Origin of the sequence: Microlunatus panaciterrae (genome assembly GCF_016907535.1) — a bacterium.
GTDB lineage: Bacteria > Actinomycetota > Actinomycetes > Propionibacteriales > Propionibacteriaceae > Microlunatus > Microlunatus panaciterrae.
In genome coordinates this window covers 1886678-2001769 of record NZ_JAFBCF010000001.1, presented here as the reverse complement: position 1 = coordinate 2001769, position 115092 = coordinate 1886678, and the positions used below count along the sequence as shown (strand labels likewise).

Genomic DNA, 115092 nt, shown 5'->3' with positions numbered 1-115092 from the left:
CGGCACCTCCCCGGCGGTGTTGGGCCGCAGCGCCGCCTCGATCAGTAGACCGACGATCTTGACGTTGCCGGCCGGGGTGATGATGACGGTGTCCGGGCTGATCCGTTCGTGGTAAAGGCCCTGGACGTGCACGCCGGACAGGGCGTCGGCGACCTCACGTACCAGCCACGCGGCTTCCAGTCCCGACAGCGGACCCGAGGCCAGCACGATCTCCAGCGACTGGCCGTTGGCGTACTCGCAGACGATGTAGGAGCCGTGTGCGGTCCCGGTGCTGTGCACCGCGTCCAGTACCCGCAGGAAGCGGGAGTCGGTGGCCGCCGCTGCCCGGCGGGCGACGGCGAGCAGCTCGGCCTCGCGCTCGTCGTCCGGCGACAGCAGGTGGATCAGGACCGACCGGGAGAGGACCTGGTCGAAGGCGCGCCAGGTGGCGGTCTGGCCGGTGTCGGCCAGCAGCTCCTCCAGCCGGTAGCGCTCGCCGAGCACCGTGCCTGCCGGGATGGGGTGGTGCCCCATGGCCGGCGTCGGGAGTTCGGTCGGTGAAGTGGCGGATCCGGTGTTGTCGGTTCCCGCCTCGGAGGTCGACGCTGGCGCGTCTTGTGGTCCATCGGACATGCCTGGCCCTGCATCGGTCGTCGTCGAACGAGCCCCCGCACTGCTCGACACATCGTCTGGGCTTATGCCCGCCTTGATCGTATGAGACGAAGTCAACTCCGCGCCCTCCGAACCGCCGCCGTCGACGGCATTGTCGGTGGTCGGGCCGCGTCGCAGCACCGCCCGCACGATCTCGGTCACCTCGTCGATGTGCAGCAGCCGGGCCAGCAGCAGGAACAGGCCGACCGCGACCAGACCACCCAACACCAGCGCCACTGCCCGCGCGAGCTGGCTGGTCGACCAGAAGCTGACCCCCCAGCAGACCAACGCTGCGACGAGACCGCCCGGCAGCACCGCCGCCAGCAACCGGAGGCAGTGCCGGGCCAGTTCCCGCATCTGCAGCCCGGGCAGCTTGCCACCGAGCTTGCGGAGCGACAGGACCAGCCCGAAGGCGTAGGCGCCCGAGTAGGCCAGCCCGAGGCCGGTCGCCACCAGCCTCGGCGCGCCCAGCGGCAGCACGATGGCGAGCGCGAGGGTGATGTTGACCAACGAGATGGCCAGCTGCAGGAAGAACGTGCTGCGGGTGTCCTCCAGCGCGTAGAAGACGCGGAGGCAGATGTATTGCAGAGTGAACGGCACCAGGCCGATCGCGAAGGCCATCAGGGCCCAGCCGATGTACGGGGCGTCGCGGGCACCGGCTCCGAACCCGAACAGCAGCCGGGCGATCGGCTGACCCAGCGTGAGGAAGGCCACCGTGGCCGGCACCAGGGCGGTCACGGCCAGACGCATCGTGCGGGTGGCCTCGACCCGGACGCCGACCAGGTCACCGGCGGCAGCGAGCCTGGAGGCGTTCGGCAGCATCGCTGTCGCGAGTGACACGGTGATCAACGAGTGCGGCAGGATCCAGAGCAGGTAGGCGTTGTTGTACACCGTGACACCGGCGCCGTCGCCGCCGCTCGTCGCGCTGCTGGCGAGCTTGGACACCACCACCAGCGCCACCTGGGTGATGACGACGAACCCCAGTGTCCACCGGGCCAGCCGGAACGTGTGGCCGAGACCGGTGCCCTTCAGGTCGAAGCGTGGCCGGTAGTGGAAGCCGGCAGCCCGCATGAAGGGCACCAGGATCGCCGCCTGGACGGCGATACCGGCCGTGGCGCCCAGTCCGAGCACCAGCTCCTGCTGGGTGCTGAAGGCGCCATCGGTGTCGTTGCCGGAGCCCCAGACCACCAGGTAGAGCACGAAGACGCCGATCGACACCACGTTGTTGGCCGCCGGGGCGAACATCATCGGGCCGAACCTCTCCCGGGCGTTCAGCACCTGACCGGCGAGGAAGAAGGCGCCGTAGAAGAAGATCTGCGGCAGGCACAGGTAGCCCAGCGTGACCATCGACTCGTACTGCGCCGCGATGGCCGGGCTGCGCCAGCTCGCACTGGAGTAGAGCCCGATGATCAGTGGCGCAAGCGCGGTGGCAACGGCCGTGATGACGGCCACGATGGCCAGGAAGGCGGTCATGATCCGGTTGGTGTAGGCCTCACCGCCGTCCTTGTCATGCTTGACGGCGCGGACGATCTGCGGGACCAGGACCGTGTTCAGGGCACCGCCGGCCAGCAGGATGTAGATGCTGTTGGGCACCGTGTTGGCGAGGGTGAACATCTCGGCCTGCCGGGTGCCGTTCCCCAGCACGGCCGCGATCAGGGCGACGCGACCGAAGCCGATGACTCTGGACAGCATGGTGCCGGCCGCCATCAGCGCCGTCGCCGAGATCAGCTTGGAGCTGGTCGACGGTCGCTCGTCGAGCACGGTGACGTCCGGGTCCGGGTTGATGTCCGGGTCCGGCGCGCCCATCTCGGAGGCCTGTGTGTCAGCCACCGGCCTCCTTCGACCGTTCGCGGCGGACCTGCCTGATCCGCAGTGCTGTGGTGCCGACCAGGACGACCCCGGCAGCAAGGGTGATCACCCACCCTACGACGCCGATGTCGGTCGCCTTGACGTTGATGGTCAGCGGCTTGCCGATCTTCGCCCCGCTGACGGTGGTGAGCTGGGCGGTGACCAGCACCGGGCCGTTGGCCTTCGCCTCGGCCTCGGCGTTGATCTGGACGGTTTCGCCCGCCTCCACCCGCTGCTCGGCCACCGGCGCCACCGAGAGCCGTTGGCTGTTGGCCGAGGTGAACGCCACCTTGAACTTGATCGGCGCGTCCAGCTTGTTGGTGACGGTCATCGGGAAGGAGCTCCGGCTGGCCGCGAACAGCACCTCGCGGGTGGCGCTGAGCTGCACCTTGTCGCCGGACAGCACACCGGCGAGGTCACTGCGCTGCAGGTTGCGGAACGTCGCGCCGGACCGCGGGTCCCGCCACCAGGCGCTGGCGGACCGGGCCAGCGCGGCGTCCGAGCGCGCCTTCAGGTCGGACGGGTCCTGCAACAGCTCGGCATAGATCCGGTAGCCGTCGCTCAGTCCGCGGAGCGACTGGAGCAGGGCCGGACTGAGCTCGCGCTGCCGCTCGGCTGCCGGATAGCTGAGCTTCTGCGGCCACGCCGTCGGACGCGACCTGAGCAGCTCGGTCAGCGTCGTCTGCCGCATCCACGGCGCGCCGAGCGATTCGGCGTCGCTGACCGCCTGGGCCGGGCTGGTGATCACCCGTACCCGGCCGAGCGTGCTGCCGGGTGCCGCCGTGGTCACCCGCAACCAGGTGTCGGCCAGCAGCCGCTGTCGCAGGTGCACGGGCGTGTTCCGCGGGTCCGGCCCGGGGCCACCGGCGAACGCCCGGGAGCCGAAGGTGACGATCGGCGCCGAACCCGGACCCTCCAGCAGCGGGCCCCGGCCACCGGCGGCGGTGTCAGCCAGCAGGATCGCCGCCGGGTCCATCGACTCCAGCGTCTGCAGGGTGGTCGCATCGGCCTGGCCGGCGGCAGGGTAGGCCAGCAGCGGAAGGGAGGCGACCGAGGTGACCTTCCGGGCCGCCCTGCCGACCCCGGAGATGATGTCCTGCCGCCCGTCGTGGCTGAGGGCGGCCAGGTCCGGGACGGCGAACGGCAGCCGGTAGCCGTCCCGGGTCGTTCGCAGGGCGGCGAACCGGTCCAGCCAGGCGCCGGCGGCGTCGCTGCCGGTGCCGTCCGTGGTCTTGCCGTCGGAGTCGACGACCCGGTAGCCGTCCCTCATTCGTTCGAGCTCGTCGACCAGGGCCGGATCGACGGCGAAGGTGACCTCGGGTCGGTCCGCGGCGGCGAGCAGCCGTGACAACCGTCCGCCCTCGGAGATCTCCGCCGCAAGATGCTCGTCGGCGAACACATCGGGTCGCACCATCGAGGGCGTGCTGCTCAGCAGCACGATCGAGGTCAGCTGCATCGAGCGACTCGGCATCCGCTCCAGGACGGGCACGAACACCCGCGACCGGCCCATCGTGACGTTGCTGGAGCTGCCGTCGGTGGTGCCTCGGACGTGCACCCCCATCAGGTACACGCCGTCGGTGCTCGGCAGCTGCAGCTGCGACACCTTGACGGTGATGGTGAACTTCTCCTTGCCACCGGGAGCGAGCACCGGGTTCGTGTCCCGATACAGGTTCTGGAAGCAGTTGTTCTGCCCGTTGTGGGGCCCGCAGCCGTCCACCACCCGAGCACCGAGGGGCTGGTCGGCCGGCGACGTCAGCGCCTGGTCCATGCCTTCGGAGCTGGTGATCGGCTCCTGCGACCGCCAGAAGATGGCCTGCAGCCGGTACAGGTTCTGGTCGCTGGTGTTCGTCACCGTGCCCGAGACGGTGATCTCACCGCTCCTGGTCGGCACGTCGGGGGTGAAGGAGCTCAGCGTAATGGTGACCAGCGCCTTCGGCTCGGCTCGCGCCTGGGCCGGCGCCAAGAACTGGAGCAGCAGGACGACGATGCCGAGTGCGCCGGCCGCGGTCAGCCAGCTGCCGGCACGTCTCGTCACCTGCACCATCCTATTCGGCGGCCCGGCCCAGGCCGGACATCGGTAGAGTGGTGCAGCGTGCCGAACCTCAACGAAGCGGAGACCAATGCGCTGGCCGAACTGCTGCGCATCGCCCCCGTCGTCGACCAGGTGGGGGCGCTCTTCCATGCTGCCGGGCACGAGCTGTTCCTGGTCGGCGGCAGTGTCCGTGACGCGCTGTTGGGCCGGCTCGGCCACGATCTCGACTTCACCACCTCGGCTCGCCCCGACCTGATCGAGGACCTGCTCCGCCGGGTGACACCGGCGGTCTGGACGATGGGCAAGGAGTTCGGCACCATCGGCTGCCGCGTCCCCGCCTCCGCCGCCCAGGGCTGGGACTGGGTCATCGAAGTGACCACGTTCCGCTCCGAGGCGTACCACGAGGCGAGCCGCAAGCCGCAGGTGGCGTTCGGCGACTCCCTGGACGGGGACCTGGTGCGCCGAGACTTCACCGTCAACGCGATGGCGATCTCGGTGCTCGACAAGAAGTTCCGGGACCCCTTCGGCGGCCTGGCCGATCTTGCTGCCGGCGTGTTGCGCACGCCGGGCACCCCGGAGCGTTCCTTCACCGACGACCCGCTGCGGATGATGCGCGCGGCCCGGTTCGTCTCCCAGCTCGGATTCAGACCCGACCCCGCGGTCGTCGCTGCCATGACCGCGCTAGCGGACCGGATCAAGATCATCTCCGCCGAACGGGTCCGCGACGAGCTGTCCCGGCTGCTGTTGAGCGACGCACCGCGGCCCGGTCTGGACCTGCTGGTCGCGACCGGGCTCGCCGACCAGGTGCTGCCCGAGCTGCCGGCGCTCAAGCTCGAGCGCGACGAGCACCATCGTCACAAGGACGTCTATCAGCACAGCCTGACGGTCCTGGAGCAGGCGATCGACCTTGAGTCGAGGCTGGACAACGGCCCCGACCTGGTCAACCGGTTGGCCGCGCTGTTGCACGACATCGGCAAACCACGGACCCGCAGGTTCGAGCCGGGCGGCAAGGTCTCCTTCCACCACCACGACGTGGTGGGGGCCAAGATGGTGCGCAAGCGGATGAAGGAGCTCCGGTTCGCCAGCGAGGAGATCAGGGCGGTATCGGACCTGGTCGAGCTGCACCTGAGGTTCCACGGTTACGGCGAGGGCCAGTGGACCGACTCGGCGGTGCGGCGCTATGTCCGTGATGCCGGCGATCAGTTGGCCCGGCTGCACATCCTGACCCGGGCCGACTGCACCACCAGGAACAAGGCGAAGGCGGCCCGGCTGAGCGCCGCCTATGACGAGCTGGAGGAGCGGATCGAGCTGCTCGCCGAGGAGGAGGAGCTGAACGCGATGCGCCCCGACCTGGACGGCCAGCAGATCATGGCTCTGCTGGGCGTCGGGCCAGGCCCTGTGGTGGGGGAGGCCTACCGCTTCCTGCTCGAGCGCCGGATCGACTCCGGCCCGCTCGGCGAGGAGCAGGCGCGGGACGAGCTGCTCCGCTGGTGGCAGGAGCGCAACGCCACCTGAGCCTGTCGAAGGGCGGAGAAGGCTCTTCGACAGGCTCAGAGCGCGTGGGTGGCGGCTCAGAGCGCGTGGGTGGCGGCTCAGAGCGCGTGGGTGGCGGCTCAGAGCGCGTGGGTGGCGGCTCAGAGCGCCGTGGGTGGCGGCTCAGGCGAAGCGCTTGATGACCTCCTCGGTGCGGCCGACCAGGTCAAGGTCGTAGGCGACGCCGGGGACGTAGAAGATCATGTAGTCGGCACCAGCCTCGAGCGCCGCCTCGACCTTGTTGGCGATCTCGTCCTCGGTGCCGATCACCAGGCCGTTGCTGAACTTGTCCCACGACACCGGTCCACGCGCCTGCTCGGTCGCCTTCTGCGGGTCATCGCCGGCGTCGATCGGGAAGACGTTCAGTGAGGTGGACTTGATGATGTCGTCATAGTTGCGGCCAACCGTCTCGCAGTGCCCCTTCAGCAGCGCGATCTTGTCGCGGATCTGCTCGGGGTCGCCGCCACCGATGTTGGCGGCGTCGGCATACTTGGCCACCAGCTTGAGCGTCACTTTGGGGCCGCCGCCACCGATCCACAGCGACGGGTGCGGCTTGCGGACACCCTTCGGCTCATTGATCGGCTTGTCGACCGAGTAGTACTTGCCGGCGTACTGGAAGTCGTCCTCGGTCCACATCCCGTTGATGATCTCCACCGCCTCACGGAAGGCGCCCATCCGGTCCTTGAGCTCCGGCCACTCGTAGCCATAGGCCTTCCACTCGTGCTCGTACCAGCCGGCACCGATGCCCGCATACAACCGGCCGTTGCTCATCACGTCGACAGTGGACGCGATCTTCGCGTACAGCGCCGGGTTGCGGTAGCCGTTGCAGCCGACCATCTGCCCGACATTGACCCGCTTGGTGTCCCGGGTCAGTGCCGCGGTCGTGGTCCAGCACTCGAACGTCGTCTCCCGGATCGGGTCCGGGACGGTGTGGAAATGGTCGTAGACCCAGATCGAGTCCCAGCTGCCGGCGTCGGCGGTGCGGGCGACCGCGGTCATGGCCTCGTACTGCTCGTAAGGGTCGGCGATGCCGGCCAGGTCCGTCCGCCAGCCCTGCGGGACGAAGATTCCAAAACGTGTCATGCTCGCCATCTTGCTGGAACTCTGCCGGCAGGGGAATGGCAGGGTCGGAATACGGATGCTGTCAGGCCAGCTCGCTGGTCAGCGACTCCGTACCCTCGTTCAGGTTGAGTCCGCGGCTGGCCAGGGCGAACAGTGCCCCAACCGCCAGGTAGCAGCCGGCCAGGACCACCAGCACAGCCACCGACTTGCCGTTTGCGGGGAGGACCTGTGCACCGATGCCCGCAGCGACCACCAGTGCGACGTTGAACACCATGTCGTAGAGGACGAACACCCGACCCTTGTAGTCGTCCTCGACATGCGCCTGGACCAGGGTGTCGACGCAGATCTTCAGGCTCTGCGCGGTGACGCCCAGCAGGAACGCGGCCACCAGCAGCGCCAGCTGCGCATAGATCGCTCCAGGCACCACCTGGAACAGGGCCGACCCGGCCAGGGTGGCCACCATCCAGGCCCTGACCCCGATCCTGGCCGTCGCCGGCGGCGTGACGACTGCGGCGAAGACGAAACCGGCGCCGGTCACCGCTACCAGCAGTCCGAGGTCGCCGATGGCGGCGTCCACCTCGTGTGGGCGGTGGAAGTAGTTGCGGTAGGCGAGGATCATCGCCACAGTGACGATGCCGTAGATGATCCGATGAGCCCCGATGGTGCCCAGACCGAGCGCCGCCGCGCGCCGGTCACCGAGATGACGCAGGGCATCGGCCAGCCCGGCGAGGACGTCGCCGGGGCCGGTCAGGCTGACCTGGTCGGGACCCAGCCGACGGCGGGGGATCCGCAATGCCAAGGCCGCGCTGAACACATAGCCGACGGCGGCCACGACGAACAGCAGGGCATCCGCCTGGTAGGCCTCCATCCGGCCGCCCAGCAGCAGCCGCAGGCCGGTGCCGGCGGCGACACCGATCAGCACACCGGCCGGGCCGACGGTCGGGACGACGGAGTTGGCGACCAGATACTCGTCGGGGTCGATGGTGTGCGGCAGGGACGACGACAAGGCCGCCAGCAGGAACCGGTTCAGGCTCATGGCGAGGAGCACGACACCGTAGAACAGGGTCTCGACCTGGCCGTTGCGCAGCCCGGTCGCGGCCAGTCCGGCCAACCCGAGCACCAGCGCGGCCCGGCAGAGATCGATCACGACCAGGATCTGTCGCCGGGACCAGCGGTCGAGCACCACGCCCACGAACGGCCCCAGCACCGAGAACGGCAGCAGCGTGATCGCCAGCACGGTCGCCAGCGAGGCGGCGTCCGGCTGTCGTTCCGGGGAGAAGAGAACGTAGGAGGCCAGTGCTATCTGCAGGAGACCGTCGCACGACTGGGTGGCCACCCGCACCGCGAGCAGCCTGCAGAAGTATTGGTGATGCCACAGCCGCCGCAGGCTGCGTACGAACTCCACCCGTCGACCCGACTATCCCTTGGGGTACTTGGCCAGGTACTTGTCCATGGTGTCGTTCTTCAACGCCTTGGACAGCTCCTTCAGCTTGGCCTCGTCGACGACGTCGATGCTCTGCCCGTCCGAGGACGTGCCGAAGCCCTGGATCGGTGCCTGGAGCTGGTGCACGTTGCTGCTGCTGAGCCGCAGCGAAAGGGCGGTCTTGCGGATCTCCGAGTCGGTCAGGCTCTGGTCGACGGTCAGGTATTTGGCGATACCGCCGACGAAGGCGGTGAACTTCCGTGGGTCGGAGATGGTGTCGCCGCTTAGGCCCTTCTTCACGATGGCCTGGACCACCTTGCGCTGGTTGGCCGCCCGGTCGAGGTCGCCGTTGGGCAGGTGGTGCCGCTCCCGGACGAACCAGAGCGCCTCGTCACCGGAGATGGTGATGTTTCCGGTCGGGAACTTGTAGCCGTGCGAGCTGAAGGCGTGATCGTTGTGGATGGTCACCCCACCGAGGTCCTTGGTGAGCGAGATGAACCCGCCGAAGTCGACCACGGCCAGGTGGTCCATCCGCACGTTCACCAGGCTCTCCAGGGTGGCCACCGCCAGCTGCGGCCCACCGTAGGAGTACGCGGCGTTGATCTTCGCCCTGCCGTGGCCGGGGATGTTGACCCACATGTCCCGCGGGAAGGAGACGATGTAGGCCTGGTTGCGCTCCGCGTTGAGGTGCACCACCATCAGCGTGTCGCTGCGGCCCTGCTCGGCCTCGGGGTCGCGGGTGTCCGACCCCATCAGGACATAGTTGAGGGTCTCCGAACCCGGGCCCTCGGTCGGCTTCTGCGGTCTCGGCGACTGGCCCTTGGCCGTTGGCGTCTCCGCCGGCATGTAGTTGGTCTCGCGGTGGATGTTCTTGCTCACACTGCGCTCGATCGTCACCGCGTACAGCACTCCGGCGCCGACGATGACCAGCAGGACGACGGCCAGCACGGCCAGGGTCCGGCGCAGCCAGGTGCCCTTGCGCGGCTTGGGGTGCCTCGGCTGGTGGTCGTGCTCGTCAGCCGAGTCGTCGCCGTTGGGAAGGATCGAGAAGTCAGACATCGGAGTCCTGTCGTGGGAAATGCTGCCGCAGAGTCTACGTGGGCCACGCGGCGCCCAGGCGCGAGTAGGCTGCGAGCATGTCCCGAGCAGAGGAGGCGGCCCGCCGGGTCGAGCTGGCCGCCGGCGCCGAGCGGGCCGAGTCCCGCGCCGCCCAGGTGCTGATCGACAAGTTCGTGGCCGACGCCTTGAAGGCCGGTCTGAAACCCGTCCCACTGCGCGCCACCTTGTACTCCGGCCAGTCGGTGAAGACCGACAAGTCCGGTTGGTACCTGCGCCGGAACAAGAGCCTGGCGATCGGCGAGGACGGCAGCTACTACGTACTCACGGTGCCCGGCGGCCTGGCCGAGCGGCTCCGCGGCGTCAAGCTCAGCCCGACGCCGCCACCGCTGATCGTCGGCAAGGGCGGACGGGACGGGGAGACCGGCGACCTGGCCGAGTTCCTGGCCCGGGTGCTCGCCGGCTGACCGTTCGAGCGACCGGCTAGATGTCCTCCATGGTTGCGGCCGACTTCTTCACCTTCAGGAACTTCATGTAGGCGTCGACCACCTCCTTGGGTTCGCCGCGCATCATCAGGGTGCCGTGGTCGAGCCAGATCACCTCGTTGCACATCTCCTTGATACTGCCGAGACCGTGGCTGACCAGGAACATCGCGCGGGCGCTGTTGCGCAGTTCCTCCATCTTCGCGTTGGCCTTCTCCCGGAAGTGGGCGTCACCGGTGGACAGGGCCTCGTCGATCATCAAGATGTCGGGCTCCATGTGCACCGCGACCGAGAACGCCACCCGCGAGAACATGCCGGAGGAGTAGGTCCGCATCGGCAAGTCCATGAAGTCGCCCAGCTCGGTCCACTCGGCGATCTCCTCGGCTCGCGCCTCGACCTCGCGACGGGAGAGGCCGGCGGCGAGGCCGCCCAGGATCACGTTCTCGCGGCCGGAGAGGTTGTTGTTGAAGCCGACACCGAGCGCCAGCAGCGTGCTGGCCCGCCCCCATACCTCGATCTTGCCCTCGGTCGGCGGCAGGATGCCCGCCATCGCCCGCATCAGGGTGGACTTGCCCGCGCCGTTGTGGCCGATGATGCCCATCGCGGTGCCGGTCTTCACCTCGAACGAGATGTGCTTCAGCGCCTCCACCTCCTTGACGGCGCGCTGGCCTCGGCCGAAGCGGACCAGGGCCTGCTTCAGGGTGGGCTTGCGCTCGAACGTCGTCCGGTAGGTGATCGAGAGGTCGTCGACCTTGACCGCGAGCTGCGGCCGCTTCTCAGAGGACTCGGACAGGGAAATCACGCTCCCGGGAGATGAAGAACAAGAAGCCGAGCACGGCTGAGCCAACAGCCCAGGCGGTCCCCGACAACCAGATGTAGTACGGCGGGATGATCGACTTCTGCAGCAGGTCGATGTAGCCACCGAGCATCGGGAACAGTGGGTTGAAGTGGGCCAGGAAGGTCACCGTGTGGCCACGGGAGGTGAGCTGCTCGATCGTCCAGAGCACGGGCGAGAGGTACATCCAGAGCCGGATGAAGTAGGGCAGGAAGCTCTTGGTGTCCCGGAAGTACACCTGCAGGGTGGCGAAGAAGGCCGCCAATCCCATCGAGAAGGCGACCATCAGCAGCAGGAAGTACAGCGACAGCACCATCGCCGGCGACCACGGGTTGCCGCTGATGATGTGCAGGACCAGATAGACCGGCACCGTCGGCAGGAAGCGGAAGAAGGCGGTCCGGACCGCCGACAGCGGGATGAGCAGCCGCGGGAACGCCGTGTTCAGCAACAGCTTGCCGGAGGTGGTGACCGAGGACGAGCCGGACGTGATGGCGGTGGAGACGAAGGTGAAGGCGAAGATGCTGCCGGTCAGATGAGTGAAGTAGTGGATGTCACCACGGCCGCGCAGGATGGTGACCAGCAGGTAGTAGACACCGGCCAGCAACAGCGGGTTGATGACCAGCCAGGCCTGGCCGAAGAAGGTCATCGAGTTGTCCCCACGCATGTTGGCCTTGGACATCTCCGCGGCGAAGGCACGACGGTGCCAGAGGCTGCGGAAGTAGGGGACCAGCTTGGGCAGACCGGCGCGATGCGGCCCGTACTCGTGGTAGACGGGTTCGAACTCCTCGTCTTCGGTACGGATGTCGCCAGTGGTGGCTCCAGCGCCGCTCATCTGCTCAATGCTCTCGTTGTCCTTTTCTCCGCTGCTCGATGCCCGCTCCTCGATGCCCTGCTGCTCGATCGAGCGATGGATAGTCTGCCACGATCACGCCGAATCGGCGCCTCGGCGCGACCGGCGCCCGTGTCGACGCTCCCGGCCGGGCCTGGTGGCCACCAGAAGCACGGCGACCGCGAGCGACAGCAGGGCGAAGCCCGCCAACAGCAGCGGCGTGGTCAATCTGCCCTCGCCCTCGATCCGGGCCGACTCCTGCGGGTCGGCCGGGTCGTAGAGCAGCGTGACCTTGTCACCCACCGGGTAACGCTGCCGGTAGTGACCATGGCTGGGGACGTAGTCATAGGTCTTGCCGTCGACCGTGAAACGGATCTTCGGAGCGTACGCCTGCAGCTTGTAGTTCTGGTCGGAGTTCCGGGCGGACCCCGCCGGTGGTTTGCGGACCATCCCGATCACCGTGCCCTGCGCGATCTGCGCGCTGCTGGAGAAATGGACGTCCTTGCTCATGAGCAGGCCGAACACGCCCGCCATGGCGGCCAGGTACACGCAGGCGATGAGACCCATCAGCCGCGGGAAGCGGAACCACTGCACCAGACAACAGTAGTGTGGGTCTCACCGGACCGCCGGTGGGCCGGGGACCGGGGGCCAGATGACCGAGCAGCTGATGACGGGTCGAACGGTGCTGGTGACCGGCGGCACGAGCGGTATCGGACGGGCCACCGCCGCCGGGCTGGCGTCGATGGGGGCGCAGGTGGTGATCACCGGCCGGGACCAGAGTCGGGCGGACGCCGTCGCCGTCGACCTCCGCATCGCGACCGGTAACACCCTGGTGGCCGCGCTGGCGGCAGACCTATCTTCCCAGCGCGAGGTCCGCGCTCTGGCGGCGAGAGTGCTGGAGCTGTGTCCCCGTCTCCACGTGCTGGTGAACAACGTCGGCGGCTTCTGGGCCCACCGGCACGAGACCGCCGATGGCCTCGAGCGCACCTTCGCCCTGAACCATCTGGCGCCGTTCCTGTTGACCAACCTGCTCCGCGACCGCCTGGTCGAGAGCGCTCCGGCCCGGGTCGTCACGGTGTCCTCGGGTGCCCATTCGATGGGCCGGATCGCCTTCGACGACCTGCAGTCCGTCCGCCGCTACTCGGCGCAGCGGGCCTACAACGCCTCCAAGCTGGCGAACGTCCTGTTCAGCTATGAGCTCGCCCGGCGGTTGGCGGGTACCGGGGTCACCGCCAACGCACTGCACCCGGGAGTGGTGGCCACCCGGTTCGGCATCGAGGACCCCGCCCCCTGGGGCCCGCTGCTGCCGTTCGCTCGCCGGCTGTTGAAGAGCCCGGAGCGTGGAGCGGAGACCTCGATCTTCCTGGCCAGCTCGCCCGAGGTCGCCGGCGTCACCGGACGGTACTTCGTGAACTGCCGGGTGAAGAAGTCGAGTGCGGCCTCCTATGACGAGGTGCTGGCGGCCCGACTGTGGCGGGTCAGCGCGGAGCTGGTCGGGCTGTCCGCGCCCTGATAGCGTGCATGAATCGTTTCAAGGTTGAAGCGAGGATGCGACAGGAGCGGCATGGGCCAGACACGCACGATCGACCACCTGCGGACCGGGTTCCAGACACCGGCGGCGGACAGCCGACCGATGATGCGCTGGTGGTGGTTCGGACCCTCGGTCGAACGCGAAGAGCTGGACCGCGAGCTGGCGGCGCTGGCCGCCGCCGGGTTCGGCGGAGTCGAGGTCTCGTTCGTGTACCCGCTGGCTCCCGCGACCTGCTCGTTCGGCTCCACGGAGCTGTTCGAGCTGCTGCGCCACGCCGCCCTGCGAGCCCGTGAGCTGGGCCTCCGGTTCGACCTCACGCTCGGGAGTGGGTGGTCCTTCGGCGGGCCGCACATCACACCGGAGCTGGCGGCTCGGCACCTGCACTGGGAGCGACGGGAGATCACCACCGCCGCCGTCGAGGTGCCGGTGACCTCGCCCTGGCCCGGCGACCAGCTGGTGGCCGCCTTCGTCGGCCAGGGCTCGGTCCAGGAGCGGCCCGAGCAGCTGGTCGAGCTGGAGATCAGCGACGGCGTCCTCCAGCTGCCCGCCGGGCTGGGGCCCCGGGTCGTCCTGCTTGCCTGGTCGCGGCTGACCGGCCAGAACGTGAAGCGGGCCGCGGCCGGTGCGGAGGGCCCGGTGCTGGACCACTACTCGGCCGCAGCGGCCGCCGAGCACATCCGTCAGGTCGCTGCACCGATGCTGGCGGCAGTGTCGCCCGATCTGGTCGGCTCGGTGTTCTGCGACAGCCTCGAGGCGTACGAGGCGGACTGGACACCGGACGCACTGGCCGAGTTCCAGAAGCGTCGCGGCTACGACGCCCGACCGCGGTTGTTCCAGCTGGTGGAGGACGGGGACGGCTCGGCGCAGCTGCGGGCGGACTTCTACCGGACGCTGTCGGAGCTGTACGAGGACAACTTCGTCGCGGTGTTCGCCGGGTGGGCGGCTGAGCAGGGGGTGCCGTTCCGGATCCAGAGCTATGGGGTGCCGCCGGCCACCGTGAGCAGCTATCGGCACGCCGACCTCTGTGAGGGCGAGGGCTGGGGCTGGACCGAGCTCCCGCAGACCCGGTGGGCCTCGTCCGCGGCCCACCTCTACGGCCGGGAGGTGGTGTCCTCCGAGGTCTGGACCTGGGTCCACTCGCCCTCGTTCCGGGCCACCCCGCTGGACCTGAAGGGGGAGGCGCACGAGCACTTCCTCTCCGGGGTGAACCAGCTGATCGGGCACGGTTGGCCCTACTCTCCCGCGGACGCTCCGGGGCTGGGCTGGTTCTTCTACGCGGCTGGCGCCATCGATGACCGGAACCCGTGGTGGCCGGCCATGCCGGCGCTGACGACCTATCTGCACCGGCTGTCGTGGCTGCTCAGGCAGGGACGCCCGGTGACGGATGTCAAGATCTACGTTCCAGCCAGCGATGTGTACGACCGGATCGGTCCGGCGGTGGGTGGCTCGCTGAACCTGTGGCAGGAGGCGGCGGACCACATCGGCGCCGATCTGATCCGGCTGGTGCGCGCCTCGGGTTATGACTTCGACCTGGTCGACGACGATGCCACCCGTGTTCTCGACCCGGCCGAAGTGCCGGTGGTGGTGCTGCCCTTCACGACCACGGTGCCGGCGGCCACCGGGCAGTGGCTGGCGGACGTGGCCGCAGCGGGCGGCAGCGTGATCTCGGTCGGAGGGGCCGGGCACCCGGCGGCCACCGTCGGGGTGGACGACCTCGACCGGCTCGGCGCGGAGCTGCGCCGGGCGATGCCGGCCGATGTGGTGCTCGACCCGCCGGCGGCCGACATCGGCGTGGTGCACCGCCGGGTTGATGACGTCGATGTGTACCTGCTGGCCAACACCGGTCCCGAGGTGCGGTCCTTCACCTTCACCGCCCGCACCGTCCGGTCCACCCTCGAGGAGTGGGACGCCGGCACCGGGGAGTTGCTGCGCAGCGGCAGTGACCCTGCGGTGGAGTTGACGCTGCACCCGTACCAGTCGAGCGTGCTGCTGGGCTTTGACGGTCCATCGCCGCTGGCGGAGGCTCAGCAGATCGGGGTCCAGCCGAGTGGTTCCGAGCTCGCTCGGACCCGACTGGACGGGGACTGGCTCATCACCTTCCTCGATGGCGGCGAGGCTGGGCAGCAGCAGGTGGCGCTGCCGCACCGCTGGGAGGACCAGCCGGGCCGGGCGGCGTACTCCGGCTTGGCCGACTACGAGACCACGGTGCTGGTGGATCCGGCCGACCTCGCTGCGGGCCACCGGCTGCTGCTTGACCTCGGCGGTTGCGGACCTGCGGATGCCGGGTCGGCCGCCGAGGCCGGGATCCGCGGCCGCTCCTATCGGGTGCAGGTCAGCACGCCGGTCGGTGAGGTTGCCCAGGTGTTCGTCAACGGCGTCGAGGCAGGCGTCCTGTGGGCTCCCCCGTACCTGCTGGATCTGACCGGGTGGTTGCAGCCGGGCACGAACGACCTGCGGCTGGTGGTCGCCAACACCGCGGCCAACGCGCTGACGACGGAGACCGCCATCCACGGCCTGGTCGACGACAGTGTGGCGCGCTATGGGCGGCGGTTCCGGATGCAGGACCTGGACCGTGCCGGGGACGGGCTGGCCTCCGGGCTGCTCGCGGTGCCGTCGCTGGTGGTGAGGTCCGCCTGATCAGCCCGGTCTCTGATCAGCCCGGTCTCTGATCAGCCCGGTCTCTGATCAGTACGTCGGTCGCTGCTCGAAGTCGACCACGCTGCCGTCGGCGGCGAGGTCGACCCAGAACAGGTTGCCGAAGTCCTGCTCGGAGATGGGCTTCACCTGGCATTCGCAGAATGCGCCGACGATGCCCGGCACGGTGTCGCTGTGCCCGACGATCAGCACCACACCGGTGGGGTGATCATCGAACACCTGTTGGGCGAAGGCCGCCGTCTGCTGCGTCGGGTCATAGCTGGTGATGTTGACGTTCCACCGCAGCGAGGTCGGCTTGGCCGTGCTCTGTGCGCGTTGGTATTGGGTGGCGTAGACGGCGATGCCGTTCTGGGCGGCCAGCAGGTTGGCCAACCGTTCGGCCCGCGCCTGCCCCTCCTGGGTGAGCGGCGGGTCGTCGGTTCCGTCGTCGGCGCGCTCGGCATGGCGAACGACGAACACCCGGAACACCGTCCGCGACTGGGAGGCGCCCGACTGGGAGGGTGTCGGCGAGGGGTCGGCCGGGGCCGAGATCTGCGGCTCCGAAGGGGTGGGACTCGGCTGGGCCTGGCGGGTCGCCGACGGCGACGCTGGCGCCGACGGTGTGGCCGGATCGGGGGTAGGCAGGCAGCCGCCGCAGACCATGATCAACAGCGCGACCAGGGTCGCTACCCAACGCATTCGCATGTCACTCCCAGTCGGCGGGGCGAGGCGTTCTGTGGGCCTCGGTGAGGGAAGCGTAGGGCCAGCGGAAGGTCAACCTGATCAACGAGTCCGGATCGTGATCAAGACCGTGCCCGGCACCCCCGCGAGCGCCGCTCTTCTGTCAGTGCCGGTGCCTAGAGTGAAGGTGTGATCGAAGCTGATCGGCTGACCGAGCTGGACGCCAAGGCGGCGGCCTCGATGGTGTCCGAGTGCCATCGGCTTCTGGTCGAGCAGGAGACGCGCCTGCTGCAGCTGGCGGCGCACTGGGCCGATCTGCACAACGGCGAGGCGCGCGACCGATACGGTCGACTGCTGCCGGGGATGGAGCAGGTCAAGCTGCTCGGTGGGGCCGGAACCCCGTTGGTGCTGGAGTTCGCGGCCGCCGAACTGGGCGCGCTGCAGAACACCACGACCAACGCGGCCGCGGCCCTGATCGCCGACGCTCTCGATCTTCGGCACCGGCTGCCCCGGTTGTGGGGCCGGGTCTGCCTGGGTGAGGTGCGCGGGTGGATGGCCCGCAAGGTCTGCCAGGCCACCCGTCACCTGTCGGAAGAGGCAGCCAGGTATGTCGATGCGGAGGTCGCGGGGTTCATCACGGCCCTGTCCTGGGGCCGGTTCGAAAGCCTCGTCGTGGCCAAGATCATCGAGGCCGACCCCGAGCAGGCCGAGGCCAGGCGCAGGCATGAGGAGGCGCAACGCTTCGTCCGCAGTGGTCAGTCCAACGACTGCGGCCTCAAGACTCTCGTCGCCAGAGCTCGCGCCGGCGACGTGATCATGTTCGTCGCCATGGCCGACCGGATCGCGCAGATCCTGCACTGGAAGGGCGATGGTGACCCAGCCGACGTGCGCCGGTCGAAGGCAGTGGGCATCCTCGCCAGCCCGGCCCGGGCGCTGATGCTGTTGCGCGAGTTCGAGGATCGGGTGCTGGAGGAACCGTGCTTCGAGGCACCGTTCGTGGGGGAGAGCGCAGCGGATGCTTTGGTGCAGTCACACACCCCCGGCCGTGCCGACGACCTGGATGCCCTGGTGAGTGAGAGCGACCTGCACCCCAGCCAGAACGACGCAGACGACCCGGCGCCCGATCGGAGCGCGGTCCCGTTCATCCGACTGGACGGCATGGACCCGGACAGCCTGCTGCCCAGGGCCACCCTCTACATCCACGTCGACGTGGCGTCCTTCCTGGGCCTCCGTCGCGGCGTGGCCCGAGTCGAGGGTGTGGGACCGGTCACTCTGGACCAGGTGCGCGAGTTCCTTGGGGCGGACTGCCGGGTCACCGTCCAGCCGGTGCTGGACCCCATCGACGTGACACCGATCGACGGCTATGAGGCGTCGTACCGGATCCGGGAGACGCTGCACCTCCGTTCACCCGCCGACGCCTTCCCGTTCGGCGGTTGCACCTCGCGCGCAATGCAGGTCGACCACACCATCCCGTACCTGGCTCCGGACAAGGGTGGGCCACCCGGCCAGACCAGCCTCGCCAACCTGGGAAAGCTCACCACCTACCACCATCGGCTCAAGACATTCAGCCGTTGGCGGCTGCGACAGCCTGACCCGGGCAGCTATCTGTGGCGCTCTCCGCACGGGTGGATCTTCCTGACCAACGGCAGCGGTTCCCACAACCTGGGGGACAACCCGTTTGCCCAAGCGGTCTGGCGTGCCGCGGCGTCGTCGCCGACGATGGACGTACATGAGCCACCGAGCGAGGTCTCGCACCTGCGTCTCGGCGCTGCCTAGCTGAACCCCAGGAGGAGACGACCATGACCACAGCCGGCGCCGCCCAAGATCAGGAACCGGTCCTACCGGAGTTCCTGGCCGTCTATCGGGTTCACGCGGCCGACGTCGAGCTCACCGAGGAGGCGCAGCGGCTGGTGCGGTCCTATCTGGCTCAGGGGACCCGGGCGGTCGAGGCGGTGCGGCAGACCAGCCGGTACGAGGGTCAGAGCCTGCTGGAGACCGCCGTCAGCAACCTCGCCGAGGCTGCACGGGTCCTGCATGACGACGTCTCCGACGGCGGAGTCGTGGACGCGGCGACGTTCCTGGCCGCCGCGCACGCACGCTTCGGTGGCGCCGGGATCCCACCCTTCTGCTACGGCGACGAAGGTCGCCGCCAGGCCACCGGGACGGCACCGACGTGATGGACGTCAACCGACAGTTCGACTTCGCCAAGGAGGCCATCGCGCAAGTCATCACCCTGGCGGCGGCCATCCTCGCGCTGTCCGTGACCTTCTCCAGTGGCTGGGCCGACCAGGCGACCGGTTCGGAGAAGGTCCTGCTCAAGGCGAGTTGGTGCCTGCTGGTCGTGTCGCTGCTCGGTGGCCTGTTCGCCCTGCTGGGACTGGCCGGCATCGCCTACCGCGGGCGCGGTGACATCAGGACCACAACGGTCCGCGTGCCCTGGCTGGTGCAGCTGGTCGCGTTCTTCCTCGGGCTCGGGCTGCTGCTCGCGTTCGGGCTCCGGGTGGTGTAGGCCGAGGGCGTCCTAGGCGCTCGGCCTCAACGGACAACATCGGTCGATAACCGGACAACACCTCCTCCGGGTCGGACAACACTTCGCACAACAACGCCTCGGCATTGTGTTGTCATCGACCGACAGCGGGGAGGAACAGTGTCACAGCGCCGGGGCAACGCAGCAGAGCGCGGGGACTTCCAGATCGTGGTAGCCCTCAACACCGAGTGGACAGCCTTGGTCGCGGAGCAGGGCGACCAGCTGGACGACTGGAAGACGCGACTGGCGGTGTTCGCGCACTGCTCAAACCTGGACGCTGTCCTCGCGGTGATCCGTGAGTCGCCCGACCCGGCGCTGGCGGCGCTGATCTCCGAGAACCACCGAGGATCTGAGCTCGCCGGTCGGGTGGTCCTGCAGACGATGCTCGGCAAGGTGGTGACGATGGCCCGGCGGGATCGCTGGGCCGGAGTCGACGACTACGTCACCCAGCTGTGGTGTCGGATCCGGACCTACCCGCTGGCCCGCCGACCGCGCCGGATAGCTGCGAATCTGGCCCTGGACACGCTCAAGGCCGTCTCCAGGGAGGACCCCGCCCGCCGTGACAGAGCTTGTCTGATGCTGTTGCCACCCGATGAGGTGCTCGATCGGGTGCGCACCGCGGAGATGCTCCGGCAGTGCCTGGACCACAATGCCGACCTAGCCGGGATCACGGCCTGGCGGACGATCGCGGCCGGTCGTCGGCTGGGTCTGATCAACCCACGGACGCGGGATGTCCTGCTCAGCGTGTATGCGGAAGGGCTCTCCGGTCGGGAGGCGGCGGCGCGGCATGGAATGAGCCCCGACATGGTCCGATTCGTCTGCAGCAAAGCGGTTCGCCGATTGGCCGCCCACGCTGACGAGCTCGCCCTGGTGGCATGAGCAGGTCTTGGGGGGTTACATGGACCGACATCCTGTCCTAGCATCGTCGGCAAGTCTCCCGCGAAATCAGGAGGACTAGGGGGATAATGCCGTCGACCTTGCACACCTCGAATCACCAGCGCGTCGAGAACCAGCAGTCAGCTGTCACACCCGTGCCTGGTGTACCGGCAGCTCCTCCCGTCCGCTTCCGGCGCAGTCCGAAATGGATCGCCGTCGGCATCATCGCCCTCTGCCTCGGCGGCCTCGCCTCGCTCTTCGTCTACCACGACGTCTCGCAGGCCCAGACCGTTGTCGTGGTGGCTCGGACCGTCCACCGCGGCGCAGTCATCCGCGCAGGCGACCTGACGACCGCAACGGTCGGCAACACCCCAGGGGTGCGCACCGTGTCGGCTGACCAGCTGTCCGTCCTGGTCGGCCAGCACGCCACCGTCGACCTGATGGCCGGCTCGCTGCTCTCTGCCGGTGCGGTGGGGAGCGTGACCGTCCCAGCCGCGAACCACTCCGTGATCGGGATCAGACTGGTGAGCGGCCGCGCTCCCGTCGGTCACCTGCCGTCGAGTGGCCCGGTCAGACTCGTGGCCCTACCGCCCGGTGGTGCCGATCCATCCTTCCGGGACAGCTACACGAACATGATCATCAAGGCCAAGGTGATCGATACCACCGACGGTCCCGACGGGCTGTCGATCGTGCTCAACGTCGAGCTGCCGGAAGGCCAGGCTTCGGCTGCGGCGCTGCTTGCGGCGCAGGAACGACTGGTGGTCGTACGGGACTCGGAGGGTTGAACGATGGCCCTGCTGGTGATGACCTCCGCAGCCGGATCACCGGGGGTGACGACCCTTGCTGTCGGACTTGCCCTGACCTGGCCACGCAGCGTCCTGCTCGTCGACGCCGACCCGTCGGCTCAGCAGGCGGTACTGGCCGGCTACTTCCGGGGACAGAGCCGCACCGGCAAGGGTCTGCTGCGGGTGGCCGAAGCCCATCGTGACGGTCGACCCCTGCGGGAGGTCGTGGTCGACCAGACGGTGCCGCTGGCCGTGGAGGCGGGCCCGCGGAGAATGTTCCTGGCCGGCTTCACCAGGCCGGGCAGCGCCGCCCTGTTCAGCTCGGTGTGGACCGACCTCGCTGAGACCCTGCTCGGCCTCGACGCAGCGGAGATCGACGTCATCATCGACGCGGGGCGGATGACGGCACAGGGCTTGCCCGACGGCCTGCTCGAGCGGGCCGGCAAGGTCCTGCTCGTCACCAGGACGAGCCTTCGGGCGATCGCTGCGTGCAGGCTTCATGCTGCGACCCTGAGCGAGCAGTGCCGACTCCTCGGAGCCGAGCGGGCCGCTGGTCTGGTGCTGGTGGGGGAGGGTCAGCCTTACTCGGGCCGGGAGATCTCAGGGTTGATCGGTCTGCCGGTGGCCTGCAGCATCGCCGACGAGCCCGCCTCGGCGGCCCACTTCTCCGACGGGGAGCCACGTTCTCGCAGATTCGGCTCGGCTCCGCTGGTGCGGAGCCTGCAGCAGGCGACCCACCTGCTCAGCAAGGACATCCAGCACACCCGAGGCCCGGCCGAGGTGGTGGCATGACGAACCCGTTCGCGACCGACCAGCAGGCCAGGCTGCGCAGCATGCCGATCTTCGTCGACCCCCCCGAGGCACCGGCAAGCGGTCCGGCGATCGCGCCGAGCGGTTTCGGCACCTTTCGGGCGAGTGAGCTGCACGATCGGCGTCGGGCCTTGCCGCGCGAGCAGGTGGACTGGGCTCAGGTGGTGCTGCTGCGCAAGGAGGCCTCGGAGCTGATCACCACCGAGACCCAGCAGTTTCTCGCCGACACCGGCAACCCGATGCCCCAGGAGGACAGGCTGCTGCTGGGGCGGGCGCTGATCCGGCGGGTGGTCGCCGACCACGTGCGTGTCCTGCACCGCGAGGGTGCCGCCCTTTGGTCGACTGAGACCGAGCTCGGTTACGTCCAGGCGGTCGAGGATGCGGTGTTCGGCTACGGCCGACTGCAGCCGCTGTTCGAGCTGGCGGACGCGGAGAACATCGAGATCCACGGCTGGGACAGCTGTGTCGTGCAGTACGGCAACGGCCGCCGCCAGAGTCATCCGCCGGTCGCGGACAGCGACGAGGAGCTCGTCGACGCGATCCGGTTCCTGGGCGAGAACGCCCAGCCCAGCCGTCCGTTCGACGACACCCATCCGACCATGACCCTGGCGCTCGGCGACCGTTACCGGCTGCACGCCATCGGCTTCGGGCTCTCCTACCGCCCGAGTGTGGTCATCCGCCAGCACATCCTCACCGACGTCTCCCTGGCCGATCTCAGCCGTGGCGGACTGTTGACGACCGAGGCCGCCCAGTTCCTCGACGCGGCCATCCTGGCCCGGAAGTCCGTTGTGATCTCCGGAGACCAGGGTGCTGGCAAGACCACCCTGCTGCGGGCGCTGATCAATGCCATCCCACCGAACGAGCGATTCGGGACGCTGGAGACCGACTACGAGCTGATGACCCATCTGCAACCCGGCCGGCAGAACATCCTGGCGTTGCAGGCGAGGTCCGGGCACGGTGAGCGTGAGGGCGGACGCGCACTGGGCGAGTTCACCATCGCCGACCTGATCCCCGAAGCGCTGCGGCAGAACCTGTCCCGGCTCGTGGTCGGCGAGGTCCGCGGCGGGGAGGCCGGTGCCATGTTCGAAGCGATGCAGGCCGGGGCGGGAACGTTGAGCACGACCCACTCCCATTCGGCGGAGTCCACCATCGACCGACTCGCCTCCCGGGTGGCCCAGGGTGGCGTACTCACCATCGACGAGGCCTACCGGCAGATTGCCCACAACATCCACCTGTTCGTCTATCTGAAGCTGGTCGACGACACCTGGAGGGGCGGCACCCGTCGGCGCTTCGTCTCCGAGATCCGCCAGGTCACCCGGGCGATCGAGTCCAACCGACCGGTCACCCACCTGACCTATCGAGCGACCGACGGCGGTGCGTCGACGTTCTTTCCGGACGCCACGTTCCAGGCAGAGCTCGCACCGTTCTGGCGGCCGTTGCCGGGCCTCAGCGGAGAAGGCGTGACGAGATGACCTCCGCGGTGATGGCCACCCTGGCCGGCATGCTTTGTATCGGTGGCCTGATCGCGGTGATGGTCGGACTTCAGCGCTCTCCGGACACCGGCGGTCAGGGCCGGTCCCTCGCCGACAGGTGGGGGTCGATCACGCGCAGACCCTCCGGTCCCGACCGCCGACGACGTGATCTCGTCCTGGTCGCCAGTGTGATGGTCGGTGTGATCGTCGCCGCCGTGTCCGGATGGGTCGTGGCAGTGGTGATCACGCCGGCACTGGTGCTCGGCCTGCCAGCGCTGCTGGCGACACCGAGACGCCGTGACCTCGAGCTGTTGGAGGCCCTCGACCGGTGGGTCAGAAGTCTCTCGGCCACCCTGCCGACCGGAAAGTCGATCACCGACGCCATCCGGCTGTCCCGTCGCACCGCCCCTGCACTCCTGCAGGACCACCTGTCCGTGATGGTCGCCAGGCTGAACTCTCGCTGGGACACCAGAGACGCCCTGATGCGGTTCGCCGACGAGCTCGACAGCCCGGACGCCGACGGGGTGGTCGCTGCCCTCATCCTGGCCGCCCAGCGGGGCTCCAACGGAGCCGCGAGCACCCTCAACGCCCTGGCGGACTCGCTCCAGGTGCAGCTGCGGGGCCGACGGCTGATCGAGACCGAACGGGCCAAGCCCTACATCGTGGTGCGGCAGGTGACCGTGATCACGTTGGGCACCCTGGTGCTGGCGATGATCATCGGCCGTGACTTCTTCTCGCCCTACCGGACACCGGTCGGTCAGCTCATCCTGACGGTGTTGATCATGGCGTACGCGGCTTCCCTGGTGATCATGCGCCGTCGGGCGCGGCCGCGGCAACGCCAGCGCATCCTGGTGGGGGTGCATCGATGACCTTCGCCATCGTCCTCCTCACCGGAATCCTGCTGGCCGGTGGTGTGCTTGCGCTGGTGACGGCGTTCCTGCCGGTCACCCCGCATCTGGCCGACACGCTCAACGGGCTCAACGAACCCTGGCCGGAGCATGCGGCCGGCCGGCCGACGGCGGCTGGCGCAAGCAGGTCCGACCGGCTCGGCGGCTGGCTGCATCGGCACAGCCCGCTGCCCCTCACCGCCCGGCAGCGGCAGAACCTGCGGATCCAGGACCGGTCGGTGGCAGAGTTCTACGGCGACAAGGCCGCGATGGCCATCGTCGGAGCCCTCTGTCCCGGGCTGGTGGCTGCAGCCTGGTCGCTGGTGACCGGATGGTCGCCGGCGGTGCCGGGGCTGGTCACCCTGGTGGGTGCCACGATCGGCTACTTCGTCCCGGATCTCACGTTGCGCCGGCAGGCGGGCTCGGTGCGGTCCGACGCCAGCGAGGCGCTGCTGACGTTCATCGACCTGGTCACCCTGGAACGGATGGCGAACGCCTCCGCCACCCAGGCGCTGCACAATGCCGCCAATCTGAGCGATGTCGCGTTATTCGCCCAGATCCGGGCTGCCCTTGAGCGGGCCAGGCTGGAACAGCGCGCACCGTATCCGGAGCTGCGCCGACTCGCCACCCAGCTCAACCTGCCGGAGCTCACCGACGTCGCCGACACAATGCAGCTCGACGAGAGCGGGGCGGCTCTGTCCGGAGCCCTGCGGGCACGGCTCAGGGAGTTGCGCGACGCGCACTTCACCCAGGCACAGACCGAGGCCAGCGCGGTCTCGGAGGGAATGACCATCTACATGACGGTTCCGGCATTGATCTTCGGTCTGATCTTCATGGTGCCGCCACTGCTGAGGATCGTCACGGGTTAGTCAGTCAAGAACTGACACACGAAGGGGACCCGCGTCGTCGGGTATCGGGAACGGAGGGATCGATGAAGAGACAACGGGCGATCAGCGCCCTGATGAGGCTGCTGATGGTGCTGATGACGCCACGCCACCGCTCGGAGCGTGGCCTGAGCCAGTCCACGGAGAATGCGATTCTGCTCGCCGGCGCTGTCGCCGTGGCCGGGATCGTCGTCGCGGTGATCACGGCCTACGTCAGGAGCAACCTGCCCGGGCAGTGAACGGGACGGTTGATCATGGTCGGCAGACGAGTCGAGCGGGGACTGAGCCAGTCGGTGCAGTATGCGCTGGTGCTACCTGTGTTGATGCTCTCGACGCTGGGCATCATCCAGGCCGGTGTCTGGACCCATGGACGCAACGTGGCGGAGCAGGCGGCATCCGCAGCTGCGGATGCCGCCCGCGGGAGCAGGTCGTCCGCCACCGACGGCGAGCGGGTCGGACGTCACGTCGCCGCCGTCGGCGGGCTGACCGAGGTGTCCGTCCAGGTCAGTCGAACGACGTCGCGAGTGGAGGTGACGGTGACGGGACGGATCCCGATGTTCTTCGACCTCGGTCTCGGGGCGGTCACCGAATACGCGAGCGCCCCGGTGGAACGGATCAGCCGGCCGTGAGGCGCACCAGCCGTGGGACGGCCGCGGTCGAGCTGGCCCTGGTGGTGCCGTGCCTGGTGCTGCTGCTGGGTCTGATGATCGCCGGTGGCCGGGTGTGGTTCGCCCGGGAGACGGTCGAGGAGGCGGCCTCTACGGCGGCGCGGTCGGCGTCGCTGGCACGAACCGGCCCGGAGGCCGTCAAGGAAGGTGGCCTGGCCGGTCGACACGTGCTGAGGACCGGCGGCTTCGGCTGCGCCGATCAGTCGGTACGGGTGGACGCCGGAGCGTTCGCGGTCCCCGTGGGCCAGCCCGCCACCGTCACGACTCGGGTGGCCTGCACGGTCACTTTCGGCGACCTGCTGCTGCCCGGCATGCCTGGGCAGATGACGATCACCGCCGTCGGCAGCTCGGCCCTCGACACCTACCGGGAGCGGCGATGAGGCGCAGCCAACGGGGCCAGTCCGTCAGTGTGTTCGTCGTGCTCGTCACCATGGCGCTGATCCTCACCGCTGGGCTGGTGGTCGACGGAGGTCAGAAGGTCACCGCTGTCAGCCGGGCGGAGACAGCGGCCGCAGGTGCTGCACGCGCGGCGGGCAATGCGGCTGCGGCCGGGTCCGTGGTCGGTACGCCGGACGTCTCGGCGGCGACGGCTGCCGCCCGGACCTTCCTGGCCGGAACGCCTGGGGTGACGGGGTCGGTGACTCTGACCGCCGGCACGGTCGTGGTCGACACTCGAGCGGCAGCCTCAACGGTGTTCCTCTCTCTGATCGGGATCGACCGGGTCAGCGGCACGGGTCACGCGGTCGCTGACGTTGTTGCCGTCGGAGGGGGAGGATGACGCGCATCCTGCGTGGGCTCGCCGCCCTGATGGTCCTGCTGGCCGGCGTTGTCGGGGTGCCAGTCGGGCTGGTGCTGCTCGGGGGCAACCCGTTCCCGGGAGAGGTCAGCCCGGCCGCCCTCCGAGCACGGCTGCTCGGCCCTGACGACGGTACCGTCCTGGTCGGGCTGGTCACCGTGGTCGGCTGGCTGGCCTGGCTGGTGTTCGTGGCCTCCGTCCTGGTCGAGGCCCTGACGGTCGGCTCGGGACGACACGGCCTGCTGCGGCTGCCGGGGCTGAGCCGCCCGCGGCGCTGGGCGGCGCTGCTGGTGGTTCCGGTGGCGGCATTGCTGGCTGCACCGGTGGCGGCCCAGGCGACGCCGGCACCGCTGCGCCCGGAGCCGGTTCCGGATCGGCCCGCGCCCAGCGAGGACCGGTCGGTTCCGGTGGTGGACGAGGCGCCGTCGACCGGCAGCGATACCCGACACGTCGTGCAACCGGGCGACGACCTGTGGAGCCTGGCCGAGCACTACTACGGAAACGGCCGTGACTGGCGCAGGATCGCCGCTGCCAACCCGTCCGTGCTGACCGGTGGGCCCGACCGGCTGCAGCCAGGTTGGCGACTGAGGATTCCGGATCCAACCGGCCCGCCCGACGATCTTCCGGCCGGCCGGAGGGTCACGGTGAAGGCGGGCGACACCCTGTCCTCCATCGCCGAAGCCGAGCTGGGCTCCTCCGCCAACTGGCCTGCCCTGTACCGGGCCAACCGGTCGCAGCTGTCCAGTCCGGACCAGATCGATGTCGGGATGCAGTTGCTCCTCCCCGGTGAGCAGCACGCTCGCCATCCGCGCGCCCGCGAGCCCGTTGCCAGGGACGAGACGCCCCGTCCGGTCCGCCCGCCGTACCGGGCCGACTTCCCTGCTCGGGACCCCGGCTCCGTGCCGGAGCGGCCGCCAGCAGCGACTCCCGTTCACGTCCCGGCGGCGATGGCCGGTATCGGTGGCCTGTTGGCTGCCGGTCTGCTCGCCGGCCTGGCGGCCCGGCGGCGGATCCAGCTGTCGGCCCGACCGGTCGGTCGACGGATCCTCCATCCGAGCCCGGCCGCTCAGGTGCTGGAGTCGCAGCTGGACCGCCGGGCCAGGCCGATCTCTCTGCGCACGCTGGATCTGGCGATGCGCGCCGTCGCCGCGCACTGTCGACAGACCGAGACAGCGCTCCCCGCCCTGCAGCTCGCCCGGGTGTCCGACGACGAGCTGGAGCTGACCATGGCCGCGCCGGCGGAGGTGGCGCCGGTGGGTTTCACGGTCTCCGGTTGCAGCTGGCGACTGGACCGGGCGGACGCGGAGTACCTGAAGTCCGTGCCGGGGCTGAATGAGGTGGCCAGACCGTACCCAGCACTGGTCTCCCTCGGGCGCGACGGCGACGACGCTCTCATCCTGGTCGATCTGGAGGCGGCAGGGGTGCTGACGGTGGACTGCACGGACCGGTCGGCGGTGACGGCACTCCTAGAGGCGATCGCCCTTGAGCTCTCCTTCTCGCCCTGGGCACCCGAGCTGACACTGACGGTGGTCGGGGAGCGACCGGACCTGGCGCGGGCCGTCGGCCTGCCGAACGTCACCCACACCCCGGACCTGGACGCCGCATTGGACCGGCTGGGACAGCGGGCCCGGGAGCAGCGTCAGCATCTGTCCGGCGGTACGACTCCGGCGCAGCAACGGCTCGAACCCGACCTGGCCGACCCGTGGGCAGCGGAGATCATCCTGGTGGAGACGGAGCTGTCGGATACCCAGGCCGCGCGGCTGCGGAGCATCCTGCTCGAGGAGCCGCGGCCCGCGATGGCCGCGGTGGTCCCCGGTGGTGCCGCTGACGCTTCCTGGTCGCTGCGGATGGAGCGCGCGGCCAGCACTCACTCCGGCACGCGGTGGGCGGCCACCCTGGCGCCGTATGACGTCGACCTCACTCCGCAGCTGATCGACGAGGACCTCGACCGGCCGCTGCTCGAGCTGATCGGCGCCACCGGCAGCAGCGACACCACGCCGGCACCCTGGTGGCACGAGTCGTCCGCGTCGGTGGAGTCGGGCGACAACGTCACCTTCATCGGAGCACGTCTGAACGGTTGGGGCAGGGAGGAGTCGGCCAGAGTGGATGACATGGTGGCCGGACCTCCCGACGCGGGGACGCGACATCCGCTGCTGCGCCTGCTGGGACCGATCGACCTGCTCGGGGCTGCCGGGTGTCCGCCGGCCCGGGCGGAGAAGCAGTGCCTCGAGTACTGCGCCTGGCTGTTGGAGCACCCCGGGACCACGGCTCAGCAGATGTCCGCCGCCCTGGCGGTGGCGGAGGGCACCCGCCGGTCCAACATGAGCCGGTTGCGCAGTTGGCTCGGCGTCGATGATCAGGGGGATCCGTATCTGCCGGATGCGTACAGCGGCCGCATCAGGTTGCATCCATGCGTCAGCTCGGACTGGCATCGGCTGCAGCTGCTGACCGCGACCGGGGTCAACCGGGCCGCGACTGAGAACCTTCGCCGAGCACTCGACCTGGTCCGCGGAGCCCCACTGGCCGATGCCGCCCCCGGACAGTGGCACTGGGCCGAGGAGCTGAGGACAGACATGTCCTCGGTCATCCGCGATATCGGGATCGAGCTGAGCGCGCGTGCGCTGGCGTCGCACGATCTCGACCTGGCCAGGTGGGCCGCGTCCAGGAGCCTGGTCGCGGCACCGGAGGACGAGCGGCTGCTCTGTGCCCGGATCAGGACCGAGCACGCGGCCGGCAACGTCGCCGCCGTCGAACGGCTGGCACTGCAGCTGGCCGCGCATGCTCGGGAGACCGGAGTCGACATCGACCCGGAGACGGTCGTGCTGCTGCAGCAGGTGCTCGAGGGCAGACCGAGGGCCAGACTCGCCTAACGGACGGATTCCTCACCGGGCTGTCACAGGACCTTGCGCCTGAGGTGGGGAGACCTTCGCCCCTAGAGCGGCGTTCCCGCCGTGAGTGACGATCAAGGAGAACCCCGAGAGGAATCGGACATGACCCACACCGCAACACCCACTGCCACTACCGCCTTTCTGGCTCCGGCCGGCAGCGCCGGCATCGGGATGGGCATCATCTCCATCCTGCTGGGCATCGCCGTACTCGCCTGGCCGGGCATGACGCTGCTGATCGTTGCCATCCTGTTCGGGCTGGAGCTGCTCTTCCTGGGCGGCCTGCGGGTCGCCGCCGCAGCCACAATGAGCCTCGGACCGGGATGGGTGCGCGTGGCCGGTGTCATCCTGGGCCTGCTGACCGTGGTCGCCGGCGTCATCTGCTTCTTCCGGCCCTCGGCCTCACTGATATTGATCGCCATCTTCCTGGCGGCCGGCTGGATCGCCGAGGGCATCGCCTACTTCGTCCACGCGTTCGGCCAGGGCCGGCGCGCCGGCGGCGTCATCTGGCTGATCGTCCAGGGCATCATCTCGGTCATCGCCGGCATCGTCGTTGCCATCTTCCCAGGGGCCTCGCTGGTGCTGCTGACCCAGGTCGCCGGCATCCTGCTGATCGTGGTCGGCGTGGTAGGGCTGACCAGCGCGATCATGCAGCGCAGGGGCGCGACCCCGCGGGCACAAACGGTCTGACCGCCACCCGATGATCATGCGGCGGCCATCCCGTCGCCACCGGCTGGTAACCCGCACCTCCTAGCATCCGACACGTGAGCGTGGAGACAGCGATCGGTTCTGCCGTCCCGGCGAGTGTCGACGACATCCCCGGCTGGTTCTTCTGGCTGGACCGGGCGATGTTCAGAGCGATGCTGACCCACCAGCAGGAGACTCCGCCGGGTCATCTGGTGGAGCTGGGCACCTACCTCGGCAAGAGTGCTGTAGTGGTCGGAGAGCATCGGCGACCGGCGGAGCGTTTCGTGGTCGTGGACCTGTTCGAGAGCATTGACGCCCTGGAGTCAACCGAGGTGGGACAGGCCAATCTGAGGGAGAGCCTGCGCTCGTACCGGTCGCTGACCCGGCGGGCCTTCGAGCGAAACTACCTGGCCGTGCGGGGCGAGCTGCCCGACGTGGTTGCGGGCTTGAGCTCCGAGGTCGTGCACCACCTTGACCCGCAGTCCGTCCGGTTCATGCACGTCGATGCCTCCCATCTCTACGAGGCGGTACGCGGCGACGTCGAGTCGGCCCGGTTGCTGCTGCGGCCGGGCGGTCTGGTGGTGTTCGACGACATCCGCAGCGAGCACACCCCAGGGGTGACTGCTGCTGTCTGGGAAGCCGTCTTCACCCAGGGCCTGATCCCGGTCGCGCTGACCACCCAGAAGCTGTACGGGGTGTTCAGCGATCCGGAGCCCTATCGGGCGGCCATCCTCGAACTGGCCCAGCGGGACGAGCGCATCTGGCACGAGGTGCAGCAGATCGCCGGCCAGCCGGTGATCCGGCTGGGCGAGTCGGCCAGGGCCAGGCAGCAGCGGCAGGCGAAGAGCCGGCCGGCGCCGCCACCTCCCGCCAAGCAGCTGACGCTGTGGCAACGCGTACGCCGAGGGCTGGCTCGCCGTCTCCGCTGAACCACGGCACCGTCAGTGGGTGATGGCAGGCTGATGGCATGAAGACCCAGTACTACACGGCGACCAGCATCGACGGCTACATCGCCGATGAGCACAACTCGCTGGACTGGTTGTTCCAGTTCGGTGAGATCGACAGCATGGAGGACGACTACCCGGACTTCATCGAGGCAGCCGGTGCGATGGCGATGGGCTCGACCACCTACCAGTGGATCATCGAGCACGAGGACCTGCTCGCGCACCCGGAGAAGTGGCCGTACACGATCCCCACGTGGGTGTTCAGCCACCGCGAGCTGCCCACCATCCCGGGTGCCGATATCCGCTTCGCGTCAGGGGATGTGGCCGGCGTGCACGCGGAGATGGTGACCGCCGCTTCCGGTCGGAACGTGTGGCTCGTCGGTGGCGGTGACCTGGTCGGCCAGTTCCATGATCACGGGCTGGTCGACGAGATCATTCTCAGCGTGGCACCGGTCACCCTGGGAGCCGGCGCGCCACTGCTCCCGCGCAAGATCACCCAGCCGATGCGGCTCATCAGTGCGGTCAACCGCGGGGATGTCTTCGCCGTGCTGACCTACGCGGTCAGGTAACCGGGCGAGCTCTCGAGGTCAGGCGGCCGCGACCGTGTAGTCGCCCGCCTCGTCCACAGCGGCGGCGATGGCGTCGAACGGCACCTCGGCGTCGCTGGTGACGCTCATCCGGCCGTCCTCCAGACTGACGGTCACGTCGGTCACGCCGTCGATCGCGCTGACCTCCTCGGTGACGGCGTGGACGCAGTGCCCGCAGGTCATGCCGGTCACGGTGTACTGGGTGGTGGTCATCTGTGTGTCCTTGCTGTGAGTGGTTTTCCGGTCATCGACATCAGGAGCGGACCAGCCGGGCGATCGCCTGGGAGGCCTCCTTGAGCTTCTCGTCGGCCTCCTCGCCGCCGGCCTCCACCGCACCCACGACGCAGTGATTGAGGTGTTCGTCCAGCAGGCCGAGCGCGACCGACTGGAGGGCCTTGGTCATGGCTGAGACCTGGGTGAGGATGTCGATGCAGTACTTCTCCTCCTCGACCATCTTCTGCAGGCCGCGTGCCTGACCCTCGATCCGGCGGAGCCGCTTGAGGTAGTCGTCCTTGTGACCGATGTAGCCGTGGTGGCTCGTCGTGGCTTCCGTCATCAGCCCTCCTTCGTCGCTGCTACATTACCCCCCTAGGGTATTGGCCATCAAGCCTGGCCGGGTCGACTTATCCCCAAGGGCTGTGTGTAATCCCACAGATCCTGGGTCCTGTCAACTCCGGTCGCGTGAATCTGGCATCGCCAGAATTGGTCCGAGAGAACTTTTCATCCACCGATCCACCGAACCAAAACCCCTGGTCAGAGATGGTTTCCAGGATCTTTCCCGAGGTTATCCCCAGCTTGGTACCCAGCCAGTGCACAACTCCTGTGCGTGTCTCCACAATGCCGTTCGGGTTGTCCACAGGCCCTGTGGATAACGCGCTTTGCAGGACCGGTCTGGACGCGTACGTTGTCACTCGTCGGTCGGCGATCTCCAGCTCCGGGAGGCACCAGGCAGGCCCGAGGCGGGCCGCGGTGTCAGTGCTGGGACGTACTGTGACCATCACCGAACCTAGCCTGGAGGAGGCACTGTGAGCGTTGCCGAGGTGATGCCGTCGTACCGGACCGACGAGCGCCGCAGCAACGACCGCACGCCTCCTCAGGACCTGCCCGCCGAGCAGTGCGTGCTCGGGGCGATGCTGATGAGCAAGGACGCCATCGCCGACGTCGTCGAGGTGCTGCGCGCCACCGACTTCTACCGCCCCGCGCATGAGCAGGTCTTCGACGCCATCCTCGACCTCTACGGCAGGGGCGAGCCGGCTGACGCGATCACGGTGGCGGCGGAGCTGACCAAGCGTGGCGAGATCGGACGGGTCGGCGGTGCGCCCTACCTGCACACGCTGCTCGCCAGCGTCCCGGTGGCCGCCAACGCCGGCTACTACGCCGAGATCGTCCGGGAGAAGGCGATTCTGCGCCGGCTGGTCAACGCCTCGATCAAGATCGGCCAGATGAGCTATGCGGCCGAGGGCGACGTCACCGACATCGTCGACCGGGCCCAGGCCGAGGTCTACGGCGTCACCGACCGGCGGGCCAGCGAGGACTACAAGCCACTGTCGGAGCTGATGCAGCCGACGCTGGATGAGATCGAGGCGATCGGTTCGCGCGGTGGGCAGCTGGCCGGCGTCCCCACCGGGTTCGTCGAACTGGACGACCTCACCAACGGGCTGCACGCCGGGCAGATGATCATCGTCGCTGCCCGACCCGGTATGGGTAAGTCGACTCTCGGGCTGGACCTGGCCCGGTCCGCCTCGATCAAGCACGGGCTGACCTCGGCCATCTTCTCGCTCGAGATGTCGCAGATCGAGATCACCATGAGGCTGCTGTCGGCCGAGGCGAACATCCCGCTGAACCACATCCGCAACGGCAAGATGAGCGACGACGACTGGCAGCGGATGGCCCGCAAGATGGGGGAGGTGTCCGAGGCGCCGCTGTTCATCGACGACTCGCCCAACCTGACGATGATGGAGATCCGCGCCAAGGCGCGCCGGCTGCGGCAACGGCACGACCTCAAGCTGGTGGTGATCGACTACATCCAGCTGATGACGTCCGGCAAGAAGGTGGAGTCGCGCCAGCTGGAGGTGTCCGAGTTCTCCCGGAACCTGAAGCTGCTGGCCAAGGAGCTGGAGGTCCCGGTCGTCGCTCTCTCCCAGCTCAACCGTGGCCCGGAGCAGCGCAACGACAAGAAGCCGATGCTGTCGGACCTGCGTGAGTCCGGCTCGCTGGAGCAGGACGCCGACATGGTCATCCTGCTCAACCGGCCCGACATCCACGACAAGGAGTCCGAGCGCGCCGGCGAGGCTGACATCGACGTGGCCAAGCACCGGAACGGGCCCACCCGGACCATCACGGTCGCCTTCCAGGGTCACTACTCCCGCTTCATGGACATGCAGCACTGAGCCGGTGGCCGCCTGCTTCAGTGATGTTGCACGATGTTCAGGACGTTGCCGTCGGGTGCGCGGACGAAGAACCGACGGACCCCCCATGGCTCGGTGCCGAGCGGGTGCACGATCTCGTAGCCGCGCCGCTGGGCGTCCTCGTACGCTGCGTCGACGTCCTCCACCTTGATGGACAGGACCGGGTCTTCCGACGCCGCGGCGTCGCGGGTCACCAGCTGGACGTTCGCGCCGGTGTCGGGCGAGGTGAAGCGAGCGACCCATCCCAGGTTGAACTCCTCGTTGCTCAGTCCGAGATAGCCGGCGTAGAAGTCCTTCGCTGCTTCGATGTCAGCGACATGCAGGTCAGCGATGATCTCCACGACACGCACAGTGGTCCTTTCTGGGAGAGCGGTCCTGCTGATCGTCGCACTCCCATCGCACCGGCGCCATAGGTCGTAGCCGGGTGGCCGGTTGTGGCGCCGCGCTGGATGTTGCCACACAAGTATCCGCGAAAAATGGTGCGTGAGTGGAAGGGCCCTCGTGGTCGCGTCCAGGCTGCGATACTCGGAACTGTGACCGAGCCGACCACAGCTGGCACCACGCCGACGCCGGCCTCCCTGTCGTCCACTCTGCAGGCGGACCTGTCGACCATGCTCAGGGTGGAGCTGAGGGCAGAGCTGGTCCTCAACGACGACCTGCCGCGCGGTGCGCAGGACTACGACGCGACCTTCGTCGTCGACTACTACCTGGACAGCGGCCGCAACTGGGCCGGTGACGACCGGGAGATGCGGGCACTCGCCCTCTCCCACGGCGTCATGCCGGATGACGAGGGATGCATCTCCCTGACGATCGGCCGGGCTCGGCTGGTCACTGTTGACCTCGGCTACCCGTCGGCCTTCGACGCCCTCGACGCGCGGGACAGTGCCGCGTCGCACCTCGGTCAGCTGCTGCGCTCGGCCCTGCCGGACCTCCAGGCTCAGTTCGCCCCGGTCGGGACCCGGGCTCTGCTCGTTGAGCAGATCACCGTGGCCCCGCAGTTTCGAGGTCACCAGCTGAGCCTCACCGCCGTCGAGCTGCTGCTGCGAGAGTTCCGCCACGGCGGTCTGTGCGCGATCCTGGACCCCACCGACCCGGACGCCACCGATGACGAGGTGCGGGCCGCATCGCGACCGGGACTGACCGAGCACTGGTCCAGAGTGGGGTTCCGCCCCTGGGGCTCGGAGGGCATCCTGGTGTACGACTTCAGAGAGCCGCTGCCGCACGACAACCCGGCCTGAGATCAGCACACGCGGCGCTAAGGTCGAGAGGTGACACGACCCGAACCTCTTCCGGTCGGCCCCGGGCAGGAATCTGCCTGGGACTATCCGCGCCCACCACGGGTGGAGCAGAGCACCGAGCGGGTGGAGGTCGTGCTCGGCGGCGCCGTCATCGCCGGCACCAGCTCCTCCCTCCGGGTGCTGGAGACCAGCCATCCGCCGACGTACTACCTGCCCCGCGACGCCTTCGTCAACGGATCGCTCCGGCCCTGCCGCGGCTCGTCCTGGTGCGAGTGGAAGGGCACAGCCCGCTACTTCGACCTGATCAGCGGCGACGTGGTGGCCCCGCGGGCCGGGTGGACCTACCCGGACCCCAGCCCGGGCTTCGCGCCGCTTCGTGATCATGTCGCCGTGATGCCCGGACTGGTGGACGCCTGCCTCGTGGACGGGGAGAAGGTCGTCCCACAGCAGGGAGGGTTCTACGGCGGCTGGATCACGTCGCGCGTGGTGGGTCCGTTCAAGGGCGGCCCCGGTACCCAGGGTTGGTGAACCGCGGCAGGTGAGGCATTGACGCCGACCGTCCCATAGGTCTAAGACAGGACTGAGGACACGCCAGTACCGAATCTCACGAACAGCACCGCCGCTGGATCGGAGTGCACCATGGGGGCACAGGTCAACCTGCGCTACGACCGCCGACGGGCGCGGTGGCTGGGCTGGGTGATCTGCCTCGTGGTCGCACTGGTCGCCTCGCTCGCCGGCTGCGCCTCCAGCGACACCAGGGTCGGTGTCTCCTTGATCCTCAAGACACAGACCAATCCCTACTTCGTCTCGATGAAGAAGTCCGCCCAGGAGGCGGCAGACAAGCTGAACGTGCGGCTCTCCGTTGCCGCCGGCACGGCCGACGGCGACACCCAGAACCAGATCAACGCGATCGACACCGCGATCGCACGCGGGGACAAGGGCATCTTGATCACCAGCAACGGTGACGCGGTGAACGCCGCTCTGCGGCAGGCCAAGGACAACGGCCTGTTCGTGATCGCGCTGGACACGCCGCTCAACCCGGCGAACACCGCCGACATCACCTTCGCCACCGACAACGAGCAGGCCGGCAAGCTGATCGGGGAGTATGCGGCCACCAGACTCGCCGGCAAACCGGCGGTGATCGCCATGCTCGACCTTTACAACGACCAGATCGTCTCGGTCGACATCAACCGCGACCACGGCTTCCTGAAGGGCATGGGCATCGACCCGGGCAGCAAGACCCAGAACGCCAAGGAGGCCAAGAGCGGCAAGTACACCGCAGGTGGTGGCGGCAGCTACCAGATCGCCTGCCACGAGCCGACCCAGGGCGCCATCGACGGTGGCCGGACGGCGATGGAGCAGTGTCTCTCGGCCAACCCCGACATCAACGTCGTCTACACCATCAACGAGCCCGCCGGCCGCGGTGCCCGGGCGGCCCTCACCGCAGCCGGCAAGCAGGACCAGGCGTTCATCGTCACCATCGACGGCAGCTGCCAGGGGATCGGCGACGTCAAGAGCGGTGTCTTCGCCGCCGACGCGACCCAGTACCCGGGCAAGATGGCCGGCCTCGGCGTCACCGCCATCGCCGGGCTCGCCAAGGGCGGCCCACGCCCAGAAGCCAGCTCCGGCAAGGACTTCTTCGACACCGGCACGTCACTGGTGACGGCGAAACCGCTGCAGGGTCTCGACAGCCAAACTCCCGACAAGGCCATGACGGCGTGCTGGGGTAAATAGACATGAGCGAAAGGAGGCCCTCGTGACCACCGTCGGGAACGAGACCCCAACATCGGCCGAGGATCTCCTGAGCCGTAAGCACACTCCAGCAGAACGCATCCAGCACGTCCTGCACAGCAACCCCGCCCTCAGCCCACTGATCGTCCTGGTGCTCTCGGTGATCATCTTCGGCCTGGTGGCCGACAACTTCATGCGCCCGCAGGCACTCTCGCTGCTGGTGCAGCAGATGGCCGTGGTGGGGGCGCTGGCCGTCGGTCAGACGCTGGTGATCCTGACCGCCGGCGTCGACCTGTCGAACGGGATGGCGATGGTGCTGGCCTCGCTGGTGATGGTCAAACTGAACCACGACCAGGGGGTGCCGGGCGCCCTCGCGTTGATCATCGGCATTGTGGTGGCCATCGGCACCGGAGCGCTGAACGGTGCGCTGGTCACCCGGGTGCACCTGCCACCGTTCATCGTCACACTGGGCACCTTCTCGATCTTCACCGCCATCTCACTGCTGTACGCCCAAGGCCAGACGGTGACCCTGGAGCCCAACGCCTTCCTGCTCTGGACCGGTCAAACCCTGACGATCGGCAGCGTCAGCGTCACCTGGGGCGTGATCTTGATGCTGCTGCTCTATGTGGTGGTGGGCTTCGCTCTCCGCAATACCGCCTGGGGGCGGCATCTGTACGCGACCGGGGACGACGCGGAGGCCTCCCGGCTGGCCGGCATCTCGACCGGCCGGGTCCTGCTCAGCGCCTATGTGGTGTCCGGCGTCGCCGTCGGTGTCGCTGCCTGGATCGTCTGCGGCCGGGTCGGCGGCGCGGACCCGAACGCGGGTCTGAACTACAACCTGCTGAGCATCACGGCCGTTGTCATCGGCGGCACCAGCCTGTTCGGTGGTCGGGGGCTGGTGGTGGGCAGCCTGATCGGGGCGCTCATCGTGCAGGTCTTCAACAGTGGGCTGGCGTTGGCGGGCGTCGACCCGAACTACCAGGTGCTGGCCACCGGCATCCTGGTCATCCTCGCCGTCTCCGTCGACCAGTGGATCAGAAGGGTCAAAGCATGACCAGCACAACGTCGTCGACCGCCGAACCCTCCAGCACACCGGTGCTGGAGGCGACCGGCCTGGTCAAGCTCTTCGGCCGCGTCGTCGGGCTGCGGGGCGTCGACCTCAGGCTCTTCCCGGGCGAGGTGCTCGCTGTCATCGGCGACAACGGGGCCGGCAAGTCCACCTTGATCAAGTGCCTCTCCGGTGCCATGACACCCGACCAGGGCACCGTCAAGGTCGACGGCAGAGTCGTCCACTTCCGCGCCACCCAGGACGCGCGCGCCGCCGGCATCGAGACGGTCTACCAGACGCTGGCGGTGGCACCGGCCCTCGACATCGCCAGCAACCTCTACCTGGCACGTGAGATCCGGCGCCCAGGTTTCGCCGGCACCGTGCTGCGGATGCTCGACACCAAGGCGATGCGCCAACATGCCAGCGACCACATCAAGAGCCTCGGCATCAGCACCCTGCAGAACATCGACCAGGCGGTCGAGACCCTGTCGGGTGGCCAGCGCCAAATCGTCGCCGTCGCCCGGACGGGGGCGTTCGGCAGCAAGGTTGTCATTCTCGACGAGCCGACGGCCGCCCTGGGTGTACGCGAGACCGCTCAGGTGCTGCGACTGGTCCGTGACCTGCGGGACAAGGGCATGGGGGTGATCCTGATCAGTCACAACATGCCCAACGTGTTCGAGACCGCCGACCGGATCCACGTCCAGCGACTGGGCGGTGGGGCCGGTGTGATCAGCCCCAAGACCCACTCGATGCAGGACGCGGTGGCGATCATGACCGGCGCCATGACCGTGCCCGAGGCCGAGCAGAGCCTGCGCTAGGAGGCCGGATGAACATCGTGCTGGGCTACCTGCCCACTCCCGAGGGCTCTGCGGCCATGGACGCCGCCATCGACCAGGCTCGGCTGCACTCGGCCCGCCTGGTGGTGGTCAACACGGGCCGGCACGGCGACTTCTCGCACCCGAACTTCGCCACCGCACAGGACCTGGACGCCATCGAGACCGAGCTCACCGCTGCCGGGGTCGATCACGAAGTCCGCCAGCTGACCGTCGGGCAGTCGGCGGCGGCCGTCATCCTCGCTGTGGCCGAGGAGGTCGACGCCGGGCTGATCGTGATCGGGCTGCGGCGGCGCACCCCGGTCGGCAAGATCATCACCGGCAGTACGGCTCAGCAGGTGCTGCTGGATGCCGACTGTCCGGTGCTCGCCGTCAAGGCGCGCTGACGATCTTCAGGCCCTCGAGCACGTCGTCGAGGCGTTCCAGCACCACCTGCATGCCCGCCTCCATGCCGGAGTTGAGGTGGCCGTCCCGATTCTCCCGGCTGGAGTGCTGCACCGTCACCGTCATCAAGGTCCGGTCGCCGTCGGCCGACAGCACCAGGGTGTTCACGGCCTCCGCATCTGGGAAGCCCTCGAAGACCTCGGTCGACACCATCCGCAACGGCGGGTCCAGCTCCAGGCACGTCCCGTGCCAGCCGAGCTCGGTGCCCGACGCGTCGCGGCTGACGTAGCGCCAGCTGCCACCGACGCTCAGGTCGATGTCGCAGACAACCAGCGGGGCCTCCGCGGAGCCCCACCACCGGCGTACGTACTCCGGGGTCGTCCAGGCCTTGAACACGAGCTCGGGCGGGGCGTCGAAGGTCCGGGTGATCTGGATCTGGGTGTCGTTGGGCAGCGTCACGGTGGCCCTCGGGTGGTTCATGATCATTCACTCCTTCTGGGTGCGTTGTCCTCGCGCAGCTCGGCGAGGACGTCCTCGAAGCGATCGAGCCGCTCGCTCCAGAGCCGCTCGAACCTGGTCAGCCAGTGGTACATCGGCGTCAGCGCAGTGGCGTTGACCCGGTACAGCCGGCTGCGTCCGTCGACGCGCACCGACACCAGGTCGACCGCCCGCAGCACGGCCAGGTGCTTGGACACCACCGGCTGGGGGAGCCCCAGCCGAGACACCAGGTCGCCGACCGACAGCTCGCCGTCAGCGAGTACGTCGAGGATGTCACGACGGCCGGGTTCGGCCACCGCGTTGAACACATCCGAGGTCGTTGCTGCGCGTGCCACAGCCCAATCATATGCCGATATCGGAATGTGTCAACGGATGGTGGCGCGTTCGGCTACGGTCGGGGCTGAGGAAAGGAGCGCTCGATGAGCCTGCCGACGTCGGCCGATCGGGTCCGCCAGGTGGCGGTGACCCTCAGCGAGGTCTTCTGTGTCATCGGCACCCTGTTCGGGGTCGGGGTGCTGGGTACCCGGGTGCAGGAGTCCTCGGGCGGTGCGCTGGCCGCGGACGCGACACTCCTGGCGCCGGCCGGGCCGGCCTTCAGCATCTGGAGCCTGATCTACCTCGGGCTGGCGGCCTACACGGTGTGGCAGTGGCTGCCGCGGAACGCGACCGGCGAGCGGTTCCGCCGAACGGGCTGGCTGGCCGCGGTTTCGATGGTCCTCAACGCGGGCTGGCTGCTGGTCACCCAGGTCGGCTGGATCTGGGTCAGCGTGATCGTGATCATCGCGCTGCTGGTCTCCCTGGGCGAGCTGGTCCGCCGGCTGACCAGCAGACCGGCCTCCGGCACGGCCGAGCGGCTGATCGTCGACGGCACCTTCGGTGCCTATCTCGGCTGGGTCTCGGTCGCGACCTGCGCCAACATCACGGCTGCGCTGGTCGCCAGCGGGGTGACACCCTCGAGGTCGATCTCGGTGCTCTGGTCGGTGGTCGTGCTGGTGGTGGTCGCCGCCGTCGGCGTGGTGCTGGCGTGGACCTTCCGCGGCCGGGTCGCGGTCGCGGCGGCGATGGCCTGGGGGCTGGCCTGGATCACTGTGGGCCGGCTCACCGACCAGCCCCGCTCGGCGGCCACCGCGCTGGTCGCCGCGCTGGTCGCGGTCGTCATCATTGCCGCGACCATACGGGAGAAGCTGCGGCACCGTGCCAGACTGGCCCGGTGAGCCCAACAACGCGTGAGATCAGACTGGCCTCCCGACCCGTCGGCGAGCCGACCGAGAGCAACTTCCGGCTGGTGGAGACGGAGCTGCCCGAACCGGGCCCCGGGGAGGTGCTGGTCCGCAACCTCGCCATGTCGGTAGACCCGTACATGCGCGGTCGGATGAACGACGGTCCCTCCTATGCGCCACCGTGGGGCCTGGACGAGCCGGCGACCGGCGGAGCGGTGGGCACGGTGGTGTCCTCCCGGCTGCCGGAGCTGCCCGAGGGCAGCCTGGTGCTGCACTACTTGGGCTGGCGCGAACATGCGGTGGTGCCGGCCGACCAGCTGACCGTGATCCAGCCGGTCGAGGGTGTCGCCCCGACGCGCTATCTCGGAGTGCTGGGCATGCCCGGACTGACCGCCTACGCCGGACTGTTCAGGGTCGCCGCCTTCCAGCCCGGGCAGACCGTCTTCGTCTCCGGCGCGGCCGGGGCGGTCGGCAGCCTGGTTGGGCAGTTCGCCCGGCTGCGCGGCGCCGGCCGGGTGATCGGCAGCGCCGGCTCGGCGGCCAAGGTGTCGTTCCTGACCGAGGAGCTGGGTTTCGACGCCGCCTTCGACTATCACGACGGAGCTGTCGTCGACCAGCTGCGACGCGCGGCACCGGACGGCATCGACGTCTATTTCGACAATGTGGGAGGCGAGCACCTGGAGGCGGCGATCGACGTCGCCAACGTGCATGCCCGGTTCGCCCTGTGTGGTTCGATCTCGGGTTACAACGCCACCGAGAAGCCGTGCGGCCCGAGCAACATGTCCCAGATCACCGGCAAGCGGCTGACCCTGCAGGGGTTCCTGGTGGGTGACCACACCGACCTGCAGGCTGAGTTCGCCGAGACCGTCGGCGGCTGGCTCCGATCGGGTCGGCTGCAGGCGCCGGAGACGTTCGTCGACGGGTTGGAGAACGCTGTGCCGGCCTTCATCGCCATGATGCGCGGCGGCAACGTCGGAAAGATGGTGGTCAGGCTCTAGGCCGCCCCACCAGGTCCATCGTGACCAGCCGTTTGAGCCGGGGATGCTCATCGTCGCCAGCCCTGACCACCCCGGTCTCCCACCACAGCCGCAGGCCATCCTTCACAACCTCGAGCGTGCCCAGGTTGTTGTCGAACCAGGGCCGGCGCAGGAAGTCCCAGCGGAACGGCGGCGCCGGCACCTTGGCGGAACGGGCCACGACCAGTCCGATCGGTCCGGCCAGGCCGTACGCCAGGAACGCGGTGATGTACCGCATGCCGCGGGACAACGGGTTGCGTACCGGGGAGCAGACCGCCTGGATGATCCGGCTGGTCTCCGCCGGCTCGCCGCGCGGCCGTCGTACCTCCGCAAGATAGGAGTGGTGCACGTCACCGGACAGGAAGGTGATGGTCCGCGGTGCTCTCCCGCGCCGCCCCCGGGCCACCTCGATGATCATCCCGGCCACCGTCTGGAAGCCGTGCTGGAAGGCGGCCCAATGCTCCAGGTCGACGGTGCGCCGGAGCTTCTCACCGACCGGCTTGAGCCGCTTGCCCCAGCCGCCGGCCGCGAGCGCCTCGCTCCAGGCCTCGACGAAGTGCAGGCCGGGGGCCAGCAGGTAGGGCAGTGAGGTGCCGATGAACAGGTGGTCGCAGTCCCCGTGCAACTGCTGGTCGAACCAGCGCAGCTCGTTCTCGTCCAGGATCGAGCGGCGTGCCGGGTCGAGTACCCGGGCCGCCCGCGAGTCGACGACCACCAGGCGTGACCGGCCCAGGTCGCGGGCATAGCTCCACCGGTAGGTCTCCGGCTGCTGGTCGACCCGGTCGGCGAACTCCTCCAGCGCCTCGGTCAGGTCGGGCTCGCCGTCATCGCTGTGGCCGACCACCCGCTGCCAGATCTCGTCGGTGGCACGCTCGGCCGGCGACAGGTTGCCCAGATGCTGGTAGACCCAGTAGGAGGCGAGCCCGCTGACGATGCGCTCGTGCCACCAGGTCGTCGCCTGCATGTCGCGACGCCACGCCAGCGAGGTGTTCCAGTCGTCGCGGATGTCGTGGTCGTCGAAGATCATCGAGGTCGGCAGGGTCGACAGCAGCCAGCGGTTGGCCGGGTCCGTCCATGCCAACCGGTAGAGGTGCGCGTACTCCTGGTAGTCCTTCAGCTCCTCCCACGGTGGCTGGGTGATGTCGCGCCGGGCTTCGATGAAGTCGCGCATCTCCTTTGTGGTCTCGTCGGCGTACACCTGGTCACCCAGGAACAGCAGCAGGTCAGGCCAGTGCCCGGCGGAATGATCGGCCATCGCCAGGGCGTACGCCCGCATCGCGTCGACCCCGTGCATCCGGTTGCCCTCGCGGTCGTGCGGCGCCGACGTCCGGCAGGAGCCGAAGGCCAGCCGGAGCGGCTTGCCCGGCTTCAGGGTGGCGATGCAGCTCGGGGGGTAGGGCGAGTCGGCCGGCGGCCAGACCGTGGCGTCACCGATCTCGACGGTGTAGGGCACGACGCTGCCCGGCTCGAGCCCGGCCACCTCGACCAGGGCGTAGTGGTGACCGTGGACAGCGAAGGTGCTGTTCCGCCAGCTGCGTCCCTCGGCCCGGACGACGACGGTGGCTGACTCGGCGGTCTCCACCCAGATGGAGGCCGAGGTCTCGTCCACGTAGCGGAGCAGGGGACCGAGCACCAGAGGGTCGTTCACGCTCAAGTTCTACCGCATGGACAACGCCTGACGACGGTGGTACTACAGGATCGGGGTGAGGACGATGGGTGGCATCGACGAGTCAGTCAGTCCACGAGCGCGGCTCGCCGCCGAGGATGAGGGCATCACCCTGGACGAGCTGCGGCTCGCGACCCGCAACCGCGGGATGCCGCTGGAGATGCTCGACCACGACCTGACCCCGGACGGCCTGCACTACCTACTGGTCCACTACGACATCCCGACCGTCGACCCGTCGGCCTGGCGACTGCAGGTTGACGGTCACGTGCACCAGCCGCTGAGCCTCGGCCTCGCCGAGTTGCACGATCGGGCGCATGTCACGCACACCGTCACGATGGAATGCGCCGGCAACGGGCGGGCCAGGCTGCAGCCGCGACCGATCAGCCAGCCGTGGCTTGACGAGGCGGTCGGGACGGCCGCGTGGACCGGTGTCCCGTTGGCTGCGGTGCTGGCCGAGGCCCGGCCCCGGCAGGGCGCGGTCGACGTCGCCTTCACCGGAGCCGACCACGGGGTCGAGCGCGGCGTCGAGCAGGACTACCAGCGGGGACTGTCGCTTGACGCCGCGAGCTCACCGGAGGTGCTGCTGGCCCACACCATGAACGGGCTGCCGCTGCCGCCGCAACACGGCGCCCCGCTCCGGCTGATCGTGCCCGGCTGGTACGGCATGGCGCAGGTGAAGTGGTTGACCCGGATCACGGTGCTGGACCGGGCCTTCGACGGCTACCAGAACGTGACGGCCTACCGGATCAGCACCGACCCCGACGACCGCGGCCGGCCGGTGACGAGGATCCAGCCGCGGGCGCTGCTCCGCCCGCCCGGCTTTCCCGACTTCCAGACCCGGACCCGGGTGCTGGACGTCGGCCGGCACCGGCTGACCGGACGGGCCTGGTCAGGGCTGGCCACCGTCGACCGGGTCGAGGTCAGCGTCGACGGCGGGAGCACGTGGAGCGATGCGGACCTGGACCCGCCGCTCGGCCGGTTCGCCTGGCGCGGCTGGCACTGGACCTGGTCGGTCGACCGACCGGGTCGCTACGAGCTGTGCGCCCGTGCGAGTGATGCGGACGGCAACACCCAGCCGCTGGAGCAGCGCTGGAACCGGCAGGCGATGGCCAACAACCACGTGCAGCGGGTGGCGGTAAGCGTTCGTCCGGCATGATGGACCCGTGCCGGATCTGAGCCAGGAACAGCGCGAGGTCGCCGCCGCCTACGGGGTCGCCACCGAGTATTACGACTTTCACGGGACGCACGTCCAGGTGGCCGAGGAGACGATCACTGCGGTGCTGGCGGCGATGGACGTGGACGTCTCCAGCCCGGCCGCCGCGGCCGCCGCTCTGCGCACCCGGGACGAGCAGCGCTGGGTGCGGATGCTGCCGCCCTGTCTGGTGGTCCAGCAGGGCGAACACCGGGAGATCTGGGTGCACGTCCCGGCCGGCGCGGAGGTGGAGCTGTGGGTCGGCCTGGAGAACGGCGGCACCCGGACCGGGCTCACCCAGATCGACCGGTGGGTCGAGCCCAGGCTGCTGGCGGACCGGATGATCGGTGAGGCGACCTTCGAGCTCCCTGCCGACCTGCCGCTCGGCTACCACACCCTGCACGCCCGATCGGCTGGGATGGAGGCCTCGACCACGCTTGCGGTCACCCCGCCCTGGCTCGGGCTGCCGCCGCGACTGGGCGAGCGTCGGACCTGGGGCTTCGCCGCCCAGCTCTACAGCGTCCGTTCGCGCGGCTCCTGGGGCGTCGGGGACCTGACCGACCTGACCGACCTGTCGGTCTGGTCCGCCTCGGAGCTCGGCGCCGGCTTCGTGCTGGTGAACCCGCTGCATGCCGCCGAGCCGGTGGCGCCGATGGAGCCGTCGCCCTACCTGCCGAGCTCGCGCCGCTTCGTCAACCCGCTCTACCTGAGGGTCGAGCGGATCGCCGAGTACGTCGACCTGCCGCCGGCTGACCGGGCCAGAGTGGAGCAGATCGCGGCCGAGACCGGGCGCCGGTTGGACGAGCTGGACGCCATCGACCGGAACACCTCCTGGACGGCGAAGCGGGAGGCGTTGCTGCTGGTCCACGCCGTGCCACGCAGCGCCGGTCGGGAGGCAGACTTCCAGGGGTTCCTTCGGCGGGAGGGTCAGGGCCTGCGGGACTTCGCCACCTGGAGTGCCCTGGCCGAGACGTACGGCAACGACTTCCGCAGCTGGCCCGCGGAGCTGCAGGACATCACCTCCCGGGAGGTGGCCCGGTTCGCCGAGGAGCACCGGCAGCAGATCGACCTCCACCTCTGGCTGCAGTGGGTGACCGACGAACAGCTGCAGAATGCCCAGGTCAAGGCGGTGGCGGCGGGGATGGCCCTGGGGATCATGCACGACCTGGCCGTCGGCGTGCACCCGGGCGGCGCCGACGCCTGGCGGCTCCGCCACGTGTACGCCCAGCACGTCCAGGTGGGTGCCCCACCCGATGCCTACAGCCAGGTCGGTCAGGACTGGAGCCAGCCGCCGTTCCGCCCGGACCGGCTCGAGGAGCTGGGCTACCTGCCGTTCCGTGAGCTGCTGGCGGCCGTGCTCCGGCACGCCGGCGGCGTTCGAGTGGACCACATCATCGGGCTCTTCCGACTGTGGTGGATCCCGGCCGGCGGGCCGGCCTCGGCAGGCACCTATGTCCGCTACGACCACGAGGCGCTGATCGGCATCCTGGCGCTGGAGGCCTACCGGGCCGGGGCCGTCGTGGTGGGTGAGGACCTCGGCCTGGTGGAGCCGCCGGTCCGCGACTACCTGCGCAGCCGCGGCATCCTCGGCACCTCGATCCTGTGGTTCGAGCTGGACGACCTCGGCCGTCCGCGGCCGGCGGACGAATGGCGGGAGCTCTGCCTGGCCTCGGTCACCACCCATGACCTGCCGCCGACCGCCGGCTACCTGGCGGGTGACCACATCCGGCTGCGCCACCAACTCGGACGGTTGGCCGCGAGCCTGGAGGTCGAGCTGGCCGCGGACGAGGCCGAGCGGGCAGCGTGGCTGGCGGAGGTCCACAGTCGCGGCCTGCTGCCGGCCGACGCCTCGGTCGAGGAGACCGTGCTGGCGCTGCACCGCTACCTGCGGCTGAGCCCGGCCCGGCTGCTGTGCGTGTCCCTGGCGGATGCGGTCGGCGACCGGCGAACCCAGAACCAGCCCGGCACCACCGACGAGTACCCCAACTGGCGGGTGCCGCTGTCCGGGCCGGACGGGACCCCGCTGCGACTCGAGGACGTGTTCGCCTCGACGCGGGTCAGCGCGCTGGTCGAGTCGGTCCGCACACCCTGAGCCCGCCCCGGAGCTGTGACCTGCGAGGTCTTGTGGGCCCGGGCCGCGACAGGTCAGAGTGGGAGCACCGGCCAGTCGCCGGAACCCACGTCACGACCGAGGAGCAGACGATGTGCCACGACCCCGACAGCCTTCCACCGGTCCCACCCGGCGGCCAGCCGGCGGCTTCGGACGCGCCGACCCAGGTCCAGTCGAGCGACGGCACCCGGGTGCTGGCGCACGAGGCGCGGCCGGCTCGACCCTCGGGAGCAGGCGTGGTCATCCTGCCGGACGTCCGTGGGCTGCACCCCTACTACCGCCACCTCGCTGTCCGGTTCGCCGAGATCGGTCACGAGACGGTGGCCATCGACTACTTCGGCCGGACCGCCACCACCGACGACCGGTCGGCGGCCTTCGAGTTCCGCCCGCACGTGGAGAAGGTGACGCCGGCCGGCGTTGCCGCCGACGTCGCCGGTGCCGTCGCGCTGCTGAGATCCAGGGGTGCGACCGACGTGTTCACGGTCGGCTTCTGCTTCGGCGGCGGCAACTCGTGGCGGCAGTCGGCCGAGACACCCGGGCTGGCCGGAGCCATCGGGTTCTACGGACGGCCGGAAAGCCTCAGCGACGTGGTCGACCGGCTCCAGAGCCCGATCCTGATGCTGATGGGTGGAGCGGACCAGAGCATCCCGGTGGCTGCGGCCGAGGCGCTGGCCGCCCGAGCCAGCCGGGTGGTGCCGGCCGAGTGCGTCGTCTTCGACGGTCAGCCGCACTCGTTCTTCGACCGTTCGTACGCCGAGCACAGCGATGCCTGCGACCGCGCCTGGCAACTGATCATCGACTTCATCGGCCGCAACCGGTCGTCGGGTCAGGCCTGAGCAGCTACTGGTCGGCGGCCAGCAATGGGCGGACCTCCGATCCCAGGAAGTGGATCAGCCCCTCCAGGTCGGGCTCGTCCTCGGTCGGCTGGATGACCACCGAGGTCACGCCGACCTCGGCCAGCCGTCGGATCGAGGCGGCGAAGACTCTGGCATCACCGGCTATCGCGATGCCGAGTCCTGCCACCTGACCCCAGCGGGGTAGCTCAGCGTCGACCCGCCGCTGAGCACCCGGCCCGGTGGCGGCGATCTGTGTCGCCACGATCTTGTGCGGTCCGGCGCCCGATGCCGAGCCAGCCTCGGCCGCGGCGGTGATAATGCGGCAGGCCGACTCGACCTGGTCGTCACCCAACGCCGCGCCCAGCAGGGTCCCGTCACCCAGCCGGCCTGCGAGTTCCAGCGATTTCGGTCCGGCGCCGCCCAGCATGAGGGCCGGCGGCCGGTTGGGCGGCCAGTCCAACCTGACTCGGTCCAGTCGCACATAGCGGCCGTCCATGGTCACCTCCTCGCCGGCCAGCAGGCGGCGGAGCGCTACGGCGTACTCCCGCAGCAGGGTCATCGGGGACTCCACTCGGGCACCCACCTGGGCCATCCACTCCTGGACCCCATGACCGACGCCGGCGACGAAGCGGCCGGGGAAGAGCCGGTCGAGGGTCGCGATCTCCATCGCGACTAGCGCGACGTTCCGCAACGGAACGGGTAGCAGGCCGACACCTACCCGGATCCTCTCGGTGAACGCCAGCGCCGCGGTCGCTGTCGCGATCCCGCTCTCCTTGAAACAGTCCTCCCAGACCCAGAGCTCGTCCAGTCCGGCAGCATCGGCCGCCTGGGCGAAGGACCTGAGCCGCTCGGGTGGCTGGTTGGGAACGAACGCGACACCCAGTTGCGGGCCGGCAGTTGAGGTCATGTCAGCCATCATGGCCCAGGGCTTGACCCGCATCCGGCCGGTCGGGTAGATCTGTGGGTCGACATGGCGGCCATCGGGGTGGGACCGCCGGCCATTCTGAGCCCGCGACCGGGCTCCACAATGCGTGAGGTGGGCTTCGATGAGCCAGCGGGTCAGTGACGCGACAACGGGTAAGCGTTTGCCGGGCCGGTCGCGTCAGGAGGTGCTGGACGTCCTCGCAGTCGGGACGGAGTCGTTCGTCCCGTTCCTGCAGCCGGACGGCACGCTGAACGACCCGGTCTTCGACTGTCCGACGCAGTACGGCAGCGCCTACTTCGGCTGGTGCAACGCCGTTCTGGCCGACCAGGGCGGAGCCGAGGCGTCGGCCGCACTCGAGCGTGCCCAGCGGGTGATGACGGCTGCGCTGGCCCACACCGCGGACCCGAGCCGGGGACCGTGGGCGTCCGGCTTCGACCGCCGCACGCTGAGCGTGGTCAACCGGCTGAACCACCGCGACTTCACCTGGCCGCCGATCCTCAAGACCTACCTCACACTCCGTCGGCTCGATGCAGACCTGGACCGGACCGACCTCGACTGGGCCGAGGTGGACCGGGCCATTGCGGCAGTCGACGTAGAGGCGTCCTTCCGGGCCCGGCCGCCGTCGAACTGGGCCGCCGTCTGGATGAGCGGTGAGTGGCTGCGGATGCAGGCCGGCCTCTCGCCGACGACCATGGCCACCTTCGATGGCTGGATCGACGCCTTCTTCGAGGCCGGCCAGGACTCGGGCTTCGACCTGGAGGCCGGCCTGTTCTTCGAGCGCGGCCTCCCCAACGCCTACGACCTGTTCACCCGGGCCCACTTCACCGACCTGCTGCTGCAGGGCTACGACGGGCGCAACCGCGACCGGCTGGAGACCTTCCTGGCGAGCGGGCTGCGCCGCAGCCTGGCGATGCAGCTCTCCGACGGGTCGATGGCCTCGGGCTACCGGAGCACCGGTCAAACCTGGGTGCTCGGCGCCCAGGTCGCGCTCTTCACCGGGTCCGTGGCGCTCGGACTGGGCGGCGCGGCCGAGGCGGACGCCGCCCGGCACAGCGCCTGGCGGGCCTTCGGGTCACTGGCCGGCTGGCAGCGTGACGGAGGTCCCTTCTCCCCGGTCCAGAACGCGCTCGCACCCCAGCTGCGGGTCGGCTATGAGGGATACACGGCCGACGGCCACTATGCGCCGCTGGCGCTGGCCTTCCTGGCCTCAGCGGTGACGTTCGGCTTCGGCGCCGACCAGCGCCCACAGCAGGAGCGGCTCGATGACCGGCCGATCGTCTCCCTCGCCGAGGGGGCGCCCACCCATCGGGGAGTGCTGCACAGGGGGCGGATCTCCGCTGCCCTGCAGAGCCAGGCCGACGGCGTCTACGACGCGACCGGCATCGTCGACCTCACCTTCGGCTCGGGCAGGCTGCTGCAGTTCGTCAGCTCGGCTCGGCACCTGGCCGGCGGGCCCTGGCTGAACCCCGGGCTGGCCGTCCGCCCGGGTGCCGGAGCCACCCTGGTGACGCCGCTCGGCGCACGCCGACAGACGCTGGCATCGCCACTGCACGACCACCTCGACGGGGGCCTGGCCTTCGAGACCATCCTGGCCGAGAGCGACACCGACACCGACAACGATCCCGTGGCCGGTCAGCGGTACCGGTGCGAGGTGCGGCTGACCACGAGCGGCCTCGACGTGCGCGAGGCCACCCCCGGGGCGAGCCACCACCGGAGCCTGCTCATCCCCTACCTGCGCGACCCGGGCACGGGCCCGACCACTGCGGTGACCTTCACGGGCCACGGCGTGCGCTTCTCGCTGGCGGAGGAGTGGGTCGAGTTCAGCGTCGACGGTGAGCTCGAGCGCGCGTCCGACCTGCCGTTCGGGTATGAGAACCGGCGCGGCCTGTGCGGGCTGGTCCGGCTCGATCTGTGCGACCGCGGTGAGGATCTCCGCTGGTCGGTGACCAGCTCCGACTAGCGGGTCGACGGGCTCAGGGCGCGTCGAGTGGCCGGGTGTTGTGGTGGTCGACCACCTGCCGGGCCACCTCGGTGAGACGCATGTTGAGGTCCTGGGAGGTCTTGCGCAGCAGCGCGAAGGCCGCCTGGTCGTCGATCTTGTGGAACGCCATCAGCAGGCCGATCGCCTTGCCGATCTCGCGGTTGCTGGCCAGGCCGGTACGCAGCGTCTCCGCCTCGCGCTGCTCGGCGGCGGCCGTCAGTGCCACTGACACGAACGAGGCCAGGATGCTGCCCTGGTTGACCGACTCCGCGGTGAGCGCGCCAGCGGTGTCGGAGAAGATGTTGAGTGCTCCGACCTTGTTGCCGCCCACCAGCAGCCGGAAGCCGGCGGCGCCCCGGACCGGCGTCTCCACCAGCACCCGAGCGGCGAGCCGGGGCCAGGTCGACTTCGTCAGGTCGGTGTCGAGCTGGATCGGGTTGTCCTCGATCGCGTCCAGGCAGGGTCCCTCGTGCACGGCCCGCTCGATCGCATCAATCATCGAGCCGACCTCGTCGCTCGACGCGACGGTGACGAACCCCTCGCTGCGACGCAGCATGATGCTGCTGTGGTCGCAGCCATCGACCAGCTGTCGCGCGGCATCGCAGACCCCCTGAAGGATCTCGTCGTAGCCGCCCTCGGAGTAGACGATCTCTGCGAGCCGGGCGTAGACCATGACGACGTCGGCCCCCTCGGGCCCCACAGACTCGATCTCAGTCACGTCCTCACCTCCGTCCCATCGACAGTGCAGACTCTACAAGCGCCGACGCCCACAGACGACCTTCGAGCGCGCCGTCGATGGTGCGGTGCTGCTGGATCTCCCCCTGGACGGGTTGCTGCTTTCCTTCTCGCCGTCACCGGAGATCTGCTGACTCCTCGGCAACCGCGGTCGACCCGGGTCTGCTCAGGAAGGCGGACAGGGCTATGGCACCAACTGAGATGACCGCGGCCACAAGGAAGGCGGTCTGAATCCCCTCGTTCTGCGCCTGCAGCCCAGGCATGCCTTCCGCGGTGAGAGTGAGGCTGCGGCCCGCCATGATCGTCACCAGCAACGCCGTGCCTGCGGCGCCGGAGACCTGTTGCAGGGTGCCGAGCATTGCGCTGCCGTGGGAGTACAGCCGCTGCGGCAGCGGATTGAGGGCGGTGGTGAAGGTCGGAGTGAACAGACAGGCCAGCCCCAGCGACAACAGCAGGTGCAGGCCGAGCAGGACCCAGACCGCTGTCGTGGCGTCGAGGGTGCTGAACCGCCAGAGGGCGAAGGTCAGCAGCACCGAGCCGGTCACGGTCAGCGCCCGCGGGCCGAACCGGTCGAAGAGCTTGCCGACGAGAGGAGCGAGCAGACCCATCATCAGCCCGCCCGGAAGCAGCAGCAGCCCGGTCTGGAGCGAGTCGAGGCCCCGGATGTTCTGCAGGTAGATGGGCAGCAGGATGACCACACCGAACAGCGCGACCATGGCGATCATCAGCACCGCGATGCCGAGCCGGTACATCGGATAGCTGAAGACGCGCAGATCCAGCAGCGGGTGCCCGTCGGACTGCAGCGCGGCCTGCCGCCAGCCGAACAGCGCCAGGCACACCACGCCGATCAGCAGTGGCAGTACCACCATCAGCACGCCGACGGAGGCGGCCTCACCAACCCGGCTGAGGCCGAACACCAGACCGCCGAAGCCAGGAATGGACAGCAGCACGGAGAGCAGGTCCAACGGTTGCTGCTGCGTCTCGCCGACGTTCACCAGCCGCATCGCGCCGTAGACGAGCGCAGCCAGCGCGATCGGCAGCACCAGCAGGAACATGAACCGCCAGGAGAGGTACTGCAGGATCAGCCCCGACAGCGTCGGCCCGATTGCCGGCGCCACCGAGATGGCGATACTGACGTTGCCCATCACCCCGCCGCGGCGCTCGATCGGCACCAGGTTCAAGATCGTGGTCATCAGCAGCGGCAGCATGATCGCAGTGCCGGATCCCTGCACGATCCGCGCCGCCAGCAGCAGCCAGAACCCGGAGGCGAGACCGGCCAGCAGGGTGCCGGTGCAGAAGAGTCCCATCGCGGTGACGAAAACGGTCCGGGTCGTCAGTCGCTGGAGCAGGAAGCCCGTGGTCGGGATGACGACGGCCATGGTCAGCATGAACGCGGTGGACAGCCATTGCACCGTGCCCGCGTCCACCTGCAGCTCGGTCATCAGCCGCGGCAGCGCGACGCCCATGATCGTTTCGTTCAAGATCACCACGAAGGTGGCGACCAGCAGCGTCGTGATGACCTTCCGGTCGCGCGCCGTCATGGCAGACGTCGGCGGTGCGGCGAGCGGGGTGGTGGTCACGTCAGGACGTCCTTGGGTGCGCGAGGGATCCGGGGAGCAAGCCAACGTTATGAGATGGCGCTGACACTGTCACCTCGATAACCGACCGGCACACGTCGCGGCAGCGAGATCTCCACCCGCAGGCCGGGTGCCGCGTCCTGCAGCGTCACCGTACCGCCGGCGCGACGGACCAGCTCGCGCACGATGGCCAACCCGAGCCCGGTGCCGCCGGCGTCGCGGTCGCGGGCCTCGTCGAGCCGGGTGAACCGCTCGAAGACCCGCTCCCGGTCGGCCGGCGCGATGCCCGGACCATCGTCGGTGACCGCGATCAGCGCAGTGGCGGGCTCGGCGTCGCTCGGCGTCTCTACCGTGAGGAGTACGCCGTGCCCGGCGTGCCGGACCGCGTTGTCGACCACATTGGCGATCGCCCGGCGGATCTCCTCCCGGGCCGCGAGCAGCTGCACCGGGGCGCCCGGTTGCAGCCGGACCGGCACCCGGGCCGTGGAGTAGCGGGACACGACCTCGGTCAACAGGTCCGTCAGATCGAACGACTCTGCCGACCCGGGCGGCCGGGTGTCCGCGTCGGCGCCGGCCAGCAGCAGCAGGTCGTCGACCAGCCGGCTCAGCCGGTGCACGTCGGCCAGCAGCTCGGTCGGCAGGCTGCCGCCGTCTCCCAGCCGCTCGGCGACCTCGAGCTGCAGCTGGATGCTGGCCAGCGGGTTCCGCAGCTCATGGGCGGCGTCGGCGACGAAGTCGCGTTGCCTGCGCCGGCCGGCCGCCAGCCGGTCCAGCATGGAGTTCAGCGTCAGCGCCAGTGCTCGGATCTCGTCTGCGGACTCGGGCACCGGCAGTCGCTCGCCCTCACCGCTGCCACTGATCCGGTCCGCGCCGGCCCGGAGCGCTTCCACCGGCCGGAGCGTCCAGCCGATCACTCGCCAGGCGATCGCAGCCAGCACCACCAGCAGCAGCGGGAAGATGATCAACAGCCCGGTCCGCAGCGCCTGCTGGCTGTGGGTCACGTCAGCGATCGGGATGGCGACCAGAACGCTCCGTGGCCCGTCCGGTGTCCGGGTTCGGGCGGCCACCACCCGCAACGGCCCGGTCAGGCCGGCTCGGGCACCGTCGACGGTCAGAGCCGCTCCGCCGAGTGCCCGGGTCAGCTCAGCCGGTCGCAGCAACGGGGTCAGCCGGTCCGCGTTCGCCGACGAGGCGATGACCCGTTGCTGGTCGTCCACCACCTGGACCAGCTGGGCTCCGGAGACGGGCAGCGGGTCGGGAAGGCGGTCCTGGCCGGCCAGGGTCACGATCTCGGCTGCGGTGGCCCGGGCACCGGCGTCCAGGGTGCGCAGCACGGCGACGGCGAGCGTGCCGTAGAGCACCACACCACCCAGCAGCAGCGCCACCGCCACCCCGCTGACGCCGACGACCATCAGCCGGGCGCGCAGACTGAGGCGGCTCAAGCGAGCCATCTCAGCAGGCCAGCCGGTAGCCGGCGCCCCGGACCGTGACCACGGCTGACCGGCCGAGCTTGCGTCTCAGATAGCCGACGTAGACCTCGACCACGTTCCCATCCGCCTGGTCACCGCTGCCCCAGACGTGGTCCAGCAGCTCCGTCTTGCCGATCACCCGGTCGGGGTTGCGCATCAGATACTCCAGCAGGGTGAACTCACGCGGAGCCAACGTCACCGGGTCGCCGGCCACGAACACCTCCCGCGAGCCGGGGTCGAGCCTGACGGCCCCGGCCGACAGCACCGCGGGGCGCGCCGGAGCTCCCCGCCTCAGCACCGCTCGCAACCGGGCCAGCAGGACGACGAACGAGAACGGCTTGGTGAGGTAGTCGTCGGCCCCGCAGTCCAAGCCGTCCGCCTGGTCGTACTCCCCGTCCTTGGCCGAGATGATGATCACGGGGACCCAGTTGCGTTCGGCGCGCAGCCGGCGGACCACGTCATAGCCCGACATCCCAGGCAGCATCACATCCAGGATCACCGCGTCGAACTCGCCGTCCCGGGCGGCGTCCAGACCATCCGGGCCGTTGTCGGAGAGCTCCACCACGAACCCCTCCGCGACCAGACCGCGGCGCAGGGATGCTGCCAGCCGCACCTCGTCCTCGACGATCAACACCCGCATGCCCCCAGGGTGTCACGCCGTCGGGAATGCCGTTCGGGCGCGACGTCGCCCGGCTCGGTCTTCTCAGCGTCCGCACAGGTGCCGCCGGGCATGATGGGGATATGCCTCTTTGGAACCGCAGACCCCTGCTTCGCTGGGCCGTGCCGCTGCTGGCCGCCCTGCTGCTGATCGGGGGCGGTGCTGCCATCAGCTCGCTCTCCGCCTCCGCCGACACCACACTCCCCGAGCGTACGGCCGGCCAGCTCCTCGTCGATGTTCAGCAGGCCCGGATCAGCGGACTGTCCGGGACTGTGGTGCAGAACTCCGACCTGGGCATTCCCGACCTGCCCGGGGTGGGCGGTGCCGGCAGCTCCGACCTCACGTCCCTGATCTCCGGTACCCATACGATGAAGGTCTGGTCGTCCGGACCCGACAAGGCGCGACTGGCCCTGCTCGGCACCCTGGGCGAATCCGATGTGATCCAGAACGGCAAGGACGTCTGGTTGTGGTCGAGCAAGGACAACACCGCCAGCCACTACACCGTCACCCCGTCGGAGCAGAAGCACCCGCGCACCGAGACGCCGAAGACCCCGCAACAGGCGGCCGACGCCGCGCTGGCGGCCATCGACCCGAGCACCGAGGTCACCGTTGCGGACAACGTCACCGTGGCCGGACGACCGGCCTACGAGCTGGTGCTCACACCGAGGGACTCGGCCTCGCTGGTCGCGCAGGTGCGGATCGCGATCGACGGCGCTGCGCACGTCCCGACCAGGGTGCAGCTGTGGGCGGACGGCGGCTCCAAGCCGGCCTTCCAGGTCGGCTTCACCCAGGTCAACTTCACCCGGCCGGACGCGGCCCAGTTCACCTTCAACCCGCCCCCGGGAGCCACGGTGAAGGAGGTCAAGCCGGGCAGCACCGACACCAAGCGGGCCGACCGGAAGGCCCACACCCAGGCAGCGCCGAAGGTCGTCGGCAAGGGCTGGACGACGGTCGTGGTGGCCAAGGCTCCGGCCCCGGCAGCAGGGTCGGCCTCGGGTCCGCGTGACCTGCAGCGGATGCTCAACGCGCTGCCGAGGGTCTCCGGCAGCTGGGGTTCGGGCCGGTTGCTCGCCGGCACCGCGTTCTCGGTGCTGGTCACCGACGACGGCACCGTGGTGGCCGGGGCGGTCAGGCCGTCCGCGCTCTATGCCGCCCTGGGCTCCAGATGAGCCGGCTCGGATGACGACCGGGACCTCCGGTCCAGCCGCGGCTGTCAGGTCCCGAGGGCTGACCAAACGTTTCCGCCACCAGGTGGCGGTGAACTCGATCGACCTCGAGGTGCCGACCGGGTCGGTGTACGGGTTTCTCGGCCCGAACGGCTCCGGCAAGACGACGACGATCCGGATGCTGCTGGGCCTGATCAGGCCCACCTCCGGCGAGCACGAGCTGCTCGGCCAGCCGATGCCGAGGAGGGCTGGCGCAGTACTGGGCCGGGTCGGGTCGCTGGTCGAGGGTCCGGCGTTCCACCCGTACCTGTCCGGGCGGGCCAACCTGGTCCGGCTGGACGCCGCTGACCGGCAGAGCGACCCGGGTACCGCCAGTCGACGGATCGACGCCGCCCTGGACCGGGTGGGCCTGCTCGCCGCCGCGCGTAAGCGCTACCGGGCCTACTCGCTGGGGATGCGCCAGCGGCTGGCGATCGCTGCCGCGCTGCTGGAGCCTCGCGAGCTGTTGGTGCTCGACGAGCCGACGAACGGACTGGACCCGCAGGGCACCCGTGAGGTGCGGTCGCTGGTGGCCTCGCTGGCCGCCGACGGCGCCACTGTCCTGATCTCCAGCCACCTGCTGTCGGAGGTCGAACAGATCTGCACCCATCTGGGGGTGATGCATGTGGGCAACCTGGTGGCACAGGGATCGGTCGCCGAAGTACGTTCCGGCAGCGAGCCACGGGTCCGGGTGGACTCCGACCGCGAGGAGGACGCCGCTCGGGTGCTGCGGATGCTCGGCATCGCCGACGTGAAGGTGTCCCCCGGACAGATCCAGGGGTTGCTCGGCCAGATAGCCGTGGAGAAGATCGTTCCCGCACTGGTGCACGAGGGGGTCCCGGTCCTCGGCTTCGCCGTCGCCGGCCAGAGCCTCGAGGACCGGTTCGTCCAGCTCACCGGGGAGGGCTTCGATGTCAGCGGCTGACGCGCCCCCCCGGACCCGGCCGGTGTCGCTGCGCTTCCTCCGCTCCGAGCTGAGGGTGATCTTCGGTCGGCGGCGCAACCTGGCTGGGCTGGGGGTGCTGGCGCTGGTCCCGATCCTGATCGCGGTGGCGGTCAAGGTGTCCTCGCCCGGTGGTGATCGTGGCGGTCCCGACTTCATCGCGTCGATCACCGGCAACGGGATCTTCGTCGCGCTGGCCGCGCTGACCATCGAGCTGGTGGTCTTCCTGCCGCTGGCGGTGGCGGCGATCTCGGCCGACGCGGTCGCCGGCGAGGCCAACATCGGCACCCTGCGGTATCTGTTGACCGTTCCGGTCGAGCGGACCAGGCTGCTGGCGGTCAAGTACCTGGCGGTGGTGATCTTCACCTTCGTCGCCACGCTGACCGTCGCCGGCGTCGGCGTGATCATCGGGCTGGCGCTGTTCGGAGGCGGTGACATGACGCTGCTGTCCGGAACCCGGATCCCGATGGCCGCCGCACTGGGGCGGGTGCTGCTCACCGTGCTGTACCTGACGGCGGGGTTCGCCGCCCTCGGTGCCATCGGGCTGTTCGTGTCCACGCTCACCGAACAGCCCATCGCTGCGACCATCGCCATCGTGATCTTGAACGTGATGAGCTTCACCCTCGACTCGATCCAGCAGCTGTCCTGGCTGCACCCGTGGCTGTTCACGCACTGGTGGACCGCCTTCGGTGACCTGTACCGCGACCCGATCGTCTGGGACTCGATCTTCCGCGGGCTGCTGGTGGCGGCCGGCTATGCGCTCGTCTTCTGGCTGGCCGCCTGGGCCCGGTTCTCCAACAAGGACATCACCTCCTGAGTTGGCCGGTCCGGTTCAGGAGCCGACCTGGAGGACGGCGGCACCGGTGACCCGGTCCTCGGCCAGGTCGAGCAGCGCCCGGTCCGCCGACTCCAACGGGTAGCCAACCGTGGTCGGCCGGATCGGTATCTCGGTGGCGATCCGGAGGAACTCCTCCCCGTCCCGACGGGTGTTGGCGGTGACGCTACGCAGCTGACGCTCCTCGAAGAGGTCGGTGGCGTAATGCAGGGGCGGGATGTCCGAGAGGTGGATGCCGGCGACGGCCAGCACCCCGCCGCGGTCCAGCGCCCGAAGCGCCGGCGGCACCAGGGTGCCCACCGGGGCGAACAGGATGGCTGCGTCCAGCTTGGCCGGCGGCTCCTGGTCGGCGTCGCCGACGAAGGTAGCCCCCAGGTCGGCGGCCAGCCGGCGGGCCGCAGCAGAGCGGGTCATCACGTACACCTCGGCGCCCTCGTGCAGCGCGACCTGGGCGGCGAGATGGGCCGAGCCGCCGAAGCCGTAGATGCCCAGCCGCCCGCCCCGGCGCAGGGAGGTGCGCCGCAGCGAACGGAAGCCGATGATGCCGGCACAGAGGAGCGGCGCGGCCTGCTCGTCGGTGAAGATCTCCGGGATCGGGTAGCTGAAGTCCTCGGCCACGGTGGCCAGTTCGGCGTAGCCGCCGTCGGCGTCCCAACCGGTGAACAGCGGGTCGAGGCAGAGGTTCTCGTCTCCGCGTCGGCAGAACCGGCACCGGCCGCAGGTGTGCCGCAGCCAGGCGACCCCGATCCGGTCACCGACCTTCAGCCGGCGGCAGCCGGGACCGAGCTCGACCACCTCGCCGACGATCTCGTGTCCCGGGACGACGCCTGCTCGCCGTGGCGCGAGGTCGCCCTCCGCCAGGTGCAGGTCGGTCCGGCAGACGCCGCAGACGCGCACCCTCAGCAGCACCTCGCCCGGTCCGGGTACCGGGTCCGGCCGTGATCCACTGCGCAGCGGACCGCCGGCGATCGGTCCTGGCCTCTCCACCCACCATGCGCGCATGTCGCTCCAGTTGACCCGTGTCTGAGGCAGGTCTGGCTTCCAGTTAAGCGGACCGCGGCCCCTACGAGAAGGCCCAGCGGCGCCAGGGAAGCGGTTTCAGTGTCGTCACAGTGGGTACCCGCGGTAGTTGAGACAGCATCCAGACACGTGCTGTCCCGACGTCGATCTCGCCCGACTTTTCAACACAGGAGGAGCGCACCCATGGCGGACACCACAACAACCGACGTGGAAGTGGACCACGACCCTGACGGCGGCAAGGTCACCCGGCAACAGTGGAAATGGACGATCCTGGCTGGGATGGCGTCCTATCTCGACGCCGGTTCGATCGTCGCCCTCGGCGCCGGACTGGCGCTGTTCAAGGCGGAGTTCGGGCTCGGCAGCGGCGCGGTCGGCGCGCTGGCCGCAATCGGCCCCAACGCCCTCGGCTGCGCGCTCGGGGCCTTCATCGGCGGGCGGCTGGGCGACAAGCTGGGCCGCAAGAAGATCTACCAGTGGGACCTGCTGCTCTACGCCGTCGGCATCCTGCTGATCGCCTTCTCGGTGAACCCCGTGATGCTGTTCGTCGGCACCTTCATCGTCGGTGTGACCGTCGGCGCCGACGTACCCACCTCGTTGGCCCTGGTCGGGGAGCTGTCGCCGGCCAAGGCCCGCGGCAAGCTGCTCGGCTTCAGCCAGGTCGCCTGGAACTTCGGCCCGGTGATCGTGCTGCTGCTGGCTCTGGTGCTGGCGCCGCTCGGCCTGCTGGGTATCCGAATCGTCTTCCTGCATCTGTGCCTGGTCGCGCTGGTCACCTGGGGGCTCCGCCGCGGGATGTCGGAGTCGGTCCGCTGGAAGTCGGCGTCGGCCGCGGTCAAGGAGACCGGGCACCGGGTCAGCGACCTGTTCCGTGGGGCGAACCTGAAGGCGCTGCTGTGGACCGCCACGATCTACGTGTTCTGGAACCTGGCCGCCGGCACGTCGGGCATCTTCACCCCCTACATGGTCAAGACCCTCGGCGGCGGCAGCCAGGCGGTCAGTGTCGGGCTGGCCTGCGCGGGATTCGCCATCGGCATCATCGCCACAGTGGTGATCTTCATGCCGCACTACGACAAGACCCACGGGCTGCGCAAAGTGTTCTGGGGGGTCGGCTCGGTCATGCAGATCGTGGCCTACGGGATGTTCATCGTGCTGCCGTTCACAGTGCCGGTGATCATCCTGAACGTGGTGCTGTTCGCCATCGGTGCAGCGCTGGCGGGGGAGGCCGTCTACAAGATCTTCAGCCAGGAGCTGTTCCCCACCATGCTGCGGGGGACCGCCCAGGGCTACACCTTCGGGGTGGCGCGGATGTTCCTCGGCATCTGGAGCTTCTTCGTGCCGGTACTGGCCACTCAGGGCTTCAGCGTGGTCGGTGGTCTGCTGGCGTTGTTCCTGTTGATCAGTGGCGTGGTGGGGTTCTTCTTCATGCCGCACACGGTCGGAAAGTCGCTGGAACACATCGAGGCCGAACGAGCCGCCGGGTAAGGGTCGGCGAGGCGCAGATCCCGTAGTCTGGAGGTCTCAGCGAGGGGGACCACCGGACATGAAGCGCATCGTCATTGCGGTCTGGCTGGGGCTGGCCGCCTTCATCCTGCTCCCTGGGACCGCGCAGGCGGACCAAGGGAACTGGAGCATCACCCGCTATGAGGTGGAGGCGACCGCGGCCAGGAACGGCGTCATCACGGTCAGGCTCGACTTCGACTTCGACTTCGCCGACCAGCCTGGCCACGGACCGTACGTCACCCTGCCGCTGCGCCAGGAGATCGCCGGCGACCCCGACCACTACCGCAGCTTCGGCATCACCGACATCAGCGCCGACAGCCCCTCGGGCGCTCCGGACGCGGTCGCCACCGAGACCAAGAACGGCGCCTTGGCGATCAAGATCGGCGACGAGAACACCGAGGTGACCGGGATCCAGAACTACCAGCTGTCCTACCGGATCTCCGGCGTGGTCAACCCCAAGGTCGGTGCCCGGGGGCAGGACGAGATCTTCTGGAACATCATCGGCCAGCAGTGGGAGATCCCGCTGCACAACATCAGCGTCAACCTCACCGGCCCGGCCGAGGTCGCCGACGCCACCTGCTTCGTCGGCGAGCCCGGCAGCTCACGGGAGTGTGACAAGCACCAGGTCACCGCCGACGGGGTCACCTACAGCCAGCAGGTCGTCGAGCCAGGCTCGGCCCTGACCCTGGTCGCAGGCTGGCCGGGCGGCACCTTCGTCGGTGCAGAGCCCAAGCTGGTCAAGCGGTACAACCTGCAGAACACCTTCGGCCTGACCCCGCTCACCGGTGGCCTGGCCGCGCTCCTCGCTCTGGTCGGCAGCGTGGCCGTGGTGCGTCGGTCGCAACGGAAGGGGCGCGACGAGGCGTATCTGGGGCTCACCCCCGGCCTGACGCCGAGGACCGAGCAGGCGGCAGCAGTGGGACGACGCGGCTCGCACACCCCGGTCGCCGTCCAGTTCCGGCCCCCCGAGGGGGTCGGCCCGGGCGAGATGGGGACGCTCACCGACGAGGTCGCCGACCCACGCGACGTGACCGCGACCATCGTCGACCTCGCAGTGCGTGGTCACCTCCGGATCGAGGAGGTCGGCTCCGAACCCGGGTCCCGGAGGAAGGGCAAGCCGGACTGGCGACTGGTCCGGCTGAGCGGCGGGGCGGGGGACCTCAGAGCCTACGAGCGCACCATCCTCGACGGGCTGTTCTCCGCCCACGACGAGACCCTGTTGAGCGACCTCGGCAAGTCGTTCGTCGGCACGCTCGGCAAGACCCAGCGGTGGCTCTACCAGGAGGTGACCAGCCGCGGCTGGTTCCGCGCCAACCCGTTCAACGTCCGGGCGAGCTGGTACGGGATCGGGGCGGGCATCGTCGTGCTCGGAGCCCTGCTCGCGGTGCTGCTGGCCTTGACCGTCGGCTGGGGCCTGGTCGGCGTCGGCGTCGCCCTGGTCGGTGTGGTCACCCTCATCGTCGCCCATCGGATGCCGGCGCGGACCGCTGAGGGCACTGCGGTGCTGGCCCAGTCGCTCGGCTTCAAGCTGTATCTGGAGACCGCCGAGGCGGACCAGATTAGGTTCGAGGAGGGTGAGGACATCTTCTCGCGCTACCTGCCGTTCGCGATCGCCTTCGACGTCGCCGAACGCTGGGCCAAGGTCTTTGCGGACCTGGCGGCGCAGGGCCGCCAGGTGCCCGAGCCGGGGTGGTACGTGGGCACCCAGGCCGGCTTCTTCACCGCTGCCGTGGGCGGCTCCTTCGCCGACTCCCTGAACGCCTTCTCGGAGACGGCCACCGCCGCCATGGTCAGCGCGACGGTCGCCTCCGGCGGTGGCTCCGGCTTCTCCGGGGGTGCCGGCGCCGGAGGCGGGGTCGGCGGCGGCGGCGGCGGGGGCTGGTGAGTCGCGGCGTGGCCTACTATTGGCTCCGCAGTCCTGCACCCGGGTTCAGAAACGCAGCCCGAAGCCGATCAGTAATGGCAAGGGGGCGTCATGTCTCAGGGGCTGATCATCGACTATGCCCAGGTGTTCCGAGCAGTCCCGGCACCGACGGTTGTGCTGGACCTCCAACTGACGATCCGGGACGCCAACCGGGCCTATCTGGACGTGGCGATGGCCGAGCCGGAGCGGATCCTGGGTCGGCACATCTTCGAGGCCTTCCCGGAGAACCCGGACGATCCCGGTGCTGACGGCGTCACCGCCCTCAACGCCTCGCTGCAGCGCGTGGTCAGCACCCAGGAAGCCGCCAGCATGCCGGTCCAGCGCTATGACATCTGCAGCCGCTCCGGCCAGTTCGAGGAGAGGTACTGGAACTGGGTCTGCACGCCGATCCTCGACCCCGACGGCGCCCTGGTGGCGATCGCGCACAAGGTGGAGGACGTGACCTGTCTGCGCACGGACCTGGCGCGCGTGCTGTCGTTCTGGACCACCGACGGCGCCGCCGTGCACAGCGCGAAGGCCTTCACCGAGTTGGTGAACGAGGTGAGCCAGCTGCGTGAGGCGCTGACGTCACGGGCCACCATCGAGCAGGCCAAGGGGATCATCATGGCTCAGCTCGGCTGCGGGGCCGAGGAGGCCTTCGACCATCTGACCTCGATGTCGCAGCACACCAACGTCCGGTTGCGCGACGTGGCTGCTGCCCTGGTCTATCAGGCGGCCGGCGGCAACAACGCCCAGCTGCCGGAGTAGTCGCCCAGGTGCGGTAGCGTCGTGGGATAGCGCATTCCGTCACCGGCAACAGAACGGACCTCCAGAGCCATGACGACGTCTCCGCCCCTGCCTGGCCCAGCCTCCAGCCTCTCTGGTGCAGCCTCCGGCCTGCCGGGCGCAGCCTCCAGCCTGCCGCTCGCACGCCTGGCCGACCTGGTCGACACGGTCGACGGCAGCGCCCAACTCTCGGAACGTCGGATCCCACTGCCCTATCCCCGAATCGGCGACAGTCGCTGGCGCGGGGTGGCCGAAGCGCATCGGCTGGACGTCATCAGCACCGCCCGAGCCCTGCTCCAGCACCCCTGGCCGCAGCTGCTGGCCAGCGACTTCGCCCGCTACGCGCTGGATGGAGACCGGAGCCACTACGAGCAGCTCTACTTCGGTCGGCGGACCCGGTTGGTCGCCTCCACACTGGCCGCCGTCCTCACCGGCGAGGAGGCCTGGCTGCGGGATGCCGTCGACGGGCTGATGCTCATCTGCGAGGAGACCACCTGGGCGATCCCGGCGCATGCCACCAGGGCCCAGCAGCGGGGCAGCGCCCTGGCCAGACCCGACGACCTGGACCTGGACCTGTTCTGCGCCGAGACGGGCGGCCTGCTGGCCTGGGTGGACTACCTGATCGGCGACCGACTGGACGACCTGTCGCAGACCATCCGGCCCCGGGTGGCGGACGAGCTGCGGACGAGGGTGCTCGAGCCGTTCCTGCAGCATCGTGACTGGCGCTGGCTGGTGGAGTTCACCAACAACTGGAACCCCTGGATCCACTCGGGCGTGCTGGCCGTGGCCCTGCTCACCGAGATCGACCCCCAGCAGCGACGCCAGGTGATCGGCCGCGCCCTGGAGGGTCTGGACCGCTTCCTCGACTCCTGCCCGGCCGACGGCGGCTGCGATGAGGGCGCCACCTACTGGGGTCGGGCCGGTGGGTCGCTGGGGGACTGCCTCTCCCTCCTCTACGACGCGACCCGCGGTGCCGTCGACGGTTTCGGCCATCCGAAGGTGGCCGCCCTGGCGCGTTACCTCCCGGCCATGCACATTGACGACCAGTGGCTGGTCAGCTTCGCCGACGGTTCGGCGCGACTGACCGATCGGACCATGGCCGAGCCGCTCTACCGGCTGGGCCGGCACACCGACCAGCCGGTAGTCGTCCGACAGGCATTGGCCATCGAACGTCAACTGGCCCGCACGGAACCCCTGGTACGTCAGCTCTCGTCCATCGGCCGGGTGGTCGGCTGCCTGCTGCGACCCAGGGACGACCAGGCCGACACCTTCCCCTACCTGGGTGAGCTGTGGTTCCCGGACACCCAGGTGCTGGTGGCCCGGCAGCTTCCCGGCTCACCGGAGGGCATCTACCTCGCGGTGAAGGGAGGTCACAACGACGAGTCGCACAACCACAACGACATCGGCAACTTCGTCGTCGCCGTGGACGGTCGGCCGATGATCATCGACATGGGCGCGGGCACCTACACCAGGCAGACCTTCGGGCCTGACCGGTATGAGATCTTCACCATGCAGAGCGGCTTCCACAACGTCCCGGAGATCAACGGGCAGCCCCAGCAGGCTGGTCCGGAGTTCCGGGCGGACGCGATGGCGGTCGAAATCGGTCGCGACCAGGTGCGCTGCTCGATCGAGCTGGCCGCCGCCTATCCGGCTGGGGCCGGCGCCAGGTCCTGGCGGCGGCAGCTGGTGCTGGCCCGGGAAAGTACCGACGCCGGACTCGAGGTCACCGACAGCTGGGACCTGGCCACCGGCCCGGCCTCACTGGTCTGGCATCTGATCACGCCGGCCGAGGTCTCCTCGGCCCCCGGGCTGGTCCGGCTGCGCCTTCCCGGGCCCGGCCGGGAACTGGAGATCGGCTACGACCAGGAGCTCGTCACCTGTGCCGAGGAGCCGGTCCCGCTGGCCGATCCGAAGCTCGCGTCGGTCTGGACGTCCGGGTTGACCCGGCTGACGCTGACGGCGACACAGCCACTGCTCCAGCGCACCGGTGCGCTCCGGCTGCGCCTCCGATCTCGGCCTGCGGGCTGACCGGCGTCGCTCCGGGTCGGCGCCCGTCGTGGGACGTTGTGTGAGGTGTTCCTCTCATGCGAGCATGAGGAATGAGCGAGATCACTGTGCGCACTCTGCATGAGGACGACTGGCAGGACTACCGCGAGGTCCGCCTGGCCGCCTTGCAGGAGTCCCCCAACTCCTTCGTCGCGAGCTATGCCGACGAGGCCCGGAAGGATGAGCAGTTCTGGCGGGACCGGATGAACCGATCGGTTCGGTTCCTGGCCATGCGCGACGGCCGGCCTCAGGGGATCGTGAGTCTGGGCGTGCACAGCGAAGAGGACCGGATCGGAGACCTCTTCGGGCTCTACGTCACTCCCGAGGGGCGCAATACCGGGGTGTCATGGCAGCTGGTGCGGGCAGCGGCCCGGGCCGCCAGGAACAGCGGCTACAGCCAGCTCTACTACTGGGTGGGTTCCGAGAACGGTCGGGCAATCGCGTTCGCCGTCAACTTCGGGTTCCGGCCGTCCGGCAAGCGGCGACCGACCCGGGTGGTGAACGAGGAGTTCGGTGAGCAGGAGATCGCCATGGTGCTCTCGTTGTCCACGGATCCCGGTTCAGTGCCCAACCCCACCCGAGACCGGCCCGCCTACGATGTCGGGCCCAGCCGCTGAGGCGGCCGGCTAACCGCGGGTTGCGCTGATCTGGAGCCGGACGTAGTCGATGGTCGGCTCCGGCAGGGCTGCGGCGACCTCGCGCACCAGCTCCGGACGGCGCTCCGGTTCCAGGGCGCGCAGCTGGGCGCCCAGGACGACCGTTGCCAGATAGGCCTCGAGCTGGTCGCCGCGCTCAAGCCGGGCCGGATCCGAAACCAGAGCCACCTGCGGGTCCACAAGTCCAGCAGCCTCCAGGGCGACCCTCGTCTCGGCCACGCCGGCGAAGTTCCAGACCCCGGCACCGTCCTCGCCGGTGACTGCGCGCAGCGCGCGCCGGACGGCGGCGATATTGCCCTGGCCACCGCATTCGGCGACGAACCGCCCGCCCGGCCGCAACACGGCGGCCACCGAGCCGAAGACGACCGCATGGTCGGGCAGCCAGTGCAGTGTCGCCACGCTGATGGCCGCATCCAGCGACAGTCCGAGCTGGAGAGGGGGCCGGAGCTGTAGCGGGCGCCTCAGGTCGGCGTGCAGCACGGTGAGCCGGTCCCGATGCCCCGTCAGCCTGGAGCGCAGCTGGTCGAGCATCTGCACGGAGCCGTCGACGGCGACCACCCGCCCGGACGGCAACTGCTCCAGCAGGTGCTGGGCGTCGCGACCGGTGCCGCAGCCAAGGTCCAGGACCGTCTCGCTGCCAACGAGCTCCAGCCGCTCGACGACATCGCGACCCCAGCGAAGGTGTGGCAGCGGCAGGTCGTCATAGCTCCCGGCATCCCACTCCAACAGCTCGGTCCTCGTTGCGTCCATGCCGCCGACCCTAGGGCGATTCTCAGTCAGCGAGACGGTTTGTCTCGCGCACAGAGACACATAGGGAGGGGCCACGAGTGTGCTCAGTGGGCCGCGATCTCGACCCCGGTGATCTCGGTGACAGGGATCCGGAGGGCGAGCGCCCGGACGCCCGCCGGCCACGCCTCGGGCTCCTCGTCGTCGACCTCCGGCTCCTCCTCGAGCGGCTCGGCGACACCGACGACGTGGATCTCCCAGCCCTCGTGGGCCTCGTCGGCCCGATGGGTGAGGTCGAAGGAGACCTTGGCGCCGGGGGCGTACTGGGCGATCTCGTTGTAGTCAGCGGTCCGTAGGAAGATGTAGCCGTCCTCGGTCTTGTAGTGCACAGGCACGGCGCGATGCCCCCGGCCGGACGTGTAGCCGAGCCGGCCCTCCCGCTGGCTGGCCAGCAGGGCACGGCAGGTGCGCGGATCGAGGGGCCGCCGACCAGGAGAGGGCGTCTTGGTGGCGGTGCGCGAGGAGGGCATGATCAAACTCCCGGGGGTCGAGTTGATGTGACCTCATGGTATTCCGGGAAGATTGGGCACAAATAGAGTCGTTGGTCCCCTTTACTGCTGGGGAAAACTCGGCTAGCTCAGGCGTCGATTACCACCGGGATGATCATCGGGTTACGCCGGTACTTCTTGAAGAACCACTGGCTCAGCGTGCGGCTGATCAACCGCTCCAGCTGCTGGGCGTCCCCGATGCTCTCCTCGGCGGCCCTGGCCAGAGCCTTCTCGATCAGCGGTGCCGCACTGTCGAAGGCGTCGTCATCGTGCACGAAGCCGCGGGCCAGGAAGTCCGGCGCCTCGGCCAGCATGCCGGTATCGGCGTCCACGATCGCGACGACCGTGATGACCCCTTCCTCGGCCAGCGTCCGCCGGTCCTTCAAGGAGGCGTCGGTGGCACCGCCGACAGTCATTCCGTCCACATAGACGTAGCCCGCCCGGACCTTTCCGGTGATGGAGGCGCGGCCGTCCACCAGGTCGACCACCACACCATCGTCGGCGATCACCACCCGGTCACGTGCGACGCCGGTGCGGACGGCGAGATCGCCGTTCGCCTTGAGGTGCCGCCATTCGCCGTGAACCGGCATCACGCCTCGCGGTCGGACGACGTTGTAGCAGTACACCAGCTCGCCGGCGCTGGCGTGACCGGAGACGTGCACCTTGGCGTTGGCCTTGTGCACGACGTTCGCGCCCCACCGGGTCAGGCTGTTGATCACCCGGTAGATGGCGTTCTCATTGCCCGGGATCAACGAGCTGGCCAGCAGCACCGTGTCACCCTCGCCGATCCGGATCATGTGGTCCCGGTTCGCCATCCGCGACAGCGCCGCCATCGGCTCACCCTGCGAACCGGTGCAGATCAGCGTCACCTTCTCGTCGGGGAGCTTCTCCAGCACCTTGAGGTCGACGACCAGGCCCTTGGGGATCTTCAGGTAGCCGAGATCGCGCGCGATACCCATATTGCGCACCATCGACCGGCCCACGAACGCGACCTTGCGGCCGTGGGTGTGGGCGGCGTCCAGCACCTGCTGGATGCGGTGTACGTGGCTGGCGAAGCTGGACACGATCACCCGCCGGGGGGCGGTGCGGAAGACGGCCTCGATGGCCGGTGACAGCTCGCTCTCGGAGGTGGTGAAGCCCGGCACCTCGGCATTGGTGGAGTCGGTGAGGAACAGGTCCACGCCCTCCTCTCCCAGCCGGGCGAAGGCGCGGAGGTCGGTGATCCGGCCGTCCAGCGGGAACTGGTCCATCTTGAAGTCGCCGGTGTGCAACACCAGTCCGGCCGACGTCCGGATGGCGACGGCGAGGCTGTCGGGGATGGAGTGGTTGACCGCAACGAACTCGCAGTCGAACGGACCGAGGGAACGCCGGTGACCCTCGGCCACCTCGATCGTCTTCGGCTTGATCCGATGCTCCTTGAGCTTGGCCTCCACGAAGGCGAGCGTCAGCCTGGACCCGATCAGCGGGATGTCCGGGCGTTCCTTGAGCAGGTAGGGCACCCCGCCGATGTGGTCCTCGTGACCGTGCGTCAGGACGATCGCCTCGACGTCGGCCAACCGGTCGTGGATCGAGCTGAAGTCAGGCAGGATCACGTCCACGCCGGGCTGGTGCTCCTCCGGGAAGAGCACGCCGCAGTCGACGATCAGCAGCTTGTTCCGGTGCTCGAAGACGGTCATGTTGCGGCCGATCTCACCCAGCCCGCCGAGCGGGGTGATCCGCAGAGCTTTGCGGTCCAGCTTGGGAGGGGCGCCGAGGTCGGGATGAGGATGGCTCATCCTATGAAACTAGTGGAGGAATGGCCGTTTTCTCTAACCGGGGTGGGCCCTCACCTGCCGTCCCGGCCGTCCGGCGCTCCGGAGGGCCACTAGGGTTCTGCCCAGGACCCGGTCACTACGCTCTGGAGCACATCATCACCAACGGATGGCAGTTCGTCACAGTCGACTCGCTGGAGAAGGTCTTTGCCGACTCCACCCCTCGCCCGCTGAACGCCAGGATCGCTGCCTCGGTGTTCCTTGGCGAGGTGTTCTCCTTCCAGGTCGCCTTCCGGCCGCCGGACTCGGCCCGGGTGCCGGCTGACGCGGTGCAGCTGAGCATCGACGGACCGGCCGCCAGGTTCGTCAGCATCTCCAGCGTCGACCTGGTGCCCTGCACCCTGGTGGCCTTCCCCGGCCATGACGACGGCTACCTGAGGGACGCGCCGGGGCTCTATCCGGACCTGCTGCGGCCGGCGCCGGACGGACGGGTGGAACCGATCGTCGGACACTGGCGCAGCGCCTGGTTCGATGTCTGCGTTCCGAGTGCCGAGGACGCCGGCGACCTCGAGCTGCGGGTCCGGGCCAGCGTGCCCGGCACCGGCGAGACGCTGTACGAGGACGTCGTGCGGCTGCGGGTCATCGGCGAGACACTGCCGGAGCTGGACCTCGTCAACACCCACTGGTTCCATGCCGACGGGCTGGCCGATCACTACGGTGACGAGGTCTTCAGTGAACGGCACTGGTCCACCATCGACGCCTTCGTCGGCAGCGCCGCCCGGATGGACATCAACTCACTGCTGACGCCGGTCTGGACCCCGCCGGTCGACACCGCCGTCGGCGCCCGCCGTACACCGGTGCAGCTGGTCGACATCACCGTCGACGGCGGTGACTACGACTTCGACTTCAAGAAGCTGGACCGGTGGCTGGAGGTCTGCCGCCGGCACGGCATCAGCTACCTGGAGATGCCGCACCTGTTCACCCAGTGGGGCGCCCGGGCCACCCCGGCCATCGACGGCGTCCAGGACGGGAAGCTCACGCAGCTGTTCGGTTGGGAGGTGCCGGCCACCGACCCGCGCTACCGCGAGTTCCTGGTCCAGCTGCTTCCCCGGCTGAAGGCGTTCCTGGCCGAGCGCTGGGGCCTCGACCGGGTGCTCTTCCATCTCTCGGACGAGCCGCACGGTGCCGAGCATGCCGATTCCTACCGTGCCGCCCGGACCGTGGTCGCCGACCTGCTGGTCGACTGCACGGTGATCGACGCCCTCAGCGACTTCGAGTTCTACCGCTCGGGCCTGGTCAGCAACCCGGTCGTTGCCACCGACGCGGTCCAGCCCTTCCTGGACGCCGGGGTGCCCAACCTGTGGGTGTACTTCTGCGTAGGCCAGGACCGCGACGTCGCCAACCGCTTCATCGGGTTGCCGTCCGCCCGGCTTCGGGTGCTGGGACATCAGCTGTTCGCGCATGAGGCCGGCGGTTTCCTGCACTGGGGTTTCAACTTCTACAACTCAGCTCGCTCGACCCGTCGGATCGACCCGTTCGTCGACACCTGCGCCGGTGGCGCCTTCCCAGCCGGCGACGCCTTCATCGTCTACCCGGGACCTGACCGGACACCCTGGGAGTCGATCCGGCACCGGGTGGCAGCCCAGGCGATGGCGGACCACCGCGCCCTCCAGCTGCTGCGTGAGCGGGCCGGTCGGGAGCGCGCGCTGGAGATCATCGATCCGGACGGCACCCTCAGCTATTCGCACTTCCCGCTGGATCCCGACTTCTACCGAGCGGCCCGCGAACAGGTCAACACGGAGATCGAGCAGAGACCCGCAACCGCGGAGAGGGCTCACTCAGCCGGTCAGCAACGCTGACCGGCCGGTGTCGACGGCGAGGTGCACTGCGCCCCGGAGAGCGGCACGGTCGACCTGACCACCCTCGACGCGTACCGGCAGGGTGGTGATCTCGGTGAGGCTGTCGCGCACCCGCTGCTGCAGCGCTGGATGGTTCCCGATCGGCCCGTCGAGAATGACGAGCTCGGGGTCGTTCACGGCGCAGATCGCGGCAATGGCCTGGGCCAGGGTGTCGGCGAACAGGGCCAGCGCCGTCCTCGCCGGCATTTCCCCGGCGACCGCGGCCTCGATCATGTCCGTCACCCGCACGACGTCGATGGACGGCGCGTCCGGACGCCCGAACCCCTGCCGAGCCAGGGTGACGGCCAGGCTCGCCCTCCGGCCGTCGACCGAGCGGATCGGCAGGTAGCCGATCTCGCCAGCCAGCCCGTGTGCGCCCCGCAGCAACTGGTCCTGGAGGAAGTAGGCCATCCCTAGACCGGCGCCTACGTGCAGGTAGGCGAAGCTGCTGGCCTCCCGGGCCGCCCCGGAACGGCGCTCGGCCAGGGCAGCGAAGTTGACGTCGTTGTCGATCAGCAACGGCGCCTCGAGCAGGTCGGCCAGGATCTGGTGCGGTCGGACCAGGCCCTCGGGGAAGGGGGAGTTCGGCAGTGCGATGATCTCGCGGGACGTCGGGTCGACCGGGTTGGCGACCGACAGGCTGACGGCGCGCAGCTCGCCGTGCAACCGACGGCCCGTCTCCAGCACCTGCCGGGCGGTGCGGCGGAGGGACTGGATGAGGGCGTCGGTGTCACCGCTACGCACCGGCGGCTCCCAGCGGCTGTCGAACTCCCGTCCGGCCAGGTCGGCGGCGCTGCTGTGCAGACCGGCCTGGCTCACCTCGAGCGCCAGCACCCAACCGGCCCGCAGATCGAGTTCGTAGAAGCTCGCCACCCGTCCGCGTCGGCCGGTCCGGGTGCCGGACTCGCGCAGCAATCCGGCCTCCTGCAGCCGACGGACCGACTCGGAGATCGTCGGCTTCGAGATGCCGGTGCTGGTGGCGAGCTCGGCCCGGGTGACCCTGCCCCGGCGGAACACCTCGTCGAGCACCGTGCCGTCGGTGATCTCGCGCAGCAGGGTCAGCCGTGGCAGGCCACGCGCCGACGGCTGCTGGTCCGACGGCTGCTGGGTGTTGTCCACCAGGCACCTCTTGCGCTGTTGTCGATGAGCGACTAACGTATCAACCACATTCTAGTTAGGACTCCTTACCAAAGATGAGAGGACGCGCCATGACCGCCGCCGTTACCGACAACCAGGCTCCAGCCGACGTCGCCGCCGCGATCAGGGAGGTGAAAGCGAAGCTGCGAGGGCAGCTCGGGGACGTCGCAGCGGTCTTCGCCGAGGTGGAGGAGGCGATCAAGGATGAAGTGGCCGCCGTCGTCGCCGCCCGGGAGGCGGGCGAGGAGATCTGGCCGGTCGTCCAGTTCGCCGACATCGCCGCCGGAACCGTGCCGGCCGACACCGTCGAGGCGGTCCGCCGTCGCGGCTGTGCCGTCGTCCGGCAGACGTTCCCGCGGGAGCGCGCCCTTGACTGGGACGCGCAGCTCGTCAAGTACCTCGAGCAGAACAAGTTCGCCGAGACCTACTCCTACATCGACGACGGCGTCTTCGGCGGGCTCGCCGCGGCCCGGCCCTCGATCTTCCCGATCTACTGGTCGCGGCCGCAGATGGAGGCTCGCGAGGACCCGAACATGGTCGCCACCCGCGGTTTCCTGAACAGCTTCTGGAAGCACGAGTCGCAGGGCCGGGTCTGGTTCGACCCGACCCGGGACACGGCCTACCCGGACCGGGTCCGGCGCCGGGAGCCCGGCACCAACTCCGGTGGGCTGTCCCCGCACACCGACTCCGGCTCGATCGAACGCTGGCTGCTGCCCGCCTACCAGCAGGTCTTCCGGCACGTCTTCTCCGGTGACTGGCGGTCCTACGACGCCTGGGACGGCGCCTACCGCACCGAGGTCCACGAGTTCGAGTCGACCGTGATGTGCTCGGCCTTCCGCACCTTCCAGGGCTGGACCGCGCTGTCCGACATGGAGCCCACCGAGGGGGTGCTGCATGTGGTGCCCATCCCGAACGCAATGGTCTACCTGCTGCTGCGGGCGCTGCAGGACGACGTCGCCGACGACGACCTGTGCGGTGCGGCCAACGGCCAGGCTCTCCCGGTGAGTGAGAAGTACCACTCGGTGCTGCTGCCGGCGCTCACCCCGATCCCCGCCGTCCAGCCGGGCGACACGGTCTGGTGGCACGGCGACGGCATCCACTCCGTCGGACCGGTCACCGACCAGAAGGGCTGGGGCAATGTGATGTACATCCCGGCCTCGCCCTACTGTGAGAAGAACGCCGCTTATGCCCGGGCCTGTGGTCAGGCCTTCCTGACCGGCGCCAGCCCCAGCGACTTCGCCGCTGAGGACTACGAGGTCAACTGGACCGACCGGATGACGGTCGCCGACCTCAGCGACGTCGGTCGGGCACAGCTCGGGCTCTGAGTCTCGAAGGAGAGACGGATGCAGACCGGACCCGCCCTCGTCGCCAGCCCCACGCCCGCCGTTGCCGACCGCAGCTGGCGAGGGCACTGGATCGGTTCGCGTCCGGCCTCGGCCGGGGATGTGCTCGGGCTGGGCCGGGACGCCGAACCGGCGCCCTTCCACCGGGTGCTGTTTCGCCGGACCTTCGCCGTCGACGCCGTGCCTGACACGGTCCCGGCCCGGCTGACGGCGGACTCGCGCTACGTCCTCTACGTCAACGGCGTGGAGGTCGGCCGCGGACCGCAACGCTCCCAGCCCCGCCGGTTGTGCTATGACAGCCACGACCTGGCGTCCTGCCTGAGGCCCGGGGCCAACGTCGTCGCGGTGCTGGTCACCTACTACGGGAACGCGACAGCGTTCTGGCAGCCGGCCGTCCCGAACGGCAGCCTCGGCGCCGACGCCACCCTCGTTTTCGAGGCGCGGGTCAACGGCAGCTGGCTCGTCTCCGACGACGACTGGCGGGTGCACAGCTCCACCGCTTGGACGATGCCGGAGCGGGCCGGGGTTGACGGTGTGCCGGTGGAGGTCCGTGACGCCCGGCGCCTGCCGCACGACTGGGCCCGCGCCGACTTCGACGACACGGGCTGGGAGCACGCCACCGTGCTCGGCGCGGCCCACATCGGTGGTTTCGGGCGGACCAGGCCGCCGACCGACCCGTACGGTGCGCTGCTGCCGCGCTCGATCGGCGAGCTCACCGGCGAGACCGTGGAGGCTGACCGGGTACGTCGCAGCTATCTGCCGGCCGCGGCGGAGCCGGTGGACCACCCGATCATGGCGGTGCGGCAGGTCGTCGACGGCCACGACCGGGATCCGGCCGAGCAGACCGGGTTCCCGGTCGATCTCGACCCGCCGCAGGGGCAGGTCTCCCATCTGGTGGTGGACTTCGGCCGGATCGTCGCCGGCCTGGTGCAGTTCGAGCTGGAGGCGCCGGCCGGCACCAGGGTCGACCTGCTGTACTGCGAACGGCCCTACGTCTCCGGGGACGACAACCCGCTCTCGGCGCCGCGGATCGGTGCCGGCTATGTCGCCCGCGGACACCATGACGTGTTCGAGGCGCTGGAGACCAACGGCCTGCGCTACGCCCACCTGGTCGTCTCGGCAGCCGACGGCGCTGCCCGGCTGCTCCGGTTCGCGGTACGCGAGCTGCTGTACCCGCAGATCCCCGGAGCGTACTTCCGCTGCGACGATGCCGAGCTGAACGCCCTGTATACCGCCGGGGTCAGAACCGTGCAGCTGAACGCACACGATGCGTTCACCGACTGCCCGACCCGGGAGCAGCGGGCCTGGGTCGGCGACGGGGTGGTGCACCAGCTGGTCCAGCTGACCACCAACAACGACTGGCGGCTGGCCCGCAACTACCTCTGGCTCGGCAACTCGCCGCGCCCGGACGGGATCCTGCCGATGACGGTCGTCGGTGACATCGAGGCCGGCGGCGGGTTCACCATCCCGGACTGGTCGCTGCACTGGGTGCATGGCGTCTACAACCTCTACCGCTACCTCGGCGACCGGTCCGAGCTGCTGTCGCTGCTGCCGACCGTCGAGCGGATCCTGCGCTGGTACCTGCCCTACGTCGACGACCGCGGCACCATCGCTGACGTTCCGGAGTGGAACCTGGTGGACTGGGCCAGCGTGTTCAGCACCGGCCGCAGCGCACTGCTGACGGCGCTCTGGGCCCGGGCGTTGGCCGAGTTCGCCGAGATCGGCGACTACGTCGGCAACGCCGGCAGCGCCGGCTGGGCCCGCGGGCTGCTGGCGCGGGCGGCCGAGGGCTTCGAGGACTTCTGGGACGAGACCCGCGGGACCTATGTCGACCACGTGGTCGACGGTGAGCCTCAGCCGGCCGCCTCCCAGGCGGCGGGGGCGACCGCAATCGTGTCAGGGCTGGCGCCGCAGGAGCGCTGGAGCCGGATCATCGACACCATCACCGACCCGGACACCCTGGTGGTCCGGTCCTGGATCGGCGGCAACGACGGCGGCTACGACCCGCAGAAGATCGCCGACCAGATCCGCGGGGTCCAGCAGGTCGACTGGGACGCCGAGCGTGAGGTGGTGATCGCGCAGCCGTTCTTCTCCTACCTGGTGCATGAGGCCGTGGCGCAGGCGGGCCGGGCCGCGGACCTGGTGACCCTGGTGCGACGGTGGTCACAGTTCCTGGTGGGCGGGTATGACACGTTCGGCGAGTGCTGGGGCTGGGGCACGCCGGTGCACGGCTGGAGCTCGGCGCCGGCCCGCGATCTGGTCGCATACGTGCTCGGCATCACCCCGGCCGAACCCGGCTTCGCCGCGGCCCGGGTGGCGCCGGCACCGGGATCGTTGCGGCACCTGGAGGGTGCCGTCCCGACACCTCACGGCCTGGTCACCGTACAGGTGGATGCTGACCGGGTGAGGATCGTCAGTCCGGTCCCGGTGGTCTTCGTCGGTTCCGACGGCGCCGAGGTCCGGTTGCCCGCCGGGACACAGGAGATCGCCAGGTGAGGCGCCGCTCGTAACGACTGTGGAAGGTCGCAACTCTGCAACCATTCAGTCCACGACCGCGTAGTAGGTGGCGTGACCGGTGTCGACAGTGGATAGATTGTCTTCCGCTCCGCAAGCCAGGGATGGCTCGGGCGGCAAGATGCGGACACCTTCCCCGGATGCATCAAAGGAGAGTTCAATGCCCATCCGTCGATTGAGAACGCCCAGCCTGGTCGCTGGCCTGGTCATCGTCGCCCTCAGCGGCCTGACCGCCTGCGGATCCCAGCCCGGCACCGGTGAGGCAGCTCCGCAGCCGGCCCACTCGACCGCGCCGGCCGCCACCCAGGGCCCCACGGTCGGCTCGTCCGCCCCGGCCACGCCGGAGCAGTCGCCGACACCCTCCGCGTCGGTGACGCCCACCCCGTCGGCCAAGCCGACGCCAACGCCGCCTGCCAAGCCGAAGGCGATCATGGCGCGCGGCTCCAGCGGCGACAACGTGCGCGAGCTGCAGCACCGGCTGCTGCAGATCGGCTGGTACTCGGGCAACATCACTGGCAGCTATGGGGACAGCACCGTGCAGGGGGTCAGCGGGTTCCAGGGCAAGCGCAAGCTGCCGAAGACCGGCGAGGTGGACCAGAAGACCTGGACAGCGCTGGTCGCGATGACCCGCGAACCCAGCTACAACGAGAAGCACAACAAGCTGGTGCCCGGCAAGGCCATCCTGATGAAGGGGTCCGAGGGCGACCGGGTGCGTGACCTCCAGGCCCGGCTCAAGCAGATCGGCTGGTACTCCGGCGACGTCACCGGTTTCTACGGCTCGGTGACGGTGACCTCGGTGCGGGAGTTCCAGGCCAAGCGGCAGATCCCGGTGACCGGCGAGGTGGACCAGCGGACCTGGGACCGGCTCACCGGCATGACTCGGACGCCCACCGAGGCGGAGAAGCACAACAAGGTGACTCAGGCTGACAAGCCCACGACGGCGGGCCTGGACGCCCGCTGTCTCACCGGCCGTGCCATGTGCATCAGCAAGAGCACCAACCAGCTGGTCTGGGTCGTCGACGGCAAGCCGCAGCTCCAGGTGGATGTGCGCTTCGGGTCGGACACCACGCCGACCCGGGAAGGGTCGTTCCAGGTGGGCTGGAAGGCGCGGGACTGGACCTCGACGATCTACCACTCGAAGATGCCCTATGCGATGTTCTTCAGTGGCGGCCAGGCGGTGCACTACTCCAGCGACTTCGCCGCCCGCGGCTACAACGGCGCGTCCCACGGCTGCGTCAACGTCCGCAACCTCAGCGGCATCCAGTACCTGTTCAACCACGTCCAGGTGGGCGACAAGGTGATCGTCTACCGCTGAGCGCCGATGACCGCCTGGGTGCTGCACGTCGACCTGGACCAGTTCATTGCTGCTGTCGAGGTGCTGCGGCATCCGGAGCTGGCCGGCCGCCCGGTGGTGGTGGGCGGCCGCGGTGATCCGACCGAGCGGGGAGTGGTGTCGACGGCGTCGTACGAGGCGAGGGCCTTCGGTGTCTCCTCCGGGTTGCCGTTGCGGGTCGCCGTCCGGCGTTGTCCGGACGCGGTGTTCCTGCCGGTGGATGCGGCCCACTACGCGGCGGCGTCCGCCCAGGTGATGGAGGCTTTGCGTGCCACCGGCGCGGTGGTCCAGACGCTCGGCTGGGACGAGGCCTTCCTGGGGGTGGACACCGACGACCCGGAGGCGTACGCGGAGGGTGTCCGTGCCAGCGTGCTGGCGGCGACCAGGCTGCACTGCTCGGTCGGCATCGGAGACAACAAGCTCAGGGCCAAGATCGCGACCGGGTTCGCGAAACCGCGGGGCGTGTTCCGGCTGACGCGCGACAACTGGTTCGCGGTGATGGCCGACCGCCCCACCGACGCCCTCTGGGGGGTCGGCCGCAAGACCGCCAAGCGGCTGGCCGGCCTCGGCATCGGCACCGTCGAGCAGCTGGCCCGCGCCGACCCGGCCGTGCTCGCTGACCGGCTCGGGCCGACGATGGGCCCCTGGTATCAGCGGCTGGCCAGGGGCGTGGGCGATGCGGTGGTGGACGCCGCTGCGTACCAGGCCCGCTCGCACAGCCGGGAGACCACGTTCCAGACCGACCTCGAGGACTGGTCGCGGGTGGAGACCGAGGTCCGTCGGCTGTCCCGGCAGGTCTGCCGCGACCTCGCCGACGAGGGCCGGCCGGCTGTGCGGGTGGCCCTCAAGGTCCGCTACGCGCCGTTCGACACCCACACCCGGTCGGTCACGCTGGGGGCCTCGACCACTGATCCGGCCCTGATCGAGCAGGCCGCTGTCGGACTGATCGACCGGTTCGACCACGATCGGGCAGTGCGGCTGCTCGGGGTCCGAGCGGAGATGGCTCCGCCCGGGTCGGCGGTGGGCGGCTAGCCGCGGGCGGTCAGCACGATCGGGTCACCGTCGGTGATGGCGATGGTGTGTTCCATGTGGGCACCCCGGCTGCCGTCCAGGCTGCGCAGCGTCCAGCCGTCCGGGTCGGTGAAGATCTTGTCCGTGCCCGCACAGAACCAGGGCTCGATGGCGATCACCAGCCCGGGCTTGAGCGGCAGTCCACGACCCGGCCGGCCATTGTTGGGCACGTGCGGGTCGCCGTGCATGGTCCGGCCCACCCCATGGCCGCCGAAGTCGGTGTTGACCTTGAGCCCCGCCCCGGTCGCCACCGCACCGATGGCGGCGGAGATGTCGCCGATCCGGTTGCCCGGCCGGGCCACGTCGATCGCGGCCCGGAGGGCCTGCGAGGCCAGATCGATCAACCGCTGGTCCTCCGCGCGGGGCGTGCCGGCGACGACGGAGACGGCCGAGTCGCAGACCCAGCCGTCCACGGCGGCAGCGAAGTCGAGACTGACCAGGTCGCCGTCCTGCACGGTGTAGTCACGCGGGAGCCCGTGCAGCACCGCATCGTTGACGGAGGCGCACAGCACCTTGCCGAACGGGCTGGCGCCGAACGACGGGTGATAGTCGATGTAACACGACTCAGCGCCCCGGTCGCGGATCATCCGGTGGGCCAGCGCATCCAGGTCGAGCAGGTTGACGCCCGGCCTGACCTCAGCCACCAACCGCGTCAACACCTCGGCCACGAACCGGCCGGCCGGCCGCATCTGGTCGATCTCGGCCGGCGTGCGTAGTTCGATCACTGTCATCTCCTCCTGAGGCGCACCCTACCGGGCGCCGAAGAAACGTCGGAAAATCCGGTGCGGCGGCGGCTGGTGGGCGCCTATGCTGGCGCGGAGCGGTGCCGACGGGAGTGACGATCCCCGAGCCGCCCGCCTGGTCCACGGCGACGGACTGCAGCGAGGCCGACCGATCAGGTCGGCGAAGGTGTGGTGGCACCGCGAGCCCCCGATCGCCCACACCTCCCGGGAAGAGAAGACCCAGGAGGTGAACCCTATGCAACGCACGCTCAGTGCGGCGCTGGCCGGACAGGAGAGCCAGCGCACCGTCATCGAAGGATGGATCCACCGTCGCCGCCGACTGGCCGGCGTCACGTTCCTCATCGTCCGTGACCGCTCCGGCCTGGCCCAGGTGGTCGTCACCGACCCGGCGACCCGCGAGCAGCTGGACCGGCTCGGGGAGGAGACGGTGGTACGGGTCGAGGGCCGGGTGACAGCCAACCTGCGAGCGCCGCTCGGCGTCGAACTGACCGAACCGATGATCACCCCGCTGTCGTCCCCGGCGGAGCCGACGGTGCTCGAGCTGTGGCGGCCGGCCCTGGAGGCGTCGCTGCCGATCCAGCTCGACCAGGGCGCCGTCGCCTGGCGGCACCCGCGCCAGCGGGCGTGTTGGCAGGTCGCGGCGGCCTCGCTGCGCGGGTTCCGGCTCAGCCTCGAGGCGCAGGACTTCACCGAGATCCAGACCCCGAAGCTGGTGGCCGGCTCGACCGAGTCCGGCGCCAACGTGTTCGAGGTCGACTACTTCGGCCGACCGGCCTACCTGGCCCAGTCCCCCCAGTTCTACAAGCAGATGATGGTCGGCGTCTTCGAGCGGGTGTACGAAACCGGCCCGGTCTTTCGGGCCGAGCCGCATGACACCGTCCGGCACCTGGCCGAGTACGTCTCGCTGGACGCCGAGCTCGGCTTCATCACCGACCACCGCGATGTGCTCGCGGTGCTGCGCAACGTGATCGCCGGCATGCTGGACGAGCTTCGCCGGTCAGCGTCGGCAGCCATGGCACTGGCCGGGGTGCGGCTGCCCGAGGTGCCGGAGCAGTTCCCGATCGTCCATTTCCGGGAGGCACTGGCGCTGGTCGGGGCCGACCCGGAGGAGACCGACCTGGCGCCGGAGCACGAGCGCCGGCTGGGGGTGTGGGCCCGAGAGCGGTTCGGGTCCGACTTCCTCGCGGTCGAGGGATATCCCGCTGCCAAACGACCGTTCTACACCCAACCCGAGCCGGGGGACGCGCGCTGGACCAACTCCTTTGACCTGCTGTTCCGCGGGCTGGAGCTGGTCACCGGTGGGCAGCGGCTGCACGAGCTGGGCGACTACGAGCGCGCCCTCGCCGCCCGCGGCGAGTCGATGGCACCGTACGCGTCGTACCTGCAGGCGTTCCGGCACGGGATGCCCCCGCACGGCGGCTTCGCGATCGGCCTGGCGCGGTGGACGGCGCGGCTGCTGGAGGTGGACAACATCCGGCGGACGACGCTCTTCCCCCGTGACCTGCACCGGCTCGCTCCCTAGCGGGAGGCGAGCCGGAGGTCGCGGCGGTCAGCAGGAGCCGTCGTACTTCTCGATCGCGGCCACCTTGGCGGCCGAGGCGGACGAGCTGTCGAAGCGGTAGCCCAGCCACTCACGGGCCAACCGCCGGGCCAGTTCGAGCCCGACGACGCGCTGGCCGAAACAGAGCACCTGGGCGTTGTTGCTGAGCACGGACCGCTCGACCGAGAAGCTGTCGTGGGCGGTGACGGCCCGCACCCCTGGCACCTTGTTGGCGCTGATCGCCACCCCGAGCCCGGTGCCGCACACCAGCAGCGCGCGGTCGGCCTTGCCGTCGGCGACCAGCTGCGCAGCGGCCATCGCGATATGGGGATAGTCGGTGTGCTCGTCGGCGCCGACCCCGACGTCGAGCACCTCGGCGACCCGGTCGTCGGCCTCAAGGTCGGCCTTGAGCGCCTCCTTGTACTGCAGCCCGGCGTCGTCGCAGCCGACCACGACCCGCCACTTGCGTTCCGGTTGCTGCTCGCTCATGGGGGGTCCTCTTTCTGCTCGGTAAAGACGTTGGCGACCGACCCTACACACATCGCCAGCGACACGGCGCCGGCGTCCGGGGTGCCTACGCTCCGCTCGGCCAGGGGCCGGGCTCGCCCCACCCGGGGGCGGAGCTCGGCGGTGGCGTCGGCGGCCCGGCTGGCGACCTGGGCCGCGTCCGCCCAGGCCGCCGACCAGGGTCGTCCGTTGGAGACCGATTCTTCCAGGGCCTCGACGAACGGCAGCAGCGCGTCCAGCATGGTCTTGTCCCCGGGCGAGGCACCGCCCAGCCGGACCAGCGCCTGGTAGCCGGCGCGGAGGCTCTCCACCACCGTCCGGTCGTCCGGTCGGCCGTGGTCGCCGAGGCGGCCGCCGACGGCGGTCAGCAGGGCGCCCCACAGCACCCCCGACGTGCCGCCGGCACGGGCGGCCCACTGCTCCCCGGCCGCGCGCAGCACCCCGGCCGGCCCGGCGCCGCGCTGCACCGCGTCCTGGGCGGCGGCGCTGGCCGCGGCGGAGCCCTTGACCATGCCACGGCCGTGGTCGCCGTCGCCGGCCACCGCGTCGATCCTGCCCAGCTCGGTCTCCGCTTCGGCCATCCGGCCGGCGATGGCCGTCAGCGCGGTCGCGATCCGGGCCCCGGACCGGCGCGCCTCCGGGTCGGCCTCAACCGCCTCCCCCTCCGCTGCGCGCCCGTCCGGTGCCGCCGTCTCGGCCGGGTCCCTGCGCTGTCCCTGGCCGGCGGCCCCGGGTGTGCCACGCCGGAAGGTCGGCGTGTCGGCGGGCGCCAGCCAGCACCGCTCCAGCTCGTCGTCGAGCCACATCACCGTCAGCGAGCAGCCGGCCATGTCGAGGCTGGTGACCAGTTCGCCGACCTCGGGCCGGACCACGGTGCAGCCGGCCGCGCGCAGCAGCCGGGAGACGTCGGCCCAGACGACGAACAGCTCCTCGTACTTGGTCCGGCCGAGGCCGTTCAGGATCACCGCGACCCGCTCACCCGCGCCGGCGGGTTTCTCGGCCAGCACCCCCTCGACCAGCAGCTCCGCCAGCTCGGCTGCGCTGGGCAGCGGGCGCTCTGAGATGCCCGGTTCGCCGTGGATCCCCAGCCCCAGGCCCATCCGTCCGGGCGGTACCGTGAACAACGGCTCGGGGGCGCCCGGCAGGGTGCAGCCGTCGAAGGCGACACCGAGACTGCGGGTGGCGTCGTTGGCGAGCCGGGCGACCCGCAGCACCTGGTCCAGGTCGTAGCCCTCCTCAGCCGCAGCCGAGGCCACCTTGAAGACGGTGAAGTCGCCGGCGATCCCGCGTCGGCGGTCGATCTCGTCGCGGGGGGCGCTCGCGATGTCGTCGGTGACCGCGAGGTAGCGGGCCGGGATCCCCTCGGCTTCGAGCTGCGCGACGGCCAGTTCGAAGTTGAGGACGTCACCGGCGTAGTTACCGGTGGTCAGCAGCACACCGGCTCCGCCGTTGGCTGCCCGACCCACCGAGGCCGCGTCGGTGGTCGACGGCGAGGTGAAGATGTTGCCCACCACCGCTCCGTCGGCGAAGCCCGGCCCGACCACGCCGCAGAAGGCGGGGTAGTGCCCGGAGCCGCCGCCGACCACCACGGCAACCTTCCCGGGCCGGGTGGTCGCGGCCCGGACCACCCCGCCCGGCACCCCGACCACGTAGTCGGCGTTGGCATCCAGGAAGCCGGTGAGCATGTCCTCGGTGAAGAAGGCCGGGTCGTTGAACAGTCGGGTCATCGCGATGTCTCCGTAGCAGCCAGGTCAGGGAATGAGCGAGACCTTGACGGACTCCGAACCGCTGGCCACCAGGTCCAGGCCCCGCTGGAACTCCGTCAGCGGCAGCTGGTGCGAGCAGATCTTGTCCATCGGCAGGCGTCCCGACTCGATCATCCGGATGGCGGCCGGCCAGCAGTACGGGCCGAGGTGCGCGCCGAGCACGTTCAGCTCCTTGTCATCGCTGATGATGCTCCAGTCCACGGTGACGTCGCTGCCGAAGACGCCGTACTCGACGTAGGTGCCGAGCTTGCGGAGCAGGTTGAGTCCCTGCGGCACTGCCGACGGATGGCCGGTGCCCTCGAGGTAGACATCCGCGCCGTAGCCGTCGGTGAGGTCCTTGATGATCTGCTCGGCATTCTCCTCGGCGATGTTGATCGTGAGGTCGGCCCCGCACTCGCGGGCCAGGGCGAGCTTCTCGGGGGCCAGGTCGAGAGCGATCACCTTGGCCGGGCTCTTCGCCGCCGCGCCGGCCACCATGCCGAGCCCGATCGGACCGCAACCGGCGACCACGACGACGTCGTCGAAGGTGATCCCGGCCCGCTCGACGGCGTGCAGTGAACAGGAGAGCGGCTCGGCGAAGGCGGCATGGTGTGCCGGCAGGTCGGCCGACACCTTGTGCACCAGGGCGTCGGCGGAGTAGATCATGTACTCGGCCATCGCACCGGGCGTGCGTCGCTTGAAGCCGTAGAGGTCGTGCGGTCCACACATCCAGTACTGCCCGCGCAGGCAGTAGCGGCACTTCCAGCACGGCACGATCTGCTCGCTGACCACCCGGTCACCGACGGTGACCCCCCACCGTGCTGCGGCCGTCTCGTCCAGCTGGACGATGGTCCCGACGAACTCGTGGCCGGGAATCACCTCGGTCTCGGCCCAGGCGGGCCGGTTCTCGTCGCCCCAGAACTTGGCCGCGCCGTGGTAGCACTTCAGGTCGCTGGCGCAGATGCCGACCGCCTCGACCTTGACGAGCGCCTCACCCGGACCGGGTCGCGGCACGGCGACCCGCTCCAGCTGGTAGTCCTCCGGGCCGTGGCAGATCACGGCCTGCATGGTGTCGGGGAGCGGGGATGGGGTGGCGACGTTCTGGGTCATCGGTGTCCTCCGGGCTGGGAGCCGGTCGGCCCTGCGGGCGCTGGGCGCGGCTCTGGTCTTGGCAACACCCTAACCAGGCTGCTAAAGGTGGGGCGATCGCGGTCGTGACCCGTGCCGGGCACGTCAACCAGACCGAGCGCGGCACGTCCGCGGGAAATGAGAGAACGACCGATGACCACAGAGCTGCGCCAGTCCGAGAGGGCCCTCGCCCACCGCCCGTTGGCAGGTCGCCGCGCGCTGATTACCGGGGCCACCCGGGGGATCGGCGCCGACATCGCCCGCGCGTTCGCGGTCGCCGGAGCGGCACTGGTGCTCAGCGGCCGCGACGGTGACGCCCTGGCCCGGCAGGCCGAGCTGCTGTCCGGCAGCCACGGTATCCGGGTCTCAGTGATCACCGCCGACCTGGCCGCCCCGGAGGCGCCGGAACGGCTCGCCGAGCAGGCGGCTGCGGTCTACGGTGGGCTCGACGTGTTGGTGAACAACGCCGGGATCTCCCACCCGGAGGCGATCACCGACCTGACCGCCGCCAACCTCGACGACGTCCTGAACGTGAACCTCAGGGCGCCGTCGCTGCTGGCGGCCAGGGTGGGAGCGGCCATGGCGGCCGCTGGCGGCGGTTCGATCGTGACCATCGCCTCGGCCGCGGCGCTGCGACCGCTGCCGGAGCACTACGGCTACTGCATCGCCAAGGCCGGGTTGGTGATGGCCAGCCGGATGCTCGCGCTGGAGCTGGGCGGGGCCGGTGTGCGGGCCAACTCCATCTGCCCGACGGTGGTGCTCACCGACATGGGCCAGCAGGTCTGGGGCGACCACCCGCAGAAGGCTGCGCCGATGCTGGCCCGGATACCCCTGAACCGCTTCGCCGAGCCGGCGGAGGTCTCCGAGGTGGCGGTCTGGCTCGCGTCCGATGCGGCGTCGATGATCAACGGCGTCGACATCCCGGTGGACGGCGGCTACTTGATCAGCTGAGGCCCCACCTGCTGCGGTCCGGCGTACGAGTCGTTGACAGCGACTGCTCGACCAGACCAGACTCAGCAGAAGTGAGCGTTCACAACCTGCCCTTCCCACCGTCGGCGCCCAGCGACCCCGAGGCGCCGCACGTCGCGTCGGCGACCGTTCTGGTCGATGCCGCGGTCGACCGGGGTCCGCTCACCCGGATCTGGGAGAGCATCGGCTTCGATGAGATCAACTGGACCTACACGCCGACCGGCAAGCGCCTGTTGCGGACCTTCGGCGGGCTGGCCGAGCCAGGCTTCCACGTCCGGCCGCACTACGTCTTCTGTTCGGGCAGCGGCTTCGGGCTGCCGCACTGGGGCAGCGGCAACGTCTACCACGAGGACGAGCTGGGCAATCCCTACTACGACTTCACCATCGTCGACCAGGCGTACGACGCGATCGTCGGAGCCGGCCACCATGTGCTGGTCGAACTGGCGTTCACCCCACGCGACCTGCTGCCGCCGGAGTCGGCGGACCTGGTCGTGGAGAGCAGCCCGACGGTTTACAGCAACTACGAGGCGGGGGCCTGGGCCTACCCCCCGCGGGACTACGCCAGGTGGGGTGAGCTGGTCGCCGCGCACGCCCGGCACTGCCTGGAGCGCTATGGCGAGGCGGAGGTGGACTGCTGGTGGTGGGAATTGTGGAACGAGCCGGACATCTTCTACTGGCGCGGAACGCCGGAGCAGTTCTATGACCTGTACGAGGTGACGGTCCGGGCCATCCGGGCCGTGCTGCCTCGGGCCAGAGTGGGCGGTCCGGCCGTCACCGGCGGCGGGGTGGAGTTCCTGCGACGCTTTCTCAGGCACACCTCCGCCCTCGATCTGCCGTTGGACTTCGTGTCCTTCCACACCAAGGGCTCGGCCTTCACGCCGTGGCGGGTCTACGGTCCGACCGGGGCCGCCGCACCCGAGCAGCAGAACCCGTCGGCGACGAAGATGCTGTTCGAGATCCGGCGGCTGCTGCGGGTGGTCGGCGAGTTCGAACGCTACACCGCACTGCCGGTGCTGGTCGACGAGTGCGACGCGGGTGTGCCGGCCCATTTCAGCGTCTACGACAACGCCAACTTCCAGTTCCAGAACACCGAGTACTACCCGGTGTTCCAGGCCAAGCTGATGAAGAAGATCCTCGACCTGAACGAGGTCGAGCGGACGCAGGTGGCTCTCGCCACCTCCTGGAGCTTCTACTTCGAGGGTGAGCGGTTCTTCGAGGGCACCCGCGCCTTCCTGACCGCCGCCGGGGTCGAGAAGCCGCTGCTGAACGCGTACCGGATGTTCGCCGAGCTGGGCCAGCGCCGAGTGGAGGCGACCTCGTCGGCAGCGTGGCAGCTGTCCCAGCTGGATCGGGCCGACGGCCGGAGCATGCCCGAGGAGGTGGATGCGCTGGCCTCGGGCAGTGCCGGCGGACGGGTCGTCATCCTGGTGTGGCGGCACACCGACGACCAGTACCAGCAGGATGCCGACCAGACGCCGGTGGAAGTCGTGGTCCGGGGGCTCGCCCATACGGGCTACACCCTGTGGCAGCTGCGGATCGACCACGCGCACAGCAACGCGCATACGGTCTGGCAGAGCCTGGGATCGTCGCAGGACCCCACCGCCGAGGAGCTGGCCGCGCTCAGGGCCCGTCAGGGCCTGGAGGAGCTCGAGCCGCCGCGAGCGGTCATGGCCGACAATGGCAGGCTGACCCTGCAGCTGCGGCTGGGACTGCCGGCGGTGTCCATGCTGGTGCTGGAGCCGACATGACCAACCCGACCCACAGCAGCAGCCAGCCCCCGACCACATCAGCGCCCGACCACATCAGCCCCGACCACCAGGAGCACCTATGACCTTTCCGCAGGCCAAGACCGTCATCGTCACCGGAGCCGCGTCGCCGCGGGGGATCGGCCGGGCCACCGCCGAGCTGCTCGCCTCCCAGGGCTGGCACATCGGCATCATCGACCTGGACCAGGGCGCGTGCACCTCGCTGGCGGAGGAGTTGACCAGCCGGTACGGAGTGCAGGCCCTCGGCGTCGCAGCCGACGTCGCCGACGAGGGACAGCTCCGGTCGGCCATCGACCAGATCGAGGCCGGCCTGCCGCAGATCGTGGCGCTGGCGAACATCGCCGGCGTCAGCTCACCGATCGGCTATCTCGAGCTCACCTCCGAGGAGTGGCATCGGGTGCTGGACGTGAACCTGAACGGGGTGCACTATGCCTGCCGGCGGGTCGCCGAGTCGATGGTGCGGAACGGGATCGGCCGCATCGTCACCTTGTCGTCGGTGTCGGCCCAGCGCGGCGGTGGGACGTTCAGCAAGACGCCCTACTCGGTCGCCAAGGCCGGTGTGCTCGGTCTCACCCGGTCGCTGGCCCGCGAGCTGGGGCCGTACGACATCACCGTGAACGCGATCGCTCCCGGCCCGATCGACACCGACATCATGGGCGGCACGCTGACCGACCAGCGCAAGGCCGAGCTGGTGCAGGACCTGGTGGTCAACCGCGTCGGCAGCACTCACGACGTGGCGTCGGCGATCAGCTTCCTGATCGGCGAGGATGCCGGCTACATCACCGGGCAGACCCTCAACGTCGATGGTGGTCTCTACATGCACTAGCCACCCAGCCAGCCGAGGACCACCCCAGCTTCACCGAACAGAGAGCAGAGACACTGTGACCGAGTCCGCACCCGCGACCACCGGCCGGGACTGGCCGATCGCGGCCGCCATGATCAACTTCCCGGGCGTGCTCCCGGACGGCACCCTGGTCCAGGACCAACCGGTCGGGGACTGGCGAGACACCCTGGAGCAGGTCGCCGACGCCGGCTTCGACTACCTGGACCCGACCGACTCCTGGCTGCGGGTGGCCGACCTCACAGCTGACCGGCTGACCGAGTTCGAGCAGCTGCTGGCCGAGGTGGGCCTCAGGCTGGGCGGCATCTCGACCGCCCGCCGCAGCATCATCGACGCCAACCACGGCGCCGACTACCTGGCCTACTCCCACCGGGTGATCGACACCGCCGCCCGGCTCGGCGTGGCCGACGTCTCGTTCGGGCTGTTCCAGGAGCTGACACCGGAGCAGAAGAAGGCGCTGTGGTTCTGGACCGCACCCGGCCACGTCGATCCCGAGGACGCCGACACCTGGAACCTGGCGGTCAGCCGGCTCGCCGAGCTGGCCCGGCACGCCCGCGAGGTCGGTGTGCACATCTCGTTGGAGATGTACGAGGACACCTATCTCGGCACGGCCGACTCGGCGGTGCGGTTCCTGCACGACATCGACGCCGAGAACGTCTGGCTCAACCCTGACATCGGCAACCTGCAACGCCTGCACCGGCCGGTCGAGCACTGGCAGCGCATGATCGAGAAGACGGTGCCGTTCGCCCGCTACTGGCATGTGAAGAACTACTTCCGGACCGAGGACGCCAGCACCGGCGCCATCATGACCGCGCCGGCGCCGATGGAGTACGGCGTGATCAACTACCGGATGGCGGTACGCCAGGCCATCGCCGCGGGTTTCGACGGCACCTTCCTGTGCGAGCACTACGGCGGTGACGGCCTCAGCGTCAGCGCCACCAACAGGCGGTATCTGCAACGGATCCTGCCGCCCCGTGACTGACGCCCGTCGTCGCAGAGCACCCACCCCGAAGATCATCAACGAAGGAAGATCATGACCCGCACGATCGAGACCGTCGCCGTGATCGGCGCCGGATACATGGGCGGCGGGATCGCCCAGTCGCTGGCCAGCAACGGCGTGGACGTTGTCATCGCCGACAAGGACCCGGCCCTCACCGCCGCAGCGTACGAGCGACTGCTGGCTGAGACCACGTCGCTGGAGCGGCAGGGCCTGTTCCCGGCCGGGTCGCTGGAGCGGCTGCAGGCGCACCTGAGCACCGCGGATACGATCGAGGCCGCGGTGCAGCACGCCGACCTCGTCGAGGAGGTGGTGTTCGAGGACGTTGCGGTCAAACACGCCGTGCTGCGGCAGATCTCCGCCGCTGCCCGACCTGACGCGATCATCGGCAGCAACACCTCAACCATCCCGGTGCACGTACTGCAGGAGGCGGTCGAGCGGCCGGAGCGGTTCCTGATCGTGCACTGGTCCAACCCGGCCCCGTTCATCCCGGGAGTGGAGATCGTCTCCGGGGAGCACACCGACCCCGCCCTGGTCCCGCCGGTCAAGGCGCTGCTGGCCCGGGCGCAGCACTCGGGCGCCGAGGTGGCGGACACCCCGGGGTTCGTGCTCAACCGGCTGCAGTACGCGCTGCTGAAGGAGGCCACCGCCATTGTCGAGGAAGGCATCGCCACCCCGCAGGACGTGGACACCATCGTCAGCACCACCTTCGGCTTCCGACTGGCCTTCTTCGGGCCGTTCGCGATCGCCGACATGGCCGGCCTGGACGTCTACCGCAACTGCTTCCGCACCTTCGAGGAGGCGTTCGGTGAGCGGTTCGCCACTCCAGCGATGCTGACCGAGCAGGTGCAGGCCGGCCACCACGGCTTCAAGACCGGAGCCGGGTTCACCGGTGAGCACTCGGCCGAGGAGGTGCAGCGGGTGGTGGACTACCGCGCACTGGCCTACAGCCGGCTGTCGCAGCTGCTGCTGGAGCTCGGCCCGTCCGGCATCTGGCCGGCTGCGCCGGTGGAGGAGAGCGAGGCCGGGCAGTGACCCGGGTGCTGAACGACCCGGTCGACTTCGCCGATCAGGCGGTCGATGGCCTGGTCGACGTCTATGCGCGCTACCTGACCAGGACGTACGGCGGCGTGATCCGCTCAGGTTCGACCCGGCCGGGCAAGGTGGCGGTGGTCGTCGGCGGTGGCAGCGGTCACTACCCGGCGTTCGCCGGTTGGGTCGGACCCGGTCTGGCCGACGCGGCCGTGGTCGGGAACATATTCTCCTCACCCTCGACCCAGCAGATCCTGTCGGTGGCCCGGGCGGTGCACGACGGCGCCGGGGTGCTGCTGAGCTATGGCAACTACGCCGGCGACGTGCTGAACTTCTCGCTGGCCGAGGAACGATTGCGGGCCGAGGGCATTCCCGCCGTCAGCATCGCCGTCACCGACGACGTCTCCAGCGCGTCCCTGGACGAACGGTCCAGGCGCCGCGGGGTCGCCGGCGACCTGGTGGTGTTCAAGATCGCCGGCGCAGCGGCCGAGGCCGGACTGGACCTGGCCGAGGTGGCCGAGCTGGCCGAGCGCGCCAATGCCGCAACGTTCTCCTTCGGCGTCGCGTTCGCGGGCTGCACCCTGCCGGGCGAGCGCCGGCCACTGTTCACCGTCCCGGCGGGACAGATGGGCGTCGGCCTCGGCGTGCACGGCGAGCCCGGGGTCGCCGAGGAGCCGGTCGAGCCGGCGGCCGACCTGGCCGCGCGGCTGGTCGACCGGCTGCTCGCCGAACGACCGGCCTCGGCTCAGAACCGGGTGGCCGTGCTGCTCAACGGGCTCGGCGCCACCAAGTACGAGGAGCTGTTCCTGCTCTGGAACGACGTCCGACGACTGCTCCAACGGGCCGGGCTGGAGATCGTGCAGCCCGAGGTGGGCGAGCTGATCACCAGCCTGGACATGGCCGGCGTCTCGCTGACGCTGACCTGGCTGGATGCCCAGCTCGAGGACCATTGGACCGCCCCGGCCGACACCCCGGCTCTGCGCCGCGGCGGCGGGATCGCGACGCGGCCGCGGACGCCGCGGGCCGAGACCGGGCCCGAACAGGCACGCCGGGACTCTGCCGGTCCCACCAGCCGGGCGCTGGCCGGTCGGCTGGTGGGCTGCCTGGAATCGGTTGCCGCCCGGCTGCACGAGTCGGAGTCCGACCTGGGCGCGCTCGACGCGATCGCCGGCGATGGTGACCATGGTCGCGGAATGACCACGGGATGCGACGCCGCCCTGGCCGCCGCCCGGCAGGCGGTCGAGTCCGGCGCCGGGCTGACCGGCGCGCTGGCCGCTGCCGGCGACGCCTGGGCCGACAAGGCCGGCGGCACCTCGGGGGCCCTCTGGGGCAACGGTCTGCACGCCGCCGCTCTGGCCCTGGACGAGTCGTCGCTCGAGGCGACCGGACCTGGGTCCGTACCGGTGGCCCGACAGGCGGTGGCCTCGGTCGCTGCGGCTCGTGACCTGGTCCAGACCTTCGGCAAGGCGCAGCGCCGGGACAAGACGCTGCTCGACGCTCTGATCCCGTTCGTCGAGGAGCTCGAACGCCGGGTCGACGACGGCGACAGCCTGGCCGGCGCCTGGTCCGCCGCCGCCGCGGCCGCGGTCGAGGAGGCCGAGGCCACGGCCGCGCTGTCGCCGCGGATCGGGCGTTCGAGGGTGCTGGCCGAACGAAGCAAGGGCCACCCGGACCCGGGAGCCACCTCGCTGGCGCTGGTGCTCAGCGAGGCGGGTCGCCACCTTGCTTGATAGGTCGGGGCTTGATAGAGCAGGGGTCGTCGCCGTCGGACTGAAGACGTACCTCGGCTACTCCCAGACGCTGGAGTGGCTGACCGCGGCAGGGGAGATCTCCCGCCGGTGGACGGACCGGCTGGAGGTGGTGGTGCTGCCGGTCGCCCCCGCGCTGCCGGCCGCCGTTGCGGCCGGGCGGGAGTACGGCTTCGCGGTCGGCGCGCAGGACGTCTCGGACCGACCTGCCGGCGCCTTCACCGGGGAGCTGCCGGCCAGCCTGCTGGCCGAGCTGGGGGTGCGCTTCGCCGAGATCGGTCATGCCGAGCGCCGGGCACTGTTCGGGGAGACGCCGGAGCTGACCATGCGGAAGGCGGTGGCGTCGGTGCAGCAGGGGCTGACACCGCTGCTCTGCGTGGGTGAGGGCCGGCTCGGACAGCGCGACCAGGTGCCGGCCCTCGATGCCGCCGAGCAGGTCGCCGGTCAGCTGGACGAGATGCTGGCAGCGCTGCCGACAGAGGCCCCTGTCCTGGTCGCCTACGAGCCGGTGTGGGCGATCGGCGCCGACCGGCCGGCGCCGGTGGAGCACGTCCGTACCGTGGCGCACCGGTTGCGGGTGCGGCTGGGCGCCCACCCCCGGGCCCGGCTGATCTACGGCGGCACCGCCGGGCCCGGGCTGTTCGCGCAGGTCGGCGACTGCCTCGACGGGCTCTTCCTCGGCCGCCGGGCCCATGATCCGGCCGCGCTCGGGGCCGTACTGGCGGAGGTGGCGGCCGGGGTCAGCGCAGGCTGATCGCGGGCATCCTCAAGGCGGCGCCGGCGGGCACGCCGAGAGCGGCGGCGACCTCTGACAGGTCCGGCCAGGCCGCACCGACCCGGGCCCGCGGATCGTCGCTGTTCTTCGGCCGGCCGAGACGGGCGAGCATCGGGACGTGCAGGGCGCGCAGCACGGGTGCTTCCTCGGGCAACCCGGCCAGGGAGCGGGCGATCCGAACGGCGTCGCGGAGGCCGCCGAGCTCGTCGACCAGGCCGACCCGAAGAGCGTCGCGACCGGTCCACACCCGACCCCTGGCCACCGCCTCGATCTCGGCCACCGTCCGGCGCCGGCCCTCCGCCACCTTGGTCACGAAGTCGTCGTAGACCGCGTCGATGGTCGCCGCCAACCGGGCCCGTTCGTCGTCGCGGAAGCCACGTCGCGGAGAGAACATCAGCGCTCGCTCACCCTGCTCGACGGTGCCGGTCGTCAGCCCGACCCGCTCCAGCAGATCGTGCACCACCAGCTTGCCGCCGAACACGCCGATCGAGCCGGTCAGGGTCGCTGGCAGTGCGACAATCACATCGGCCGGGCAGGCGATGTAGTAGCCGCCGGACGCCGCCGCCTCACCCATCGACACGACCACCGGTGTCCCCAGCTCGCGTACCCGGCAGACGTCCCGCCAGATGGTGTCGGAGGCCACCGCCGACCCGCCCGGTGAGTCGATGTGCAGGACGACCGCCCGCACCCGTTCGTCACCGGCGGCGGCCCGCAGCTCCGCGCAGACGGAGTCGCTGCCCACCTGGCGCCCGGTCGCGCCGCGTCGCGTCACGCCGGCCACGATCGAACCCCGGACCTCGACCAGCGCGACGTGCCCCCGGTGCCGCGGCGGCATCGCCGGCCGCCGCCGCGGTCGCCAGCGGTCGGCGAACAGCAGCTCGGTCCGGGCTGGCAGCCGTGACCTGAGCTCGGCATACACCGTGTCGCGATAGCCCAACCGGTCCACCAGCCCGACCGCGCGGGCCTCGGCGGCGGTCCGCGGGCCCGTGTCGGCGAGCTCGCGTACCCTCGCCGCAGCCAGGCCGCGGCCGGCGGCGATGGCGTCCACTGCGTCGGTGAAGACCGACTCCGCCAGCCGTTCCAGCGACTCGCGGTGGGCAGGGGTGAAGCCGGTGCGCATCACCCGGTCGGCGGCGTTCTTGTACTCGTGCCGCTGCTCCAGCTGTGGCTCGATGCCGAGCCGGTCGAGGGCCCCGCGGAGGAAGGTGGTCTCGACACCGACGCCGAGCAGCCCGACACCGCCGCCGGGCTGCAGCCAGATCTCGTCGAAGGCCGAGGCCAGCATGTAGGCCGCCAGGTCCCGCGACCCCTCCCCGAAGCTCTCGGCCCAGGCGACGGTCGGTTTGCCGCTCGCGGCGAAGGCCCGTACGGCCAGCCGCAGCTCCTGCATGGCCGCCCACGGCAGGGCCCCGCCGACCTTGGCGACCAGGCCCACCACCCGTCGGTCATCGGCGGCCTCGTGCAGTGCACGCAGGGTGGGCCGGAGCTGGCGTCGGGCGCGGGCGCGCAGACGCGCCAACGGATCGTCCGGGTCCGGCGCGACCGGAAGCGTGGTCAGGTCGAGCTCGAGCAGGAGCGGTGGCCGATGGCCGGGCAGGACGGGCATGAATCCACAGTAGGCGCCACCCCGAGACCTGCGCCGGTGCTGACGACGACATCGGTGGCGGCGATCACCGCCGGGTCGTGGGTGATCACCAGCACGACGGCGTCGACGAACAGGTCCCAGACATCGCGCATCAGCCGGTCGGCGGTGTCGGCATCCAGATGCTCGGTCGGCTCGTCCAGGATGACCACGTCGTAGGCGCCCACCAGCAGCCGGGCCAGCGCCACCCGCCGGGCCTCGCCGCCCGACACGGCCACGCCGTGCTGGCCCACCAGCCGATCGAGCTCCAGATCGAGGCCGACGCGGTCCAACGCGACCCGGATCTCGTCGTCGGTTGCGTCCCGGTTGCCGATCCGGACGTTCTCGGCGACCGAGGTGTCGAAGAGGTAGGCGTCCTGGGCGAGGTAGCCGACCCGGCCCGACACCTCGACCCGGCCGCCGCGGGCGGGGATCAGGCCGAGCAGCGTCGCTGCCACGGTGGTCTTGCCGGACCCGCTCGGACCGACCAGACAGGCCCGGTCGCCGGGACCGAGCTCGAGGTCCAGCCGGTGCTGGAGGACGAGGCTGCCGGGCCAGCCGACGGACAGCCGCTCGGCGTGCAACCGTCCCTTGCTCGAGCGCGGCGGCAGTTCCCGGTCGCCGGTCCCGACCGGCTCCGCGGCGAGCACGTCGGTGACCCGGGCGAGCGCCGTCCGGGTCCGGGTCCAGCTGTGGGCGACGCCGATCAGGGTGCCGAGCACCTCATGCAGCGCGATCGGCGTCAGAACCAGGACGGCCAGGTAGACCGGCCGAAGGCTCCCGTCGGCAACCCCCCGGGCGCCCACCAGCAGCGAGCCGAGCACGGCTCCGCCGGCGGCCAGCAGCTGGCATCCGGCGGCCACCCCCTGGATGGCCGCGGTCCTGGCCTCCGCCCGCCGGAGCCGGCCGTCGATCTGCTGGACCCGCCGGAGCATGTCCTCATCGGCGCCGTAGGCCAGCAGGTCCGTCGCCGCCCCGGTGGCCTCGGTCAGGGCGGTGGCCAGCTCGCCGCGGCAGGGCGCCAACGACGCGTCCGCGTGCCGGGCCAACCATTGCGACAGCAGCGGCACCAGCCAGCCGGCGAGCAGCGCGGAGACCAGCACCACCACCCCCGCCGCCGGCGACAGGGCGCCGAGCACGACCGTGGTAGCGACCGTGACCAGTGCTGCGGACACCGCCGGCACCAGCACCCGGACCACCAGGTCCACCACCGCATCCACATCGGCGGTGACCCGCGCCAGCAGGTCACCACGGTCGCGGCCCAGCAGGGTGGTGCCGGTCAGCCGCCGGTAGACCCGGACTCTGAGTTCCGTCAGCGACCCCAGCGCCACCTGGTGGCCGACCAGCCGCTCCAGGTAGCGGAAGACACCGCGCCCCAGCCCGAGCGCCCGAACGGTGACGATCGCCACCATCAGGTAGAGCACCGGTGGCTGCTCGGCGGCGCGGGACAGCAGCCAGGCTGAGGTGCCCATCAGCCCGATCCCGGCGGTGTTGGCGAGCGCGGACAGGCCGATGGCGGCCGCCAGCCGAGTGCGCTTCATGCCGGCGTCCGTTCCGGTGCGCGGAGCTCCACCACCCGGTCTGCCGCTGCCGCCAGTGCGTCGCGGTGAGTCACGACCAGACCGCCGACACCCAGCGAACGCAGCGCCTCGATCGCCACCAGCTCGGTCGCCGCGTCGAGACCTGCCGTCGGTTCGTCCAGCAGCAGCAGTTGGCCACCGCCGCAGTCGATCTTCAGCAGCGCCCTGGCCAAGGCCACCCGCCGGATCTCGCCGCTGGACAGGGTCACGCCGTCCTCCTCGATCACCCGGTCCGGGTCCAGCCCGCCCGCTCCGGCCAGCTCCAGGGCCGCCTCGATCCGGGACCGTGGTGCGCCTGCCGCCCCGAGCGCGACATTGTCGGCGATGCTTCCGCGCAGCAGGGCGGGTCGTTGAGCCACCCAGGCCAGCCGTTGCCGCCAGGCGCGGAGGTCGAGGTCGCCGAGCTCCCGGCCGCCGACCAGCACCCGGCCCCGGTCGGCCCGTCGGAAGCCCATCAGCACCCGCAGCAGGGTCGACTTGCCGGCGCCGCTGGGCCCGACGAGGGCGACGATCTCCCCGGGTCCGATCACCAGGTCCACCTCCGCCAGCGCCGGGCGCTGGTCGAAGTCGACCCCGAGGCCCACCAGCTCGACCGTGCTCTCGCTCAGGTCGGGCGGTTCGGCGTGCCCGGAGGGGACCGCCGGCCGTTCGATCAGGGCGAACGCCTGCTCCACCGCGGCCACCCCGTCGGCCGCGTCGTGGTAGTGCGCGCCCACCTGGCGCAGCGGCAGGTAGGCCTCCGGAGCCAGGATGAGGACGAACAGGGCGACAGTGAGGCTCAGCTGGCCGTCCACCACCCGCAGCCCGATGCCGACCGCCACCACCGCCACCGACAGCGTCGCCAGCAGCTCGAGCACCAGCGCGGACAGGAAGGACACCCGTAGGGTCGCCATGGTCTCGCGTCGGTGCTGCTCGCCGATCCGGCGTAGGCCCTCGGCCTGCGCTCGGGCCCGGCCGAACACCTGCAGGGTCGGCAGGCCGGCCATCAGGTCGGCGAAGTGGTGCGCCAGCCGTGCCTGGACGCGCCAACGACGGCGGAGGCGTTGCTCGGTCATCCAGCCCACCAGGATCATGAAGACCGGGATCAGCGGCAGGGTCAGGCCGACGATGACCGCGGACAGCGGGTCGGCGGAGAGGATGGCGATCCCGACGACGAGCGGCACCGTGACTGCCAGCACCAGCTGCGGGAGATACTTGGCGAAATAGCCGTCCAGCGCATCGAGGCCCTGCGTCATCACCGTCACCAGTGCACCGGTGGGCAGGCCCCGGTCGTCGGGGCGGCTCAGCTGGGCCGCCGTGATCTCGGTGCGCAGTTGAGACTTCACCGCAGCCGAGGTCCGGGCGGCCAGTAGGGCGTGCCACCAGGTCAGCAGAGCGCGGGCGATGAAGCCACCGGCCAGCAGCGGCAGCACCGCCAGGACCGCGGTGAGGGTGTGGCGGTGGAAGGTCTCACCGAGGGCGGTCGCCAGCCACCAGGCCTGCAGCACCACCAGGGTGGAGAGCAGAGTGCCGATCAGCACGCCCGCCGCCAGGTAGCCCCGGACCGCGCCGGCGCGGCGGAGCAGCCGTGGGTCCACCGGTCGCATCGGGCTACCGACCGGCGGTCTCGGCCGGAACCGCCGGCTCCACCGGAATGGCGGCCACGCTGATCCGCTTCCGGAACGTCCAGTAGGTCCAGGCCTGATAGACCAGCACCACCGGGGTGCCGACAGCGGCCGCCCAGGTCATGATCCTCAGGGTGTACGGGGTGGAGGCGGCGTTCGTCGTGGTCAGGTTCCACGCCGGGTCGAGCGAGCTGGGCATGACGTCGGGGAACAGGCTGACGAAGGCCGCCACGAACAGCAGCGCGATGGTGGCCGCGCTGCCGATGAAGGCCCAGCCCTCCCGGCCGAGCCGGTTCGCCACCAGCGCGCCGACCAGGGACATGGCTGCGAGAGCGCTGACCAGCCAGCTCACCGGCGTGCCCTCCGTCAGGTTGAGCCAGACGGCCAGCGCGACGGTGACCGCCGCGGCGGCCAGCCCGATCCGGGCGGCGAACCGGTTGGCCCGATGCCGGATCTCGCCGTCGGTCTTGAGCGCGACGAAGACGGCACCGTGGGTGAGGAACAGGGTGCAGGTGGCCACCCCGGCGAGCAGGGCGAACGGGTTGAGCAGGTTGACGAAGCCTCCGACGTACTCACCGTCGGCGTTGATCGGCACGCCGCGCAGGATGTTGCCGAAGGCCACCCCCCAGAGCAGGGCCGGGACGGCCGAGCCGATGATGATGCAGGCGTCCCAGCGGGCCTTCCACCGCGCCTCCGGCCGCTTTCCGCGGTACTCGAAGGCCACCCCGCGGATGATCAACGCCACCAGAATCAGCAGCAACGGGAGGTAGAAGCCGCTGAACAGGGTGGCGTACCACTCGGGGAAGGCGGCGAAGGTGGCGCCGCCGGCCACCAGCACCCAGACCTCGTTGCCGTCCCAGACCGGACCGATGGTGTTGATCAACACCCGGCGTTCCCGGTCGTCGCGGCCGAGCAGCCCGACCAGCATGCCGACGCCGAAGTCGAAGCCCTCGAGGACGAAATAGCCGATCCACAGGAAGGCGATGACGATGAACCAGACCGTGGTCAGTTCCATGACAGGGGTGTCCTCTCCGGGTGTTGGGGGTCAGTAGGCGAAGCTGAGGGGGACGTCGTCAGCCGGCTCGGTCTCCACCGCCGCGACCTCGGGCAGGCCCTGTCTGATGTAGGTGATGAGCAGGCGCACCTCGACCACGGCAAGCACGCCGTAGAGCGCGGTGAAGGTGATCATGGACGTCAGCACCTCGGCCACGGTGGTGCCGGGGGAGACCCCGGCCGCCGTCGACAGCAGCCCGAACACCAGCCAGGGCTGGCGCCCGGTCTCGGTGAAGATCCAGCCGAACGAGTTGGCGAGCAGCGGCAGGAACGGCAGCACCAGCACCAACGGCAACCAGAGCCGCCCACTGGGCAGTCGACCTCGCCGGATCTTCCAGAGCAGGAAGGCACCGGCCGCCATCGCGGCGAAGCCCAGCCCCATCATGATCCGGAACGTCCAGTAGCTGAGCGGGATGTTCGGGCTGTAGCTGCCCGGTCCGTACGTCTTCTCATAGGACTGCTGTAGCGCGTTGATGCCCTTGATCTCGCTCTGCGGGTCGCCGGTACCGAGGAAGGACAGCAGGTAGGGCACCTTGATCGACCAGACCTCGCGGCTGCCGTCCAGGCTGCCGATGGTGATGATCGAGAACGCGGCCGGCTGCTCGGTCTCGTAGAGCGCCTCGGCTGCGGCCATCTTCATCGGCTGCACGGTGGTCATCACCTTGCCTTGGAGGTCTCCGGTGACCAGTACGCCCAGTCCGGAGACGAGCAGGGTGACGGCACCGACCTTGAGTGCCGTACGGAACGCCGCCGTGGGCTCCGAAGCGGGCGTCGCGGACCGCAGCCGGTGCAGATGCCATCCGGCGATCGCGGCCATGAACGCGCCGCCGACCATGTAGCAGGCGAAGATCTGGTGCGGGAAGGTGACCAGCACGACAGGGTTGGTCAGCACCGCGACGAAGTCGGTGAGCTCGGCCCGGCCGCGGGCCTCGTTGAGGGTGAACCCGACCGGGTGCTGCATCCAGGAGTTGGCGGCGAGGATGAAGAAGGCGCTCAGCAGCGTCCCGACCGAGACGATCCAGATGCAGGCCAGGTGCACCCGCCTGGGCAGCCGGTCCCAGCCGAAGATCCACAGACCCAGGAAGGTGGACTCGAGGAAGAAGGCGAGCAGTCCCTCCAGCGCCAGCGGAGCGCCGAAGATGTCACCGACGAAGCGGGAGTACTCGCTCCAGTTCATCCCGAACTGGAACTCCTGCACGATGCCGGTGACGACGCCCATCGCGAAGTTGATCAGGAAGAGCTTGCCGAAGAACCTGGTCAGCCTCAGGTAGCGCTCCGAGCCGGTGCGGACCCAGGCTGTCTGTAGCCCGGCGACCAGACCGGACAGGCCGATGGTGATCGGGACGAAGAAGAAGTGGTAGACGGTGGTGATCGCGAACTGCCAGCGCGCCAGGGATTCGGCACTCATCACATCGACCTCTCGGCGGAAGACACTGCGGACACGCACACCTTACTACTACGCAGCGTCGTACTAGCGACGGTAGTAGGTCCTGCCGATCCGGGACCTTCGGCCCGTAAACTGGTCCGGTGAACACGTTGGGCGATCTGGAGCGCGCGGTGATGGAACGGCTGTGGAGCCGGCCGGAGCCGCAGTCGGTGCGGGAGGTGCAGGCCGGGCTGACGACCGAGCGGGATCTGGCCTACACCACGGTGATGACGGTGCTGGACCGGCTGGCGAAGAAGAAGCTGGCCACCCGGCGCCGCGACGGCCGGGCCTACCGCTACTCCGCGGCCCGGTCCCGCGAGCAGCTGGTCGCCGAGGTCATGCACACCGCCCTGGACGGCTCCAGGGCCGACCGGACCGCAGCGCTGGTGGAGTTCGTCGGCCGGGTCAGCCCGGACGAGGCCGCCGCACTGCGGGCCGCACTGTCCCGGCTCGACGCGACCTCGGCCGACGAGGTCCATCTCGCCGGCTGATGAGCGGAGTGGCGCTGGCGCTGGTCGGCCTGATCCTGGTCGGACCGGGCCCGTTGTGGGTGGTGAGGTGGAGGTTTCTGCACCGGGTGCCGCGCGCGGCGGTGGTGCTCTGGCAGGCCGGCAGCCTCGCTGCGCTGCTCTCGGTGACCGGTGCCGGTCTGCTGATCGGGATGGGGCTGCTGGAGGCGACACTGCCGCCGGTCGGCGTGGTCGCCGTCCAGGTCGCCCTGCTGGCCTTCGTGCTGCTGGTGGTGGTCCGGTTGCTGTGGTCACTGCTCGCGGTGGCCCGGCGCACGGCGCTACGGCGGCGCAGACATCGTCACGCCGTCGACCTGCTCGGTCAGGTCGACCCGTCTGCTCCGCTGCCCGGCGTGCGGGTGCTGGCGGAGACGCTGCCGTTGGCCTACTGCCTGCCCGGCGTCACCGGGTCACGGGTGGTGCTGAGTGAGGGCACGCTGGCCACCCTGACAGCCGAGGAGCTGAGGGCGGTGCTGGCGCACGAGCAGGCCCATCTGCGTGCTCGCCACGATGTGGTGCTGGACACCTTCGACGCCCTGCACCGCGCCTTCCCGATCGCCGTGCGCAGCGAGATCCCGCATCAGCAGTGCCGACTGCTGGTGGAGATGCTGGCCGACGACGTGGCGAGGAAACGGGTCGGGCCGGGTCCGCTGGCGCGGGCTCTGGTGGCGATGGCCGGGGCACCGGTGCCACGGGCAGCTCTCGGGGTCGGCCAGTTCGGCACGCTGGAGCGGGTCGAACGACTGGTCGCGCCGCCGGACCACTCCCGCCCGCTCGCCGGCGTCGTCTATGCGCTGGCTCTGGGTCTGCTCGCGCTGCCACCGGCGGTGCTGGCGCTGACGTCCTGATCAGCCGGCGCTGCGGGTGCGGGGCCTGGCGGGTCGAACAGGTGCGCCGACAACAGCCCGGGGATCATGGTGGCCAGCAGGTAGCCGCCGGCAAGCAGCAGGAAGGTCGGGCTCAGCCCGACCAGCGCGATCAGCCCGGCGCCGACCAGGCCGCCGAACGGCATCCCGGCCCAGGCGGTCGCGTCGCTCAGTCCCGAGACCCGGCCGAGCAGCGGCCGGGGGATCCGCTCGTAGAAGATCGCACCGAGCAGCGGGTTGAGGAACCCGGAGGCGAACCCGGCCACACAGTAGACCAGGGCAATGGACCAGACCGGCCATCCCAACCCCAGCACCACGAATGGAGCCGGTCCGGCGATGAGGAAGCAGCCGAAGTAGGTCAGCCGGCGCGGCAGCCGAGGTCCGAGCCAGCTGGCCAGCAGGGAGCTGACCATCGAGAAACCTGCCATGCAGGTGAGCATCAGGCTGATCGACCCGACACCGTGGCCGCCCCGCTGCGCCCAGACCGGCAGCAGCACGGTGGTCTTGGCCACGTCGATCAGGTTGGTCACCGCGATCATCAGCACCAACATCAGCAGCAGTCGGTCGCCGAGCAGGAAGGAGAACCCCGCGCGCAGCCGGGCCAGGTAGCCGCCGGCGGTCTCGGGACACTCCGTGCCGGGCCCGGAGCGGTCGAAGGACGTAGGAAGGAAGACCGCGACGACCATCGCCGACAGCGCGAAGCAGCCGGCCGTGACCGCAATCGCGCCGGGAGCGTCGACCAGCGCGATCATCGCCGCAGCCACGCCCGGCGCGACCAACCCGGAGCCACGCTCGATCGCACCGAACAGCCCGGTGACCCGCTCCAGGGGCACCCCGGCGACCTCGGCCACCAGCGGCACCGAGGTGTGCTTGGCGTTGTCGCCCGGACCCCGCAGGCCCCCGCCGACGGCGACCAGGGCCAGCAGCACCGGGAAGCTCAGCAGCCCCAGCAGGTGCAGGGCGGGGACGGCCCCGATCACCAGGGCGCTGGCCAGGTCGGCGCCGAGACTGACCTTGCGCTGGCCGATCCGGTCCACCACCGGGCCGCCCAACGCCTTGACCAGGACATAGGGCAGCAGCTCGAAGGCGGCCACCAGCCCGGTCGCAGTGGCCGAGCCGGTGCCGGTGAGGACGAACCAGGGGATCGCGATCGCCGACACCCGGGTGCCGATGTTGGCGATGGCGCTGACCACCAGCAGGGCGATGAGCGGGCGCCGGTCGTCGGTCATGACGGGTCGACCGGCTGCAGGAAGGTCTGGAACTGGACGGCGACTACGGCCGTGCCGGCCGGTGCCGGCTCATCCGGCCGGTGCGGTCGGTAGCCGTCCACCACCGCCTGCAGGTCGCGACCCAGCTGCTTCGCCTCGGTCGGGGTGAGGGCGAGCAGCGAGTCCGCGACGCTGAACACCGATCGCCACTCGGGCGGCCAGCTCCGCCACTGACGGGAGGCGGCGAGAACCCGCCGGGCCGCCTCGGCGGCGATCTGGTCGGTGAACCAGCGGGCGATCTCGGCGTCGGCGGGCTGCTGGCTGAGCTCGTCGTACTCGGAGCGCTGGTGCCGGGCCCGCCACCAGCGTTCGCGCCCGTTGCCGTGGCCGGTGTCCTCGGTGATGAACCCGTACCTCTCGAGCTGGCGGAGGTGATAGGAGACGGCGCCGCTGGTGGTCTGCAGCTGGGCGGCCAGCGAGGTCGCGGTGGCTCGACCGCCGGTACGGAGCAGCCCGAGCAGCTTGACCCGCAACGGGTGGGTGAGCCCGCGCAGGTTGGTGCTGCTGATGGTGATCTGTTCGTCCTCGGTAAGGCGATCCTGCGGGCCGACGGAGTCTGACACCCTCTCAGGGTAGAACTGCAAAGAATCCTTTGCAAAGTGTTCTTTGCGGATTTGGCTGGATTGGGGCGCCAATGGGAGTGTCACGATCCGGCAACGGTGCCCTTAGGGCGGAACAGGGGCGGGCCAACCCGCCGTTGACACCCCGGAGCGCTCCACCTACCCTCGACGGGAGCGCTCCCACGACGCAACCGAGGAGGCACGATGATTCAGCCGAACACCGGCCGCCCGGAATCGGGAGTGAGCCGCCGAGCGCTGCTCGGTGGTGGGGCTGCTGCTGCCGTCGCGCTGCCGCTGACCGCCCTTGGTGCCGTCCCGGCGCAGGCCGACGGACGCCCGCGCCGCGGGCGCGACAGCTCGGTCCGCGACGCCACCCGGTTTCTGCAGCAGGTGACCGACGCCTACCGCGGCAGCGGTCCGCGACTGGCACAGAGCTATCAGGACGCCTCCGGGCTGACCGATATCGCCTTCGTCTACGACAACGCCGTGACAGCGATCGCGCTGCTGGCCCTCGGTGACGACCGGCGGGCGCGGGCGATCGGTGACGCGCTGCTCTACGCCCAGGCCCACGACCCTGAGTTCAGCGACCACCGGCTGCGGCAGGCGTATCACGCCGATGGCTTCACCGACGCTGGCGGGATGGCCGTCTCCGGCTCCCAGTACGGCCTGGTCGGGACCGCCGTCGGCGACATGGCCTGGAGCGGCATCGCGCTGGCGCAGCTGGCGCGCAAGACCCGGGACAACCGCTACGCGCAGGGAGCGCTCTGGATCGGCCAGTGGATCTATGACAACGCCTACGCCGAGTCCGGCCTGGGCGGCTACACGTTCGGCACCACGGCCGGACTGGCCGAGCACCGGTCCACCGAGCACAACATCGACACCTACGCCTTTTTCCGGCTACTGGCGAGCCTCACCGGCGACCGGCGCTGGCAGGACCGGGCGGCTCATGCCTGGTCGTTCGTCACCGCGATGTGGAACCCGGAGGCGGAGTTCTTCTGGACCGGCTCAGACGACGGCGTCACCATCAACAGGGCCGCCGCCCAGCTGCCGGAGGACGTGCAGACCTGGTCCTGGTTGGCCGCCGGCGACAAGCGCTACGCAGCGGCGCTGGACTGGGCCGCCGGCAACCTCGCCACCACCGACACCCCGCTGCGGACCAACTCGGCGCTGACCGGCAACTACTCGGTCAGCGGCATCGGTTTCGGCAGCGGCTCGTTGCTGACCGACCCGACCAGGAACATCGGCGGCCAGTCCTACAACCCCAGACCCGACGTCGCCGCGGTCTGGTTCGAGGGCACGGCGCACCTGGCCCTGGCGCTGGCGCAGCGGAAGGGAGCCGGCGACGCGGCTGCCGCCGACTCGTTGCTGCACCAGCTGCGCTCCGCCCAGGACCGGCTCGGTGCCGGCCAGAAGTTCGGCGGCACCGCGGCCGTGCCCGGCGGCCTGGTGGCCGCCTCCAGTCCCCTCGACACCGGTTTCGGCTTCGGCTACTACCCGAACCTGCACACGGCAGCGACCTCCTGGTACCTGCTGGCCGCCATCGGCGCCAACCCGTACCGCTACCTCTGAGCGGCGTCCGGAGCCGTGTCGGGAGCCGTGTCAGTTTCCCAAGTCGGCATGGGAATCCGTCACTCAGCCAGGGGAATTTGTCCCGTCATGTGACAGGATCCCTGGCTCCGTGGCGGCCACCGCGTCCGAATGACGCGGGCCATGGTGCGCGAGGCGCTGGGCGAGCTCAGATGCGGCGGAGGACGTGCAGCAGGTACTCCTTGCGGTTGAGCGGGTTGTGGTCGAACCGCGGGCGTACGGGAGCCGGGCCGAAACCGGGCTCGTAGCGGTCGAAGGCGACCTCGAGCACGCCCTCGCCATGGGTCCGTCCGTGCAGCTGCTGCTGCAGGCGGTGCACCTCGGCGGCGGGGATGTCGCCGGTGACAGCGCACCAGCCGGCTGCCAGGGACGGCGCCTGCGGGACCGCCCGGTGCTGCGCCAGTAGCCGGAGGACGGCCGACAGGGTGTCCGCCGGCGCATCGATGCGGAACCGGTGGATCGGCTCGCACACCACCGTGCCCGCCTGCGCCAGCGCGGCCATCGTCACCAGCGGGGTGAGCCGGCGATAGTCGGCTGCCGTGGTGGATGGGGACTGGTAGCCGCAGTCGGTCAAGGTGACCAGGCAGTCGTTGACCCTCCACCCCGACAGCCCCTGCTGCAAGGTCGTACGCAGATGGTCGGTCATCGCCTGGCAGAACGCCTCGACGTTCTTGTAGACGTAGAGCGGCAGGGCACCCACATCGACGCCCAGGCGGAACTGCAGGCCACTGTCGAGTTCGCCCGGCTCGATCTGCAGCCCGACTGTCGCGACGAACGGGTTCGACGGGTCGCCGAGCTGCTCGACGGCCCGTCCGGTGCCGACCACCCGCTCGATGCAGAGAGTGGTCGTCTCGCGGAAGTCGATCGCCACGCCGAACTCGACGGAGAGGGTGTGCTCGATGACCTCCTTCTGCACCTCGCCGTACAGGGAGACGAACAGTTCCTGGCGCCGATCGTCCTGTCGCAGGTTGATCAGCGGATCCTGCTCCGCGAGCTGGCTGAGTGCGGCATGCAGGAGCGCCTTCTGGGACGGGTCACGTGCGACGACAGCGGTCTCCAGGCCGGGCGGGGCGAACACGGACCCGACCTGGTGGTCCACCGAGGAGCCGAACCGGTCACCTACGCGGACCTCGCGCAGACCGGACAGCTGGGCGATCTGGCCGGCCGCGACGCAGGCCCGGTCGACGGCACCGCCGTGCTCGAAGACCCTGATCCCGGTAACGGTCTCCGCTCGGCCCGACCCCAGCTGCAGCCGTTCGCGCAGGCGGAGAGTCCCGGCACGCATCCGCACATAGCTGAGCCGCTCACCGGCCGGTCCACGTTCGACCTTGAACACCGAGCCCGCCACCGGCGCCTCGGGGTCGCCGCCGGCCGTCGGCAGCAGGCTGGTGAGGGCGGCCATCAGGCAAGGGATGCCCGCCCCCGTGATCGCTGAGCCGAAGAACACCGGTTGGACCCGAGCAGCGGCCGTCTGCGTCGCCAGCCTGCACCGCAGGTGCGCCGGTGAGGCGGCGCCAGCCCGGCCGTCGACGATCGCGCTGAGCAGATCCTCGTCGTGCTCGACCAGCCGGTCGACCAGTGCGTCGACGAAGCCCGGCTCGTCACCTTCGTACGGTACGAAGGACGCGGCCCGGCTGCCCTCGTCGCGAGTGGCTCCCATGACGACCGCATCGGAGGTCAGGCGCTCGCGGATCCTGACCAGCACCCGGTCCGGGTCGGCGCCCGAGCGGTCGATCTTGTTGACGAAGATCAGGGTCGGGACGCGCAGCCGACGCAGCGCCCGCATTAAGACGACGGTCTGCGGCTGGACGCCTTCGACGGCGGAGACGACCAGCACGGCCCCATCGAGCACGGCCAACGTCCGGTCGACCTCGGCGATGAAGTCGGGGTGCCCGGGAGTGTCGATCAGGTTGACGGTGACACCGTCAACCCGGAACGCCACCACGGCGGCCCGGATGGTGATGCCCCGCTGGCGCTCGAGGGCCAGCGAGTCGGTCTGCGTGGTGCCCTGATCGACGCTGCCGATGGCGTCGATGACTCCGGCCGCGTACAGCAGCCGTTCGGTCAGGGTGGTCTTACCGGCGTCTACATGCGCCAGAATGCCCAGGTTCAGCTGCGTCAAGTCGTCGGTCCTCTGAGTGGAGGGATGCTTCTTCGAGGGACTTGAAGATTCGACGCATGGGAACCCCTTCAGGTCGGGCGGAACCCCAGAACAGCAGAGATGCCCGATCTCTGCAATTGGTTTTCGGCGCTGGTCAGAGTGCCTTGACCGCGGCCAGCAGCTTGGCCAGGGTGTCCTTGGCGTCGCCGAACAGCAGCGTGGTGGTCGGTTCGAACAGGAGCTCGTTCTCGATCCCGGCGAAGCCGGGCCGCATCGACCTCTTCAGGAAGACCACCTGCTTGGCCTCGTTCGCCTTCAGGATCGGCATCCCGTAGATGGGGGCGCTGGGGGTGGTCTCGGCCGCCGGGTTCACCACGTCGTTGGCGCCGACCACCAGCACCACGTCGGTCTGCTTGAACTCCGGGTTGATCTCGTCCATCTCCTTCAGCTGCTCGTAGGGCACCTGGGCCTCGGCCAGCAGCACGTTCATGTGTCCCGGCATCCGACCGGCGACCGGATGGATGGCGTAGTCCACCTTGGTGCCCCGCTCCAGCAGTACGTCGACCAGCTGCTTCAGCGTGTGCTGGGCCTGGGCCACGGCCAGCCCGTAGCCGGGCACGATGATCACCCGCTCGGCGTAGCCGAGCAGGATCGCCACATCGGCGGGACCGGCGGAGCGGACCGGGCGGTCGCTCGCCACGCCACCGCCGAGGGTGGAGCCGCCACGCAACGACCCGAACAGGATGTTGAACAACGACCGCCCCATCGCCGCGGCCATCAGCCGGGTCAGCAGGGTGCCGGCTGCGCCGACCAGCGTACCGGCCACCAGCAGCAGCACGTTCTGCAGCACATAGCCGCTGGCGGCCACCGCGAGCCCGGTGAAGGCGTTCAGCAGCGAGATGACGATCGGTACGTCAGCGCCGCCCACCGGCAGCACCAGCAGCACGCCGAGCACGAGACCCAGCACGGCGAGCACGATGCCCAGCCAGAGTGTGGCGACCGGCACCAGCAGCACCGCCGCGGCCAGCGTCGCCAGCAAGGCCGCGCCGTAGGCGAGCGGATAGCCGGGGAAGACCACCGGGCGGCTGGTCATCAGCTCCTGCAGCTTGAGGAAGGTCACCACCGAACCGGCGAAGCTGATCGTGCCGATCATGATCGTGAAGGAGGTCGCAGCCAGCTCGACCGGTCCGGGCGATCCGGCCGCGATGATCTTGTTCAACTCGACCAGGGCCACGATGGCGGCGGCGCCACCGCCGACGCCGTTGAAGAGCGCCACCAGCTGAGGCATCTGGGTCATCTGCACCCGGTACGCGCCGACGGCGCCGATAACGGTGCCGACCGCCACCGCGACCAGGATCGGCAGCAGATGATCAATCTCGGCAGCGAAGAAGACCGTCACACAGGCGAGCACCGCACCGGCCGCCCCGATCAGGTTGCCACGCCGGGCAGCTTTGGGTGAGGACAGTCCCTTCAGGGCGACGATGAAGCAGACCGCAGCCACCAGGTAGGACAGCTGAGCCCAGACCGGAGTCGTCATCGGGGCAGCTCCCGGGTGTCGCCGCCGGGCAGGCCGGGTCGTTGGTCGACCTTGGCGATCCGCCGCCGGCCGCTGAACATCTGCAGCATCCGGTCGGTCACCACGAAGCCGCCGACCATGTTGATCGAGGCCAGCACCACCGCGAGCAGGGCCACCACCAGCACCGGGGTGGTGTCGGCCGATCCGGCCACCAGCACCGCACCGAGCAGGATCACTCCGTGGATGGCGTTGGCCCCACTCATCAACGGCGTGTGCAAGGTCGAGGACACCTTGGCGATCACCTCGTTGCCGACGAAGATCGCCAGGATGAAGACGGTCAACCAGACCAGCGGCTCACTCATGACTGGCGTCCTCCAACTGGGCGATCAGGGTCAGGGTCGGCTGGTGCCGGACCTCTCCGGCATGCGTGATGCACATGGACGCGACGATCTCGTCGCTGAAGTCGGGGGCGAAGCCGCGCTCACCGGTCATCAACATGATCACGTTGACGACGTTCTGCGCGTACAGCCGACTGGCCGGACCAGGCATCTGGCTGGGCACCCCGGCGCCGCCCCAGACCTGCGCACCACCGATCTGCACCACACCTCCGGGCACCGACCCCTCGACGTTGCCTCCCGAGTCAGCGGCAAGATCAACAACGACGGACCCGAGCTGCATCTGCTCGACCATGGCGGCGGTCACCAGCAGTGGCGCCTGTCGACCGGGCACCGCGGCGGTGGTGATCAGAGCGTCGGCGGCGGCGATGTACGGGGTGAGCAGCTCCCGCTGCTGCAGGGCGCGCTCCTCGGTCATCTCACGGGCGTACCCACCCGCCCCCTCCAGCGGTGGCAGCCCGAGCTCGATCGCGACCCCCCCCATCGAGCGGATCTCCTCGGCGGCCGCGGTACGCACGTCGTAGCCCTTCACCACGGCGCCGAGCCGGCGGCAGGTGGCGATCGCCTGCAGGCCGGCGACCCCGGCTCCCAGCACCACCACCTGGGCCGGTGGCACGGTGCCGGCTGCGGTCATGCTGAGACCGAAGAACTTCCGGAGCCGTCCCGCCGCGACGATGGCCGCTCGATAGCCGGCCACCAGCGCCTGTGAGCTGAGGGCATCCATCGTCTGGGCCCGGGAGATCCGCGGCACCGACTCCATCGCGAAACTGGTCAGCTGCAGCTCGCGGCGGATCACGACCTCGGTCAGCCGCTGGGTGGCAGGGAAGAACGACACCGTGGCGGCGCCGGCGGTCAGCTGACCCAGCCGGTCCGGGTCGAGTGGCTGCACACTGATCACCAGGCCGGCCGAGGACAACGCGTCCTCGGTCACCAGCGCACCGGCGGCCGTGTACTCCTCGTCGCTGATCATGGCGCCACGACCGGCCCCAGGCTGAACCGCGACCTCGTAACCAGCCGTGATCAACTTCGGCACCAGCTCGGGGACCAATGCCACCCGGGCCTCACCTGTCTGGTTCTCCCTTGCGACCGCGATCAGCACAGCAGCAACCTAGCCCACCGACCGCCTCCCGGGGGCGGTCCGGATGGGGTTGCTGCTCAAACGCGCTCCGCGTCCCGCACCGGATCCGGGCGCAGCAGCAGCGTGGTGATGAGCAGGCAGCCGGCCAGCACGGCGGCGCCGACACAGAGCCAGCCGTACCCCCAGCCGCCGACGACCAGGCCGGCCAGCGCACCGCCCACCGCCGCGGCCAGTCCCATGGTCAGATCGCCGGCACCCTGGACGCCCGGTCGTTCGGACACCGGTACAGCGGCGGACAGCAGGGTGGAGCCGGCGACCATCGTGCAGGACCAGCCGACCCCGAGCAGGAACAGCCCGAGCATCAGCCCCATGGACCACCCCTCGGCGGCGCGCCCCGCCAGGAACGTCGCTCCGCCGAACAGCAGCACCCCGGCCAGGATGACCGGTCGGGCGCCGACCCGGTCCACCAGTGCACCGGTGAGCGGTGAGAACGCGTACATGCCGAGGATGTGCACACTGATGACGAAACCGACGAGCTGCAACTCGGCGCCGCCGTCGTGCATGTGCAGCGGGGTCATCACCATCACGGCGACCATCACGGTGTGCCCGATGGCGACGGCGATGACCCCGAGCAACGCGGCCGGCCGGTGGACGATCACCCTGAAGCCGCGCAGCACCGACCCATGCGAGCGGGTGTCCTCGCCGGCATCGGCGGCCACCTGCCGAGCCAGTACCAGCGGGTCCGGGCGCAGCAGCAGCAGGAGCAGGCCGCCGGCCAGCAGGAAGCCGACCAGGCTGAACAGGAACGGGCCGACCAGCCGCGGCAGCCCGAGTACACCGGCGAGGTCGCCGGCGACGCCGATCAGGTTAGGTCCGAGAACGGCCCCCACGGTCGTGGCCCAGACCACCAGGGCCAACGACCTGCCGCGATGCTGCGGGGTGGCCAGATCGGTTGCGGCGTAGCGGGCCTGGTTGTTGGACGCGGTGGCGGCGCCGAACAGAGCGGCCGCGAGCAGCAGCAGCGGGAAGGAGGACCAGACGCCGGCGAGCACGGCCAACGCGGCCCCGGCGGCGCCGGTCAGGTACCCCGCCAGCAGGCCCGCCCGACGGCCGTAGCCGGCCATCAGCCGAGCCATCGGCACCGCGAGGATCGCTCCGCCGAGGACCTGAGCGGTGCTGGCGAGGCCGGCCAGTCCGGCCGAACCCAGCATCTCCTCGGCCAGGATGGCGGCGACCGCGATGCCGCTGGCCACCCCGATCCCGCCCAGCATCTGGCTGCCGACCAGCGTCCGGACGGTCCGGCGCTGGACCATCTCCACCGCCACTGTCGCTCTGGGTTCGGTCCCCGTCTCAGTCACGGTCCAAGTATGCCGACCGGGGCCGGGGTCCGCCGCCTCCCCAGTCGGGTTCGCGCCGCCTGTCAGTTTCCCCAGTCGGGTCCGGGCCGGCCTGTCGGTTTCCCAAGTCGACTTGGGAAACTGTCACGAAGCCAGGGCAATCTCCCTAGCCAAGTGACAGTTTCCCGTGCTTTGTAGGGTCAGAGTACGGTCAGAGCCGGCCGATCAGGCGGCTGACACTGGCCGGGGGCAGCGTGATCCGGGTCAGGGGGCCGGTCTCGGTGATCTCCATCGAGGCCCCGGGCTGGACCGTGTCCGGTGCGTCGAAGGTGTTGTGATCATGGATGTCGTCGGCGTTCAGGGTGGTCAGCGACGCAGCCTTCAGGCCGCCGCCGCGCAGCTCGATCTCGACCTCGGCCGGCTGGCGCGGGTCGGCGTTGACCATCGTCAGGCAGAGCTGGTCCTGCTTGACCGAGGCCGAGCCGGAAACGGCCCTGAGCTCGGCCCTGCGGTTGTCGGTGAAGCACCGCCTGGCCGCCTCGGCGGCCCCTTCGCCGGTGCTGATCACGTCCGAGGTGTTGACCAGTCGCACCGCCTGGCCGCCGCGGTGCTCGGCGTACAGCGAGAAGACATGGAACGTGGGTGTGGTGATGCACCGGGTCTCGTCCACCAGCAGCAGCGACTGCAGCACGTTGATGAGCTGGGCGATGTTGGCCATCACCAGCTTGTCCGCCTGGTTGTGGAAGATGTCCAGGCTCAGACCGGCCACGCAGGCATCCCGCATCGTGTTCTGCTGGTAGAGCCCCCGCGCCGGCTTGCCCTCCTCGACCGGGTGCCAGGTGCCCCACTCGTCCAGGATCAGCCCGATCCGGCGGTCGGGGTCGAAGGTGTCCATGATCGCCCGGTGACCGGTGATGATGCCCTCGATGCCGACCGCCTTGGTCAACAGCTCCAGCCACTGTGCGTCGGTGAACTCGGTCGCGGTGCCGGCGGTACCGCAGTAGTAGTGCGCCGCGAAGTTCTGCACCCGCCCGACCCGACTGCCCAGGCTGCCGCGGCTGAGCTGGTCGAAGAAGCGCTGGGTCCAGGCCCAGTCCGGACCGTTGGGTCCGCAGGCGACGGCGTTGACCGGCGTCTCGCCGAAGTCGAAGGCGAAGGTTCGGTATCGGGCGTACTCCTCGGCATAGTGCTCCGGCGTCATCTGGCCGCCGCAGCCCCAGTTCTCGTTGCCGATCCCCCACCACTCGACCCCGAACGGTTCCTCGGCCCCGTTGTCGCGCCGCTCGTTGGACAAGGTGGTGCCGGCGGGGTGGTTGCAGTATTCGATCCAGTCCCGCATCTCGGCGGCGCTGCCGGAGCCGAGGTTGCTGGCGAAGTACGGGGTCGCACCGAGGGCCCGGGCGAAGGCCATGAACTCATGGGTGCCGAAGTCGTTGGGTTCCGGAGCCATGTCCCAGTGCGTGTTCAGGCGGTCGGGCCGCTGGTCGCGCGGGCCGATGCCGTCCCGCCAGTGGTAGTCGTCGGCGAAGCAGCCGCCCGGCCAGCGCAGCACCGGAACGCCGAGCGGCCGCAGCGCCTCGACGACATCGGTGCGGATCCCGTCCACGTTCGGCACCGGACTCTGCGGCCCGACCCAGATGCCCGGATACACCAGCTCACCCAGGTGTTCGGCGAAGTGACCGTGCAGCGCGGGCGCGATGGTCGCGATCGGCTCGGCCAGCAGGACGGACAGGCGCGCGGTGGAAGTCATGCAGTCGGTTCCTCACGGTGGGATGGGGGGATGTTCACGTTCACCCATCATTGCTGGGGCCTTTCCCGGTTGGGAAGCCCCGGTCCCATCTCTCAGACCGGCGTACGCGGTGACTTTCGTCCCCCGGTCGGGAGGGCTTGCGCCCCTTCCGGACCGGCGGCAGGCCGACGAGGGTGGGACTGAGGGAACCGACCTCGGAGGAGGACGACATGACACAGGTGGAGGTCTCGCAGTACGACCAGGCACGCAAACGGGCCGAGAAGAAGCGCAAGTTCCGCGGCGACGTGGTCGTCTACGCCGTCATCAACAGCTTCCTGGTCATCATCTGGGCACTGTCGGGCTTCGGGTACTTCTGGCCGGCTTGGGTGATGGCAGGCTGGGGCGTCTTCGTCGCCCTCGCCGGCTGGGACATCTACTTCCGCCGCGAGATCACCGAGGAAGACATCCAGAAGGAGATGGGCAAGTACCGCTAGGGCGTTGGGCCTTCGACAGGCTCAGGGCGCGTGATGGCCCTTCGACAGGCTCAGGGCGCGTGCTGGCCCTTCGATGGGCTCAGGGCGCTTCGCCTCAGGAGATCCGCAGGATTGCGGGGCCCTGACGATCCGCGTCCAGCAGTACGGTCGCCGTGCCGTCTGAGACGCTCACGTCCTTGACGCCCGCGACGGGCTCCAGCCGTGCGTCGCCGGCCAGCCGGACCAGGGCGCGGTCGCCCTGCTCGGAGTCGACGAAGACGTGACCGGCTGAGTCCGAGCCCATCGACCGGACCCAGCTGTCGTCGTCTCCCGCCGTCACCCGGTCTCCCAGGGACGGCGCCATCTCGGCCAGGATCGGCTTGGCCACCCGCATCCACTCGCCCAGGTCGCGCAGCGCCTTCTCCTGCAGCTCGGGCAGCGTGCCGTCGGCCCGAGGTCCGACGTTGAGCAGGAAGTGCCCACCCCGGGACACCACGTCGGTCAGGTGCCGGGCGATCTGCGCCCCGGTCATGTACTGCTCCGGCCCCTCGACCTGGTTGTAGCCGAACGAGTAGCCGATGCCGCGGCAGTTCTCCCACACCGCAGTGGTCTCATTCTCGCCGCCGTGCTCGTACTCGCTGGTGGTGTAGTCGCGGTGGGTGTCGCCCCACCGGTCGTTGACCAGGCCCTCGGGGTTGTCGGCATAGAAGTAGTTGAAGAGGGAGCCCAGGCCGTCGGGCCCGAAGTGGAAGGTCTCGTCGGGCCAGCCGATGTCATTCCACAGGATGTCGGGGTGGTACCGGTCGATCAGGTCGCGGACGTGGCGCGCCGCATAGCTGCCGTACTCGGCATCCTTGGGCCGCAGGTCCCCACCGACGCTGCCCATGGTGACGTGCACCCCCAGCGGCCGGTAGTGCCAGTCGAGACCGCCGGAGTAATAGAGGCCAAGCCGGAGCCCCCGGTCGCGTACCGCAGTACTGATCGCCTCGATCAGGTCGCGTCGAGGCCCGCGGTGCACCGTGTTCCGGGTGCCCGTCTCCGGGGCGTCCCAGAGGGTGATGCCGTCATGGTGCTTGGTCGTCGGGACCACGTAGTCGGCGCCGGCCGCGGCGAACAGGTCAGCCCAGGCGGTCGGGTCGAAGTGCTCCGCCTGCCAGGCGTCGAGCAGCTCGTCGTAGGGCGCGCCGCCGAACTCGGCCTGGTGGTGCTGCTGGGCCGGGCTGCCGTCGATCCTGATGGTGTTGTGGTACCACTCGGCGTACGGGTTGTGGGTGAACCAGTACCGATCGTCCTCGATCGTGCCGAGCGCACCGATCGGCTCCGCCCAGGCGGGCACCGAGTAGGCGCCCCAGTGGATGAAGATCCCGAACGGGCTCCGCTGGAACCAGTCAGGGGTCGGCCTGCTGTTCAGCTCTTCCCACGATCCGGCGACGTCGCCAGTGCTCATGCACGTTCTCCTTCGGTCGGGCCGAGTCGCGGGGCGCGCACGCCTACCCCCGGCCAATCATCAGATGATTACGTGAAGGAGTGGTCCCGGTCAAGTGCGCCGTCCCAGCCGGCCGCCCGACCTCACAGCACCCGCCTCAGGTAGGGCACCCGGGTCACCAGGAAACCGACCGCGAAACAGGCCGGGATGCCGGCAGCGGCGACCAGGACGAACTTCAGCTCCGGCGGCCAGGCAAGCCCCAGCGCCAGGATGGACAGCGCCACCAGCACCGGCGGATGCAGGAGATAGGCGGCGTACGACCCGCGGGCCGCGCGGTTCAGGGTCCTCCCCAGCGGTCCGGCCCACCGATCCCGGAACCAGCCGACCAGCAGCACCCCAAGGGCCACCGCCACCAGGCCGTCCAGCAGGGCGAAGACGGCCGCCTGCCAGTGCCAGCCGCCGGCCACCTCGCGGACGTCTCCCTGGGCGACGGCCAGCCCGGCCAGTCCGCACAGCAGAAGCACACCGACGAGGGCGAGCACCCCACAACGTCTGACGAATTTCGACGACACTCCCTCGAACCAGTGCCGCTCCCCGGCCATCACCCCGAACGCGAACATCCCGGCCGACTGCGGCCAGTGCGGCCAGTTGAGATTCCAGAACGCCTCCCCGGTGTAGTTCCAGCGCTGCCAGAAGCAGAAGTCGGTTACGGCGATGACCGCCCCCAGCGCGACCAGCGGCGCCGAATGCAGCGCGGCGGGGTCCCGGGGTCGAGACGGCCTCAGGCGCCGCCAGCCGGCGAACAGCAGTGAGAACACCAGCAGGGCCGCGACGAACCAGGTGGGTCCCAGGTCACGTTCGCCGGCCGGGTCGGCCAGATAGCTCGCCAACGAGCGGGTCTCGCCCTGGGCCAGACCCCCGACATAGTCGGTGACCGGGTCGATCAGCAGCAGGTAGCAGGCCAGCGGCAGTCCCAGTCGCAGCAGCCGTGACCGGACGAACGCCGCCGGGCCGTGCCGCTGCACGGAGGACCCGGTCAGCCAGCCGG

General features: G+C 69.8%; 103 protein-coding genes (2 of these 103 only partly in view). 59 read left to right on the top strand and 44 right to left on the bottom strand.

The features are described from left to right. Together murJ and JOE57_RS09085 are read right to left on the bottom strand one after the other, a co-directional pair. Nucleotides 1–2460, bottom strand: partial view of a murein biosynthesis integral membrane protein MurJ gene (gene murJ, locus JOE57_RS09090; RefSeq protein WP_204917391.1) — the 5' portion only. The gene continues 1218 nt to the left of window position 1, outside the view; the window shows 2460 of its 3678 coding nt (coding positions 1–2460); it begins with the start codon at nucleotides 2458–2460; its stop codon lies beyond the left edge, outside the window. Continuing rightward, on the bottom strand, nucleotides 2453–4513 hold the full coding sequence (locus JOE57_RS09085; RefSeq protein ID WP_338041231.1) for a DUF6049 family protein: 2061 nt from the start codon (nucleotides 4511–4513) through the stop codon (nucleotides 2453–2455). The genes murJ and JOE57_RS09085 overlap by 8 nt, the downstream gene beginning before the upstream one ends. A 57-nt stretch (nucleotides 4514–4570) precedes the next feature. Between JOE57_RS09085 and JOE57_RS09080 the strand changes: the two genes are divergently transcribed. Beyond that, the gene (locus tag JOE57_RS09080; protein WP_338041230.1) at nucleotides 4571–6025 is read left to right on the top strand and encodes a CCA tRNA nucleotidyltransferase; all 1455 of its coding nucleotides are present in this window, start codon (nucleotides 4571–4573) and stop codon (nucleotides 6023–6025) included. Between the two features lie 141 nt (nucleotides 6026–6166). Here JOE57_RS09080 and JOE57_RS09075 read toward each other — a convergent pair whose 3' ends face one another. From JOE57_RS09075 to JOE57_RS09065, 3 genes are all read right to left on the bottom strand, one after another. Next, complete coding sequence (locus JOE57_RS09075) at nucleotides 6167–7126, bottom strand: LLM class F420-dependent oxidoreductase (RefSeq protein ID WP_204917388.1); 960 nt, start codon at nucleotides 7124–7126, stop codon at nucleotides 6167–6169. 61 nt (nucleotides 7127–7187) lie between these two features. Then, nucleotides 7188–8510, bottom strand: coding sequence for an MFS transporter (locus JOE57_RS09070; RefSeq protein WP_204917387.1), 1323 nt, complete (start codon nucleotides 8508–8510; stop codon nucleotides 7188–7190). A gap of 12 nt (nucleotides 8511–8522) precedes the next feature. After that, nucleotides 8523–9587 carry an LCP family protein gene (locus tag JOE57_RS09065; RefSeq protein WP_204917386.1) on the bottom strand — a complete coding sequence of 355 codons (1065 nt, stop codon included), beginning with the start codon at nucleotides 9585–9587 and terminating at the stop codon, nucleotides 8523–8525. Between the two features lie 77 nt (nucleotides 9588–9664). Between JOE57_RS09065 and JOE57_RS09060 the strand changes: the two genes are divergently transcribed. Beyond that, the gene (locus tag JOE57_RS09060) at nucleotides 9665–10051 is read left to right on the top strand and encodes a hypothetical protein (protein WP_204917385.1); all 387 of its coding nucleotides are present in this window, start codon (nucleotides 9665–9667) and stop codon (nucleotides 10049–10051) included. Nucleotides 10052–10067: 16 nt separating this feature from the next. On the opposite strand, the gene JOE57_RS09055 is transcribed toward JOE57_RS09060, so the two are convergent. From JOE57_RS09055 to JOE57_RS09045, 3 genes are all read right to left on the bottom strand, one after another. After that, the gene (locus JOE57_RS09055) at nucleotides 10068–10868 is read right to left on the bottom strand and encodes an ABC transporter ATP-binding protein (protein ID WP_338041229.1); all 801 of its coding nucleotides are present in this window, start codon (nucleotides 10866–10868) and stop codon (nucleotides 10068–10070) included. Continuing rightward, a complete protein-coding gene (locus JOE57_RS09050; RefSeq protein WP_204917384.1) occupies nucleotides 10843–11733 on the bottom strand; it encodes an ABC transporter permease in 891 nt (296 codons plus the stop codon). The genes JOE57_RS09055 and JOE57_RS09050 overlap by 26 nt, the downstream gene beginning before the upstream one ends. A 93-nt stretch (nucleotides 11734–11826) precedes the next feature. Further along, nucleotides 11827–12324 (bottom strand): DUF3592 domain-containing protein, encoded by a 498-nt coding sequence (locus JOE57_RS09045; protein ID WP_204917383.1) that lies wholly within the window; start codon nucleotides 12322–12324, stop codon nucleotides 11827–11829. A 58-nt stretch (nucleotides 12325–12382) separates the two neighbouring features. Here JOE57_RS09045 and JOE57_RS09040 point away from each other — a divergent pair, with 58 nt between their 5' ends. Together JOE57_RS09040 and JOE57_RS09035 are read left to right on the top strand one after the other, a co-directional pair. Next, the gene (locus JOE57_RS09040) at nucleotides 12383–13243 is read left to right on the top strand and encodes an SDR family oxidoreductase (RefSeq protein ID WP_239578897.1); all 861 of its coding nucleotides are present in this window, start codon (nucleotides 12383–12385) and stop codon (nucleotides 13241–13243) included. Nucleotides 13244–13294: 51 nt separating this feature from the next. Then, nucleotides 13295–15898, top strand: a complete 2604-nt coding sequence (locus JOE57_RS09035; protein ID WP_204917382.1) for a glycosyl hydrolase — start codon at nucleotides 13295–13297, stop codon at nucleotides 15896–15898. A 48-nt stretch (nucleotides 15899–15946) separates the two neighbouring features. On the opposite strand, the gene JOE57_RS09030 is transcribed toward JOE57_RS09035, so the two are convergent. Next, entirely contained in the window at nucleotides 15947–16594 is a 648-nt protein-coding gene (locus JOE57_RS09030) for a phosphoglycerate mutase family protein (RefSeq protein WP_204917381.1), read from the bottom strand. A 171-nt stretch (nucleotides 16595–16765) separates the two neighbouring features. Between JOE57_RS09030 and JOE57_RS09025 the strand changes: the two genes are divergently transcribed. From JOE57_RS09025 to JOE57_RS08945, 17 genes are all read left to right on the top strand, one after another. Then, nucleotides 16766–18352 carry a DUF222 domain-containing protein gene (locus JOE57_RS09025; RefSeq protein WP_204917380.1) on the top strand — a complete coding sequence of 529 codons (1587 nt, stop codon included), beginning with the start codon at nucleotides 16766–16768 and terminating at the stop codon, nucleotides 18350–18352. A gap of 23 nt (nucleotides 18353–18375) precedes the next feature. After that, nucleotides 18376–18753, top strand: coding sequence for a hypothetical protein (locus JOE57_RS09020; protein ID WP_204917379.1), 378 nt, complete (start codon nucleotides 18376–18378; stop codon nucleotides 18751–18753). Continuing rightward, nucleotides 18750–19085 (top strand): hypothetical protein, encoded by a 336-nt coding sequence (locus JOE57_RS09015; RefSeq protein WP_204917378.1) that lies wholly within the window; start codon nucleotides 18750–18752, stop codon nucleotides 19083–19085. The genes JOE57_RS09020 and JOE57_RS09015 overlap by 4 nt, the downstream gene beginning before the upstream one ends. 138 nt (nucleotides 19086–19223) lie before the next feature. Further along, nucleotides 19224–19982 carry an RNA polymerase sigma factor gene (locus JOE57_RS09010; RefSeq protein ID WP_204917377.1) on the top strand — a complete coding sequence of 253 codons (759 nt, stop codon included), beginning with the start codon at nucleotides 19224–19226 and terminating at the stop codon, nucleotides 19980–19982. Nucleotides 19983–20134: 152 nt separating this feature from the next. Next, the gene (locus JOE57_RS09005) at nucleotides 20135–20764 is read left to right on the top strand and encodes an SAF domain-containing protein (RefSeq protein ID WP_204917376.1); all 630 of its coding nucleotides are present in this window, start codon (nucleotides 20135–20137) and stop codon (nucleotides 20762–20764) included. A gap of 3 nt (nucleotides 20765–20767) precedes the next feature. Next, the gene (locus tag JOE57_RS09000) at nucleotides 20768–21556 is read left to right on the top strand and encodes a CpaE/TadZ family protein (RefSeq protein WP_204917375.1); all 789 of its coding nucleotides are present in this window, start codon (nucleotides 20768–20770) and stop codon (nucleotides 21554–21556) included. A 41-nt stretch (nucleotides 21557–21597) separates the two neighbouring features. Further along, entirely contained in the window at nucleotides 21598–23046 is a 1449-nt protein-coding gene (locus JOE57_RS08995) for a TadA family conjugal transfer-associated ATPase (RefSeq protein WP_420827698.1), read from the top strand. After that, on the top strand, nucleotides 23043–23915 hold the full coding sequence (locus tag JOE57_RS08990) for a type II secretion system F family protein (protein ID WP_204917373.1): 873 nt from the start codon (nucleotides 23043–23045) through the stop codon (nucleotides 23913–23915). The genes JOE57_RS08995 and JOE57_RS08990 overlap by 4 nt, the downstream gene beginning before the upstream one ends. Beyond that, complete coding sequence (locus JOE57_RS08985) at nucleotides 23912–24802, top strand: hypothetical protein (protein WP_204917372.1); 891 nt, start codon at nucleotides 23912–23914, stop codon at nucleotides 24800–24802. Before JOE57_RS08990 ends, JOE57_RS08985 begins: the two co-directional genes overlap by 4 nt. Before the next feature lie 62 nt (nucleotides 24803–24864). Next, nucleotides 24865–25056, top strand: coding sequence for a hypothetical protein (locus JOE57_RS08980; RefSeq protein ID WP_204917371.1), 192 nt, complete (start codon nucleotides 24865–24867; stop codon nucleotides 25054–25056). Nucleotides 25057–25071: 15 nt separating this feature from the next. Continuing rightward, entirely contained in the window at nucleotides 25072–25446 is a 375-nt protein-coding gene (locus JOE57_RS08975) for a TadE family protein (RefSeq protein ID WP_204917370.1), read from the top strand. Further along, nucleotides 25443–25865 carry a TadE/TadG family type IV pilus assembly protein gene (locus JOE57_RS08970; RefSeq protein ID WP_204917369.1) on the top strand — a complete coding sequence of 141 codons (423 nt, stop codon included), beginning with the start codon at nucleotides 25443–25445 and terminating at the stop codon, nucleotides 25863–25865. Before JOE57_RS08975 ends, JOE57_RS08970 begins: the two co-directional genes overlap by 4 nt. After that, complete coding sequence (locus JOE57_RS08965) at nucleotides 25862–26263, top strand: pilus assembly protein TadG-related protein (RefSeq protein ID WP_204917368.1); 402 nt, start codon at nucleotides 25862–25864, stop codon at nucleotides 26261–26263. The genes JOE57_RS08970 and JOE57_RS08965 overlap by 4 nt, the downstream gene beginning before the upstream one ends. Continuing rightward, on the top strand, nucleotides 26260–29151 hold the full coding sequence (locus JOE57_RS08960) for a LysM peptidoglycan-binding domain-containing protein (RefSeq protein WP_204917367.1): 2892 nt from the start codon (nucleotides 26260–26262) through the stop codon (nucleotides 29149–29151). The genes JOE57_RS08965 and JOE57_RS08960 overlap by 4 nt, the downstream gene beginning before the upstream one ends. A 120-nt stretch (nucleotides 29152–29271) precedes the next feature. Beyond that, nucleotides 29272–29856, top strand: a complete 585-nt coding sequence (locus JOE57_RS08955; protein ID WP_204917366.1) for an HdeD family acid-resistance protein — start codon at nucleotides 29272–29274, stop codon at nucleotides 29854–29856. A gap of 74 nt (nucleotides 29857–29930) precedes the next feature. After that, nucleotides 29931–30782 carry a class I SAM-dependent methyltransferase gene (locus JOE57_RS08950; protein WP_204917365.1) on the top strand — a complete coding sequence of 284 codons (852 nt, stop codon included), beginning with the start codon at nucleotides 29931–29933 and terminating at the stop codon, nucleotides 30780–30782. A gap of 38 nt (nucleotides 30783–30820) precedes the next feature. Further along, nucleotides 30821–31366, top strand: coding sequence for a dihydrofolate reductase family protein (locus JOE57_RS08945; protein ID WP_204917364.1), 546 nt, complete (start codon nucleotides 30821–30823; stop codon nucleotides 31364–31366). Nucleotides 31367–31384: 18 nt separating this feature from the next. Here JOE57_RS08945 and JOE57_RS08940 read toward each other — a convergent pair whose 3' ends face one another. Together JOE57_RS08940 and JOE57_RS08935 are read right to left on the bottom strand one after the other, a co-directional pair. Next, on the bottom strand, nucleotides 31385–31597 hold the full coding sequence (locus JOE57_RS08940; protein WP_204917363.1) for a heavy-metal-associated domain-containing protein: 213 nt from the start codon (nucleotides 31595–31597) through the stop codon (nucleotides 31385–31387). A 40-nt stretch (nucleotides 31598–31637) separates the two neighbouring features. Then, on the bottom strand, nucleotides 31638–31940 hold the full coding sequence (locus JOE57_RS08935) for a metal-sensitive transcriptional regulator (RefSeq protein ID WP_204917362.1): 303 nt from the start codon (nucleotides 31938–31940) through the stop codon (nucleotides 31638–31640). Nucleotides 31941–32427: 487 nt separating this feature from the next. Between JOE57_RS08935 and dnaB the strand changes: the two genes are divergently transcribed. Continuing rightward, the gene (dnaB, locus tag JOE57_RS08930) at nucleotides 32428–33774 is read left to right on the top strand and encodes a replicative DNA helicase (RefSeq protein WP_204920331.1); all 1347 of its coding nucleotides are present in this window, start codon (nucleotides 32428–32430) and stop codon (nucleotides 33772–33774) included. A gap of 17 nt (nucleotides 33775–33791) precedes the next feature. On the opposite strand, the gene JOE57_RS08925 is transcribed toward dnaB, so the two are convergent. Then, nucleotides 33792–34133, bottom strand: a complete 342-nt coding sequence (locus tag JOE57_RS08925) for a VOC family protein (protein WP_338041227.1) — start codon at nucleotides 34131–34133, stop codon at nucleotides 33792–33794. 192 nt (nucleotides 34134–34325) lie between these two features. Here JOE57_RS08925 and JOE57_RS08920 point away from each other — a divergent pair, with 192 nt between their 5' ends. The 6 genes from JOE57_RS08920 to JOE57_RS08895 all read left to right on the top strand — a co-directional run bounded on the left by JOE57_RS08920 (nucleotide 34326) and on the right by JOE57_RS08895 (nucleotide 39028). Next, nucleotides 34326–35030, top strand: a complete 705-nt coding sequence (locus JOE57_RS08920) for a hypothetical protein (RefSeq protein WP_204917360.1) — start codon at nucleotides 34326–34328, stop codon at nucleotides 35028–35030. A 30-nt stretch (nucleotides 35031–35060) separates the two neighbouring features. Next, a complete protein-coding gene (locus tag JOE57_RS08915; RefSeq protein WP_204917359.1) occupies nucleotides 35061–35558 on the top strand; it encodes a DUF427 domain-containing protein in 498 nt (165 codons plus the stop codon). A gap of 111 nt (nucleotides 35559–35669) precedes the next feature. Then, nucleotides 35670–36764: a substrate-binding domain-containing protein gene (locus JOE57_RS08910; RefSeq protein WP_204917358.1), complete on the top strand. Its 1095-nt coding sequence runs from the start codon at nucleotides 35670–35672 to the stop codon at nucleotides 36762–36764. A gap of 22 nt (nucleotides 36765–36786) precedes the next feature. Next, nucleotides 36787–37815, top strand: a complete 1029-nt coding sequence (locus tag JOE57_RS08905; RefSeq protein WP_204917357.1) for an ABC transporter permease subunit — start codon at nucleotides 36787–36789, stop codon at nucleotides 37813–37815. Then, nucleotides 37812–38627, top strand: coding sequence for an ATP-binding cassette domain-containing protein (locus JOE57_RS08900; RefSeq protein ID WP_204917356.1), 816 nt, complete (start codon nucleotides 37812–37814; stop codon nucleotides 38625–38627). Before JOE57_RS08905 ends, JOE57_RS08900 begins: the two co-directional genes overlap by 4 nt. 8 nt (nucleotides 38628–38635) lie before the next feature. Then, a complete protein-coding gene (locus JOE57_RS08895; protein WP_204917355.1) occupies nucleotides 38636–39028 on the top strand; it encodes a universal stress protein in 393 nt (130 codons plus the stop codon). Here JOE57_RS08895 and JOE57_RS08890 read toward each other — a convergent pair. Together JOE57_RS08890 and JOE57_RS08885 are read right to left on the bottom strand one after the other, a co-directional pair. Further along, nucleotides 39015–39506 (bottom strand): SRPBCC family protein, encoded by a 492-nt coding sequence (locus JOE57_RS08890; RefSeq protein ID WP_204917354.1) that lies wholly within the window; start codon nucleotides 39504–39506, stop codon nucleotides 39015–39017. The genes JOE57_RS08895 and JOE57_RS08890 overlap by 14 nt on opposite strands. 2 nt (nucleotides 39507–39508) lie before the next feature. Continuing rightward, complete coding sequence (locus JOE57_RS08885; protein WP_204917353.1) at nucleotides 39509–39859, bottom strand: metalloregulator ArsR/SmtB family transcription factor; 351 nt, start codon at nucleotides 39857–39859, stop codon at nucleotides 39509–39511. Between the two features lie 84 nt (nucleotides 39860–39943). Here JOE57_RS08885 and JOE57_RS08880 point away from each other — a divergent pair, with 84 nt between their 5' ends. Beyond that, nucleotides 39944–40738, top strand: coding sequence for a TspO/MBR family protein (locus JOE57_RS08880; protein ID WP_204917352.1), 795 nt, complete (start codon nucleotides 39944–39946; stop codon nucleotides 40736–40738). Continuing rightward, entirely contained in the window at nucleotides 40735–41742 is a 1008-nt protein-coding gene (locus tag JOE57_RS08875) for a zinc-binding dehydrogenase (protein WP_204917351.1), read from the top strand. The genes JOE57_RS08880 and JOE57_RS08875 overlap by 4 nt, the downstream gene beginning before the upstream one ends. Here the strand turns inward: JOE57_RS08875 and JOE57_RS08870 are convergent. Next, nucleotides 41732–43408: an alkaline phosphatase D family protein gene (locus JOE57_RS08870; RefSeq protein WP_338041226.1), complete on the bottom strand. Its 1677-nt coding sequence runs from the start codon at nucleotides 43406–43408 to the stop codon at nucleotides 41732–41734. The genes JOE57_RS08875 and JOE57_RS08870 overlap by 11 nt on opposite strands. Nucleotides 43409–43472: 64 nt before the next feature. Here JOE57_RS08870 and JOE57_RS08865 point away from each other — a divergent pair, with 64 nt between their 5' ends. The 3 genes from JOE57_RS08865 (at nucleotide 43473) to JOE57_RS08855 (ending at nucleotide 47564) form a co-directional block, all read left to right on the top strand. After that, the gene (locus JOE57_RS08865) at nucleotides 43473–44582 is read left to right on the top strand and encodes a sulfite oxidase (protein ID WP_204920329.1); all 1110 of its coding nucleotides are present in this window, start codon (nucleotides 43473–43475) and stop codon (nucleotides 44580–44582) included. A gap of 7 nt (nucleotides 44583–44589) precedes the next feature. After that, nucleotides 44590–46710, top strand: coding sequence for a 4-alpha-glucanotransferase (gene malQ / locus JOE57_RS08860; protein ID WP_204917350.1), 2121 nt, complete (start codon nucleotides 44590–44592; stop codon nucleotides 46708–46710). Between the two features lie 110 nt (nucleotides 46711–46820). Then, nucleotides 46821–47564 carry a dienelactone hydrolase family protein gene (locus JOE57_RS08855; RefSeq protein ID WP_204917349.1) on the top strand — a complete coding sequence of 248 codons (744 nt, stop codon included), beginning with the start codon at nucleotides 46821–46823 and terminating at the stop codon, nucleotides 47562–47564. Nucleotides 47565–47568: 4 nt separating this feature from the next. Here the strand turns inward: JOE57_RS08855 and JOE57_RS08850 are convergent, their stop codons facing one another. Further along, on the bottom strand, nucleotides 47569–48471 hold the full coding sequence (locus tag JOE57_RS08850; RefSeq protein ID WP_204917348.1) for an LLM class flavin-dependent oxidoreductase: 903 nt from the start codon (nucleotides 48469–48471) through the stop codon (nucleotides 47569–47571). A 139-nt stretch (nucleotides 48472–48610) separates the two neighbouring features. Here JOE57_RS08850 and JOE57_RS08845 point away from each other — a divergent pair, with 139 nt between their 5' ends. Further along, on the top strand, nucleotides 48611–50449 hold the full coding sequence (locus JOE57_RS08845; RefSeq protein ID WP_204917347.1) for a hypothetical protein: 1839 nt from the start codon (nucleotides 48611–48613) through the stop codon (nucleotides 50447–50449). 13 nt (nucleotides 50450–50462) lie between these two features. Here JOE57_RS08845 and JOE57_RS08840 read toward each other — a convergent pair whose 3' ends face one another. The 4 genes from JOE57_RS08840 to JOE57_RS08825 form a co-directional block, all read right to left on the bottom strand. Further along, complete coding sequence (locus JOE57_RS08840) at nucleotides 50463–51188, bottom strand: ANTAR domain-containing protein (protein ID WP_204917346.1); 726 nt, start codon at nucleotides 51186–51188, stop codon at nucleotides 50463–50465. Nucleotides 51189–51321: 133 nt separating this feature from the next. Continuing rightward, on the bottom strand, nucleotides 51322–52785 hold the full coding sequence (locus JOE57_RS08835) for an MDR family MFS transporter (protein WP_338041225.1): 1464 nt from the start codon (nucleotides 52783–52785) through the stop codon (nucleotides 51322–51324). A gap of 47 nt (nucleotides 52786–52832) precedes the next feature. Next, a complete protein-coding gene (locus tag JOE57_RS08830; protein ID WP_239578895.1) occupies nucleotides 52833–54224 on the bottom strand; it encodes a sensor histidine kinase in 1392 nt (463 codons plus the stop codon). Between the two features lie 10 nt (nucleotides 54225–54234). Then, on the bottom strand, nucleotides 54235–54891 hold the full coding sequence (locus JOE57_RS08825; protein WP_204917344.1) for a response regulator transcription factor: 657 nt from the start codon (nucleotides 54889–54891) through the stop codon (nucleotides 54235–54237). Nucleotides 54892–54992: 101 nt separating this feature from the next. On the opposite strand from JOE57_RS08825, the gene JOE57_RS08820 reads away from it, so the two are divergent. Genes JOE57_RS08820 through JOE57_RS08810 form a run of 3 tightly spaced genes read left to right on the top strand, consistent with a single transcriptional unit; the run spans nucleotide 54993 to nucleotide 57874 of the window. Next, nucleotides 54993–56078, top strand: a complete 1086-nt coding sequence (locus JOE57_RS08820) for a LolA family protein (protein WP_204917343.1) — start codon at nucleotides 54993–54995, stop codon at nucleotides 56076–56078. A gap of 10 nt (nucleotides 56079–56088) precedes the next feature. Continuing rightward, the gene (locus JOE57_RS08815; protein WP_204917342.1) at nucleotides 56089–57039 is read left to right on the top strand and encodes an ABC transporter ATP-binding protein; all 951 of its coding nucleotides are present in this window, start codon (nucleotides 56089–56091) and stop codon (nucleotides 57037–57039) included. Then, nucleotides 57026–57874: an ABC transporter permease gene (locus tag JOE57_RS08810; RefSeq protein WP_204917341.1), complete on the top strand. Its 849-nt coding sequence runs from the start codon at nucleotides 57026–57028 to the stop codon at nucleotides 57872–57874. The genes JOE57_RS08815 and JOE57_RS08810 overlap by 14 nt, the downstream gene beginning before the upstream one ends. Nucleotides 57875–57889: 15 nt before the next feature. Here JOE57_RS08810 and JOE57_RS08805 read toward each other — a convergent pair whose 3' ends face one another. Then, a complete protein-coding gene (locus JOE57_RS08805; RefSeq protein ID WP_204917340.1) occupies nucleotides 57890–58894 on the bottom strand; it encodes a zinc-dependent alcohol dehydrogenase family protein in 1005 nt (334 codons plus the stop codon). Between the two features lie 201 nt (nucleotides 58895–59095). On the opposite strand from JOE57_RS08805, the gene JOE57_RS08800 reads away from it, so the two are divergent. From JOE57_RS08800 to JOE57_RS08780, 5 genes are all read left to right on the top strand, one after another. Further along, nucleotides 59096–60394 carry an MFS transporter gene (locus JOE57_RS08800; protein ID WP_204917339.1) on the top strand — a complete coding sequence of 433 codons (1299 nt, stop codon included), beginning with the start codon at nucleotides 59096–59098 and terminating at the stop codon, nucleotides 60392–60394. A 58-nt stretch (nucleotides 60395–60452) separates the two neighbouring features. Continuing rightward, entirely contained in the window at nucleotides 60453–62297 is a 1845-nt protein-coding gene (locus JOE57_RS08795) for a DUF2207 domain-containing protein (protein WP_204917338.1), read from the top strand. 90 nt (nucleotides 62298–62387) lie between these two features. Next, complete coding sequence (locus JOE57_RS08790; RefSeq protein ID WP_204917337.1) at nucleotides 62388–63083, top strand: ANTAR domain-containing protein; 696 nt, start codon at nucleotides 62388–62390, stop codon at nucleotides 63081–63083. A 69-nt stretch (nucleotides 63084–63152) separates the two neighbouring features. Further along, complete coding sequence (locus JOE57_RS08785; protein WP_204917336.1) at nucleotides 63153–65129, top strand: heparinase II/III domain-containing protein; 1977 nt, start codon at nucleotides 63153–63155, stop codon at nucleotides 65127–65129. A 71-nt stretch (nucleotides 65130–65200) separates the two neighbouring features. Further along, nucleotides 65201–65764, top strand: coding sequence for a GNAT family N-acetyltransferase (locus JOE57_RS08780; protein ID WP_204917335.1), 564 nt, complete (start codon nucleotides 65201–65203; stop codon nucleotides 65762–65764). 9 nt (nucleotides 65765–65773) lie between these two features. On the opposite strand, the gene JOE57_RS08775 is transcribed toward JOE57_RS08780, so the two are convergent. The 3 genes from JOE57_RS08775 to JOE57_RS08765 all read right to left on the bottom strand — a co-directional run bounded on the left by JOE57_RS08775 (nucleotide 65774) and on the right by JOE57_RS08765 (nucleotide 68852). Continuing rightward, a complete protein-coding gene (locus JOE57_RS08775; protein ID WP_204917334.1) occupies nucleotides 65774–66553 on the bottom strand; it encodes a class I SAM-dependent methyltransferase in 780 nt (259 codons plus the stop codon). 83 nt (nucleotides 66554–66636) lie between these two features. Continuing rightward, a complete protein-coding gene (locus JOE57_RS08770) occupies nucleotides 66637–67059 on the bottom strand; it encodes a pyridoxamine 5'-phosphate oxidase family protein (protein WP_204917333.1) in 423 nt (140 codons plus the stop codon). A gap of 107 nt (nucleotides 67060–67166) precedes the next feature. Next, the gene (locus JOE57_RS08765; protein WP_204917332.1) at nucleotides 67167–68852 is read right to left on the bottom strand and encodes a ribonuclease J; all 1686 of its coding nucleotides are present in this window, start codon (nucleotides 68850–68852) and stop codon (nucleotides 67167–67169) included. 20 nt (nucleotides 68853–68872) lie between these two features. Here JOE57_RS08765 and JOE57_RS08760 point away from each other — a divergent pair, with 20 nt between their 5' ends. Next, on the top strand, nucleotides 68873–70687 hold the full coding sequence (locus JOE57_RS08760) for a DUF4091 domain-containing protein (RefSeq protein ID WP_204917331.1): 1815 nt from the start codon (nucleotides 68873–68875) through the stop codon (nucleotides 70685–70687). On the opposite strand, the gene JOE57_RS08755 is transcribed toward JOE57_RS08760, so the two are convergent. Beyond that, nucleotides 70667–71845 (bottom strand): ROK family protein, encoded by a 1179-nt coding sequence (locus tag JOE57_RS08755; RefSeq protein WP_204917330.1) that lies wholly within the window; start codon nucleotides 71843–71845, stop codon nucleotides 70667–70669. The genes JOE57_RS08760 and JOE57_RS08755 overlap by 21 nt on opposite strands. Before the next feature lie 89 nt (nucleotides 71846–71934). Between JOE57_RS08755 and JOE57_RS08750 the strand changes: the two genes are divergently transcribed. From JOE57_RS08750 to JOE57_RS08735, 4 genes are all read left to right on the top strand, one after another. Continuing rightward, nucleotides 71935–73188 (top strand): DUF1479 domain-containing protein, encoded by a 1254-nt coding sequence (locus tag JOE57_RS08750; protein WP_204917329.1) that lies wholly within the window; start codon nucleotides 71935–71937, stop codon nucleotides 73186–73188. 18 nt (nucleotides 73189–73206) lie between these two features. Then, on the top strand, nucleotides 73207–75702 hold the full coding sequence (locus tag JOE57_RS08745) for a family 78 glycoside hydrolase catalytic domain (RefSeq protein WP_204917328.1): 2496 nt from the start codon (nucleotides 73207–73209) through the stop codon (nucleotides 75700–75702). Nucleotides 75703–75880: 178 nt separating this feature from the next. After that, nucleotides 75881–77035 carry a L,D-transpeptidase family protein gene (locus tag JOE57_RS08740; protein ID WP_204917327.1) on the top strand — a complete coding sequence of 385 codons (1155 nt, stop codon included), beginning with the start codon at nucleotides 75881–75883 and terminating at the stop codon, nucleotides 77033–77035. 6 nt (nucleotides 77036–77041) lie between these two features. Then, entirely contained in the window at nucleotides 77042–78085 is a 1044-nt protein-coding gene (locus JOE57_RS08735; protein WP_204917326.1) for a DNA polymerase IV, read from the top strand. Here JOE57_RS08735 and map read toward each other — a convergent pair. Next, nucleotides 78082–78849, bottom strand: coding sequence for a type I methionyl aminopeptidase (gene map, locus JOE57_RS08730; RefSeq protein WP_204917325.1), 768 nt, complete (start codon nucleotides 78847–78849; stop codon nucleotides 78082–78084). The genes JOE57_RS08735 and map overlap by 4 nt on opposite strands. Nucleotides 78850–79102: 253 nt before the next feature. On the opposite strand from map, the gene aspS reads away from it, so the two are divergent. After that, complete coding sequence (aspS, locus tag JOE57_RS08725) at nucleotides 79103–80389, top strand: aspartate--tRNA(Asn) ligase (RefSeq protein ID WP_204917324.1); 1287 nt, start codon at nucleotides 79103–79105, stop codon at nucleotides 80387–80389. Between the two features lie 27 nt (nucleotides 80390–80416). Here the strand turns inward: aspS and JOE57_RS08720 are convergent, their stop codons facing one another. Genes JOE57_RS08720 through eltD form a run of 3 tightly spaced genes read right to left on the bottom strand, consistent with a single transcriptional unit; the run spans nucleotide 80417 to nucleotide 83769 of the window. Beyond that, on the bottom strand, nucleotides 80417–80896 hold the full coding sequence (locus JOE57_RS08720; RefSeq protein WP_204917323.1) for a ribose-5-phosphate isomerase: 480 nt from the start codon (nucleotides 80894–80896) through the stop codon (nucleotides 80417–80419). Then, nucleotides 80893–82641 carry a dihydroxyacetone kinase family protein gene (locus JOE57_RS08715; RefSeq protein WP_204917322.1) on the bottom strand — a complete coding sequence of 583 codons (1749 nt, stop codon included), beginning with the start codon at nucleotides 82639–82641 and terminating at the stop codon, nucleotides 80893–80895. The genes JOE57_RS08720 and JOE57_RS08715 overlap by 4 nt, the downstream gene beginning before the upstream one ends. Nucleotides 82642–82665: 24 nt before the next feature. Further along, entirely contained in the window at nucleotides 82666–83769 is a 1104-nt protein-coding gene (gene eltD / locus JOE57_RS08710; protein WP_204917321.1) for an erythritol/L-threitol dehyrogenase, read from the bottom strand. A 171-nt stretch (nucleotides 83770–83940) separates the two neighbouring features. Here eltD and JOE57_RS08705 point away from each other — a divergent pair, with 171 nt between their 5' ends. The 7 genes from JOE57_RS08705 to JOE57_RS08675 all read left to right on the top strand — a co-directional run bounded on the left by JOE57_RS08705 (nucleotide 83941) and on the right by JOE57_RS08675 (nucleotide 91894). Continuing rightward, nucleotides 83941–84738 (top strand): SDR family NAD(P)-dependent oxidoreductase, encoded by a 798-nt coding sequence (locus JOE57_RS08705; protein ID WP_204917320.1) that lies wholly within the window; start codon nucleotides 83941–83943, stop codon nucleotides 84736–84738. Nucleotides 84739–84809: 71 nt separating this feature from the next. Further along, nucleotides 84810–86504: a GH39 family glycosyl hydrolase gene (locus tag JOE57_RS08700; protein WP_204917319.1), complete on the top strand. Its 1695-nt coding sequence runs from the start codon at nucleotides 84810–84812 to the stop codon at nucleotides 86502–86504. Nucleotides 86505–86583: 79 nt separating this feature from the next. Then, complete coding sequence (locus JOE57_RS08695) at nucleotides 86584–87348, top strand: SDR family NAD(P)-dependent oxidoreductase (RefSeq protein WP_204917318.1); 765 nt, start codon at nucleotides 86584–86586, stop codon at nucleotides 87346–87348. Between the two features lie 55 nt (nucleotides 87349–87403). Continuing rightward, a complete protein-coding gene (locus JOE57_RS08690) occupies nucleotides 87404–88345 on the top strand; it encodes a TIM barrel protein (RefSeq protein ID WP_204917317.1) in 942 nt (313 codons plus the stop codon). Nucleotides 88346–88396: 51 nt separating this feature from the next. Then, entirely contained in the window at nucleotides 88397–89395 is a 999-nt protein-coding gene (locus JOE57_RS08685; RefSeq protein ID WP_204917316.1) for a 3-hydroxyacyl-CoA dehydrogenase family protein, read from the top strand. Further along, on the top strand, nucleotides 89392–91122 hold the full coding sequence (locus JOE57_RS08680; protein ID WP_204917315.1) for a dihydroxyacetone kinase family protein: 1731 nt from the start codon (nucleotides 89392–89394) through the stop codon (nucleotides 91120–91122). Before JOE57_RS08685 ends, JOE57_RS08680 begins: the two co-directional genes overlap by 4 nt. Next, on the top strand, nucleotides 91115–91894 hold the full coding sequence (locus JOE57_RS08675; protein WP_204917314.1) for a triose-phosphate isomerase: 780 nt from the start codon (nucleotides 91115–91117) through the stop codon (nucleotides 91892–91894). Before JOE57_RS08680 ends, JOE57_RS08675 begins: the two co-directional genes overlap by 8 nt. Here the strand turns inward: JOE57_RS08675 and sppA are convergent. From sppA to JOE57_RS08650, 5 genes are read right to left on the bottom strand one after another with little or no spacing between them, the layout of a single operon-like run. Further along, complete coding sequence (gene sppA, locus JOE57_RS08670) at nucleotides 91881–93521, bottom strand: signal peptide peptidase SppA (RefSeq protein ID WP_204917313.1); 1641 nt, start codon at nucleotides 93519–93521, stop codon at nucleotides 91881–91883. The two genes, JOE57_RS08675 and sppA, sit on opposite strands and share 14 nt — an antisense overlap. Next, nucleotides 93470–95077, bottom strand: coding sequence for a thiol reductant ABC exporter subunit CydC (gene cydC, locus JOE57_RS08665; RefSeq protein ID WP_204917312.1), 1608 nt, complete (start codon nucleotides 95075–95077; stop codon nucleotides 93470–93472). The genes sppA and cydC overlap by 52 nt, the downstream gene beginning before the upstream one ends. After that, entirely contained in the window at nucleotides 95074–96702 is a 1629-nt protein-coding gene (cydD, locus tag JOE57_RS08660) for a thiol reductant ABC exporter subunit CydD (RefSeq protein ID WP_204917311.1), read from the bottom strand. The genes cydC and cydD overlap by 4 nt, the downstream gene beginning before the upstream one ends. A gap of 4 nt (nucleotides 96703–96706) precedes the next feature. Further along, complete coding sequence (gene cydB, locus JOE57_RS08655) at nucleotides 96707–97735, bottom strand: cytochrome d ubiquinol oxidase subunit II (RefSeq protein WP_204917310.1); 1029 nt, start codon at nucleotides 97733–97735, stop codon at nucleotides 96707–96709. 30 nt (nucleotides 97736–97765) lie between these two features. Further along, nucleotides 97766–99181 carry a cytochrome ubiquinol oxidase subunit I gene (locus JOE57_RS08650; RefSeq protein ID WP_204917309.1) on the bottom strand — a complete coding sequence of 472 codons (1416 nt, stop codon included), beginning with the start codon at nucleotides 99179–99181 and terminating at the stop codon, nucleotides 97766–97768. 119 nt (nucleotides 99182–99300) lie between these two features. On the opposite strand from JOE57_RS08650, the gene JOE57_RS08645 reads away from it, so the two are divergent. Both JOE57_RS08645 and JOE57_RS08640 read left to right on the top strand, forming a co-directional pair. After that, nucleotides 99301–99690, top strand: coding sequence for a BlaI/MecI/CopY family transcriptional regulator (locus tag JOE57_RS08645; protein ID WP_204917308.1), 390 nt, complete (start codon nucleotides 99301–99303; stop codon nucleotides 99688–99690). Continuing rightward, entirely contained in the window at nucleotides 99690–100556 is an 867-nt protein-coding gene (locus JOE57_RS08640; RefSeq protein ID WP_204917307.1) for a M56 family metallopeptidase, read from the top strand. Before JOE57_RS08645 ends, JOE57_RS08640 begins: the two co-directional genes overlap by 1 nt. Here the strand turns inward: JOE57_RS08640 and JOE57_RS08635 are convergent. After that, entirely contained in the window at nucleotides 100496–101803 is a 1308-nt protein-coding gene (locus tag JOE57_RS08635; protein WP_204917306.1) for an MFS transporter, read from the bottom strand. The two genes, JOE57_RS08640 and JOE57_RS08635, sit on opposite strands and share 61 nt — an antisense overlap. Continuing rightward, nucleotides 101800–102405: a helix-turn-helix domain-containing protein gene (locus JOE57_RS08630; RefSeq protein ID WP_204917305.1), complete on the bottom strand. Its 606-nt coding sequence runs from the start codon at nucleotides 102403–102405 to the stop codon at nucleotides 101800–101802. Before JOE57_RS08630 ends, JOE57_RS08635 begins: the two co-directional genes overlap by 4 nt. 201 nt (nucleotides 102406–102606) lie before the next feature. Here JOE57_RS08630 and JOE57_RS08625 point away from each other — a divergent pair, with 201 nt between their 5' ends. After that, entirely contained in the window at nucleotides 102607–103971 is a 1365-nt protein-coding gene (locus JOE57_RS08625; RefSeq protein WP_204917304.1) for a hypothetical protein, read from the top strand. A gap of 166 nt (nucleotides 103972–104137) precedes the next feature. Here JOE57_RS08625 and JOE57_RS08620 read toward each other — a convergent pair whose 3' ends face one another. The 6 genes from JOE57_RS08620 to JOE57_RS08595 form a co-directional block, all read right to left on the bottom strand. Continuing rightward, nucleotides 104138–106111: an elongation factor G gene (locus tag JOE57_RS08620; RefSeq protein WP_239578894.1), complete on the bottom strand. Its 1974-nt coding sequence runs from the start codon at nucleotides 106109–106111 to the stop codon at nucleotides 104138–104140. 133 nt (nucleotides 106112–106244) lie between these two features. Then, entirely contained in the window at nucleotides 106245–107627 is a 1383-nt protein-coding gene (locus tag JOE57_RS08615) for an NAD(P)(+) transhydrogenase (Re/Si-specific) subunit beta (RefSeq protein ID WP_204917303.1), read from the bottom strand. Then, nucleotides 107624–107968 carry an NAD(P) transhydrogenase subunit alpha part 2 gene (locus JOE57_RS08610; RefSeq protein WP_204917302.1) on the bottom strand — a complete coding sequence of 115 codons (345 nt, stop codon included), beginning with the start codon at nucleotides 107966–107968 and terminating at the stop codon, nucleotides 107624–107626. The genes JOE57_RS08615 and JOE57_RS08610 overlap by 4 nt, the downstream gene beginning before the upstream one ends. Beyond that, nucleotides 107961–109100 carry a Rossmann-fold NAD(P)-binding domain-containing protein gene (locus JOE57_RS08605; RefSeq protein ID WP_204917301.1) on the bottom strand — a complete coding sequence of 380 codons (1140 nt, stop codon included), beginning with the start codon at nucleotides 109098–109100 and terminating at the stop codon, nucleotides 107961–107963. Before JOE57_RS08605 ends, JOE57_RS08610 begins: the two co-directional genes overlap by 8 nt. Before the next feature lie 56 nt (nucleotides 109101–109156). After that, nucleotides 109157–110437, bottom strand: coding sequence for an MFS transporter (locus JOE57_RS08600; protein ID WP_338041224.1), 1281 nt, complete (start codon nucleotides 110435–110437; stop codon nucleotides 109157–109159). Between the two features lie 190 nt (nucleotides 110438–110627). Further along, nucleotides 110628–112166 carry an alpha-N-arabinofuranosidase gene (locus tag JOE57_RS08595; RefSeq protein WP_204917300.1) on the bottom strand — a complete coding sequence of 513 codons (1539 nt, stop codon included), beginning with the start codon at nucleotides 112164–112166 and terminating at the stop codon, nucleotides 110628–110630. Nucleotides 112167–112375: 209 nt separating this feature from the next. Here JOE57_RS08595 and JOE57_RS08590 point away from each other — a divergent pair, with 209 nt between their 5' ends. Further along, a complete protein-coding gene (locus tag JOE57_RS08590; RefSeq protein WP_204917299.1) occupies nucleotides 112376–112639 on the top strand; it encodes a 2TM domain-containing protein in 264 nt (87 codons plus the stop codon). A 94-nt stretch (nucleotides 112640–112733) separates the two neighbouring features. Here JOE57_RS08590 and JOE57_RS08585 read toward each other — a convergent pair whose 3' ends face one another. Then, complete coding sequence (locus JOE57_RS08585) at nucleotides 112734–114065, bottom strand: alpha-L-fucosidase (protein ID WP_204917298.1); 1332 nt, start codon at nucleotides 114063–114065, stop codon at nucleotides 112734–112736. 122 nt (nucleotides 114066–114187) lie between these two features. Beyond that, nucleotides 114188–115092 carry the 3' portion of an acyltransferase family protein gene (locus JOE57_RS08580; protein WP_204917297.1) on the bottom strand. Its footprint extends 226 nt past the window's final position, so only the last 905 of its 1131 coding nucleotides appear in the window; its start codon lies off the right edge, out of view — the gene reads right to left on this strand; its stop codon occupies nucleotides 114188–114190.

Bases quoted from the DNA above. Each gene is read 5' to 3' on its own strand.
- JOE57_RS08610 (WP_204917302.1), bottom strand. From the start codon at position 107,968: ATGAGTGAGCCGCTGGTCTGGTTGACCGTCTTCATCCTGGCGATCTTC.
- JOE57_RS08640 (WP_204917307.1), top strand. From the start codon at position 99,690: ATGAGCGGAGTGGCGCTGGCGCTGGTCGGCCTGATCCTGGTCGGACCG.
- JOE57_RS08965 (WP_204917368.1), top strand. From the start codon at position 25,862: ATGAGGCGCAGCCAACGGGGCCAGTCCGTCAGTGTGTTCGTCGTGCTC.
- JOE57_RS08865 (WP_204920329.1), top strand. From the start codon at position 43,473: ATGGGTGGCATCGACGAGTCAGTCAGTCCACGAGCGCGGCTCGCCGCC.
- JOE57_RS08775 (WP_204917334.1), bottom strand. From the start codon at position 66,553: ATGGACGCAACGAGGACCGAGCTGTTGGAGTGGGATGCCGGGAGCTAT.
- JOE57_RS08720 (WP_204917323.1), bottom strand. From the start codon at position 80,896: ATGAGCGAGCAGCAACCGGAACGCAAGTGGCGGGTCGTGGTCGGCTGC.
- JOE57_RS08635 (WP_204917306.1), bottom strand. From the start codon at position 101,803: ATGACCGACGACCGGCGCCCGCTCATCGCCCTGCTGGTGGTCAGCGCC.
- JOE57_RS08760 (WP_204917331.1), top strand. From the start codon at position 68,873: ATGGCCGTTTTCTCTAACCGGGGTGGGCCCTCACCTGCCGTCCCGGCC.
- JOE57_RS08975 (WP_204917370.1), top strand. From the start codon at position 25,072: ATGGTCGGCAGACGAGTCGAGCGGGGACTGAGCCAGTCGGTGCAGTAT.
- JOE57_RS08770 (WP_204917333.1), bottom strand. From the start codon at position 67,059: ATGCCCTCCTCGCGCACCGCCACCAAGACGCCCTCTCCTGGTCGGCGG.
- cydC (WP_204917312.1), bottom strand. From the start codon at position 95,077: ATGAAGCGCACTCGGCTGGCGGCCGCCATCGGCCTGTCCGCGCTCGCC.
- JOE57_RS08780 (WP_204917335.1), top strand. From the start codon at position 65,201: ATGAGCGAGATCACTGTGCGCACTCTGCATGAGGACGACTGGCAGGAC.
- JOE57_RS08795 (WP_204917338.1), top strand. From the start codon at position 60,453: ATGAAGCGCATCGTCATTGCGGTCTGGCTGGGGCTGGCCGCCTTCATC.
- JOE57_RS08910 (WP_204917358.1), top strand. From the start codon at position 35,670: ATGGGGGCACAGGTCAACCTGCGCTACGACCGCCGACGGGCGCGGTGG.
- JOE57_RS08815 (WP_204917342.1), top strand. From the start codon at position 56,089: ATGACGACCGGGACCTCCGGTCCAGCCGCGGCTGTCAGGTCCCGAGGG.
- eltD (WP_204917321.1), bottom strand. From the start codon at position 83,769: ATGACCCAGAACGTCGCCACCCCATCCCCGCTCCCCGACACCATGCAG.
- JOE57_RS08705 (WP_204917320.1), top strand. From the start codon at position 83,941: ATGACCACAGAGCTGCGCCAGTCCGAGAGGGCCCTCGCCCACCGCCCG.
- JOE57_RS08715 (WP_204917322.1), bottom strand. From the start codon at position 82,641: ATGACCCGACTGTTCAACGACCCGGCCTTCTTCACCGAGGACATGCTC.
- JOE57_RS09065 (WP_204917386.1), bottom strand. From the start codon at position 9,587: ATGTCTGACTTCTCGATCCTTCCCAACGGCGACGACTCGGCTGACGAG.
- JOE57_RS09035 (WP_204917382.1), top strand. From the start codon at position 13,295: ATGGGCCAGACACGCACGATCGACCACCTGCGGACCGGGTTCCAGACA.
- JOE57_RS08800 (WP_204917339.1), top strand. From the start codon at position 59,096: ATGGCGGACACCACAACAACCGACGTGGAAGTGGACCACGACCCTGAC.
- JOE57_RS09030 (WP_204917381.1), bottom strand. From the start codon at position 16,594: ATGCGTTGGGTAGCGACCCTGGTCGCGCTGTTGATCATGGTCTGCGGC.
- JOE57_RS08595 (WP_204917300.1), bottom strand. From the start codon at position 112,166: ATGACTTCCACCGCGCGCCTGTCCGTCCTGCTGGCCGAGCCGATCGCG.
- JOE57_RS08765 (WP_204917332.1), bottom strand. From the start codon at position 68,852: ATGAGCCATCCTCATCCCGACCTCGGCGCCCCTCCCAAGCTGGACCGC.
- JOE57_RS08880 (WP_204917352.1), top strand. From the start codon at position 39,944: ATGAGCCTGCCGACGTCGGCCGATCGGGTCCGCCAGGTGGCGGTGACC.
- JOE57_RS08990 (WP_204917373.1), top strand. From the start codon at position 23,043: ATGACCTCCGCGGTGATGGCCACCCTGGCCGGCATGCTTTGTATCGGT.
- sppA (WP_204917313.1), bottom strand. From the start codon at position 93,521: ATGCCCGTCCTGCCCGGCCATCGGCCACCGCTCCTGCTCGAGCTCGAC.
- JOE57_RS08855 (WP_204917349.1), top strand. From the start codon at position 46,821: ATGTGCCACGACCCCGACAGCCTTCCACCGGTCCCACCCGGCGGCCAG.
- JOE57_RS09000 (WP_204917375.1), top strand. From the start codon at position 20,768: ATGGCCCTGCTGGTGATGACCTCCGCAGCCGGATCACCGGGGGTGACG.
- JOE57_RS08820 (WP_204917343.1), top strand. From the start codon at position 54,993: ATGCCTCTTTGGAACCGCAGACCCCTGCTTCGCTGGGCCGTGCCGCTG.
- JOE57_RS08615 (WP_204917303.1), bottom strand. From the start codon at position 107,627: ATGACGACTCCGGTCTGGGCTCAGCTGTCCTACCTGGTGGCTGCGGTC.
- JOE57_RS08785 (WP_204917336.1), top strand. From the start codon at position 63,153: ATGACGACGTCTCCGCCCCTGCCTGGCCCAGCCTCCAGCCTCTCTGGT.
- JOE57_RS08890 (WP_204917354.1), bottom strand. From the start codon at position 39,506: ATGAACCACCCGAGGGCCACCGTGACGCTGCCCAACGACACCCAGATC.
- JOE57_RS08750 (WP_204917329.1), top strand. From the start codon at position 71,935: ATGACCGCCGCCGTTACCGACAACCAGGCTCCAGCCGACGTCGCCGCC.
- aspS (WP_204917324.1), top strand. From the start codon at position 79,103: ATGCAACGCACGCTCAGTGCGGCGCTGGCCGGACAGGAGAGCCAGCGC.
- JOE57_RS08790 (WP_204917337.1), top strand. From the start codon at position 62,388: ATGTCTCAGGGGCTGATCATCGACTATGCCCAGGTGTTCCGAGCAGTC.
- JOE57_RS08995 (WP_420827698.1), top strand. From the start codon at position 21,598: ATGCCGATCTTCGTCGACCCCCCCGAGGCACCGGCAAGCGGTCCGGCG.
- JOE57_RS09050 (WP_204917384.1), bottom strand. From the start codon at position 11,733: ATGAGCGGCGCTGGAGCCACCACTGGCGACATCCGTACCGAAGACGAG.
- JOE57_RS08825 (WP_204917344.1), bottom strand. From the start codon at position 54,891: ATGCGGGTGTTGATCGTCGAGGACGAGGTGCGGCTGGCAGCATCCCTG.
- JOE57_RS08980 (WP_204917371.1), top strand. From the start codon at position 24,865: ATGAAGAGACAACGGGCGATCAGCGCCCTGATGAGGCTGCTGATGGTG.
- JOE57_RS08935 (WP_204917362.1), bottom strand. From the start codon at position 31,940: ATGACGGAAGCCACGACGAGCCACCACGGCTACATCGGTCACAAGGAC.
- JOE57_RS08810 (WP_204917341.1), top strand. From the start codon at position 57,026: ATGTCAGCGGCTGACGCGCCCCCCCGGACCCGGCCGGTGTCGCTGCGC.
- JOE57_RS08745 (WP_204917328.1), top strand. From the start codon at position 73,207: ATGCAGACCGGACCCGCCCTCGTCGCCAGCCCCACGCCCGCCGTTGCC.
- JOE57_RS08650 (WP_204917309.1), bottom strand. From the start codon at position 99,181: ATGAGTGCCGAATCCCTGGCGCGCTGGCAGTTCGCGATCACCACCGTC.
- JOE57_RS08900 (WP_204917356.1), top strand. From the start codon at position 37,812: ATGACCAGCACAACGTCGTCGACCGCCGAACCCTCCAGCACACCGGTG.
- JOE57_RS08685 (WP_204917316.1), top strand. From the start codon at position 88,397: ATGACCCGCACGATCGAGACCGTCGCCGTGATCGGCGCCGGATACATG.
- cydB (WP_204917310.1), bottom strand. From the start codon at position 97,735: ATGGAACTGACCACGGTCTGGTTCATCGTCATCGCCTTCCTGTGGATC.
- JOE57_RS08695 (WP_204917318.1), top strand. From the start codon at position 86,584: ATGACCTTTCCGCAGGCCAAGACCGTCATCGTCACCGGAGCCGCGTCG.
- JOE57_RS08585 (WP_204917298.1), bottom strand. From the start codon at position 114,065: ATGAGCACTGGCGACGTCGCCGGATCGTGGGAAGAGCTGAACAGCAGG.
- JOE57_RS08845 (WP_204917347.1), top strand. From the start codon at position 48,611: ATGAGCCAGCGGGTCAGTGACGCGACAACGGGTAAGCGTTTGCCGGGC.
- JOE57_RS08735 (WP_204917326.1), top strand. From the start codon at position 77,042: ATGACCGCCTGGGTGCTGCACGTCGACCTGGACCAGTTCATTGCTGCT.
- JOE57_RS08740 (WP_204917327.1), top strand. From the start codon at position 75,881: ATGCCCATCCGTCGATTGAGAACGCCCAGCCTGGTCGCTGGCCTGGTC.
- JOE57_RS08945 (WP_204917364.1), top strand. From the start codon at position 30,821: ATGAAGACCCAGTACTACACGGCGACCAGCATCGACGGCTACATCGCC.
- JOE57_RS09020 (WP_204917379.1), top strand. From the start codon at position 18,376: ATGACCACAGCCGGCGCCGCCCAAGATCAGGAACCGGTCCTACCGGAG.
- JOE57_RS09040 (WP_239578897.1), top strand. From the start codon at position 12,383: ATGACCGAGCAGCTGATGACGGGTCGAACGGTGCTGGTGACCGGCGGC.
- JOE57_RS09060 (WP_204917385.1), top strand. From the start codon at position 9,665: ATGTCCCGAGCAGAGGAGGCGGCCCGCCGGGTCGAGCTGGCCGCCGGC.
- JOE57_RS08940 (WP_204917363.1), bottom strand. From the start codon at position 31,597: ATGACCACCACCCAGTACACCGTGACCGGCATGACCTGCGGGCACTGC.
- JOE57_RS08625 (WP_204917304.1), top strand. From the start codon at position 102,607: ATGATTCAGCCGAACACCGGCCGCCCGGAATCGGGAGTGAGCCGCCGA.
- JOE57_RS08850 (WP_204917348.1), bottom strand. From the start codon at position 48,471: ATGACCTCAACTGCCGGCCCGCAACTGGGTGTCGCGTTCGTTCCCAAC.
- dnaB (WP_204920331.1), top strand. From the start codon at position 32,428: ATGCCGTCGTACCGGACCGACGAGCGCCGCAGCAACGACCGCACGCCT.
- JOE57_RS08590 (WP_204917299.1), top strand. From the start codon at position 112,376: ATGACACAGGTGGAGGTCTCGCAGTACGACCAGGCACGCAAACGGGCC.
- cydD (WP_204917311.1), bottom strand. From the start codon at position 96,702: ATGCGACCGGTGGACCCACGGCTGCTCCGCCGCGCCGGCGCGGTCCGG.
- JOE57_RS08985 (WP_204917372.1), top strand. From the start codon at position 23,912: ATGACCTTCGCCATCGTCCTCCTCACCGGAATCCTGCTGGCCGGTGGT.
- JOE57_RS08805 (WP_204917340.1), bottom strand. From the start codon at position 58,894: ATGCGCGCATGGTGGGTGGAGAGGCCAGGACCGATCGCCGGCGGTCCG.
- JOE57_RS08960 (WP_204917367.1), top strand. From the start codon at position 26,260: ATGACGCGCATCCTGCGTGGGCTCGCCGCCCTGATGGTCCTGCTGGCC.
- JOE57_RS08955 (WP_204917366.1), top strand. From the start codon at position 29,272: ATGACCCACACCGCAACACCCACTGCCACTACCGCCTTTCTGGCTCCG.
- JOE57_RS09075 (WP_204917388.1), bottom strand. From the start codon at position 7,126: ATGACACGTTTTGGAATCTTCGTCCCGCAGGGCTGGCGGACGGACCTG.
- JOE57_RS08895 (WP_204917355.1), top strand. From the start codon at position 38,636: ATGAACATCGTGCTGGGCTACCTGCCCACTCCCGAGGGCTCTGCGGCC.